Here is a 114,289-nt window from a genome sequence, read left to right as displayed (position 1 = left end):
TAAGCCTGCGAAGCGATCTGGTAATGGGTCGTGGAGGTATCGGAAGTGCGAATGCAGACATGAGTAGCGATAAAGAGGGTGAGATGCCCTCTCGCCGAAAGACCAAGGGTTCCTGCGCAAGGCTAATCCGCGCAGGGTGAGCCGGCCCCTAAGACGAGCCCGAAGGGGGTAGTCGATGGGAACCACGTTAATATTCGTGGGCCTGGTGGTGTGTGACGGATCTCGTGTGTTGTACGTCCTTATCGGATTGGACGTGCCTCGAAGAGGTCCCGGGAAATAGCCCCACCGTATAGACCGTACCCGAAACCGACACAGGTGGTCAGGTAGAGTATACCAAGGCGCTTGAGAGAAGTGTCCTGAAGGAACTCGGCAAATTGCCTCCGTACCTTCGGAAGAAGGAGGCCCCATATATGCGCAAGCACTTATGGGGGGCACAGGCCAGGGGGTAGCGACTGTTTAGCAAAAACACAGGGCTCTGCTAAGTCGGCTTCAAGACGACGTATAGGGCCTGACGCCTGCCCGGTGCCTGAAGGTTAAGTGGAGGAGTGCAAGCTCTGAAATGAAGCCCAGGTAAACGGCGGCCGTAACTATAACGGTCCTAAGGTAGCGAAATTCCTTGTCGGGTAAGTTCCGACCTGCACGAATGGCGTAACGACTTCCCCACTGTCTCCAGGACATGCTCAGCGAAATTGAATTCTCCGTGAAGATGCGGAGTACCCGCGGTTAGACGGAAAGACCCCGTGCACCTTTACTGCAGCTTCAGAGTGGCATTGGACAAGAACTGTGTAGCATAGGTGGGAGGCTTTGAAGCATTGGCGCCAGCCGATGTGGAGCCATAGGTGAAATACCACCCTGTTGTTGTTTAATGTCTAACCTCGTACCGTGAAACCGGTACAGGGACCCTCTGTGGCGGGTAGTTTGACTGGGGCGGTCGCCTCCTAAAGAGTAACGGAGGCGCGCGAAGGTTGGCTCAGGACGGTTGGAAACCGTCTGTTAGAGTGCAATGGCATAAGCCAGCCTGACTGCGAGACTGACAAGTCGAGCAGAGACGAAAGTCGGTCATAGTGATCCGGTGGTCCCTCGTGGAAGGGCCATCGCTCAACGGATAAAAGGTACGCCGGGGATAACAGGCTGATAACCCCCAAGAGCTCATATCGACGGGGTTGTTTGGCACCTCGATGTCGGCTCATCACATCCTGGGGCTGGAGCAGGTCCCAAGGGTTTGGCTGTTCGCCAATTAAAGTGGTACGTGAGCTGGGTTCAGAACGTCGCGAGACAGTTTGGTCCCTATCTGCCGTGGGCGTCGAAATTTGAGAGGAGTTGACCCTAGTACGAGAGGACCGGGTTGAACGTACCTCTGGTGTACCTGTCGTCGTGCCAACGGCGCAGCAGGGTAGCTATGTACGGACGGGATAACCGCTGAAAGCATCTAAGCGGGAAGCCTCCCTCAAGATAAGATTTCTCAGGACGGTCGAAGACCACGACCTCGATAGATCGGATGTGGAAGTGCGGTAACGCATGGAGCTAACCGATACTAATTGTCCTATTCGCGCTTGAGAGCTCCACACCCCCACCATCAGCCCTGGGCTGATAGACTGAGGGTCTGGTCAGCAAATCCAGCCAGTGCACGCATCGATTTTAACCCCCATTTCCCCACCAGGTACCACCTGATGGGGATCAGTATTCGCGGACTCTATTGCCTGGTGGCCATAGCGTCGGTGTCCCACCCGATCCCATCCCGAACTCGGCCGTGAAACCCGACTGCGCCAATGGTACTACTGCTCAAGCAGTGGAAGAGTAGGGCGTCGCCAGGCATTACAGTCCGCGAACACACAAAACCCATTCACATCGTCTCCTCGGGCGTCTCAGCCCGGAGCGCTAAGCCCCACGACACCACGCGTGAAGCGTGCCGCCGTGCGGCTCAGCTAACGCGGGGTGGAGCAGCCCGGTAGCTCGTCAGGCTCATAACCTGAAGGCCGCAGGTTCAAATCCTGCCCCCGCAACCATACCCATACACGCAGCCACAGCCCCGTAGCGACACCGCTCCGGGGCCGTACCGCGTGCTGTCACTCCCCCACCAGGCGAGAAAGCAGGCTATAGGCCAGCCAGAGCGCGTCCCCCTCCGGGAGGTCGGCCTTGCCTCGCAGCCGGGGATGGCTCGACTTCCATCCCCGCTTGATCGAGTCCGTCCCCTCACATGCCGGACACCGCGCTCCATCTTCCCTGTCCCAGATCACAGGAACGAAGAACTCGAAGAGCAGCCGTGGCGAATGGTCCCCTTGCTGATAGGAGACCGACCGTGAAGCATCACGCGATACTGGCCCAGCCGATAGCCCAGTCGACCATCGCCACGCTTGGACGCTTCGTCAGGGCGCGCGTTCCCTCTCCGGGGAGCGCGAATGGCGGGCGTGTACTGGAGCTTGGTCGATGGCCCGCCGCAAACACCCGATCTAATAGAAAAGGGCGGTCACCCCGGAAAGTGACCGCCCCAATCGCTCGATCCGTGTGCGGAATTACTTCGGCAGAACCACCGTCGGCCCGATCGTGTTGACGATCGCGCGGGCGTCGAAGGCGCGGAGGTTGTCGTGCGGGATCGGGCCCTTGCGCATCACCACCTCGGCGGTCGCTTCGTAGCGGTCGATGGTATTGATATCCATGTTGTTGCCGAAGAAGGGATCGCCCCAGAACGGGTCCCAGCTGCGCCAGCCGAAGCCGCGGCCATAATAGCGCCATGACGGGCCCCACCAGCCGCCGCCCCAGCCACCGAAGCCCGGCCCGAAGGCACCCGGCGTGGAATAGGTGCGCGAACGCAACTGCGTATCGCGGTCGGCCATCACGAAATAGTCATAGCCATTGGCCAGCGTCAGTTCGGCCGCGCGGAACAGCAGATAGCGCTCGACCGTGTCGCGCGAGGTAACGGTGTTGCCGGCGAAGCTGACGATGAAGCGGCCGGGCTCCAACTGCTGATCGGAATAGCCGGTCCGGTAGAAGCCCGATCCCGTGGCCGGACGATAGGTGGTTTCGGTCGCGCAGCCAGCGACCATCAGGGTGCTGGCGCCCACCAGGGCAAGAGCGACCTTTCGACCGAATTGCATGGTCATCATTTCCTTTCCTGCTGCCCGGACGGACCGAGAGCGTGAAAACCTTATCCCATCACCGCAGAACGGGCGATGAACAGTTTTGCTCCCGCGATGAAATGTTGCTCATTCGCCCATCATGTGGAGCGCGATCGACCGGCGATGCGGCGCGCGGCGATGCTCGAACAGATAGATGCCCTGCCATGTCCCCAACGCCAGCCGCCCGTCGATCAGCGGGATCGACAGGTGCACGCCCGTCAGGATCGCGCGCAGATGCGCGGGCATGTCGTCCGGCCCCTCATCGTCATGCGCATAGGCCCGCCGATCCTCCGGCGCGATCCGCGCGAAATAGGCGAGGATGTCGGTCTTCACCTCGGGCGCGGCATTTTCCTGGATGATCAGGGAGGCCGAGGTGTGGCGGCAGAACAGGGTCAGCAGCCCCTCTGTCATGCCCTGCGCGCGGACCCAGGCGGCGACATCGCGGGTGATCTCGGTCAGCCCCTGACCATGAGTGTCGACGGATAGGATGGTGGTAGCCTGTTGCATGGATGCTCAATGCGCCAGCCGGCCGGATGATGCCATCGCTTCGGCCGTAATTGAACGGCCGCATCGCCAACGCGTTGAGCAGCCGTCTGAAAAGGAGAGTTCCGATGAAAGCCCCTCTGCTCGCCGCGCTGGCCGTGATGACCGTCGCCGCGCCGATCGCTGCCACGCCCGTCATGGCGCAGAATCGCGACTATCGCTGGCATGGCGACCGCAATGACTGGGAACCGTCGCGCGACTATCGCCGGGGCAATTATCGCGAGCGCCGCCTGGGCCGCAACGACCAGGTTTTCCGGGGACGCGACGGCCGCACCTATTGCAAGCGCAACGACGGCACGACCGGTCTGGTCGTCGGTGCGCTGGGCGGCGGTGTCCTGGGCAATGTGATCGGCGGCGGGACGCTGGGTACGCTGCTGGGCGCGGGTGGTGGCGCGTTACTGGGCCGCTCGATCGATCGCGGCAAGGTCCGCTGCCGCTGATCGCGGTCATGGTCGCGGGGCGTCGGTCCGACGAGGATCGACGCCCTTCGTCTATGTGAAGCATCCGGGACTGGCCAAGCGGGATCGACCTGCGCCATGATGGCGCGGGGAGAGTTTTTCATGGCCTTTGATTTGAAATGGACGACCGCGCTGGCGGCTGCGCTGCTCGCGGGGGGATGCAACCGCGCCTCGGCGGATGACGGCTGGACCGCCGATACCGACACCGCGATCTGCACCGACGCGCAAGGTAAGCGCCTGCCCGACGATCGATGCCGTCAGCACCGGGTCGGTGGCGGCATGGCGCACTGGTATTTCCTGCGGCGTGGGGGGATCATTCCCTTTGTCGGCGAACGCGCGCGGGGCGGCAGCTTCCGTGCGACCGGCGGCATGCGCTATCAGACCGCGCCCGCCAGCACCGCGATGACCCGGTCGGCGGCGATCAGCCGGGGTGGCTTCGGATCGTCGGCGCGTCATTTCGGGGGCGCCCGCTCGTGATCCGCGACACGCTGACCCCGCGTCCCGACTGGCAGGCCAAGGTCGAGGCGCTGGGGCTGGTCTGGCATGCGGGGGCGGAGCGCCCCTATTGGGATGAAAGCGCCTGTTATCGCTTCACCGCGCAAGAGATCGACCGGATCGAGACGGCCACGACCGAGCTGTACCGGCTGTTCCTGGCGGCGGGGGAGGCGGTGGTCAGCGATCCGGCCTTGCTCACGCGATTCGGCATCCCGCCCGCCTTTCACGATCCGGTGCGCGAGGCATGGGAGGCGGAACCGCCCGCGCTGAATTTCGGTCGCTTCGATCTGGGTTTCGACGGGCAGGATGCGCCCAGGCTGTTCGAGTTCAACTGTGATACGCCCACCTCCCTGCTGGAGGCGGCCGTGGTGCAATGGGACTGGAAGAGCGAATGTTTTCCGGCGCTCGACCAGTTCAACGGCCTGCACGAGGCGCTGGTGGCGCGGTGGCGCGAACTGGCCCCCATGCTGCCCGCCACGCTGCATGTCGCGCATGTCGACGATCTGTCGGGCGAGGATGCGATCACCGCCGCCTATCTGCGCGACACGGCCGAGGCGGCGGGCATCGCCACCCTGCCACTGCTGATGGAGGAGATCGGGTGGAACCACGACGATCATTGCTTCGTCGACGGGCGCGACATCCGGATCGAGGCCCTGTTCAAGCTCTATCCGTGGGAATGGCTGGTGCATGAGGGGTTCGCGTCGCACCTGCTCGACAATCTCGCGCGCGGCGACTTGCTGTGGATCGAGCCGATCTGGAAGATGGTCTGGTCCAACAAGGCGATCCTTCCGGTCCTGTGGAACCTGTTTCCCGGCCATCCCAATCTGCTGCCCGCCAGCTTCACTGTCCCGAGCGGCGATGCGGTCGCCAAGCCGCTCCTGTCGCGCGAGGGGGCTAATGTCTCGATCCGCCGTGCCGATACCATCATTGCCGAAACGGCGGGGAACTATGGTGACGAGGGCTATGTCTATCAGTCGCTCTACCGCCTGCCCGAAATGGCGCCGGGATGCTTTCCGGTGATCGGCAGCTGGATCGTCGACGGCGCGGCGGCCGGCATGGGGATTCGCGAAGGCGGGCTGATCACGTCGAATACGGCGCGTTTCGTGCCGCACGTCATTGATGGCTGACGCGAAACGTCGCTTCGTTAAGGCGGGTTAACGCAGATTTATGACGAAAGTTTAATGTCGCGGCGGCAGGGAGGCGACCAGCGCCGGGGGGCGTAGTTGGTTTAAAAAGGAACAGCCTCCGTGCAGAACATGCGCATTCCAGGGAAACTGATCGCCTGTTTTTCCGTGCTGCTGATCGCGCTGCTGGGTTTGGCGACGCTGGCCGTCGTCCGGCTGAGCGAGATGCGCGACGTCGCTGTCAACCTGGGCGGTGAACAACGCTCGCAGCTCGAGGCGATCGCCGTCATCAATGCCGCGACCGCGACCTATCGCGCCACGGTCGGGCAGCATCTGCTCGCCGTCACGCCCGACGCGCGCGAAACGGCGCAGCGGCGGATCAACGAACTGCGGGATCAGGTGGCGGAGCGCTCCGCCTGGCTGCGCCCGCGTCTGGCGGACGACGATACCCGCGCGGCGCTCGACGCCTTTGTCGGCGCGTGGAACGAGTATCGCAGCCATGCCGAGGAAACCTCGCGCGCGGCGACGGCCGGGGCGGACAATGCCATCGCGCTGTTCCGGGCGGCGGCACCCTATTTCATCGTCGCGAACAAGGCGGCCGATACGCTTCGCCAGAAGCAGTCGCGGGCGATCGACGATCTGGTCGGGGAGGCGCAGAGCACCTATTCGATCAGCCGGATGATCATGATCGGCACCGTCCTGCTGGTCGCGCTGCTGACGGTGGCGATGCTGCTGACGCTGGTGCGCGTGATCGCGCGGCCGGTCGGCGCGATGAGCGGCACCTTGTCGCAGCTTGCGGCGGGGGAGCGCTCGGTCACGATCGCGGCGAACAGCGCGCGGGACGAGATCGGCGACATGATGCGTGCCGCCGCCGCCCTGCGCGATCAGCTGGCCCGCGCGGACCGGCAGAAGGACGAGCAGGCGGCGCTGATCGTCTCGACCGTCGGCACCGGGTTGCAGGCGCTGTCGGCCGGTGATCTGACCGCGCGTATCGACGCCCGGCTGGAGGAGCCTTTCGCGCGGCTGGCCACCGACTTCAACGAAGCGATGGCGAGGATGGAACAGGCAATGCAGGCGGTCAGCGGCGTATCGGCGGGGCTTCGCGCCGCGTCGGGCGAAATCCGCTCCGCCTCCGAGGACCTGTCGCAGCGGACCGAGCAGCAGGCGGCCAGCCTGGAGGAAACCGCCGCCTCGATGCATCAGATCACCACCGTGGTCGCCCAGTCCGCCGCCGACGCCAAGCGCGCCGATGTCGCGGTCGCCGACGCGACCAGCGCGGCGCAGGGTGGGGGCCAGGTGGTCCGCGATGCGGTGGCCGCGATGAACGGTATCGAACGCTCCAGCCAGGAGATTTCGGAGATCATCAGCGTGATCGACGGCATCGCCTTCCAGACCAATTTGCTGGCGCTGAACGCGGGCGTCGAGGCGGCGCGTGCGGGGGACGCGGGCAAGGGTTTCGCGGTCGTCGCCAGCGAAGTCCGCGCACTCGCCCAGCGCTCGGCGGATGCGGCCAAGGACGTGAAGGCGCGCATCACCAGCAGCAACGAGCAGATCGAGGCGGGGGTGGAACTCGTCGCCCAGACCGGACGGGCGCTGGAACAGATTATCGAGCGGGTGGCGGAGATCAGCGCGCTGGTCCGAAACCTGGCGTCCTCGGCCGAGCAGCAGGCGACCGGGCTGGGTCAGGTCAACGTCGCGGTGGACGAGATGGACGGCGTCACCCAGCGCAATGCCGCAATGGTCGAGGAAACCACCGCCGCCGCGCGCGAACTGTCGGAAAAGGCCGATGATCTGAACGGCCATGTCGCGCGCTTCCGGGTTCGGGCCGCCGCAGCCGCAGCCGCAACCGCCCCGATCACGCCGCGCGCCACCGCCCCGGCCGGCGGACGGACGGGATCGCCGGTTCGGCTGGTCGCGAACGGCAGCGCGGTCGCGGCGGACGATTGGTCGGCCTTCTGAGGCGTATCGTTCAAGTCTGATCGACAGTCATCGCATTCCCCCCCTGCAAGGGGAGGTGGCAGGCCGAAAGACCTGACGGAGGGGTGTCCCGGTCTGAGAGGTGGGCCGCAGCCACGATCGGAGACACCCTTCCACCACCCTTCGGATGGTTCCCCCCAGCGCGAGAGGAAAGAAGGTGAGGCGGGCTGAATGACGATCGGGCCTAGGCGGCCCCCAACGGGGGATCGCTGCAAAACTCTTCCATACTATCCCGGCTGTCGCGGGATGGGGTGAAGAGCGGGGAAACGCCAATTTCGGAACGATCTAATGGGGGTGTTGTCGGTTGTGAGGTCGACCGACCTCTCGGGCCGGGGCACCCCTCCGTCAGGCCTTCGGCCTGCCACCTCCCCTTGCAGGGGAGGAATATGGGGCGAGTAGGCACCCAGACGTTATGACGTCAGCGCCAATGCGCATGACAAACGGCGTGGGCCGGCAGGTATAGATAACGCACCATGAGCGGTCTCTGCCCGGTCGATATGCTGATCAGATGGATTTTTGGAAGGGGGTCGCCGGCGAGCTTTTGCTCAAGCCGTGATCTTGGATTCTACAGCGCCGGTGGCTCCCTGAGTAGGATTCGAACCTACGGCCGCTCGATTAACAGTCGAGAGCTCTACCGCTGAGCTATCAGGGAATGTTCCGGCGCTGTGGAGGGGTCCTATAAACGGCTCGAAAAATGCCGCAACCCCTTTTTTGACGGTTTTGCGTAAGCCGGACCGCCAAATCTGTGGATAACCGTTGCAGTCAGGTGGCGAACGGCTCCCCCGTCGCTGTCAGGCGACAAATTGCTCCATCGTGATCCGGTCGTCGAGCGCGTGTTCGGGATCGAACATCAGCGTCAGCTCGCGCGAGCGGTCCATGCAGATGTCGACCTGCGCCACGTCGCGCACCTCGCGCTGGTCGGCAACGGCGGAGACGGGGCGCTTGCCGGGGTCGAGCACGCGGATCGAGATACGTGCCTTGTCGGGCAGGATCGCGCCGCGCCAGCGGCGGGGGCGGAACGGGCTGATCGGGGTCAGCGCGATCAGTGCCGAGCCGAGCGGCAGGATGGGTCCTTGCGCCGAGAAATTATAGGCGGTCGACCCCGCCGGGGTGGCGGCCAGGATGCCGTCGCACGCCAGTTCGGGCAGGACGACGCGCTCGTTGACCATGACCTCCAGCTTGGCGGTCTGGCGGGTTTCGCGGAGCAGCGACACCTCGTTGATGGCGGGCAGCGTCTGCACGCGGCCATCGATGCCGGTCGCGGTCATCTGCAACGGCGTGACCCGGAACGGTTTGGCGCGCGCCAACCGGTCTTCCAGGCCATAGCCGCGCCACTCGTTCATCAGGAAGCCGACCGTGCCCAGGTTCATGCCGAACACCGGCACGGGGCCGCGCCGCCGTTCCAGCATCCGGTGCAGCGTCTGCAGCATGAAGCCGTCGCCACCCAGCGCGATGACGTAATCGGCGTCGTCGAAATCGACCCAGTCGGCGCTGTTGACGAGTTGCTCGGCCGCCGTCTGGGCCTGCGCGGTGGGCGAGGCGACGAGCGCACGCCGTATGGGCGCGCTCATCCGCCGGTGACGCTCATATGACGGCCGACGGCCGGCGCGGCCCCGGCCTCGATGCGGAAGTCGTGCCGCGCCGGCTTGGCGGCCAGCCCGCGATCGATCGCCGCGTCCAGCCCGGCGATACCGCCGTCACGGAGCGCCGCCTTCAAATCCACCTGATCCTCATGGCCCAGGCACATATACAGCTTGCCCTCGGTCGTCAGCCTCACCCGGTTGCACCCGTCGCAAAAATTGGCGGTGAGCGGCGAGATCAGGCCGAGCCGGGTGGTCGCGCCCTCCACCTGCCAGTAACGCGCCGGGCCGCCGGTGCGATGACCGGCGCGGACGAGGGGGAATTCCGTCGACAGCCGGTCGAACACGGTGGTCAGCGGCAGGAACCGATCGACCCGATCCTCGTCGATCGCGCCGAGCGGCATTGTCTCAATCAGGGACAGGTCCAATCGCTCCGAAATGCACCATGAAAGCATCGAAGCGATTTCGTCTTCGTTCAGCCCCTTGAGCGCGACCATGTTGATCTTGATCATAAGGCCGGTGTCGCGCGCGGAAAGGATGCCATGGATCACCTGTCGGACATCGCCATGCCGGGTGATATAGCGGAAACGCTCCGGATCGCGGCTGTCCAGGCTGACATTGATCCGGCGGATGCCCGCATCGACCAGCGCATCGGCATGCTCGGCCAGCCGGGTGCCGTTGGTGGTCATGGTCAGTTCGTCCAGCCCGTGCCCGACATGGCTGCCAAGGCGCCGGACCAGATCGGCCACGTCACGCCGGACCAGCGGCTCGCCGCCCGACAGGCGGATGCGCGTGACGCCGCGCGCGATGAAGCGTTCGGCGATGATCGCGATTTCGTCGAGGCTGAGCAGCTTCGCGCGCGGCAGGAACGTCATCTGTTCCGCCATGCAATATCGGCAACGCAGATCGCAGCGGTCGGTCACCGAAATCCGCAGATATCGGATGGTGCGGCCATGCTGGTCGATCAGCGACCGTTCGGTCGAGTTATCGGCACTGACCATCGTCATGAGGGTAGCCCCATGACGGGACGCCAGCAAGGCCGATTGGCATTGGTGATCCTCATGCCGATGGATAGGGTGCGTGCATGACGCAGGATGAATTCGGATTTAACGCCCACCATGGCGGAACGGCGGTGTTTACGCTTTCGTTCCGACATCCTGCGATGTTGGACGAAGCGGTCATGCGGGCGGGCTGGGCGATCTGGTCGATGGCGCCGCGTGATGGCGAGCCGCCGTCGGGCGATGCGCTGGTCGCGTCTTTCCTGGCGAGCGAGGCGCGGGTCGCCCTGATCGACGCGCGAGAGGCCGCCGAGCCGGCGCTGCGCGCCGCACAGGCGCTGGGCGCGGTGATCGCCGCCACCGGTGCGGCGATGCTCGTTGCCTTGCCCGACGCCGCGCCCGAAACGCTGCGCGCCTTCGTGTCGGCAGGCGCCACCCATGTCCTGCCGGTCGAGGCGGATGCGGCGATGGTCCATGCCTCGATCAAGCTGGCCGAGCGTCATGCCCGCCGCACGCTCGATGTCCGGCGGCGGCGGACCCATGCGGATGGCGAGGTCGGCGAAATCCATCGCTGGGTCGCCGATGTCGTCGACCAGGGCAAGCCATGCGTCGCGATCATCGTCGCGCTGTCGCGGCTGGACCTGATCAACGCCGCGCATGGCCGGCCCGCGGGCAACATGCTGCTGCGCGGGGTCGAGGCGCGGATGCAGGCCGCCGCCGCTGAGGCGTTCGGCGATGTCGCGATCGTCGCGCGCGCGGGCGGGGCCGAGTTCGTCATGGCCGGCGTCGCCGATCCCGAACGCGCGCGCGTCATCGCCGAGACGCTGGAGGCGCTGCTGGCCACCCCGTTCCAGGCGGGCGCGGTGCCGATCCGGCTGGGCGTGCGGTTGGGCCTGGCGGTGCATCAGCCGGGCGAGGGACCGGCGGCGCTGCTGGCGCGCGCCGGCGAGGCGCTGGGGGCGGCGCGAGCGAGCGACGGCGCGATGCTGCGTTTCGCCCATCCCGGCAATGTCGCGCCGCTCGACCTGTTGGGTGCGGACCTGCACCACGCCATCGAACGCGGCGAGATCGACATCGTCTTTCAGCCGCAGGTGGCGATCAAGGCGGGGCGGATCACCGGGGTGGAGGCGCTGGCCCGCTGGCGGCATCCGACGCTGGGGCCGCTGGGCGCCGATCCGCTGTTCGCGGCGGCCGAGCGCGCCGATCTGGGGCTCGCACTGTCCGATCATATCCAGCAGATCGCGCTGCAACGCGCCGCCCGCTGGCCCGCCGGCCTGTCGCATCTGCGCCTGTCGATCAACGTCACCGCCGCCGATGTCGCGCGCGCCGGCTTCGCGCGGCTATTCCTCGACCGGGTGGCGGGCAGCGGCTTTCCCGTCGAACGGCTGACCGTCGAGATCACCGAGACGGGGCTGATCTCCGAACTCGACCGCGCCGCGACCGTCCTCGACCAGTTGCGGCAGGCGGGGGTGAAGGTGGCGATCGACGATTTCGGCACCGGCTATTCCAGCCTCGCCTATCTGACCAGCCTGCCGATCGACTACATCAAGATCGACCGTGCGCTGGTGTCGCATGTCGACGGGGCGGACCGTGACCGGATCGTCGTGCGCGGGATCATCCAGATCGCCAGCCAGCTGGGCCTGGGCCTCGTCGCCGAAGGGGTCGAAACCTCCGAACAGGCCAAATTGCTCGGCCAATTGGGTTGCGAGACCTATCAGGGTTTCCTGCGCGCCGGCGGCCTGGAAGAAGATGCGCTGATCGCGATGGTCGAGGAGGAGATGCAATGCGCGGCGTGACGATGGCGATGATCGCACTGGCCTGCGTGGCGGCCCCCGCAGTCCAGGCCGCCGATCCGGCGGAGGCGGGTATTCGCGCGGCGATGCTGGCGAGTGCCGCCGCCTGGAATAGCGGCGACCTGGAGCGCTTCACCGCCATCTATGCGCCGGATGCGATCTTCGTCGGCAAGAAGGGGCTGATCCGGGGCCGCGCGGCGATCGCCGAGAATTACCGGCCCAGCTTCGTCGCCGGCAGCAATCGTCGCGGCCAGCTGCGCTTCGAGTTTCTCGGGCTCAAGCCGATCGGCGAACGGCGCATCCTGTTCGCGCGCTGGGTCCTCTCGGGCGGCGCGGAGGAGGAAAGCGGGATGACGACGCTGGTTTTCGAGCGTCGAGCCGATGGCTGGAAGATCCTGACCGACCACAGCAGCTGACGCCCAATTCCTCCCCAAGCCATGCTTGGGGAGGGGGACCGCCGCGAAGCGGTGGTGGAGGGGTAGGGCGGTGACGCTCGTACCCAGCCCCTTGCCCCTCCACCACGCCCCTTTGGGCGCGGTCCCCCTCCCCATATCCTATGGGGAGGATTTGCGTTTACCCGGCCGCCTTCGCCAGCCCCTTCGACAATTGCAGCGCCCCGTGCAGCCGCGCCTTGGCATCGGGCCAGGCGCGGTTGAGCACCAGCCTGCCATCGGGGCGCAGCTTGGCGAGTTCGCCCAGCCGCTCGACATAGGCGAACAGCCCGTCGACATTGGCGGGCCGGTTGTCGTGGAAGCTGACCAGAACGCCGCGCGGGCCGACATCCATTTTGGCGATGCAGGCCTTCTTCGCGTTCAGCTTGATCTTGATGACCTGGATCAGATTGTCGGTCGGCTCGGGCAGCGGGCCGAAACGGTCGATCATCTCGGCGGCAAAGGCCTCGACCTCCTGGTTCTTCTCGAGGTCGTTGAGACGACGATACAACCCCATGCGCAGGTCGAGATCGGGGACGTAATCGTCGGGGATCAGGATGGGGGCGTCGACGGTGATCTGCGGGCTGAAGTCGCGCTTCGGCTCGAACGCGCCGCCGGACTTGGCTTCCAGGATCGCCTCTTCCAGCATCGATTGGTAGAGTTCGTAGCCGACCTCCTTGATATGCCCCGACTGTTCGTCGCCGAGCAGATTGCCGGCGCCGCGAATGTCGAGATCGTGGCTGGCGAGCTGGAAGCCCGCACCCAGCGAGTCGAGGTCGGACAGCACCTTCAGCCGCTTTTCCGCCGCTTCGGTCATCTGCCGCTCGGGCGGGGTGACGAAATAGGCATAGGCGCGCGTCTTCGACCGGCCGACACGCCCACGCAACTGGTAGAGCTGGGCCAGGCCGAAGCGGTCGGCGCGGTTGACGATCATCGTGTTGGCCGAGGGGATGTCGATGCCGCTTTCGATGATGGTGGTCGACACCAGCACCTCGAACTTGCGGTCGTAGAAGGCGGACATACGCTCCTCGACTTCCGTAGGCGACATCTGACCATGCGCGACGACATAGCGGACTTCGGGCACCTCTTTCCGCAGATACTCCTCGATGTCCGGAAGATCGGCGACGCGCGGGGTGACGAGGAAGCTCTGCCCGCCGCGATAATGTTCGCGCAGCAGCGCCTCGCGCAGCACGACCGGGTCCCAGGGCATGACATAGGTCCGCACCGCAAGCCGGTCGACCGGCGGCGTCTGGATCACCGACAGCTCGCGCAGGCCCGACATCGCCATCTGCAGCGTGCGCGGGATCGGCGTGGCGGTCAGCGTCAGCATATGGACATCGGCCTTCAGCGCCTTCAGCCGTTCCTTGTGGGTCACACCGAACCGCTGCTCCTCGTCGACAATGACGAGGCCGAGCCGCTTGAACTCGACGCTCTTGGCCAGCAGCGCATGGGTGCCGACGACGATGTCGATATCGCCCGAGGCCGCGCCGTCCTTGACCTTCTTCGCCTCGGTCGCGGTGACGAGGCGGGAAAGGCGGCCGATCTTGATCGGGAAGCCCTCGAACCGCGCCACGAAGTTGTTGTAATGCTGGCGCGCGAGCAGCGTGGTCGGGCACACCACCGCCACCTGCATCCCCGCCATCGCCGCGACGAAGGCGGCGCGTAAGGCCACCTCGGTCTTGCCGAAGCCGACATCGCCGACGATCAACCGGTCCATCGGCTTGCCGGCGGTCAGGTCGCCCAGCACATCGTCGATCGCGCGGTCCTGATCGTCGGTTTCCTCGTAAGGAAAACGATCGACGAAGGCGGGGTAGCCCGCGCTGTCGGGCTCGGCGACTTCGCCGGGGCGCAGCGCGCGTTCGGCGGCGACCGCGATCAGCTCACCCGCGATCTCGCGGATGCGCTCCTTCATCTTGGACTTGCGACGCTGCCACGCCTCGCCGCCCAGACGGTCGAGCGTCGCGCCGTCCTCGCCCGAGCCGTAGCGGGTCAGGACCTCAAGATTTTCGACCGGCACATACAGCTTGTCGCCGCCCGCATAGGACAGAGCGACGCAATCATGCGGGCTCTTGCCCACGGGGATTGAGGTCAGCCCCTCATAGCGGCCAATGCCGTGGTCCGAGTGGACGACCAGATCGCCGGGCGAGAGCGTCGCCAGTTCGGCCAGGAAGGCGTCGGCCGACTTGCGCCGCTTCTGACGCCGGACCAGCCGGTCGCCCAGCATGTCCTGTTCGGTCAGCACAGCGATGCCCGGTGCGGTGAAGCCATGGTCGAGCGGCAGGACGACGAGCGCGACGCCGAAGCTCTTCGACGTATCCGCGATCCCGAGCGCCTCCTGCCAGGTGTCGGCGGCCTTCGCGCCCTTCAGCCCATGATCCTTCAGCAGGCTGCCGAGCCGCTCCCGCGCGCCGTTGGAATAGCTGGCGAGGACGGGCTTGCGGCCCTCCTTGCGCAGGGCCTCCAGGTGATCGACCACCGCCTCATAGACATTGGCATGCGCCGCGCGTTCGGGGGCGAAGTCGCGCGCGCCGTCGACCTCGAAGTCGAGGACGGTCTTGCTTTCGGGTTCGTGGAAGGGGGTGACGAGGTGCGCGGTCGTCGCCTCCAGCCCCGCGTCCCACTCCTTGTCGGTCAGATAGAGCGCCTTGGCAGGCAGCGGCCGGAAGCTGCCCGGTTGCGCGGCCTCGGCACGCTTGCGGTTCTCATAATAGTCGGCGATCGCGTCGAAGCGGCCGGTCGCCGCCGCCGCGACGCCATTGTCGCGCACCACGACCGCGCCGTCACCGAGATGGTCGAACAGCGTCGACAGCTTGTCCTCGAACAGCGGCAGCCAATGCTCCATGCCCGCCATGCGCCGCCCCTCCGACACCGCCTGATAGAGCGGGTCGCCGGTCGCGGTCGCGCCGAAGGTCTCGCGGTAGCGGGTGCGAAAGCGCTTGATCGATTCCTCGTCGAGCAAAGCCTCGGACGCGGGCAGCAGCGTAAAGCCCTCGATCCGCCCCGTGGTGCGCTGGTCGCCGGGATCGAAGGTGCGGACGCTCTCGATCTCGTCACCGAAGAAGTCGAGGCGCAGCGCCTGTTCCTCGCCGCTGGGGAACAGGTCGACCAGCCCGCCGCGCACCGCGAACTCGCCCTGATCGTGCACCGTCTCGGTCCGCACATAGCCGTTCGCCTGGAGCAGCGCCGACAGCTTCTCCAGCCCGATCCGCTCGCCGGGCGCGAGGCGGGCGACCAGTTGGCGGATGCGGAACGGGGTCAGCACGCGCTGGGTCGCGGCATTGGCGGTGGTCAGGACGAGCTGCGCCGTCTTGGGCTTGGCCTGGAGCCGGTGCAGCCCCGCGATCCGCTCCGCCATGATGCGCAAGGTCGGCGAAGCGCGGTCATAGGGCAGACAGTCCCAGGCGGGGATCTGCACCACCTCCAGCTCGGGCGCGAAATAGGTCGCGGTCGAGGCGAGTTCGCGCATCTGCGCCTCGTCGGCGCAGATGAAGACCGCGCGCGTCGTCGCGGCGCGGGCAAGATCGGCGAGCAGCACGGGCAGGAACCCCGCCGGAACGCCCGACAGGGTCAGCGGGCTCTTGGCGGTCAGGATCGTCTTGATGTCGGGCATGGGGTTCCGAAGCTGGGTGCCGTCATTGCGAGCGTAGCGAAGCAATCCAGAGCGTCCGGGCGCGTGGCCCTGGATTGCTTCGCTACGCTCGCAATGACGGTGGAAATGTCATTCGATCTGAACGGCCGAACGTAAATAAGTTACCGGGCGATCGGCACGAAATTCAGGGCGCGCATCCGCTGCATCACCGGGCCGTCCCACTCAGGCGGGCACGGCTGGGTGCCGATCGCCCAGGCCATGATGTCGACATCCTGTTCCTCCAGCAGCGCCTCGAACCAGTCGAGTTCCTCAAGCGAAAGCGTCTCGTGATGCGCGTCGAAAAAGCCGCCGATCATCAGGTCGGCTTCCTTGGTGCCGCGATGCCATGCGCGGAAGCGAAGGCGCTTGATACGGGTTTCGTGGTCCATGAGGCTCCGATCGAACGAGAATAGGCTCCGCGCGCTCTGGCGGCGTGCGAAGCAAAGGCTATACAGACCCATCTAGTCATGCGTCCCGATATCCTCAATCCGCTGTTCGCCGAGGTCACGTCGCTGAAAGGCGTCGGGCCCGGCCTTGCCAAGCCGCTCGAACGCCTGCGCATCGCCCGCGTGGTCGATGTCGCCTTTCATCTGCCGACCGGGCATATCGACCGTTTCCCGCGCGACGAGCTGATGGTGGCGGATGCGGGGCGGGTGATTTCGATCCCGCTGACCGTGAAGGAGCACCGCGCCTCGTCCTCCCCGCGCGGGCCGACACGGGTGCGGGCCGAGGATGCGGCGGGCAACAGCGTGGCGCTGGTCTATTTCGGCGGCAATTCGGGCTGGGTAAAGAAGCTGCTTCCGATCGGCGAAACCAAGGTCGTCTCGGGCCGGCTCGACCTGTACGGCCAGGATTTGCAGATCGTCCATCCCGACCTGGGCGACAGTGCCGAGGATTTCCGCGAGCGGGAGGCGATCTATCCGCTCTCCGAGGGGATTACGTCGCGGCGGCTGGGCGCGCTGGCCGCGCAGGCGGTCGAGCGTTCGCCCGAACTGCCCGAATGGATCGAGCCGGGATTGAAGGCGCAGCGCGGCTGGCCCGACTGGAAGGACGCTCTGGCGCGCATCCATGCCGATCCGGCGGACGCCAAGGCGCGCGAGCGGCTGGGTTATGACGAGGTGTTCGCCAACCAGTTGGCGATGACGCTGGTGCGGGCCGATACCCGCAAGCGGCGGGGGCGGGCGCTGAACGGCGACGGGCGCCTGCGCGACATGCTCAAGCTGCCCTACACGCTGACCGGCGCGCAGAGCCGGACGGTGCGTGAGATCGAGGGCGATCTGGCGCAGGATGCGCCGATGCTGCGGCTGCTCCAGGGTGACGTGGGCGCGGGCAAGACGCTGGTCGCGGCGATGGCGATGCTGATCGCGGTGGAGGCGGGCGCGCAGGCGGCGATGCTGGCGCCGACCGAAATCCTCGCGCGCCAGCATTATGAGACGCTGCGCAAGACGCTGGCCGGCTTGCCGCTGGAGATCGCGGTGCTGACCGGCCGCGACAAGGGTAAGGCGCGCGAGGCCACGCTGATGGCGCTCGCGGCCGGAGAGATCGACATTCTCGTCGGCACCCATGCGATCTTTCAGGACACCGTGACGTACCGCGACCTTGCTTTGGTGGTGGTGGACGAGCAGCATCGCTTCGGCGTGGCGCAGCGGATGATGCTGTCCGCCAAGGGCAAGGCCCCGCCGCATCTGCTGGCGATGACCGCGACGCCGATCCCGCGCACGCTGACGCTGGCCAATTACGGCGAGATGGATGTCAGCCGGTTGGACGAGATGCCGCCGGGACGCCAGCCGATCGAGACGCGCGTCGTCTCCGAGGATCGGCTGGACGAGGTGGTCAATGCGCTCGGTCGCCATTTGTTGGATGGGGGGCAGGCTTATTGGGTCTGCCCGTTGGTCGAGGAAAGCGAGAAGTCCGACCTCGCTGCCGCCGAAATGCGCGCCGAAACCCTTCGCGCGCGGTTCGGCGAGCGGGTGGGTCTTGTCCATGGCAAGATGAAGCCTGCCGAGAAGGACGCCGTGATGGAGGCGTTCGCAGGCGGGCGGCTGGGCGTGCTGGTCGCGACGACGGTGATCGAGGTAGGGGTCGACGTGCCCAACGCCACGCTGATCGTGATCGAACATGCCGACCGTTTCGGCCTGGCGCAGCTGCACCAGTTGCGCGGGCGGGTCGGGCGGGGCGGGGGGCTGTCACGTTGCCTGTTGCTGCGGGGCTCGCACCTGTCGGAGACCTCGCGGGCACGCCTTGCCCTGATGCGCGAAACCAATGACGGTTTCCGCATCGCCGAGGAGGATTTGCGATTGCGCGGGGCGGGCGAACTGCTCGGCACGCGGCAATCGGGGGAGATGGCGTTCCGGCTGGCGACGCCCGAAAACATGGCCGACCTGATGCAATGTGCGCAGGACGATGCCCGGCTGCTGATCGACCGTGATGGCGGGCTGGAAGCGCCGCGCGGACAGGCGGCACGAACCGCGCTCTATCTATTCGAGCGGGATGCCGGGGTGGCGCTGCTGCGCTCGGGCTGAACGAAGTAGCGCTCCCAGCGTTGGGTCCGCCGATATGGCTGCCATCTTTCCGCTCATCCTCGTCCTGATCGCGGGCCTCGGCCTCGCGATCCAGCCGCCGACCAATGCCGCGCTGGCCAAGGCGTCGGGATCGGTGGTGCTGGCGGCGTTGACGTCGTTCCTGATAGGCACCGTGGTCCTTGCCATCGCCTGGGCGACGATCGACCGGACCAGTCCGACGGCGCTGAAGGGGGCGCCGGGCTGGGCATGGCTGGGCGGCTTTTACGGGGCCGGGTTCGTCGCGGTGCTGGCCTATGCCGCGCCGCGCCTCGGCATTTCGGTTGCGCTGACGGCGGCGATCGCCAGCCAGCTGGTCGCGGCGCTGATCGTCGACCATTTTGGCCTGTTCGGCGTCCGGGTCGAGCCGGTGACGGCGGGCAAGCTGCTCGGTGTGGCGCTCGTCATCGCCGGCACGGTGATCGTCCGGCGGGGCTAACGCCGCCGGACCGTCACCTGCATCGTCACCCGGCGATGGGCGGGGGCGACCTCCTCATCCTCGGTCATGTCGAGCACGGGGTGGCCATCCACGGCCCAGTGCACCCGGCGCAGCCGCGTGTCCCGCCCGTTGCCGCCGACGCCGTCGCCCCAGCTGTGATAGACATAGAGGAGGTTGCCGTCCTCGTCCGTCGTGAACGCGCCGTGGCCGATGCCCTGTTCGTACCGGCGATAGTCGGTCACCCCCGGCGGCATCGGCTTGCTATGCTGGAGGGGGGCGGTCCATTTGCGCCAGCTGTCGATGTCGGTCAGGTCGCTGCCCTCGCGCGCCCAGGCGCCGCCGACGACATAGGTCGGGCTGACCCCCGAGCTGGAATAGATCAGGTGGATGCGGCCGTCATGATGGACGGCGAACGCACCTTCGGACAGGTTTTCCTCGAACGACCGGGTCGGTGCGATGATCGGCCGGGGCGACGACATCAGCCGCGTCGGGTGCGCCGGATCGACGCGCGCGCTCCAGGTCAGCGGATCGCCGATCGGGCCGCTATCGGTCAGGTAACGCTGCGACCAGGTGTAATAGGCCTGCCCCCCGGACTCGTAATAGGACATGTCGAGGCTGATGTTGCGGGCAAAGCCCTCGCGGCCCAGCGGTGTGCCGTCCTGTTTCCGGATGGCGGCGGGGCGTGACCAGTCGGCGGGGTTGGCCGGGTCGCCGCCGGGGCGAAGCTGCATGATGTGCGAGGTGACCGTATGCCAGGCCCCGTCGACATTCGACCGGTCATCCTTGGGGTTGAAGCACGGCGCGAACAGGATGGAAAGCCGGCCGCCGATCTCGTGCAGTTCGGGCGCCCAGTAGCAGCCGGCGATGACCCGCCCCTCGGCGGTCTGGTCGCGCCGGGTGAGGCGGTTCAGCAGATCGACCTCGTGCGCCCGGCCGCCCTGATCGTCGCTCAGCGCGGCGATGCTGTCGGCGACGCGGATCGGCAGATGGGGCGAGCCGACATTGTTGTTGTCGGTATCGTCGGTGGCGATGAACAGATAGCGGGTGCGGCCGCCCTGCGTGTAGCGGTGGATTACCGGGTCGGCGCGATTATAGGCGAAGATCGTCGGATAGCGGCGCTGCCGGATGGCGCCATGGACCTGATAAGTTCCGGGACCTTTCGTGCGCAGCCGCGCCAGATCGGCGGCGTCCCAGTCGACCGCGCGCGTTGCCGTCGATCCGTCCGAATAGGATAGTTCCGCCCGCACCGGTGGTAGGTCGCCGCCCGCCGTCATGCGCTGGGGGGCGACCCGGCTGGCGATGTTGGTGATGCGGCCATAGCGGGTGGCCAGCGCGGCGGCGGTGCGGGCGTCGATCGCCACGTCGTCGATCAGGCCGACCGGCGTGCCGCCCTGGGGAACGCCGACATTGCCCCGCGACACGATCCGCGAGCGGCGGCCGCCCTGTTCGGGATAGAAGGGAGTCGCGACCCGCTCGGTCCGCGCCAGATCCTGCACGACCGTCCATTGCGGCTTGCCGACATTGTCCGTCCAGGCGATCAGGTAGCGCCGCGCGGCGCCGTCCCATACGGCACGCGGGGCGACGACGCCGCCCGTCGTGCGCAGGTCGATCAGCCCGAGTTCGATGAAATCGGCGGGGCTGGCCGGATCGCTCTTGAAGACCAGGGCGCTCGACGCCTGCGTATCATCGGGCTTGCCATCCAGCGCGACCCGCGTCGCGATGATGCCCAGACTGCCATCGGCGAAGTGGAACAATGCGGGCCGCGACAGGCCACGATGCTCGACGCGGTCGATGCCGACATATTCGCCGATCGGAAAGACGATGCCGTAATCGCCGTTGAGCGGCCTGGCGACATCGGTGCCGTTCGCCATCGCCAGATGGACGGCGCGGGCGATGATCGGCTGGTTCGCGTCATGCGCGGTGGTCGGCGTGCGGGTATAAGCACGCAGGCGGGGGGCCTCGCGGCCGAGCAGCGTGACGGTGAAGCGCTTGATGACCGGGCGGCCGTTCGGGACGGTTTGCCGACCGGTCAGCGCGACCATGATCGGCGCATCGCCGGGATTGATCAGACGGTCGCCCTGTATCATCGATCCCGGCGCCGACCACCGGATCGGTATCCCCGGCGGCGCGGGCAGCCGCGTGCCGGAGGCGAGGACCGGCGGTACGACCCAGCCCCCGGCGGGGGGAACTGGCGTACCCCCTTGTGCGGCCGCGATGGTCGTGCTGGCCACCGCGCCGGGTATCACGCCGATCGCCAGGGCGAGCGCGGGGATCAGGCGATGATGCCGGCTCATCGGGGCGTCCCCGCCATGTTTGGCGAGGCCTGGCCCCAGCGCGCGATCAGGGCGTCGCGCTCCCTGGTCGTGATCGACAGCACCGATCCGTGGCGCGGGGATTTGGGCAGACGGAAGTCTTTAGGATAGGTCCATTTGATCGGCGGCGTCAGCGAATTGGTTGCGAGCGGAATATAGCCGATCCCGCCATAATTATCGACCCACAGATAATAGCGGAAGCCGCTGGTGTCGCCCGGATTGGCCGCGAACACGCTTGGCCCCTCGACCTCGGGCGTGCCGGCGCGGCGGCCGATGCAGCGGTCGATCGTCTCCCAAGCCCCCGATGCGGTCGTCGCGCGCAACGACCGCGAACGCTGCGCCATGATGTCGGCGGAGGGGCATCCCGACGCCTCCGACACCTTGGTAAAGCGATAATAATAGTCGCCGTCCTTCAGCACCGTCGCGTCGATCATCCCCTTGTCCTTGACCAGGAAAGGCAGGTCGGCGGCCTTGAACCAGGGGCGGGGGGTGGTGAAGTGGCGGAAGTCGCGGGTGGTCGAGATCAGGATCTGCGGACCATTGCCGTCATTCTGCTGGTGCGCGGCGTCGCGGAACAGGGTGGAGGTCCAATAGACGACATAGGCGTCGATGCTGGGATCATAATGCGCTTCGGGCGCCCAGGTCATGCCGGCGGCGTCGGCGCTGACCTTGACGTGCCGCTGCTCGCCCCAATGGATCAGGTCGGTCGAATCCCAGATTTCCAGATAGCGGCTGCCCTGATCGGTCGCACCGCCCCAGCCGGTCCGCCCCGCCGACAGATCGGTCGCCAGCAGGAAGAAGCGATCCCCCTCGGGCGATCGCAGGATGAAGGGATCGCGCAGGCCCCGCGTGCCCATCGTCGACTCCAGGATCGGTTGCGCGTCGTTCAGCGGCTTCCATTGCAGCGCGTTGGTGCCCTCCGACACCGCGAAGCGCAGCTTCTCGCCATCGACCGTGTCGGCGGTGAAATAGACGAACAGATAGGCCTGTTTCGGGTCGGGCTTGACCTTGGCGGGGACGCGGAGATCGAAGCTCGTCGTCGCGGGAGCCGCGCCCGGCGCGGTGATCGTGGCGGTCAGCCTGACCCGCCGATCGACTCCATCGCGCCGGACCGCGCCCTTGCGCACGATGTCCTCACCCGTGCCCCGATCGGTATCGGACAGGATCGAGGCGTTCGAAGATCGCCAGCGTATGAAAACGTTTTCGGGTGCGCCGCCAAGTTCGCGCAGATCGGCGGCGGTGTCCGGCAGGGTGATGCTGCCCCGGAGCGGCGCGTTGAGGGTAGGAAGCCGGCGCAGCGCATCCGCCACGCGCTGGGTGACACCGGCCGCCACGGGCTGGGCAATTGTCGGACTGCTCGTCGATGCCGTGACCCCGGTCAATCCTAATAGGGCGGCAGATAACATCCACCCCATGCCTCGCCGGCTTGCGCCATACATATATTCGCGAGCGATCATCGCCGCCTCCCCCGATCCATTTTCGGGGGAAGTCTCCGCGATAATGTCCTACAAGTAAAGGGGCGTCGCGCTGTTAGCTTTTGGGATCACGGCGTCAGCTGGCGGCGCGATCGCCTTCGTCAGGCCCTGCGACCGCCATCGACAGGGTGCGACGCAGCAGCGCGGGCGAGCAGGGCTTGCCGCACACCGCTGCGCCCGGATAGCGCGATTGCAGCGCGCGTTCGTCGGCATGGCCCGAATGGAAGATTAGCGGGACACCCGCTTCGTGCAGCCGCTCGGCCGCCGGAAAAACCTCGCCGTCGCGCAGCCGGACGTCCAGGATCGCGCAGGCCAGATCGGGATGCTCGCCGTCCAGATGATCGAGCACCTCCTGTACGCTGACATACGGCCCGTCGACCGTATAGCCGCCATCCTCGATGATCGTTTGAAGGTCGAGCGCCACGAAAAACTCGTCTTCGACCAGCAATATCTTTTTAGTCATGCGATAGCACCGTGTCCGGCAGAAGGAGGCGAAGGCGATAACGCCCGTCGGTGGCGTCCCGCTCCAGCGTCGCCCCCAATTGTCGCGAAGATGTCTGGACCAGCAGCGTCCCGAAGCCCTTGGCGGACTCGGTATCGGCGGTTTCGCCGCCGGTCTCGGTCCATTCCAGCCGAAGCTGGCCGTCCTCGAGCAGCCAGGTGACCGACAGCGCACCGTGTGCGGTCGCCAGCGCGCCATATTTGACCGAGTTGGTCGCCCATTCGTGCAGGATCAGCGCCAGCGGCGACAGGCAGCGCCGATCGACCAGCAGGCGCGGGCCGTCGATGGTGATCGAGGACTGCCCCTTATACGGCGCGATGGTCGCCTCGACGAGGGCGCGCAACTCGATCGACTGCTGCTCGCCCGCGGGGGAGGCCAGCGAATGGGCGCGGCCCAGCGTCGCGATGCGTTCGCGCACATCCTCGGCCATTTCGCGGACATCGTCATGCGAGCGCGAGGCGGCGGAGACGATGCCCGAGATGATCGCGAACAGGTTCTTCACCCGGTGGTTCATCTCGCGCAGCATCAGCTCGCGGGTTTCGGCGACCGCATATTCGGCGGTTACGTCGATCGATACGCCGACCATGCGATGCGGCGGCGCTTCGGTGATGACGCGGCCGAACCCCTTGATCCAACGCTCCTGACCATCAGCGTTGACCCGGAACGTCGTCTCGAAATCGCCGCGTGCCGCGATCGCCTCGGCCAGCGCCAGTTCGACCGTGGGGCGGTCCTCGGCGGCGATACGGTCGAACAACAGGCGGGAATGCGCATCGTCCTCGGTCTTGAAGCCGAACAGCTCGCGACAGATTTCATCGAGGATCGATTCGCCGGTGTCCGCGTGATACTCCCACACGCCGATCCCGCCGGCCTTGATGGCGAGGTCGAGCCGCTCGCGCTCGGCGGCCAGCGCACGTTCCATGCTCAGCGCGTCGGTGATGTCGGTCAGCACCAGGGTCGCGCCGTCGATGCCGTCGCCCTGCGTGCGATAGGGCAGGATGCGTAGCGACAGCGTCCGCTCGCCATCGCGGGTCGTCACCCGCTGCTGCATCGGCGCGCCGCCCGCCGCGACCGAGGCCGCGCCGTCGAGATAGTCGGTGTTCGCCAGCCGCGTCGATACATCGGCGAGCAGCCGCCCGCGATCGCTCGGCTGGAGCGGGAAGATCGACCGTGCCGCCTCGGTATAGCTGCGCACCCGCAGGTCGCTGTCGAGCACGACGACCGCCAGATCGGTCGATTCGAAGAAGTTGCGCAGATCGGCATTGGCGACGGTCAGCTGATCGACCTTGGTCTTCAGCTCGTCATTGACCGTCGACAGCTCCTCATTGGTCGATTGAAGCTCCTCGTTCATCGACATCATTTCTTCGTTGGAGCTCTTCAGCTCCTCGTTCGCGGTCTCCAACTCCTCGACCGTCGAGCGCAGGCGGTGGCGAGTCAGCCGCAGCTCGTCCTCCAGCGCCTCGATATGATCGTCGCCCGGCTCCAGATCGGCCAGATCGCTCTGTTCGACCGGGCTGAACGGCGCGGAGTCGCGGAACAGGAACAGCAGCGAGCCGTCGGTCAGCGGGTCGCAGATGACCTCGATCGGCTGCACGCCATATTCGGTGGTGACCGACACGTCGCGCGCCGCGATCCGCTTGCGCGCGTCGCGGGCCTGCCGAAGCATCGGCCCCATCACCTCACGCAGGCCGCTGCGCGCCAGCGTCATCGCGCTGGACCCGCCGGCGCGGGTGACGGGGAAGTTGAAATAGCGGCTGAGCTTGCCGAACGCGGCCAGGATGCCGCCGTCCTGGTCGACGATCATGCTGGGCGGGGCATAGCGATCGACGATGCGGCGCATCGCCAGACTTTCATCGCCCAGCGACGGCCCGTCCTCGCGCTCGCCACGTTCGCCGCGCCGGCGGGGGCTGCGGCTGCGCGCGCCGGGCAGGTCGATGGGATAGGAGGGCGAACCCGGCGACCGCTCGAACAGGCGGGCATGGCCGTCGATCGCGGGAAAGAGATGGTCGAACCGTCCGACGCTTTCGGACGGGCCCAGGAACAGATACCCGCCGGGCCGCAACGCGTAGTGGAGCAGCGGCAACACCGACTGCTGCAACCGATCGTCGAAATAGATCAGCAGGTTGCGACACGACACCAGGTCGATCCGCGAAAAGGGCGGGTCCTTGACCAGGCTGTGGTTCGAAAAGCGGATCATGTCGCGGATCTGCGCCGAGATCGTAAACCGCTCGGCATGCGGCATCGTGTACCGCTCGCGCATCGCCGCCGGGATGTCGCCCAGCGCGGCGGCCGGATAGCTGCCCTCGCGCGCGATCTGCAGCATCTGCTCGTCGATGTCGGTCGCGAAAATCTGCACCGCCAGCGGCTGCCCGGCCTCGCGCATCGCCTCGGCGAACAGCATCGCGATGCTATAGGCCTCCTCGCCGCTGGAGCAGCCGGGCACCCAGATGCGGATGTCCTCGTCCGGGTCGCGCGCGCGGATCAGCGGCTGGATCGCCTTGGTCCGCAGCGTCTCGAACAATTCGGTGTCGCGGAAGAAGCGGGTGACGTTGATCAGCAGGTCGCGGAACAGCGCCTCGCACTCGTCCGAGTCGCTCTTGACCCGCGCCAGATAGGCCGAGCCGGTCGGGATGCCGAGTACGTGCATCCGCCGCTCGACCCGGCGGACCAGCGTGGTGCGCTTATAGCCCGAAAAGTCATGGCCGACCGCGTTGCGCAGGACGCGGCAGAGATCGTCGATATGATCGGCGACGACCTCGGCCTCTTGATGCTTCGGCTCACCCGTGCGGCGCGCGAAAAAGGCCTGGAGGCAATCGACGATGTCGCCGGCCGGCTTGACGAAATCGACGAGGCCGGTGCCCACGGCGGACAGCGGCATGCCGTCATAGCGCGCGCTTTCGGGACGCTGCACCACGCTGACCCCGCCATTCTCCTTGATCGCGCGCAGGCCGGTGGTGCCGTCCGCCCCCGTGCCCGACAGGATGACGCAGGCGGCGTTGGCCTGCTGGTCGCTGGCGAGCGACAGGAAGAAGTCGTCGATCGGCCGGCGAAGCCCGCGCGGCTGGGCGAAATCGGTCAGCTCCAGCACGCCGCCACGAATGGCCAGGCCCCGGCCCGGCGGGATGATGTAGACGCGGTCGGCCTCGATCCGCTCCGACCCCTCGCACTGGCGCACTTCGAGGTTGGTGTGACGGTCGAGCAGCTGGGCCAGCATGCTCTCATGATTGGGGTCGAGATGCTGAACGACGACGAAGGCGAGGCCGGTCGGTGCGCGCGCGGGCGTCAGCATCTCGCGCAGCGCCTCCAGCCCGCCGGCGGACGCGCCGATGCCGACCACCGGAACCGAGGCAGTGCCGCCGTTACCATCGCTCATGCGGTCAGATCCCGGAAGGAGAGGCTGTGCGACAGCGGTGTCGCGATCACGGAAAAGCGGCTCTGTCGAGGTCGGACAGCGTCAGCTTGGCCTGGGCGATGGTTGCGGCCGTGTTGGCGATCGCGGTCAGCGATCCCTCCAGCACCATGCCGCTTTCCGCCAAGATCGGGGTCAGCTTGCCCAGAGTCCGGCCCAGTTCGGCGTCATAGGCGGACAGCCGGTCGGGCTGCGAGCGGCTGACGTCGAATTGCGAGGCGAAGATATAGGGCATGTCGCCCCCCAGCTGCCGCAGCTTCGACATGTAGAGCAGGTTGACGAAGGGGGAGCCGTCCTTGCGGAAGTTGATCAGCGTGGTGCGGACGGTCAACTGGCGATCATTGGCCAGGAACTCGCGGATACGGTCGCGCGCCTCTTCATTTTCGGCGTCGCGTTGCAGCATCCGGCAATTATGCCCGATCATATCCTCGCTGGTATAGCCGGTCAGCTCACGAAAGCCGTGATTGATGAAGATCAGCGGGTTGTCGTCACGCGCGTCGGCCAGCGCCAGGGCGATCGGCGACTTGTCCAGATACGCGGCCAGATGGGCCGGAATAGCATGATCGTCCACGAAAAACTGGCTCCTCGACGCGCATTCGCATGGCTCCCCCTGCGCCGCAAGTGCGGACCGAGCCGTCTGCCCCCAAATGTCTCACCTATATCAACACGTAAAGGGGTCGTGACGTTCCCGTGCCGATTAGGATGATGAGGGGGCGGCCGGCCCCTTGCTGCCCAGCCAGCCGTCGCGGAAGCGGCGCTGCGCGGCGGTCAGGGGCTGGCCCAGCGTCTCGTCGGCGACGATCTCCATGGTCGGATCGGCGCTCAGGGTCAGCTCGGCCTGGCGCTCGCCCGCGCGGTTGCGCCACGTGATCGGCAGCCGGTCGCCCGGCGCGTGGCGGGCGAGCGTCGCGGCCCAGCCCTCCGAAGTGGTCACGGGCTGGCCATCCAGGCTGAGGATCACGTCATCCTTGTCGAGACCGGCCGCATAGAGCGCGGTTCCCGGACGGCTCGGCGCGGCAAGCGTCAGGACGCCGTCCTTCGCGGTCGGGACCGCACCGGCCCAGGCGGCGTCGGGATGCGCCAGGCGCAGGGTGAACCCCGCCTGCGCCAGCAGCGGCGCGAAGTCGGGCAGTCCACTCGCCGTCACGCTGCGCGCGAAGAAGGCGTCGGCGAAGCGCTGGTCGCCGGTCAGCGTGGCCAAGCTCTGCCGCAGATCATCGGGGCGGTAGGCACGCTCGGGCTGGCCGTAATCGCGCCAGAGCTGGCGCATATAGCTATCGAGCGTCAGCGCGGGGAAACGCTGCCGCAGCTCCAGGTCGAGCGCCAGCGCGATGATCGCGCCATAAGGGTAATAGGATACGTAGATATTGGGGTTGGTCGGATCGATCGACTGCGCCGCGTCGACGAAGGGCGCGCGCAGGCTCATCTCCTGCGGCGTGCCATAGGCCCGCGCGGGGGTGTTGAGCAGGTTGTTCAGCGTCCCCGACAATTGCCGGATATAGTCGTCGCGCGACATCTCACCGGCGCGAACCACCGATAGCGGCCCGTAATATTGGGTGAAGCCCTCGGCCAGCCAGAGCGACGGCGTCGCATTGGCGCGGGTGAAGTCGAACGGCTCCAGTTCGGCGGGACGGATACGCTCGACATTCCAGGCGTGGAAGAACTCGTGCGCCAGCGTCTGGATCTGCTGGAACTGCGCATCGGCGAGCGACTTGGGCATGCTGATCACGGTCGAATTGCGATGCTCCATCCCGTCGCCGCTGATCTGGGGGATATAGTCGGCCAGGAAGGTGTAGGTGCCATGGTCGAACGGCGGCGGCGCGCCGAACACCGCGATCTCCTGCGCGACGACCTTCTGCGCCATCGCGGCGAAGCGATCGAGATCGGCCGAACTGCCGTCATGATGCGCCGCCAGCCGGATCGTGTAGCGCTTGGCCCCGTCCGCGACGGTCCAGCTGCGCACGTCATGTGCCGACAGCTCGACGGGGCTGTCCATGAAATATTGCAGGTCGCGGGCGGTGAAGACGTTCGGATCGCTCGTCGGCGCCAGCTGCGTCGCGATCTTCCAGCCGGGCAGGGGGTGGAAGCGGACCTGCACCGGCCGCTGATCCTGTCCAACCGCCCAGAGGAAGGTGGCCGGCGTGTTCAGATGCGCGTGCGTCGGATCGATCTGCGCATAGGTGCCGTCGCCGCGATCGCCGAACAGCGTGTAGCGGATGGTGACCGTACCGTCATGGCGCTCCACGCCCCAGCCATAGGGATCGCGGCGCGTCACCGCGATCGGCCGCCCCACGCCATCGGTGGCGGAGACCGAATAGACGTTCTTGGCGAATTCGTGGAGCGCGTAGCGTCCGGGGGAAGAGCGCGCCATCTGGAAGCGCACCGGCCCGGCCGGCAACCCGCGATAGGTGACGCTGACCTGCGCCTCGTGATGGTCGGGGCGGGGGAAGGCGATGTCATATTCGACGGGTGCCGCCTGAGCCTGCATTTGCGGTGCCTGCGGCTGGGGCGCCTGCATCTGCGGCGCGGCCGTCGTCTGACTCCATGCGATAGCCGGGCTGGTGCTCGACAGAGCCACAACCGCCGTCATCATCACGCCGCGCATCCGCATCCGCATCCCTCTCAATCGCCATCGAAGCGCCGGGCTTACGCCGTGGGAAGGGGTGGGGTCCATCGCTTTTCGGACGATCGCAAGACCCTGTCGGCCTTGCCGTGAAGATCAGATTTCCGGCGATCCGCTCTGGAAATCTGGAGGCGCGACCGGGAATCGAACCCGGGTGCAAGGATTTGCAGTCCTCTGCGTCACCACTCCGCCATCGCGCCTCGATGCGTGGGAGGCGGGCATGTGTGCGGTTTTTCGCGCGGCGTCAACAGGGGAGGCCGTGGTCGGCCCAAAAAATTGCCCCGATCCGATTTCGGCGAGCCGGCGGAGCCCGGTACTGGCAGACTTACTTCACCGCCGTCTCCGCCACGGCAACCGCCGCCGCCTTGCCGCGCCGCCGTTCGAGTTCCTGCGCCTCGGACACGCCGCGCCCGAACGTCGCGGCGGCGGGTTGCGCGTTCAGCTTCTGCTCCAGATAGCCGGCGGTGATCGATCCGCCCAGGACGGCGGCACCGATGATGCCGACGCCGAGAAAGCCTGTGCTGCGTTTCATGGGGCTACTCCAGGATGGGCCAAGCGGCGGGGCGCTTCGGAATGTCGGTGAAACGGGGGGCTAAGCGATTGGCTCCTGCCGTTACATTTTGTCGTAAAGTCGATCCCGTCCGGAGGCATCAGGCGCCATCCCTCCGCTTGGCGGAACCGAGCGGGCGCGATAGAAGCGGCGGGAACCAAATTAGTGTATTGCACAACTAAAACGGCTGTGCGACAGGGATGGGCCATGATGACGACCAGCAACGAATTCTCCAATTTCGACGCGATGCGCCACGCGATGGTGGCGAGCCAGCTGCGCACCACCGCCGTCAGCGACCAGCGCGTCGTGGCGCAGATGGCGCGCGTTCCGCGTGAGGCGTTCGTGCCCGAGGCGCTGCGCGAGGTCGCCTATCGCGACGGCACGATCGACCTGGGGCAGGGGCGCGCGGTCAACCTGCCGATGGCGACCGGCCGTCTGCTGACCGAGGCCTATTTGGAGGCGAACGACCGCGTGCTGCTGATCGGCGCCGGCACCGGCTATACCGCCGCGCTGCTCGCCGGGATCGTTGCCGAGGTCGTGGCGATCGAGGACAATGCCGATCTGCTGGCCGCCGCGCGTACCGCGCTGTCGGGTGAAGCCAAGGTCAAGCTGGTCGACGCGCCCTTGACTGCCGGCAACCCGGGCGATGCGCCCTATGACGTGCTGGTGATCGACGGCGCGGTCGAGGAAATTCCCGCCGCCCTGATCGATCAGGTCCGCATCGACGGCCGGATCGTCACCGGGCTGGTCGACAAGGGCGTGACCCGTCTCGCCAGCGGTCGCCGGACCGAAGGCGGTCATGGCGTGCGTCCCTTCGCCGACGCCGAATGCGCCATCCTGCCGGGCTTCGCCCGCCCGCGCGCGTTCCAGTTCTGATGCCGATGCGTCCGTCCCTGACCTCTGGCGTCCTGATCGGTTCGGCGCTGCTGCTGGCCGGGTCCGCTTCGGCGGAAACGCTGCGCGAGGCCATGGTGCGGGCGTATCAGACGAACCCGACGATCACCGGTCAGCGCGCCGCCCAGCGCGCGACCGACGAGAATGTGCCGATCGCACGGTCGAACGGCCTGCCCTCGCTTCAATCGCAGGCGCAGTTCACCGACAATATCGTCGTTGCGAATAACAACTTCCTCAATCCCGAACGCGTCGCGACCGGTGCGCTGCAATTGTCGGTGCCGCTCTATCAGGGCGGCGCGGTCAAGAACGCGGTGCGCGCGGCCGAGACGCGGGTCGATGCGGGGCGGGCGCAGCTGCGCGGGGTCGAGGCCAATTTGTTCACCAATGTGGTGGCGGCCTATATGAACGTCATCCGGGACGAGGCGATCGTCAACCTCAACACCCGGAACGTCAACGTGCTGGAGACGAACCTGCGCGCGTCGAGCGACCGGTTCCAGGTCGGCGATCTGACCCGTACCGACGTGGCGCAGTCGCAGGCGCGTCTGGCGCAGGCGCGCGCGCAGCTCCAGTCGGCACAGGCCAATCTGATCTCCAGCCGCGAGAATTATATCAACATCGTCGGCATCGCGCCGGTCGGGCTGGAGCAGCCGCCCGCGCTCCCGGCGCTGCCGGCTTCACCCAATGCGGCGGTCGCGGTAGCGCTGGACCAGAATCCGCAGCTGATCGCGGCACGGCGCAACGCCGATGCCACCCGCTATGACATCAACGTCGCGCGCGCCAACCGGCTGCCACGGGTAGCGGCGGTGTCGAGCGGCAATTATTTCAACTATCTCGGCTCGATCAATCCGCCGCCCAGCGCAGGCAATGTGCCGACCTCCGGCGTCAATGCCACGGTCGGCGCGCAGTTGACCATGCCGCTGTTCCAGGGCGGTCGCCCGGCGGCGCAGGTCCGTCAGGCCGAGGCGTTGCGTGGTCAGGCGCTGGAGAACGCCACCGCCACCGAACGGCAGGTGGTGGCGCAGGTCCGCTCCGCCTACGCCGTCTGGCAATCCTCGCAGGAGGTGATCGCCTCGGCCGAATCGGCGGTGCGCGCCAACTCACTGTCGCTGGAGGGCGTACGCGCCGAAAACAGCGTTGGCACCCGCACCGTGCTCGACATCCTCAACGCCGAGCAGGAATTGCTGAACAGTCAGGTCACGCTCGTGACCGCGCGGCGCGACGCCTATGTCGCGGGCTTCGCGCTGATTGCGGCGATGGGCAATGCCGAGGCGCGCGACCTGGGGCTGGACGGCGGGTCGCTCTACGATCCGGTCACCAACTACAAGCGCGTGCGCAACCGCATCAACGACTGGGACGGCGATGGCGAGCCCGCGCCGGTCGCCAGCACCACCGCCGGCACCCCGGCGCAGACGGCGGCGATCACCCGTCCGCTTGACGCGGATGTGAACGCCCCTGTTGACAGAAGCCCCGCATTAACCACAGGTGCATCGGCACCGAGCCGGCAATAACGCCGGCCACAAGGGCTATGGGGGCCTGGGGGGCTTCAATGGGGATTGCGGTCATGGGTGAGATCAGCGCCGAACCGTCGATGGAGGAAATCCTTTCCTCGATCAAAAGGATCATCGCCGAAGAGGGCGAGGTGCCGGCGCGCCAGCGTCGCCAGCCGCGCCCGGTGCCGTCGCCGGTCGCCGATGACGATGGCCCCGAGATCCTCGAACTCAGCGATCCCATGCCGCTGCGCATGAAGGTGGAGGCCGCCGCCGCGCGTGCCGCCGAATCGGCCATGCGCGCCGTACCCGAGCCGGCGCCGGCGCCGGCCGCCCCCGAACCGGTGGCTCCGGCAGCCGCACCGGCACCGGTCGCGGCGACCCCGGTCGAACCCGTCCACGCCCCGGACCAGGAAGAGGCGATCGTATCGCCGCGCGCCGCCGAGGCGAGCCGTGGCGCTTTGGAGTCCCTGAGCCGCATGATGGTCAAGCCCGAACCCACCAGCGACGGCACCCTGGAAGGACTCGTCCGCGACATGCTCCGCCCGATGCTGCGCGAATGGCTGGACGCGAACCTGCCCGAGATGGTCGAGGCGATGGTCGCCAAGGAAATCGCCCGGATCACCCGCGAAGGGCGCTGATGCCGACCGCGACGAATCCGTCCACTATGGTGCCGGTGGGGGAACCGGCGTCACTTGGCCGGGTTCGTTCGGTATGAGTGCAACCGACAGGCCCGCTGACACGGAAAAGGCGACCCGGTCGCCGGTATCCTCGCCGCCTATCGCCGATGCGCGCCAGCCGCATTCGGGCCAGTCGGACATCTTCTTCGCCGCCGTGAAGACGACGCGGATGCCGATGATCGTCACCGATCCCCGGCAACCCGACAACCCGATCGTCTTCTGCAACGAAGCCTTCAGCTTCATGACCGGCTATTCCGAGGAGGAAATCCTCGGCACGAACTGCCGGTTTCTGCAAGGGCCGGAAACCGATCGCGACGTGGTGGCGCAGGTCCGCGCGGCAGTCGAGCGGCGTGACGAGATTGCGGTCGAGCTGCTGAACTATCGCAAGAACGGCTCGACCTTCTGGAACGCGCTGTTCATCTCGCCGGTGTATGACGATGCGGGCGAACTCGTCTATTTCTTCAGCAGCCAGCTCGACATCTCGCGCCGCCGCGAGGCCGAGGATGCGCTGCACGAGGCACAGAAGATGGAAGCGGTCGGCAAGCTGACCGGCGGCATCGCGCACGACTTCAACAATCTGCTTCAGGTCATCATCGGCTATTCCGACATATTGGAAGCGCGGATCGATAATGCCGATCGCAGCGGACGTCGCGCGGTCGAGGCGATCGGCGCGGCCGCCGCACGCGGCGCGACGCTGACCCAGCAGTTGCTCGCCTTCGCGCGCAAGCAGGAATTGCGCGACCGTCTGCTCAACTTCAACCAGCTGATCGAGGATTTCCGCCCCATCCTCAACCGCACGGCCGGCGAGGGGATCATCCTGCGCCAGCGGCTGGAGGAAAATCTCTGGAATTGCCGAATCGACCCGGTCCAGGCCGAGATGGCGCTGCTCAACATCGTCACCAATGCGCGCGAGGCGATCGCGCGACAGGGGACGGGCGGCGCGATCAGCATTTCGACCCGCAATATGATTCAGTCCGCCGACCAGCCCGAAGGCCCGGCCAATCTGGAGCCGGGCGAATATGTCGTCGTCCGGATCGCCGATGACGGCCCCGGCATCGATCCGACGATCGCCGACAAGGTGTTCGACCCGTTCTTCACCACCAAGGAGATGGGCAAGGGTGCCGGGCTGGGCTTGGCGATGGTCTATGGCTTCATGCGCCAGTCGGGCGGCCTGGCGACGGTCGAGCCCGATGCCGAAGGCGGCGCGGCGCTGTCGCTCCACTTCCCGCGAGCGGCGGGCGTGACCGAACGCCGGCCCAGCGCGGTCCAGCCGGCGCGAAAGGGCGGTGCCGAGCGCGTCCTGATGGTCGAGGATCAGGAGGATGTCGGCGATCTTGGCCGGTCGATGCTCGAGGATCTGGGCTATGACGTCGTCCTCACCCGCAGCGCGCGCGAGGCGCTCGACCATCTGGCGCAGGACAGCGATTTCCAGCTGCTCTTCACCGACATCCTGATGCCCGGCGGCATGAACGGCGTGGCGCTGGCGCAGGTGGTGCGGCGCGATTATCCGCGCCTGGCGGTGCTGCTGACCACCGGTTTCGCCGACGAGGCGATCGACGAGGGCGCGCGCTCCTATGAACTGATCCGCAAGCCCTATCGCCGGAGCGAATTGAACGAGCGCATTCGCGCCGTGCTCGACCGGCCGGGCGCGCGTACCTAGCGTCGTTCCTCCTGCAATGATTCCTCCCCTGTAAGGGGAGGTGGCAGGCCGCAGGCCTGACGGAGGGGTGTCACCCTATCGAGAGGGGGACACCCCTCCACCATGCTTCGCATGGTTCCCCTCCCCTTGCAGGGGAGGAATGGAAGGGATGGGGCGGCTCGATATGGCCCGCACCGGATAGCATCTGGCGTCCCAGCGTCAGGGTCATTAAGGCAGCGGCATGACTGAGCTGCCCAAGACGTTCGACCCCGCCGCAATCGAAGCCCGCTGGTATGGCCATTGGGAGGAAAAGGGCCTGTTCCGCCCCGATCGCCCGAATGCCGAGCCGTGGACGATCGTCAATCCGCCGCCCAATGTCACTGGCAACCTGCATATCGGCCATGCGCTCGACAATACGTTGCAGGACATTCTCGTCCGCCACGCCCGTCTGAAGGGCAAGGACGCGCTGTGGGTGGTCGGCACCGATCATGCCGGCATCGCGACCCAGATGGTCGTCGAGCGCCAGATGAATGCGCGCGGTGAGAAGCGCACCGACTTCACCCGTGACCAGTTCCTAGAAAAGGTCTGGACGTGGAAGGCGGAGAGTGGCGGCCAGATCACTGGCCAGCTGCGCCGTCTGGGCTGCTCGATGGACTGGGCCAATGAGCGGTTCACGATGGACGAGGGCTTCAGCAAGGCGGTGCTGAAGGTCTTTGTCGACCTGTACCGTCAGGGCCTCCTTTACCGCGACAAGCGGCTGGTCAATTGGGACGCCGGGCTGGGCACCGCGATCAGCGACCTGGAAGTCGAGACGCGCGAAGTGAAGGGCAGCTTCTGGCGCCTGCGCTATCCGCTCGCCGATGGATCGGGCTTTATCGAGGTCGCGACGACGCGGCCCGAGACGATGCTCGCCGACATGGCGGTCGCGGTCCACCCGGACGATGCGCGCTACACCGCGCTGATCGGCAAGCAGGTCCGCCTGCCGATCACCGGCCGCCTGATCCCGATCGTCGCCGACGAACATGCCGACCCCGAGCTGGGATCGGGCGCTGTCAAGATCACGCCGGGCCACGATTTCAACGACTTCGAGGTCGGCCGTCGTGCCGGGATCGAGGCACGCGACATGCTCAACATGCTCGATGCCAAGGCTCATATCTGCCAGACCTCGGACGGTCTGATTCCCGACGCATTCCTGGGCCTGTCGACCGCCGACGCGCGCAAGGCTGTGGTCGCGCGGTTGAAGGACGAAGGCGTCCTCATCCCGCACATCGACAAGGACGGCGAGGAGCATGACGCCGAGCCGCGTACGATCCAGACGCCGTACGGCGACCGCTCCGGCGTGGTGATCGAGCCGTGGCTGACCGACCAATGGTATGTCGACGCCAAGACGCTGGCCCAGCCCGCGATCCAGGCGGTGCGATCGGGCAAGATCAAGATCGTGCCGCAGGCGTGGGAGAAGACCTTCTTCAACTGGATGGAGAATATCCAGCCCTGGTGCGTCAGCCGCCAGCTCTGGTGGGGCCACCAGATCCCGGCGTGGTTTGGACCTCGCATCACGCCGGGGGAGGAGTCAGTTTTAGCGCCCGCTACTGGAAATGCCCAAGAGATTTCGCGGGCACATGCTGACGAAGTCTTCGTCGCGGAAACAGAAGAACAAGCCCTTGCTATTGCCCGCGCCCGTTACGCATCGGCCGGATTTTCCACCGATCTGCCGGGGCACCTCGATGTTCAAATCGTCTCAAGCCGTGAAGAGGCATACGATTTATTCGACAGCAAGAGCAGCTTCGGTATCTGGCGCGATTCAGACGTGTTGGATACCTGGTTCTCATCCGCGCTCTGGCCCTTCGCGACGCTGGGCTGGCCCGACAATGGCGACAAGACGCTGGCGGGGCGCTACCCGAACGACGTGCTGATCTCCGGCTTCGACATCCTGTTCTTCTGGGATGCACGGATGATGATGCAGGGGTTGCACTTCATGGGCGATGTGCCCTTCAAGACGCTGTATCTCCACGGTCTTGTTCGCGCAGCCGACGGCTCGAAAATGTCGAAGTCGAAGGGCAACACGGTCGATCCGCTGGGCCTGATCGACCAATATGGCGCCGACGCGCTGCGCTTCTTCATGGCGGCGATGGAGAGCCAGGGTCGCGACATCAAGATGGATGAGCGCCGGGTCGAGGGCTATCGCAACTTCGCGACCAAGCTGTGGAACGCGGCGCGCTTCGCCCAGGCCAACGGTATCGGCGCATCGACCACGCTGGAGGCGCCGAACGCCAGCCTCGCGGTCAACAAGTGGATCATCGCCGAGACGGTGAAGACGGTTCAGGCGGTCGATCTGGCGCTGGCCGATTACCGCTTCGACGGCGCGGCGAACGCCATTTACCAGTTCGTCTGGAGCCGCTTCTGCGACTGGTATCTCGAACTCATCAAGCCAGTGCTGCAGGGTGGCGAAGAGGGCGGTGACGAAACCCGTGCCGTCGCGGGCTGGGTGCTGGACCAGATCCTGGTCCTGCTCCACCCGTTCATGCCCTTCATCACCGAAGAGCTGTGGCACGCCATGGGTGCGCGCGATCACGACCTGATCGTGGCGCAGTGGCCGATGGCCGACGCCCGTGCGCTCGATCCCGAAGCGGAGCGCGAGATCGACTGGCTGATCCGTCTGGTCAGCGAAATCCGCGCCGCGCGCACCGAACTCAATGTGCCGCCGGGCGCGCGTCTGCCGATGCATGTCCGTGATGCGAATGAGGGCACCACGGCGCGGCTGACCCGTCAGGCCTCGGCCTTGGCGCGTCTGGCGCGGGTCGATGCGGCCGAGGGTGAGGCGAGCGGCGGCGCGGCGCAGGTGGTGGTGGACGAGGCGACCTTCGTCCTGCCGCTGGAAGGCGTGATCGACCTCGACGCCGAGCGCCAGCGCCTGAGCAAGGCGATCGCGGCCGTCGAAAAGGAACGCGATGCGCTGGGCGGGCGGCTGAGCAACGCCAGCTTCGTCGAACGCGCCAAGCCTGAAGCGGTGGAGAAGGCGAAGGCCGACCACGCCGACAAGATGGCCGAAGCCGCGCGCTTGCACGCGGCTCTGGGCCGTCTGGGCTAACCCTCAAATCCTCCCCATCGTCAGATGGGGAGGGGGACCATCGCGAAGCGATGGTGGAGGGGTGAGGGGCCATGCCCCTCCACTCCCCCTGACGTGCGCGGTTCCCCTCCCCAATCATAGCTTGGGGAGGAATGAGATTTACCCCTGCTCTCCCAACCGCCGGAGCCGCCGGATACGCGGCTCGCGCTGGAGCTGCGCCTCGCGCCGGATGACCTGGCGCAGTTCGTCGCGCTTTTCATGGATCGACGCGATCACCGGCCCCATCGCGACGCCCAGATCGACCAACACTGCCTCCGACAATTGCAGCGAGCTTTCCAGCGTCTCGGGCACCGCCTCGCTGACCCCCGCGCGGTAGAGTTCGGTCGCATGCGCCATGTCGCGGGCGCGCGCGATGATCGGCAGGTCGGGCGCGGCCTCGCGGATGCGCCGCGCCAGCCGCACGGTCAGCACCGGATCGTCCATGGTCAGGATCAGCGCGCGGGCGGCGGGCAGGTTCAACCGGTCGACCAGCTCGGCCCGCGCGACATCGCCGAACAGCACCGGATAGCCCGCGCGCCGTGCGTCGCTGACCGAATCGATGTCGGCCTCGACCGCGACATAGGGCTGGCCGTGCACGGTCAGCATGTCGGCGATCATCTTGCCGACGCGACCAAAGCCGATGATGACGGTCCGGCCCGCATCATCCTCCAGCTCGGGCGTCGCGGGTTCGGTGCTGCGCGCCTCGATCCGGCGGGAGATCACCCGGCCGGCCTTGGCGAGCAGCGGCGTGATGGTCAGCCCGATCGCGGTCACCGTCTGCCAGAAGGCGGCGGTCGAGGGCAGGATCAACTGCGCCTGCGCCGCCGTGCCCAGCACGATCAGCGTGGTTTCGGACGGACTGCCCATCAACAGCCCCGTCTCCGCCGCGACGCCGCGCCGGGCATGCGCCACGCGCAGTAGCAGATAGGTGACGATCGCCTTGACCGCGACCACGCCCACCACCGCCAGCAGCAGCATGTCCCAGTTCTTGGCGATCAGCCGCAGGTCCAGGCTCATGCCCACCGTGATCAGGAACACGCCGAGCGCGAGGCCCTTGAACGGCGCGGTCATCACCTCGACCTCCGAATGATATTCGGTTTCGGCGATCAGCAGGCCGGCGAGCAGCGCACCGACGATCGGCGACAGCCCGGCGGCAGTCGTAGCGACGCTGGCGACGATGACGACGAGCAGCGAGGCGGCGAGGAACAGCTCCGGGCTCTTGGTCCGCGCGGCCTGGGCGAACAGGCGGGGCAGCACGAATTTGCCGCCGAGATACATGGCGACGACGGTCAGCCCGCCGCGAAGCGCGACACCGGCGATACCGACCCAGCCCTCGTCGCTCGCAGTCGGCGCCATCGCACCTAGTGCGAAGATGATCGGGACGAGTGCCAGATCCTCGAACAGCAGCATCGCGAACGCGCCGCGCCCCACTGGGCTGGTCGTGCCGACCAGCGGCAACACCAATGCCGTCGACGACAGGGTCAGCGCCAGTCCCAAACCGATCGCCCCGGCCCAGCCCTGGCCCATCAGATGCAGCGCCGTGCCGATCAGCACCGCCGAGCCGAGCAACTCCGCCGCACCGGTGCCGAACACAAGCCGCCGCATCGCCCATAGCCTGCGAAAGGACAGCTCCAACCCTATGGAAAACAGCAATAATATTATGCCGAACTCAGCGAATGGCTCGATCGATTCCGGGTTGGATATGGTTAGATAATAGAGCCACGGCGCATGGGGCACGAGCGAACCCAGCCCGGCCGGGCCGACCAGAAGCCCGACCAGAATGAAGCCGATCACCGGGCTGACGCGGAACCGGGCGAAGGCGGGAATGACGATCCCCGCCGATCCGAGGATGACGAGCGCGTCGGAGAAGCCTTGATTGTCGAGCCGTAATGCCATGCCGACAGACTAACCCGGCTTTGCCACGCTTGTCAGGTCGTTAATCCCGCGAAACGGTCATGGGGCAATCGGTCCACTGCCGTATGGCCGATGGCGGCGCTAGGGCGCGGCGATGACCCGCCCGTTCCGTATCGCCTGTGCGCCCGTTCTTTCGATGCTTATGCTGGCCGGATGCGGTGACGGCGACCGGGCGGCGCGGCTGAAGGCGGCGGGGCCGAACCCGTCGCTGGACGCGCTGATGCGCGTGGCCGATGCCGATGCCGGGGCGCGGACCTTCGGCCAATGTCTCGCCTGTCACACCATCGGCAAGGGCGAGCTGGATCGCGCCGGGCCGAATCTGCACGGGATCATGGGCAAGCCGGTGGCGGGCGGTAGCGATCGCTTCGGCTATACGGGGGCTTTGAAGACGGTCGGCGGGGTCTGGGATCGTCCGACGATGGACCGCTGGCTGACCTCGCCGCAACGCTTCGCGCCGGGCACGAGGATGACCTTTGCCGGCCTGTCCGACCCGCTCGCGCGGGCGGATGTGATCGCGTATCTGGAGCGCGAGGGGCGGGAATAAAGCTTTGCTTGAGCGGAGAGGGCGGGGCGTGCGCTTCGACTTCGCTCAGCGTGAACGGCTTTGGGGGGCAGGGGCCGCCCTAATCCCAACATCAACCCCCAACGTCCGTTCAGCCTGAGCGAAGTCGAAGGCTACGCCGGAACCTCTCCAACGTCCGTTTTGCAGAGGGCTTCCCTTGGCCTTCGACTTCGCTCAGGCTGAACGGAGGTGGGGCGGGGGCATAAAAAAGAGCCCGGAGACAATGCCTCCGAGCCCCTTCTTCACAACCTCTCGGCAGAATTACTGCCAGTTGGCCATTTCGGTTTCGAGGTTGACGCGGATCGCCTCGAAGAACTGCTCGGTGGTCATCCAGGGCTGGTCCGGGCCGATCAGGATCGCGAGGTCCTTGGTCATCTGGCCTTTCTCGACGGTCTGGACGCAGACCTTTTCCAGCGTCTCGGCGAAGCGGACGACGTCGGGGGTGTTGTCGAACTTGCCGCGATATTTCAGGCCGCCGGTCCAGGCGAAGATCGACGCGATCGGGTTGGTCGAGGTCGCCTTGCCCTGCTGGTGCTGGCGATAGTGACGGGTCACGGTGCCGTGCGCCGCTTCCGCCTCGATCGTCTTGCCGTCCGGGGTCATCAGGACCGAGGTCATCAGGCCGAGCGAACCGAAGCCCTGCGCCACGGTGTCCGACTGCACGTCACCGTCATAGTTCTTGCAGGCCCAGACGAATTCGCCGTGCCACTTCAGCGCCGAGGCGACCATGTCGTCGATCAGGCGGTGCTGATATTCGATGCCCGCCGCCTTGAACTGGTCGGCGAACTCGGTGTCGAACACCTCCTGGAAGATGTCCTTGAAGCGGCCGTCATAGGCCTTCAGGATGGTGTTCTTGGTCGACAGATAGACCGGCCAGCCGCGATTCAGGCCATAGTTCATCGAGGCGCGCGCGAAGTCGCGGATCGACTCGTCGAGATTGTACATGCCCATGGCGACGCCGGCGGCGGGGAAGTTGAACACCTCCTCCTCGATCGACTCGCCATTCTCGCCTTCCCACTTCAGGGTCAGCTTGCCCTTGCCGGGAACCTTGAAATCGGTCGCCTTATACTGGTCGCCAAATGCGTGACGGCCGACGACGATCGGGTGGGTCCAGCCCGGAACCAGGCGGGGAACGTTCTTGATGACGATCGGCTCGCGGAACACCACGCCGCCCAGGATGTTGCGGATCGTGCCGTTGGGCGACTTCCACATCTTCTTCAGGCCGAATTCCTCGACGCGCTGCTCGTCGGGGGTAATGGTCGCGCACTTGATCGCCACGCCGTACTTCTGCGTCGCGTGGGCGCTGTCGATCGTCACCTGGTCGGCGGTCGCGTCGCGATTCTGGACCGAGAGGTCGAAATAGGCCAGCTCGATGTCGAGATACGGCTTGATCAGGCGTTCGCGAATCCATTCCCAGATGATCCGGGTCATTTCGTCGCCGTCGATCTCCACGACGGGGGTGTTTACCTTGATCTTCGCCATATGCGCATCCTTCAGATTAGGCGGGTTTTGCACGCGTCTAGGGGAGGGGGCGCGGCGGATCAACCACCCCTTGGGCGGTGCCGGATGATAGCGAAAGGGCCGGGGCGAACCGAAAAGATTGTGCGATGGCCGGTGGACAGGTAGACAGGCCCGATGCCTTCGCTTGAAAAGCCCCCCGTCGCGACCACCACCGTCAAGTGGCGCTTCCCCGCCGTCCATCCCGAAGGGCGCAAATATGTGCTGATCGGGGCGGGCCTGACCCTGATCGCCACGCTGATCACCAAGATCCTGTTCTGGCCGTTCGTCGGTCTGTGCATCTGGATCGCGGCGTTCTTTCGCGATCCGGTTCGCACCACGCCGCAGGGCGACGACCTGATCGTCGCGCCCGCCGACGGCCTGGTCACGATGATCCAGCGCGTGCCGATCCCGCGTGAGCTGGTCGGCGAGTTGGGCGAGGCGCCGCTGGTCCGCGTGTCGATCTTCATGTCGGTGTTCGACGTGCATATCAACCGCACGCCGGTGGCGGGTGTCATCCGCCAGGTCGTCTATATTTCGGGCAAGTTCCTGAACGCCGATCTCGACAAGGCGTCGGACGAGAATGAGCGCCAGCATTTCGTGGTCGAAGGCCGTGACGGCCGCAAGATCGGTTTCACCCAGATCGCGGGTTTGGTCGCGCGTCGCATCGTCGGCTTCGTGAAGCCCGGGGACATGGTCGCCGCCGGTCAGCGCGTCGGCCTGATCCGTTTCGGCAGCCGCGTCGACGTCTATCTGCCCGATGACGTTACCCCGCAGGTCTGCCTGGGCCAGCGTTCGGTCGCGGGCGAGACGGTGCTGGGCCGCGTCGGCGGCAAGCCGATGACCGGCATCGCGCAGTAACCCATGGCCATTTCCCCCCGTTTCGCCCGTCGCGGTCCGCCGCGTGGCCTGCCGCTCCGGGCGATCGCCCCCAATGCGGTCACCGCGCTCGCGCTGTGCTCCGGTCTGACGGGCGTGAAGTTCGCGATTGCCCAGTCCTGGGAGGCGGCGGTCACCATGATCATGGTGGCGGCGGTGCTCGACGGACTGGATGGACGGATCGCCCGACTGCTGCGCGGGGAAAGCCGGTTCGGTGCGGAGCTGGACTCGCTGTCCGATGCCATTTCCTTCGGCGTCGCGCCCGCGCTGATCCTCTATCTCTGGTCGCTCTGGACGCTGCCGCGTATCGGTTGGATCGCGGCGCTGCTGCTCGCCGTATTCTGCGCGCTTCGCCTCGCGCGTTTCAACTCGCAGCTCGATGTCGTCGATCAGCCGCGCAAGACGGCGGGCTATTTCACCGGCATCCCCGCACCCGCAGGGGCCGGCCTGTCGATGCTGCCGCTCTATCTCTGGTTCTGGACCGGCGAGCCGCTCTTCGCATCGCCGTTGCTGGTCGCCCCTTGGGTCACGCTGATCGCGCTACTGATGGTATCGAGTGTCGCGACCTTCTCATGGACCTCGTTCCGGCTACGCCGCAATGTGCGCTTCGAGGTACTGGCGATCATCGTTCTGGTGGGAGCGGCGCTGCTGTCGGCCCCCTGGCATGCCCTGACCGCGCTCTGTCTCGCTTATTTGGGCAGCATCCCGTTCAGCATGATCGCCTATGCCCGGGTCAGGCGGCAACGCGGCGGCGCGACGCCATCGCGGGGACCGGCGAGCCCGCCGCCCAGCGCCTGACCGCGATCCGCCGCTCGGCCACCACCAAAGTGGCCAGCGGCGTGAAGGCAGGTTCGGTGTGGCCCGTGGCGAGGTGAAGGATACGCCGCCACTGGGGCGCGATCATCATCGCGATGGTGGCGATGGCGGCGACCAGGGCGCCCGTGAAAACCAGAACACTCACCACGATCATCATGATGTCTGCCTCCTGCCTTACCATGGGGTCCGGCATATTAACCGAACCGTAACCATTGGAAATTTTGATCAGTTCCGTTGTCATAATCGCGACAACAGGACGAGCCGTGCCAAATCAACGACGTTGCGTTTGCGATTAACTGCAATCAAGCCGTGTTCCCTCTTGCGGTCATCTTATGTTCCGCCACTGTTCCCGAGTCAACGGCGTTTGGAACAAAAGCGAACGGCGGAACGCGCTTGCCATGGCGCGTCCCGTTCGCTAAGGGCGCGCTCCTCAACACCGCATGGGAAGCATCATATTTCGGTGCGCATGGGCTTTGCCCGCCGCGTCATCCGCTTCCCAGAGGCATAACCGGAAGGAATTAGATTATGGCGGCACCCGTCGTCACCATGCAGCAGCTGGTCGAGACCGGCGCGCACTTCGGCCACCAGACCCACCGCTGGAACCCGAAGATGAAGCCCTACATCTTTGGCGACCGCAACGGCGTCCACATCCTCGACCTGTCGCAGACCGTGCCGCTCTTCGCGCGCGCCCTGGAGTTCATCAGCTCGACCGTCGCCGGCGGTGGCAAGGTCCTGTTCGTCGGCACCAAGCGCCAGGCGCAGGAGCCGGTCGCCGAGGCCGCCCGCCGCGCTGGCCAGCACTTCGTCAACCACCGCTGGCTGGGCGGCATGCTCACCAACTGGAAGACGATCTCGAACTCGATCAAGCGCCTCAAGACCCTTGAGGAGCAGCTGTCGGGCGACACGCACGGCCTGACCAAGAAGGAAGTGCTGAACCTGACCCGCGAGCGCGACAAGCTCGAGCTGTCGCTGGGCGGCATCCGCGACATGGGCGGCATCCCGGACGTGATGTTCGTGATCGACGCCAACAAGGAAGAGCTGGCGATCAAGGAAGCCAACACGCTCGGCATCCCCGTCGTTGCGATCCTCGACTCGAACGTCTCGCCCGACGGCATCGCCTTCCCGGTTCCGGCGAATGACGACGCCAGCCGCGCGATCCGCCTGTACTGCGAAGCCGTTGCCATCGCCGCGACCCGTGGCGGTCACGAGCAGCAGCGCCGTGGTGGTGCGGACTTCGGCGCGATGGCCGAGCCGCCCGTCGAGGAAGCGCTGACCGTTGCCCCGACCGAAACCGCCGAGCAGGCGGTCGAGGCCGAGCGCCAGATCGACGCCTAATCGCGTGACAAAGCCCCGCGGTGCGGGCGGGGCGATCATCGACCGGATGGGGGCAACCCGCCGTCGGTGACATCGGCTTGACATGCAAGCCGTGCTAAGGGCCGCCTCCGATGGGGCGGCCCTACCCGCATCCCCCTTTTCAGACAGAGGATTGAGACAATGGCCGATATCACCGCAGCGATGGTCAAGGACCTGCGCGAAAAGAGCGGCGCGGGCATGATGGACTGCAAGAAGGCGCTGGCCGAGGCGAATGGCGACATGGACGCCGCGCTGGACTGGCTGCGCACGAAGGGCCTGGCGGCCGCGCAGAAGAAGTCGAGCCGTACCGCCGCCGAGGGTCTGGTCGGCGTCGCCACCAACGGCACCGTCGGCGCCGCCGTCGAAGTGAACTCGGAAACCGACTTCGTCGCCAAGAACGACCAGTTCCAGGCGTTCGTGAAGGACGTGACCGCGATCGCGCTGAAGACCAGCGACGACATCGAGGCGCTGAAGAACGAAGCGATGCCGCAGGGCGGCACCGTCGCCGAAGTGCTGACCAACAATGTCGCGACCATCGGTGAGAACCAGTCGCTGCGTCGCGCCAAGCGCCTCGAAGTGTCGAAGGGCGCGGTCGTGTCCTACGTTCACAACCAGCAGGCGCCGGGCCTGGGCAAGATCGGCGTGCTGGTCGCGCTGGAGTCGGAAGCCGCCGACGACGTGCTGCAGTCGCTGGGCCGTCAGCTGGCGATGCACATCGCCGCTGCTTTCCCGAAGGCGCTGAACGAGGAAGACCTGGACGAGGCCGAGATCGAGCGTGAGCGCGCGATCGCGACCGAAAAGGCCGCCGAATCGGGCAAGCCCGCCGACATCATCGCCAAGATGGTCGAAGGCTCGATCGCCAAGTACCGCAAGGAGCACGCGCTGGTCAGCCAGCTGTTCGTGATCGACGGCAAGACCAAGATCAGCGACGTCGTGGCGAAGGCCGGCAAGGACGCCGGTGCCGAGATCAAGCTGGTGGACTATGTCCGCTTCCAGCTGGGCGAGGGCATCGAGAAGGAAGCGTCGGACTTCGCGGCTGAAGTGGCGGCGGCTTCGGGCGTTCCGCAGAAGGCGTAATCCTTCGCGCCGTCCCTTGATGGGACGGTGACGGTTCAAGGGGAGCGGCTGCCGCAAGGTGGCCGCTCTCTTTGCGTTTGGGGGCTTTTTCAAATCCTCCCTGAGCTACGCTCGGGGAGGGGGACCATCGCGTTAGCGATGGTGGAGGGGCCATGACGGGCGGGTCATGCCCCTCCACCACGCCCTGCGGGCGCGGTCCCCCTCCCCAAGCGAGCTTGGGGAGGAATGGAATTTCCAACCTCCGTTCGCCCTGAGCGAAGTCGAAGGGCACGCGATGAACGGAGCCGCATGGGCTTCGACTTCGCTCAGCCTGAACGGGGGTGGGGTCATGGGCCGGGGTCGCTTGCGTGCGTCCCACGAAAATCCCCGCAACCCGCCGCTCCACGGTTGCCCGCCGCCCTGACGCCGCCTAAGGTCCGCGCCACTTTCATGACCAAGATCCGAGAAACGATGACCACCCCGCCCTTTAAACGCATTCTCCTCAAATTGTCGGGCGAGGTCCTGATGGGCGAGGGGGGCCTGGCCATCTCGCCGGAGATCACCGCGCGTGTCGCGCAGGAGATCGCCGATGTGCGGGCCAAGGGCTATGAGCTGTGCGTCGTCGTCGGTGGCGGCAATATCTTCCGCGGTCTGTCGGCGGCGGCCAAGGGCATCGAGCGGGCGACCGCCGATTATATGGGCATGCTGGCGACCGTGATGAACGCGCTGGCCGTCCAGAACGCGCTGGAGCAGATCGGCGTCGACACCCGCGTCCAGTCGGCCATCCCGATGGCGAGCGTGTGCGAACCCTTCATCCGTCGCCGCGCCGAGCGGCATCTGGAAAAGGGCCGCGTGGTGATCTTCGCCGCCGGTGTCGGCTCGCCCTTCTTCACCACCGACAGCGGTGCCGCGTTGCGGGCCGCCGAGATGAAGTGCGACGCGCTATTCAAGGGCACCAGCGTAGACGGCGTCTATGATGCGGACCCGAAGAAGGTGCCAACCGCGACCCGGTATGAAACGGTCAGCTATTCCAAGGTTCTGTCCGATGACCTGAAGGTCATGGACGCCTCGGCCATCGCGCTGTGCCGCGACAACAATATCCCGATCGTCGTCTTCAACATCCGCCAGCATGGCAATTTCGGTGCCGTGCTTGCCGGCGAAGGCGTGTCGACGATCGTCCAGAACCAAGGAGCGTAAACCATGGCCGCTTATGACAAGTCCGATCTCGAACGCCGCATGCAGGGCGCGGTGGAGTCGTTAAAGCACGACCTGAACGGTCTGCGCACCGGCCGCGCCTCGACCGCGCTGCTCGATCCGGTGACGGTCGAGGTGTATGGCAGCCACATGCCGCTGAACCAGGTCGCGACCGTTTCCGCCCCCGAGCCGCGCATGCTGTCGGTGCAGGTCTGGGACCGCTCGAACGTGTCGTCGGTCGAAAAGGCGATCCGCTCGGCGGGTCTGGGCCTGAACCCGATCAATGACGGTCAGACGCTGCGCCTGCCGATCCCCGACCTGACCGAGGAGCGCCGCAAGGACCTCGCCAAGCTGGCCGGCAAGTACGCAGAGGGCGCGCGCATCGCCGTGCGCAACGTGCGTCGCGACGGCATGGACAGCCTGAAGGTCGACGAGAAGAAGGGCGTCTTCGGCGAGGACGAGCGCAAGCGCCACGAGACCGAGGTGCAGAAGCTGACCGACGCCACCATCGCCGAGCTGGATGCGGCGGCGGCGGCCAAGGAAAAGGAAATCCTGGGCAAGTGAGTCCTCCGGCCGCCTCGGCCCAGACGGCTCTGGGGTCGCTGGTGGCCGTGCCCGATACGGGTGCGGTCCCGCGTCACGTCGCGATCATTATGGACGGCAATGGCCGCTGGGCCAAACGCCGTCTGCTGCCCCGCTTCGCCGGTCACAAGGCCGGGGTCGATGCCGTGCGCCGCATCGCGCGTGCGGCGCGGGCGATGGGGATCGAGGCGCTGACGCTCTACGCCTTCTCGTCGGAGAATTGGCGGCGGCCCGAGACCGAGATCAGCGACCTGATGGGTCTGCTGCGCATCTTCCTGCGCAAGGATCTGGCCGAGCTGGTGTCGGACAATGTCCGGCTGCGGGTGATCGGCGATTATCGCCGCTTCCCCGCCGATCTGGTCGCGATGATCGACGATGCGATCGTGCGCACGGCGGGCAATAGCGGCCCGATCCTGGCCATCGCGCTGAATTACGGTGCGCAGGCCGAACTGGTCGAGGCCGCACGGCGGCTGGCCAGCAAGGTCGCGGCGGGTGAGATGACGGCCGATGCGATCACGCCGGAGGCGATCGAGGGCGAGTTGCAGACCAACGGCCTGCCGCCGCTCGATCTGGTGATCCGCACCTCTGGCGAACAGCGCCTGTCCAACTTCCTGCTGTGGCAGGCGGCCTATGCCGAGTTGTTGTTCGTCGACACGCTCTGGCCCGATTTCGACGAAACCGCGCTGGCCGATGCGGTCGCCGAGTTCGGACGGCGACACAGGCGTTTCGGCGGCCTGTGACCGATCCCCAGATCGATCCCGCCGCGACGCCGGTCGAAGGGCCGGCAACGCCGCCGGCTGCCGGCATGTCCAACCTGACCAAGCGGGTGTTGGCCAGCATCGTGATGATCGCGGTGGCCAGCCTCTGTCTGGCGCTGGGCGGGCTGGCCTTCTGGCTGCTCGCCGTCGTCGTCGGGCTGTTCATGATGGCCGAGTGGTCCGACCTGTTGAAGGTGGACCGAGCGCGCAAGCGGCTGGCGCAGTTCACCTTGTCGGTGCCGCTGGCGATCATGGCGCCGGGGCTGGCCGCCGGACCGGGCTTTTTCGCACTCGGGCTGATCGCGGCCGCCTTCTTCTTCCTGACGATCATTTCGCGACGGCCCGAATATGGCGCGGGCGCGCTCTATGTCGGTCTGCCGGTCCTGTCGCTGCTCGCCATTCGGCTGCATGTCGATGGGCTCGCGCTGTCGCTCTGGGCGATGGCCTTGGTCTGGGCCTGCGACAGCGGCGCTTTCTTCGTCGGGCGGCAGTTCGGCGGGCCGAAGCTCGCGCCCAAGATCAGCCCCGCCAAGACCTGGTCCGGCCTGATCGGCGGCGTGGCGGCGGCGACGCTGCTCGCGGCCGTCATGCGCTGGGCGCATGGTTTGCCGCTGCATCTCGTCATCGCGACCCCCGTCCTGGCGGTGCTGGCGCAGGGCGGCGACCTGTTCGAAAGCGCGCTCAAGCGGCGGGCCGGGGTCAAGGATAGCGGCAATGTGCTGCCCGGCCATGGCGGCGTGATGGACCGGCTGGACGGTATCGTGCCGGTCGCGCCGATCGCGGCTCTTCTGATCTTCCTGCCGGACCTGTTCTGATGCGCAGCGTAACCATTTTGGGGGCGACCGGATCGGTCGGCACCTCGACCCTCGACCTGATCGAGCGTGAGCCGGACCGTTACCGTGTCCGCGCGCTGACCGCCAATTGCGACGTGGCCAAGCTGGCCGCCGCAGCCCGGCGGACCCATGCCGAGCTGGCGGTCGTGGCGGACGAAAGCTGTCTGCCCGATCTGCGCGACGCGCTGGCCGGCACTGAGACCCGCGTGGCGGGGGGGCGTACGGCGGTGATCGAGGCGGCGGCGCTGCATGCCGACTGGACCATGGGCGCGATCGTGGGCTGCGCCGGGCTCGAGCCGGCCATGGCCGCCATCGCCAATGGCGGTACGGTGGTGCTGGCCAACAAGGAGCCTTTGGTCTCGGCGGGCGAGGTGGTGTTGGCGGCGGCGGCCAAGGCGGGGGCGACGCTGCTCCCGGCCGACAGCGAGCACAACGCCATCTATCAGTGCTTCGACTTCGACCGCCCCGAACGGGTGCGCCGGATCGTCCTGACGGCCAGCGGCGGACCGTTCCGCACCTGGACGACCGAGGACATGCGCCGTGTCACCCCCGAACAGGCGGTGGCGCATCCCAACTGGTCGATGGGCGCCAAGATCTCGGTCGACTCGGCGACGATGATGAACAAGGGGCTGGAACTGATCGAGGCCGCCCGCCTGTTCCCGGTCCCCTCCGACCGGATCGAGATCGTGCTGCACCCGCAATCGGTGATCCATTCGGCGGTCGATTATATCGACGGCTCGATGCTGGCGCAGCTGGGGCCGTCGGACATGCGCGTACCGATCGCGCATTGCCTGGCCTGGCCCGACCGGATGCCGACGCCGATGGCGCCGCTCGACCTGATCGCGTTGGGGCGGATGGACTTCGCCGCGCCCGATCCGGTACGCTTCCCCGCGCTGCGGCTTGCGCGTGCCGCGCTGGAAGCGGGCGGGGCGGCACCGGCCATTCTGAACGCCGCCAACGAAATCGCGGTGGCGGCTTTTCTCGGCAAGCGCATCGGCTTCCTCGAAATTGCCGCAATCGTCGAGGATGTTCTCCATCGCTACAACCCGGCCCCGCCGGAAACGCTCGACGCGGTGATCGCGATCGATGCGGAGGCGAGGGTCTTGGCGGGCGAGCGCGTAGAGGATTGCATCGTTTGATCGAAACCCCCGGCCTGTTGCTGACCATCCTGGCCTTTGTTTGCGCGCTCGGTCCGCTCGTGTTCGTTCACGAGATGGGGCATTATCTTGCCGGCCGCTGGTTCGGCGTGAAGGCCGAGACGTTCGCGATCGGCTTCGGTCGCGAGATCGCCGGGTTCACCGATAAGCGCGGCACGCGGTGGAAGATCGGCTGGCTGCCGCTGGGCGGCTATGTGAAATTCGCCGGCGACATGAACCCGGCCAGCCAGGCGGACGCGGCCTGGCTGTCGCTGCCCCCCGAGGAGCGCGCGCGCACCTTCCAGGCCAAGCCGGTATGGGAGCGCGCGATCATCGTCGCGGCGGGGCCGGCGATCAACTTCTTCGCCGCCATCCTGATCCTCGCGGGCTTCGCCTATGCCTATGGCGAAGTGGTGATCCCGCCGGTCGTCGGACAGGTGATGCCGGGCAGCGCGGCGGCCGCGACCGGACTGAAGCCGGGCGACCGGGTCACCGCGATCGACGGCCGGGAGGTCACCGACTTCGCCGACATCGCACGCTATGTGCAGATTCGCGCCGGCGAGCGCGTGACGATCGCCGCGACGCGGAACGGCACGCCCTTCACCACGTCGACGACCATCGGCACCGATCAGCAGCGCGACCGCTTCGGCAACGAATATCGCGTCGGCCGACTGGGCCTGCGCGGCGCTGGCACGATCGACGTCCAGCCGGTCGGCCTGCTGCGCGCGCCGGTCGTGGCGGTGAAGCGGACTGGTGAGATCGTCCGCATGATGGTCGAGACGCTGGGGCAGGTGATTTCCGGCCGCCGATCGGTCAAGGAACTGGGCGGCCCCGTCTCGATCGCCAAGGTGTCGGGCGAGCAGATGTCACTGGGCCTCGACGCCTTTGTTTTCTTCGTGGCCCTGGTGTCCATCAATCTGGGGTTCATCAACCTGTTGCCAGTGCCGATGCTGGATGGCGGCCATCTTTTCTTTTATGCGATCGAAGCCGTGCGGCGACGCCCCCTGGAGCCGGCGGCTCAGGAATGGGCGTTTCGCGGCGGTTTGATCGCGATCCTGGCTCTGATGCTGTTCGTGACGTTCAACGATCTGGGCAATTTGGGGCTTTGGAAGAATATCGCCGGCTTGATCGGGTGACGCCGATGGGGCAGGGCGCGAGTACGACAGGGGTCGGTTCGACTTTTCTGGGGTGGGTTTGGTGACAGCAATGACGGGTATGAAGACTGTGCGCGCAGGCGCCATGCTGCTGGCGGGCACGATGCTGTCGGGTGTTCCCGTCATGGCGCAGGTCGCGCCGGCCGGTGCCGCGCCGCAGACGACCGCGACCCAGGTGGCCGCACCGGCGCCGCAGCGAGTGATCAAGACGCTGCGGGTCGAAGGCGCGCAGCGTATCGAGCCGGAGACGGTGCTCTCCTACACCAAGCTGCGACAGGGCATTCCCTATACGCCTGAAACGCTCGACCAAGCACTGAAGGATCTGCAGGCGTCGGAGCTGTTCGCCGACTATTCGATCTCGGGCGTCGAGACCGGCGACATCGTCCTGCGCGTCCGCGAAAACCCGATCATCAACCGGGTGATCCTGGAGGGCAACAAGCGCCTGAAGGACGACAAGATCAAGAAGGAGATCAAGCTCGCGCCGCGGCAGATCTTCACCCGCACCGCCGTCCGCCAGGACGTGGCGCGCATCGTCGAGCTGTATCGCCGCCAGGGCCGGTTCGGCGCGGTGGTCGAGCCGAAGATGGTCAATCTCGACCAGAACCGGGTCGACATCGTGTTCGAGATCAGCGAGGGGCCGAAGTCCAAGGTCCGCCAGATCAACATCATCGGCAACGAGAAATTCTCGGACGACGAACTGCGCGGCGCGATGTTCACCAAGCAGTCGCGCTGGTTCCGTTTCCTGTCCTCGGCGACCAGCTATGATCAGGATCGCCTCGCGGCCGACCAGCAGAAGCTGCGCCAATTCTATCTGACCAACGGCTATGCCGATTTCCGCGTGACCAGCGCGGTCGCCGAGCTGACGCCCGACAAGCGCGACTTCATCATCACCTATGTGGTCGAGGAAGGTCCGCGCTATAAGTTCGGCGATGTGAAGGTCGACAGCCAGATCCGCGACTTCGACAATACCAAGCTCGCCGCGTCGCTGCCGATGAAGAAGGGCGACTGGTACAACGCCAAGCTGGTCGAGGACTCGATCGACAGCCTCAGCCAGACCGCTGGCCTGTTCGGCTATGCCTTCACCGATGTGAACCCCGACTTCCAGCGTGACAAGGACACGCTGACCATGTCGATCACGTTCAACATCGCCGAGGCGAAGCGGACCTATATTGAGCGCATCGACATCAACGGCAACACGCAGACGCAGGACAAGGTCGTCCGCCGCGAAATCCGCGTGGCCGAGGGCGACGCCTTCAACAGCTTCCAGGTCCGCCGCAGCCAGGACCGCATCAACTCGCTCGGCTATTTCCAGGAAAAGCTGGAGATCAAGCAGAACCCCGGCTCGACGCCCGACCGCATTGTCCTCGAAACCAATGTCGAGGAACAGTCGACCGGCTCGCTCCAGTTGTCGGCCGGTTACTCGTCGCTCGAGCGCTTCATCGTCCAGGCGAACATCACCCAGCGCAACTTCCGCGGCAAGGGGCAGGAACTGCGCGCCGGCGTGAATTATTCGGCCTATCAGAAGTCGATCGAACTGGGCTTCACCGAGCCTTATGTGTTCGACAAGAATATCGCGCTGGGCGTCGACGTGTTCCGCCGCGACTTCAACTCGTTCAACTTCAACCTGGGGTCGCGTCAGACGACCTACACCCAGGTCTCGACCGGCTTCCAGGTCCGTGCCGGCGTGCCGTTGACCGAATATTGGTCGCTGTCGGGCCGCTATGGCCTCAGCTATGACGAGGTCGGCCTGGCGCGCGATTTCTTCAATGCCGATGGCAGCTGTAACTTCCAGCAGGTGGGCCGCTATTTCTGCGACTCGGTCGGCAACCGCTGGACCTCGTCGATCGGCTATTCGCTGATCTTCGACAGCCTGAACAGCCGCCTGCGTCCGACCGCCGGTCATCGCTTCTCGCTGAGCCAGGACTTCGCCGGTCTGGGCGGCGACGTGAAATATATCCGCACGCGCGCCGAGGGCGCCAAGTTTATGGGCCTGGGCAAGGGCTTCGTGTTCTCGGTGCTGGGCGAGGGCGGCTATATCCACTCGCTGGAAAAGAGCCGTGGTCCCGGTATCGATCCGGTCCGTATCGTCGACCGTTTCTATCTGGGCGAGCCACAGTTCCGCGGTTTCGACATCCGTGGCGTCGGCCCGCGCGTGCTGCGTATCCCGTACAATGTGGCGGCAGACGGCACGCAGACGCGCGAGACGGATCGCCAGCGGTTCTTCGATGACGCACTGGGCGGCCGCGCTTATTATCTGGCGCGTGCCGAACTGGAACTGCCGCTCGGTTCGGGCGCCCGTGAAATGGGTCTGCGGCCCAGCATCTATGTCCAGGCGGGCAGCCTGTGGGGCATCACCCGTCCGCTCCCCTCGCTGGGCTTCCCGCAGGCGAAGGATGCGAATGGCAAGCTGCTGTTCAACAAGGATGGTTCGCCCACTCTGGCGCCGATCGCGGCGACCGATCAGCAGGGGCGGCCGCTGTATCAGGTGCCCACACCCGCAGCGGGAACGACCGATCCGAACGCCGGCCTGCAGACGACCTGCCCGGTCGGGTTCTCGTCGACCCTGGGTGGTGCCTGCACCGGCACGTCGGTCAACACCGCGGTCCAGAACACCAATTACACCCTCGAGGAATTCTACGGCGGCACGTGGAAGCCGCGCGTGTCGATCGGTATCGGCGTGAACTGGAATTCACCATTTGGACCGCTGCGCATCGACCTGGCCAAGGCATTGGTCACGCAGCCGGGCGACGACCCCAAGCTCATCACTTTCAACGTAGGGACGCAGTTCTGATGAAGACGATTTCCAAGCTCCTCCTCGCGGCGGCCCTGGTGGCCCCGGCCGCCACCGTCGCGACCAGCGCGCAGGCGCAGGTCAACGGTGTCGCCGTCGCCGATCCGCAGGGCGCGATCGCCGGTTCGCGCGCCTGGGCCGCCGCCCGCCAGCAGATCGAGACCACCTACAAGACCCAGCTCGACCAGGCCGAGACGCGCCGCACCGCGCTGACCCGCGAGCTGGAGCCGCTGGTCCAGGCGTTCCAGACCGCGCGTTCGCAGCCCAACGCCAACCAGGCCGCGCTGCGCACCCAGGCCGAGCAGATCGAGACCCGCCAGCAGGCGGCGAACCAGGAACTGCAGCGCCTGACCCAGCCGGCGGTCCGTGCGCAAACCTATGCGGTCGAGCAGCTCCAGGCGCGTCTGGGCGAAGCGGTGCAGAACGCCGTGCGCGCCAAGAATGTCAGCCTGCTGGTCAGCCCGCAGGCCGTGCTGTTCATGCAGCCGACCGCCGACATCACCACGGCCGTGACCGCCGAGCTGGACAAGCTGGTCCCGACCGTCAGCATCACGCCGCCCGCCAACTGGCAGCCGGGCCAGGGTGGCCAGCAGGCCGCGACCCCGGCCAACGCACCGGCCCCCGCCGCCGCACCCGCAGCGGCCCCGGCGCGCCGTCAGAACAGCGGCCGGTAATTTCGGTCGATGACTGACCCAATGACTGACCCGACGACCGACGGGGCGAAGACCGTCATCGGCCCGATGGATGTTACCCGGGTCATGGCGGCCATCCCGCATCGTTACCCGATGCTGCTGGTCGATCGTGTCGAGGAGCTGATCCTCGACACGTCGATCCGCGCGGTGAAGGCCGTGACGATCAACGAGGCCTTTTTCCAGGGCCATTATCCCGGCCGTCCGATCATGCCGGGCGTGTTGATCGTCGAGGCGCTGGCGCAGGCCGCCGGCGTCCTGGGCGTGGAAAGCCTGGGCCTCGCGAACTCGGGTAAGCTCGTCTACTTCATGTCGATCGACGGCGTGAAGTTCCGCAAGCCCGTCGAACCCGGCGTCCTCCTCCATCTGGAGGTCGAGTTCGTGTCGAAGCGAACCCGCGTCTGCAAGTTCGCCGGCGTCGCCAAGATCGACGGCGTGGTCGTGGCGGAAGCCCATTTCACCGCGATGATCGCCGACCCGCCCGCCGAGGCGTAAGCGGTCGCGGTTTTGACTAACGGAGCGCGGTCCGCTATGGGCCGCGCTTCCCGCTTTCAGGCTGGTCGGAACCAGCCATTTCCGGAGCAATATCATGAAGACCGACACGCATCCCGACTATCACATGATCAAGGTGCAGATGACCGACGGCACCGTGTTCGAAACCCGCTCCACCTGGGGCAAGGAAGGCGACACGATGCAGCTCGACATCGATCCGCTGGCGCACCCGGCCTGGACCGGTGGCCGTGGCCAGATGCTCGACACCGGCGGTCAGGTCGCGCGCTTCAACAAGCGTTTCGGTGGCGGTCTCACGCTCCGCAAGTAATCGCCCGCACGCCATTCGGCGTCGCTGGACAAAGGCCCGGTGCTTCCTCGCGGAGCGCCGGGCTTTTTTTGCGTAAGACGCTGTGGCGGCAAAATTCCTTTGCGATGTGTTAACCAGCCTGCTTTAGCTTCGAGCCATGTTCGCCGCTGAATTCGAACCCTTGCAACCTCCAAGCCGCCGCCGGTCGAAGCGTGCGGCGGTGGCGGTCGAGACCGAATATGAAAGCGACGGCATGGCGCGCGCGCTGTGCAAGGTGCTGGACATTTCCGCCCATGGCGCACGGCTCGAAACCTATACCGAGCTGCAATGCGGTATGACGATCGGCCTGCGTCTGCCCAAGATCGGGCAGGTGATCGCCCGAGTCGTCTGGGCGACCGACTTCGCGGCGGGGTGCCAGTTCCATGAGCCGCTCGACAAGGAATCCTTCGCGATCCTCGCACCGCTCGCCTGAACCGCCGGGCAGGCGGTAACGGGTGGCCAGTCGGATGGGCATGGGTTATGTCGGGCCAACTCGTAACAATTGGAACGATCTTGACCCTGCCCGCCATTCCCGCCGCCACGCCATCACGAGCCGAGGACAGCGTCGCCGCGGTCAGCGTGACGGAGCTGTTCACCATCGGCATCGGGCCGTCGAGTTCGCACACGGTCGGACCGATGCGCGCGGCCAAGGCCTTTGCGACCGAGATGCTCGACACCGGGCTGGTGCCGGACCGGGTGCAGGCCGAATTGTTCGGTTCGCTATCGTTGACGGGGCGGGGACACCATAGCGACCGCGCGGTCCTGCTGGGGCTGGCGGGCGAGACGCCCGAGGCGATCGATCCCGATGCGATCGAGACGATGCTCGCCACCATCCGCGACACGAACCAAATCATGCTCGACGGGCGGCATGCGCTGGCGTTCGATTGCGAGGAGGATCTGCTGTTCCGCCCCGGCTTCCTGCCGGCGCATCCGAACGGCATGGTCTTCACCGCCTTCCTGTCCGATGGCAGCGCCGTCGTCCGGCGCTTCTATTCGATCGGGGGCGGCGCGATCCGCATGGAGGGCGCCGAGCCGATGAAGACCAACAGGCGGTTGGCGCATCCCTTCGCCTCGGGTGCCGAGCTGCTCGAACGTACGGCGGAGACGGGACTGTCGATCGCGCAGATCGTGCGGGCGAACGAGGCGGCGTGGCGGGAGGATGGCGAGACCGATGCCTTTCTCGACCGGGTGCGCGATGCGATGTGCGCCTCGATCGAGCGTGGCTGTGCCGCCTCGGGTATCCTGCCCGGCGGGCTGAAGGTCCAACGGCGCGCGCAGGCGATCAAGCAGAAGCTGCTCGACCGCGGGCCACGTACCGACCCCAGCCTGGTGTTCGAATGGGTCAGCCTGTGGGCGCTGGCGGTCAATGAGGAGAATGCGGCGGGCGGCCGCGTCGTCACCGCGCCGACCAACGGGGCGGCGGGCGTGATCCCGGCGGTGCTGCGCTATTATGAGGCCTTCGTCCACGGCGCGACGCGCGACGGGACGCGCACGCTGCTGCTGACGGCGGCGGCGGTGGGGATGCTCTACAAGAAGCGCGCATCGATCTCGGCGGCGGAAATGGGCTGTCAGGGCGAGGTCGGCGTGGCCTGCTCGATGGCGGCGGCCGGGCTGGCGGCAGCGCTGGGCGGCAGTCCGGCACAGGTCGAGAATGCGGCCGAGATCGGCATGGAGCATAATCTGGGCCTGACCTGCGACCCGATCGGCGGCTTGGTGCAGATTCCCTGTATCGAGCGCAACACGATGGGCGCGATCAAGGCCATCAACGCCGCCTATCTGGCGCTGCACGGCGACGGCCGGCACATCGTCAGCCTCGATCAGGTGATCGAGACGATGCGCCAGACCGGCGAGGACATGAAGTCGCAGTATAAGGAAACCAGTCTGGGCGGTCTGGCGGTGAACGTCGTCGAATGCTGATCCCGCCGATCAGCGCGCCGCCCAGCGGATCGCGTTGGTCAGGATGCGGCGATAGGACGGATCGTCGTACAGCTGCGGCTCATGCCCCAGTGCGGAGTAGAAGACTCGCCCCCTGGTGCGCGGATTGATCCACATGACCGGGTGGTGCGCGCCCATGCGGAGCTTTTCGCCGGGGCGATAGCTGTTCTCGTCCACCTGGGCGAGCACGGTCATGCCTTGCGCGGCGGGGTTGCGGTCGAAGCTGTACCATTCGTCGCGTGCGACCCAGGGCAAGGTGACGCCCGCCAGGATCGGATGGCGCGGTTGCGTCGCGGTCACCTGTGCGGTCTGGATATGGTCGGGGCCGTTGGGGTGGCCGATGAAGGTCGTACCGATGATCGTATCGGCGTACCACGGCGTCTTGTGGCTATCGTCCCCGGCGGCATGGAGCGCCACGACACCGCCGCCGCGTGCGACGAAGCGCGCGAAGGCGGCCTGCTGTTCGGGCGTCAGAAAGTCGCCGCTGGCACTGTTCAGCACTACCACCGAGAAATGACGCAGCTGATTGTCGTTGAAAACCGCCGCGTTTTCGGTGGTGTAGCTCGCGCGGCCCAGCCGCTTGGCGATGTCGGCCAGGACCGCGTTGGAATGCGGGATATGCTCGAAATGCCGCCAGCCATTGGTCTTGGAGACGATCAGCACGCCGCGCGCGATGCCGGCGGGCAGGGTGGGGGCGACAGTGTCGACGACCTTTGTGGGCAGATGCGGGTCGGAGGGTGCCTGTACCGCCGCGACCAGCGCGATCATCATCAGCGTTTTCAGCATCATCCGTCTCCCTTTTGGGAGAGCGTAGCAAGCTGACGGCTAAGGGCAATGCATTCCTCCCCTGCAAGGGGATGGGGACCATGCGGAGCATGGTGGAGGGGTGTCCCCAGCAGCGGTGACACCCCTCCGTCAGTCCTGCGGACTGCCACCTCCCCTTGCAGGGGAGGAATAATCTAGTCCGCCGCGATCGGGCCGTCATGCGGCTTGGGTCGCCGGGTGAACCATGTCAGTGCCGCCAGCACGATGCACAGCCAGGCCGAGACATAGAAGATGTCGGTCGAGGCGAGCAGATAGGCCTGGCCCACCATCTGGCGCGTGACGGCGGCGGCGGCCTGGGTATCGGTCAGCCCGAGATGGTTCAGCCCCATCCGCGCCATGTGCCAGACCGGGTTCTGCCCGATCGCCTCGGCCAGATGCGCCTGGTGCAGCGCCTCGCGCCGGTCCCACATGGTCGTGGTCAGCGAGGCGGCGAAGCTGCCCGCCGTGATCCGCGCGAAGTTCGAGATACCGGTCGCCGAGGGGATACGCGCCTGCGGCACACCGTCCAGCGCGATGGTCAGCATCGCCAGGAAGAAAGTGCTCATCGCGATACCCTGCACCATCAGCGGCAGGACGAAGTCGCCGAAGCTCGCCTGGGTATTGAGGCCCGAGCGCATCCAATAGGACACGCCGAACGCGGCGAAGGCGATCGTCGCCATGATCCGCGCATCGACCTTGCCCGACAGCCGCGCGACGAAGGGCGTCAGCACCACCGCGACCGCGCCGCTGGGCGCGGCGACAAGCCCCGCCCAGGTCGCCGTATAGCCCAGCTGCGTCTGGAGCCAGAGCGGCAGAAGCAGCGTGTTGGCGAAAAACACCGCATAGCCGAGACAAAAGGCGAGGGTGCCGATGGCGAAATTCCGCCCTTTGAACAGCGACAGGTCGACCGCCGGATTGGCGTCGGTCAGCTCCCAGATCAGCCAAGCGATGAAGCCGACGACCGCGATGATCGTCATGACGACGATACGGGTCGAATGGAACCAGTCGTCATTCTTGCCGAGGTCGAGCATCATCTGCAGCGCACCGACCCAGACGACCAGCATGATGAGGCCGACCTTGTCGATCGGCAGGTTGCGGGTCGGCGTTTCGCGAGCGGACAGCCCGCGCCAGCACACGCCCGCGCAGAACAGGCCGACCGGCACGTTGATCAGGAAGATCCAGCTCCAGTGATAATTGTCGGAGATGTAGCCGCCCAGGATCGGCCCCATGATCGGCGCGACGAGCGTGGTCATCGACCAGATGCCGAGCGCGGTCGATCGCTTCTGCGGCGGGAAGATCGAGATCAGCAGTGCCTGGCTGCCCGGGATCATCGGCCCCGACACTGCACCCTGCAGCACGCGAAAGCCGATCAGCGAGGACAGGTTCCACGCGATGCCGCACAGGAAGGAGGCGATGGTGAACAGCAGGACCGAGACGCAGAAGGTGCGCACCACGCCGAACTTGCCCATCAGCCAGCCGGTCAGAGGCACCGCCACGCCGTTGGCGACGGCGAAGGCGGTGACGACCCAGGTCGAATTGTCCGAACTGACGCCCAGATTGCCCGCGATGGTCGGCAGCGAGACGTTGGCGATGGTCGAATCGAGCACCTGCATGAAGGTGCCCAGCGCCAGCGCGAAGGCGACGAGCGCCAGCGCTGGGCCTGTCAGCGGCGCCGGGCCCGCCCCCGCGCCCTGGGAAGGGGCGCCGGCCATCAGCGATTGGCCGCGATGATCTGCGCGATCCGGGCCTCGACCGCCGGGTCGTTCGCATCGGTGGCGGGGGTACGATAGGCCTGGGTCGCCGCCGTGCCGATACGTGGGCCGCGCTGGTCGGCGGTGTCGACCGTGACGGTCGCGGACAGGCCGACGCGCAGCGGGTTCTGGCGCAGTTCATTGGCGTTCAGGCCGATGCGTACCGGCACGCGCTGGACGATCTTGATCCAGTTGCCGCTGGCGTTCTGCGGGGGCAGCAGCGCGAAGGCGTTGCCGCTGCCCGCGCCCAGGCCGATGACCTTGCCATGATAGACGATCTTGCCGCCATACATGTCGGCGACGATGGTCGCGGGCTGGCCGATGCGCAGGTCCTTCAGCTGCGTCTCGCGGAAATTGGCGTCGACCCACAGCCGGTCAAGCGGCACCACCGCCATCAGCGGGGTTCCGGCGGCGACCTGCTGGCCGACCTGCACGGTGCGCTGTGCGACGACGCCGTCGATGGGCGCGATGATGTGCATATGGTTGCGGGTGATCGCGGCGCGGCGATAGGCGGCGATGGCGGCCATCACGGCGGGGTTGGTGCCGACCTGGGTCCCCTGCACGGCGGTCCTGGCCTGGGCGGCCTGCGCACGGGCGAGGTTCAGATTGGCGGTGGCGACCTTCACCGCATCGGCGGCGTGCGACAGCTCCTCGCCCGATACCGCGCCCTCGGCGGCGGCACCCCGGCGGCGGGCATAGTCGGACTGGGCGCGGGCCAGCTCGGCCTGCGCCTGCACGATCGCCGCGCCGCTCTGGTTGACCTTGGTGAAGTCGGCGCGGGTCGCGCGCACCGCCTGCGCCAGCTGTGCGGCGGCCGAGGCCAGCCCGACATCGGCGGTGGCCGGATCGAGGTCGATCAGCGGCGCACCGGCCTTCACCGTCTGGGTATTGTCGGCATGGATGGCCAGCACCGTACCCGGATCGCGCGCGGTGATCGACACCACGTCGCCCGCGACATAGGCGTCGTCCGTCTCTTCCTCGGGCTTGGCGAGCAGGAAGTGGAACACCGCCCACACGATCGCGACGAGGACCACGACGACGATCAGGATGGTCAGGCCCAGGCGGCGCGCCTTGGGCTTGCCGCCGGTCGGGGCCTGGGTCGTGGGGGCGGCCGGTGCGGGGGAGGGGGCGGCTTCGGTGTCGCTCATTGCGTGATACCTTGCGAGGAAGAGGAGAAACCGCCGCCCAGCGCGACGGCCAGCGCGATGCGTGCCTGGACCGCGTCGGCGGCGAGATTGATGTCGGCCTGCTGCGCTTCGAGCTGGCGGATGTCGGGATCGATCAGCCCGAGCTGCGATTGCAGCCCGCTCGACACGCGAATGGCGTTCAGGCGGCGGGTCTCGGCCAACCCGCGTACCACCTCGCGCTGTCGTGTCCGCTCGGTGGCGATGGTCCGGCTGCGCGTCACCGCATCGGCGGCCTCGCGCACCGCGCCGACGACGCGGTTGTTATAGTCGGCGGTCGCCAAGTCGAGCGCGGCGGTCGCCCCGGCAAGGCCGGCGCGCAGCCGTCCGCTGTCGAAGATCGGCAGATGGATGGCCGGCCCGACGCCCGCCGTGGCGGCATCGGTGGTGAACAGATTGCCGAGCCCCACCGCCTGGAAGCCGGCCAGCGCCATCAAATTGACGTTGGGCAGGAAGGCCTTGCGCGCCACCTCCTGGCCCTTGCTCGCCGCCTCGATCCGGGCGAGCGCGGCGGCGATGTCGGGCCGGCGCGAGAGGAGATCGGCGGGCACGGCCGCCGGCATGGGCAGCGCGGTATCGAAGCCCAGCCGCGTCGGCGTGATGGTGGCGGGATAGTCCAGCCCGCGTCCCGCCAGTGCCGCCAATGCATTGCGCGACAGGGCCGTCTGCGCCTCCGCCCGCGCCAGCGCGACCTGCGCCTGGGCGAGCAGCGTCCGGGCGCCGGTGGCGTCGAGCTGGCTGGCCAGATTGTTGCGGATTCGCGCCTGGATCAGCGTCAGCGAATTGCTGCGCGTCGCGATGGTACTGCGCGCGATGGCCGCCTGCTGCTCGGCGCGGGCCAGTTCGACATAGGTCTGCGCCACCGCGCTGGCGATGGCGAGCCGCGCCGCCGTCACGTCGAGCGCGGCGGCACGGGTCGAGGCGCGCGCGGCGTCGATGGCGGCGGCCTGTCGCCCGAACAGGTCGATCGTCCAGTTCAGATTGGCCTGCGCCTGGCCCAGCCACTGGGTCGTGCCGGCAAAGGGTGGCGGGATCGTGTAGCGGCCCGAGATCCGGCTATATTGCTCCTGCGCGTTCAGCGAGACGTCGGGGCCATTGTCCGCACGGCGGCTGGCCAGCACCGACTCCGCCTGCCGCAAGCGGGCGAGCGCGATGTCGAGCGAGGGGTTGCCCGCCAGCGCGTCGGCCATGATCCGGTCGAGCTGCGCATCGCCCAGGCCACGCCACCAGTCGGCCGCGACGAGCGGCGCCTGCGCGTCGCCCAGGCCCAAGCCCAGCCGATCCGGGGCGATCGGTGCGACGGCGGGGTGCGTCTGTGGCGCGGAACAGCCGGCCAGCAACAGGCCGATGGCGAGGGCGAAGCACTTCATGCCACCGTCTCCAGCTTGTTACGCAGTCGCAGAAGATAATCGACCATCTGCTCGACGTCCTCGGGTGCCCAGTCGGACAGCCACACATCCCATTGCGCCACGACCTTCTCCTTGCAGCGATGCGCGACCGAGCGCCCTTCGTCGGTCAGGCTCAGCCGCACGACGCGGCGATCCTCGGTGCAGCGGCTCCGCTCGATCAGGCCGTGCTCCTCCAGCGTGTCGACGATCCGGGTGGTGGCACCAGTGTCGTGACACAGATGACGCGACAATTCCGCCGCCGTCCCCGCCAGATCGTAGAGAAGCGCCATCAGCGCGGTCCATTGGACGTGCGTGACTTCCTCATGCTCGAAGATCGGCTCCATGCCGATCCGGGCGAGCTGGAACACACGCTTGGTCAGATAGCCGACCGAGCGTTCGGGGTCATAGGAGTCGGGTTGCTGCGTCACCATATCGCTGCCTTGGCAATGATTGCCTAGGCAGTCAATATCCCATGGCAGGATGACGCATTTGTCATGACGTGAACGCGGTCTGTCATGCGCGTGTAACATCATATCCTGTATTTGCTCAGCTTTTGGTTGGAGTATCCCCTCATGCGCCCTCCCAGCGCTCGTCATCGTCGCCTGTTCGGAGCCACGGCATGACCCTGTTCACCCGACGTCATGTGCTTGGCGGTGCGATACTGCTCGGGGCCGCGCCGGCCGTCCTGCGCGCGCAGCAGCTATTCGCCGCCTATCCGTTTCGGCTGGGGATCGCGGCGGGTGATCCGGCGGCGGACGGCTTCGTGATCTGGACGCGGCTCGCCCCCGATCCGCTCGCCGAGCATGGCGGCATGCCGATGGCGCCGGTCGCGGTCGACTGGCAGGTGGCGCGCGACGAGGGGATGCGCGATGTCGTCGCGAAGGGCACGGCGCTGGCCCGGCCCGAACTGGCCCATTCGGTCCATGTCGAGGTGACGGGCCTGGAGCCGGCGCGACCCTATTGGTATCGCTTCCAGATCGGCGGCGAACGGTCGGCGCGGGGCATGGCGCGGACCTTGCCGCCTGCCGGTGCGCCGCTGGACCGGGTCCGCTTTGCGGTCGTCGGGTGCCAGGCCTATGAGGACGGGCTGTACACCGCCTATCGCCACATGGCCGAGGAAGCGCCCGACTTCGTCTTACATTATGGCGACTATATCTATGAGGGCCGCGATTCCCCGCTCGCGTTCGGCTATGACGGACAGCCGCGCCGGTTCGTGCGCGAGCATGTCGGGCAGAAGCTGTTCGATCTCGCCGATTACCGCCGGCGCTACGCCCAGTACAAGCTGGATACCGACCTTCAGGCCGCGCACGCCGCCGCCGCATGGTTCCCGACCTTCGACGATCATGAGGTCGAGAATAACTGGGTCGGCCTGATCGATCAGGAGGGCACGCCGCCCGAGGATTTCGCGCTGCGTCGCGCGATGGCGCTCCAAGCCTGGTATGAGCATATGCCGGTCCGGCGTGCCGCGATGCCGACGCCGTCGGGGGTGACCGCCTATCGCCGCGCACGGATCGGCAATCTGCTCGACCTGCATCTGCTCGATACCCGCAGCTTCCGTAGCGATCAGCCCTGCGACGATGGCTTCAAGCCGGTCTGTGCCGGGGTGCGTGACCCGGCGGCGCAGGTTATGGGCGATGCGCAGGAAAAATGGCTGGCGGCCAATCTCGCCAAAGGTGAGGCGCGGTGGAACGCCATCGCGCAGCAGGTGATGGTCATGCCGCTCGACCGCCGTACCGACGATGCGCCGGCGGCGATCCGCAACATGGACAGCTGGGGCGGCTATGACGGCCCACGCGAGCGGCTGCTGGCGATGCTGGGCGGTCGCAACGCCGTGGTCCTGACCGGCGACGAGCATCAGACCTTCGCCGGCGAATTGCGGACGCAAGGCGGCAACGGCGCGGCCAAGGCGGTGGAGTTCGTCACCACCTCCATCTCCTCGGGCGGAGACGGGGCCGATGTCCGCAAGGGCAATGACCGGATCATGGCGAACAACCCCTATCTGAAATACACCGCCGACCGGCGCGGCTATTCGATCTGCGAGGTGCGCCGCGATGCCTGGCAGACGCGCTTCCACGCGGTGCGCAGCGTCTCGACACCCGATGCGCCGGTGGTGACGCTCGCCACCGCGACCGTCGCGGCGGGGGAACCGGCCATCACGATGGGGTAGGGCGGATCACCCGGCGCTCCGGGCGGCTTGGCCGCGCCTGGCGCGCCGGGTAGCGTCGCCGACATGGCAACGTAAATATGCGATTGATTATCATTAGTGGTATCCCTAAAGCCGCTGCCGAACCCCCGAACGGGTGAGAGACAGCAGCGGAGGAAGTATGAAGCGCAGCCTGTTGGCAGGCCTGCTGGCCGGTGTCGCATCGGCCGTGATTGGTGCACCGGCACTGGCGGCGGAGACGGCTCCGGCCAATGATCCGCAACGCGACAACGACATCATCGTCACCGGCGCCCGCGTCGCGCAGGCGGGGGATCAGCAAAGCGCTTCGCCGACCGGCCTGTCGCTGTCGCTGCGCGAAACGCCGCAGTCGGTGACGGTGATCGACCGTCAGCGGATCGAGGATTTTGCGCTGACCAATGTCCAGGACCTGTTGACCCAAACGGTCGGCATCAATGTCGAGCGGACCGAGACCGACCGGACCGAGTTCAACTCGCGCGGGTTCGACATCACCAATTTCCAGTTCGACGGCATCGGCCTGCCGCTGTTCTACAGCATCCAGACCAGCGACCTCGACACCGTGCTGTTCGACCGGGTCGAGGCGGTACGCGGGGCGAACGCGATCATGACGGGCGTCGGCAATCCGTCCGCGACGATCAACTTCCTGCGCAAGCGCCCGACGACCGGCTTCCAGGCCAATGGCTCGGCCTATCTCGGCTCGTTCAACATGTGGCGGCTGGAAGGCGATGTCTCGGGGCCGTTGACGACGAACGGCGCGCTGCGGGCGCGGGTGATCGGCGCGCATGAGGAGCGCGACAGCTATCTCGACTATAACCACGTCAATCGCGACGTCATGGCGGGGTTGCTCGCCTGGGACGTGACCCCGGCGCTGACCGCGACGCTCGGCTATTCGCGACAGGACAATCGTTCGCGCGGGGTACTGTGGGGCGCGCTACCGCTGACCTATTCGGACGGGACGCGGATCGATTATGCCCGCTCGGCTTCGACCTCGGCCGACTGGACCTATTGGAATACCATCGACCAGACCGCCTTTGGCGAGCTGGCGTGGAAGCCGGGCGGCGACTGGGCGGTGCGCGGTGTCGTCACCTATCGCCGGTTCGAGGAAAGCGCGCGGCTGCTCTATGCCTTTGGCCTGCCCGAACGGACGACCGGGCGGGGCATGCAGGGGCAGACCGGGCGGTACGACTCCAACTACGACCAGCTTCTGTTCGACGGCTATGCCTCGGGCAGCGTGTCGCTGTTTGGGCGCGATCACCAGCTGGCCTTCGGTGTGTCGAACGGACGTTCGGACGGTGAGCAATATGCCGGCAACGGCCTGGCGTTCGTCGACTATGGCGATGTTCGCGACCTCGCCAATTTCCGCGCGCCGCAGATCGGCTACAGTCCGATGGCGCAACAGGCGGACACGCGCGACCTGCTGACCCGCGCGTACGGCGCGATGCATCTGAACCTGACCGACCGGCTGAAGGGCGTGGTCGGCGCGACCGCGATCTGGCTGAAGAGCTCGGGCCTGTCCTACGGCACCGATCAGGCGCGTAACAACAGCCGGGTCAGTCCCTATGCCGGCCTGCTCTATGACCTGACCAGCCACCTGACCGCCTATGCGAGCTACACCAACATCTTCAATCCGCAACGCGAGGTCGACATCACCAACCGCCGCCTCGACCCCGCCAGCGGCACCAGCATCGAGGCGGGGCTGAAGGGCGAGTGGATGGGCGGTCGCCTCTATGGCTCGGCGGCGGTGTTCCGCGCCGAGCAGAAGGGGCTGGCGCTGTTCGCGGGGCAGTTCAACGGGACCAATGGGCCTGAGGGTTTCAGCTATTACACCGGGCAGGACTCGATCTCGAAGGGCTTCGAAGTCGAGGTGGCGGGGCGGATGACCGATCGCTGGCTGGTGTCAGGCGGCTTCACCCATCTCCAGATCGAGGATGGCGACGGCATCCGCGCGCGCAGCTTCATCCCGCGCGACACGTTCAAGCTGGCCGCGACCTACAGCATCGAGCAGCTGAACGACCTGAAGCTGGGCGGTCAGTTCCGCTATCAGAGCCGGATCAGCAACACCAACGGCGCGGTCAATGCGGCCGGGCAGGCGGTGCCGGTGGTGCAGGATGCCTATGCCACGCTCGACCTGCTGGGCAGCATCCGGGTGATCGACCATGTCCGCGCGAGCGTGAATGTGCGCAACGTGACCAATGCGAAATATCTCGGCACGCTGAAATACGGCCAGGCCTTCTACGCCGCACCGCGCAGCGTGATGGCGACGCTGCGTTTCGATTATTGAGGCGGGTGAACGGGGCGGGACTTCAATGTCCCGCCCCGTATACCATCACTGATCTTCCTTCGTCGCCTCGATCGCGGCATTGGCGGCCAGGATATAGGCCGAGGTCGTCGCGACCGTGTACTCATTCTCGAACCACAGGAACGGCCAGTCGGTCTTCAGCTCGGGGAAGTCCGGCTTCACGATCAGCACGCCCGGCACCAGCCCGCCGGGGATGAAGCCGTAATCGGCGCGGTTATGGCCATAGCCGATCAGCTTGGAGGCGGTGCCGACCGTCGAAACCAGCGACAAATTGTTCGCCGGGTGCCGCCCGAGCACATAGTCGATCGCGTTCAGCGTATAGTCGGTGCCGATGATCTCCGGGAACGCCTTGTGCATCAGGTACATGGTCGATCCGAACTCGACCACCTGATGCGACCCCGCCCAATTGCCCTCGCTGATCGGCACGCCGAACGGGTTCTTGCCGATTTCGGCATCGCGTTTGGCCTTGGCCGCACGCACCATGGGCACCAGCGCGGCACGATACTGGGCGTCCATATAGGGGATGGCGCGGATCGCCGAGGCACCGACCCAGGCGAAGCTCTTGGCGATCACCGGCATCAGGCCGCGCAGGCGATCGGCATAGAGCTTCTCGCCCTTGCTGGTGATCAGCAGCTCGACCGTCGCGCCGACATTCGCGCCGTCCGCCGACCAGGGCGAGCCGGAGTCGTCGCGGCCGTCGCCGGCCTTGATCTTGCCCTTTTGCTGGCGCGTCCAGAGGACCTTGGCGGCGTCGAGCGCCTCGGCGGCCATGGCGGGATCGCTGTCGGCCAGCGCACGCGAAGCGGCGGCCAGCGCGCCCGCCACCGCCAGATTGTTGGCGGGCAGGTCGGTGGTGAAGGCCCAGCGATCGTCCTGCGCGCCCGAGGCGCCGCCCTTGCGCTCGGTCGTGCCCAGCGCGGCGTCATAGGTCAGATTGTCGGTCTGCGACCCGGCATCACCGAGATGGGCATATTGGCGCTGCGCCGGATCGATGATGCCGACGATCGCATGGCCGAACACCTTGTATTGGGCGAGCAGTTGCAGGACGCCGTGGCGGATCTGCTGGACCGCGTCCGGCTTGCCATCGGGCTTGCGGATCTCGACCGCGCGTGCGGCTTCATCGACGCTCGTCTCGTCCCAGTCGAGGCCATAGAGTTCACGCCCCCAGACCAGATCGCGAACCACGGCGGCGTTCTGCGGCGTCTGGATGTCATAATCGCCCGCGTCCTGGAACCCGCCGATGTTCAGGCCGGGGATATGCTCGCCGGGCTTGAAGGGGGAGTCGAGGTTCGGCCCCATCTTGTATCCGTCGAAATGGACGTGATTGGGCGGCGCCTGTCGCGCATCGTCGAGATGCGAGGGGGCTGACCAGACGCGGTACTGCTCGCGAATGCCGACATGATCCATTTGCTCGGCGATGAAGGTGTCGAGCGAGGTCTGCCAGATGCGGTCATAGGCATCGGCGGCGATGCGGAAGGGATTGGTGACCTGCCCGCCATAGGCGATGGCATAGACGCCCGGCTCGCGCACGCTGGAGAAGTCGAAGGCGGCGTAATTGTACCGCATCCAGCGCCCGCGCGACGTGACGGCGGCGCGCAGCACCGGCTGGCGGGTGCCGTCGGCGGCCAGCTTGACCAGTTCGGCCTCGACCGGCGCGGGGCCATGCGGGTCGGTCTCGATCAGGGCGACCTTCGACCGGCCAGGGGTATAGCCCGCTTGGTTGAACGACACGACCGGCGGGCGCACCCAGTTCTTCACGACATTGGGGCGGACATGCCAGACGACGGCATTCTCCTTCGCCCCGACCGCGATCGGCGAGCGCACCACGAACCAGCCATTCTGCGCCCGATTGCGCGCGTCATAGAGTTCGAGCGCACCCGCGTCCGAGGTGATGGTGACGCGGGTCAGCGGGTCTTCGGGGGCGAGCGTGATCGACTTGCCGCCCGCCGCCAGCGGCATCGGATCGCCCGAGCCGTCCTTGGCCATCGGCCCCGTCGCGTGGCGCGGGAACAGGCCTGGCGCGGCGTCCATCAGATAGGTCTTGCCGAAATAGCTGGTCGGCAGGAAATCGAGATTGAACCCCGCCTTGCCCGCCAGGCTGGCGGGCAGCGGCTGGTCGAGGTCGACCGCGATGCAAAAGCCGTCGCCCTCGGCGGTGACCTTCACCTTATAGGTCAGGTCGACATCCTTATAGGCGGAGCGGACTACGATCTGATTGGCCTCGGTTCCGCGCGTGCGGCCGAGAAAGGCGGGGACGGGGTCCCATTGTTCGGGCGTGCGATTAAGCCGGACCGCGCCATCGGTGGCGATCCGCTCGCCATGCAGCACGATCTGGATGCCGGCATTCTTCTCGTCGAAGAAGATCGGGCTGAACTGGTTCTGGTCGACCATCACGGTCAGCCCCTGGGTCTCCAACGTTTCGGCCGGTGTCACCGCGAGCGTTTGGGCAAGAGCATGGGCGCTGGCCAACAAGCTGGCCGAGGTCAACAAGGTGAACCCTATCAGTTTCAGCATTACCCCTCCTATCGCGCGATAGCGCTATCATTTTTGCGGATGGATAAGGCGTGAAACGGGCAGGGTGCCCGGTACCTGACCGTCCGCAAATACGGGGCGATTGCCGCCTCCGTTGCGGGGCAATTTGAGCGAAGCGCTCGGATTAAACAACGGAAAAATAGCGTCTTGCTTCAGATCAGCATGATCGCGCAGCTTGACGGTCGGGCAAGGTTTGCCGGCCAGCATTCACATCAGAATAACGCTCACATGGCTTTGGGCTTTACATCGACGGGGCATGAAAAAGGGGCGCGGATGGTATGGCCACCCGCGCCCCTCTGGAACGTGCGGATTGCGATCAGGGCTTGGATTTGTAGCGCGGCTGGGCGCGGCCGGCTTCGTCGGCGGCCTGGCGGATCAGCTGGATATTGCGCTTGATCGACGCAGCCAGCGTGGAGCGGATCGCCTCATCGGCATCCGAGCCGGCGGGCACTTCGCGCAGCAACTGCAGCCACTCGCCGATCGCCTCGTCATGCTGGCCCTTGAAGTCCTTTTCCATCGCGAAGTAAAAGCGAGCGCGGGCGTCGCGCGGATCGATGGCCAGCGCCTTGCGGAACGCCTCGGCGGCCTGGGGCGGCAGGTTGACGTCGTTCGACTTGGTCGTCTGCATCAACGTCTCGCCCAGCGCCGACCAGGCGGTGGACTGGTTCGGATCGATCGCCAGCGAGGCGCGATAGGCGGTGGCGGCCTCCGCGAATTGACGCTTGGCGAGCAGGGCGTCGCCCAACTGCTTCTGCGCGGCGGCGTCGCCCGGCGCCTTGTTGGCGGCGGCCTTGGCGGCGGTCGGATCGGCGGCGGGGGTGGGGCGCTCGATGAAGACCGGCGTCACCACGGGCTTGGTGTCCGCAGGACGTCGCAGCAGCGCCACCGCGATGAAGGCCAGGATGGCCAGGACGAGCACGATGCCCGCGATGACGAAGATTTTGCCCCGTTTCATTGATCGATCCCTGCTCATTGTGGCGTCAGCCTATCGTGCGATTCGCCTTGCCATAACGTAAAAGGGGCAAAGCACCGGAAAATCCATGTCTTATCTTGAAACAGATTCGACCAAGTCCCTGCACCACAACGTTATTGTCCGGAATTTTACCGGGTGCGATAGCGATGACGTCCGCGATATACCGGCCTTCAAGTTCGAGGCGCCGAGTCGCCAATTGATTGACGTTCGGAGTGTTGTCGATGCGCAAATTCACCACCGCCCTGATTTCGGTCGCCGCCGCCGCGCTCGCCGCGACCTCGGTGCAGGCCGCGCCGGGCACCGTGACCAGCACCGCCAACGATTATTATTCCGCGCAGAGGAACGTGCCGGCGGGTTCGACCGTGGTGACGTTCGACACGCCGCAGCTTCCCAACGGCTTCTCGCTGCAGGGCGGCACGATCGGCACGGGTTCGGTCTGGGACCCGAGCGTGGGCAACTGGAAATATGTCGCGCCGTCGGGTGACTCGACTAATTTCCTGGTGACGCTGCCCAACGCATCGACCACGCTGACCGCCGACAAGCGCTTCGGCTATGGCAGCGTCGGGCTGAACTGGGGTTCGATCGACACGTCGAACATCCTCGATGTGCTCGACATCTTCGGCAATGTGATCACCTCGATCACCGGTTCGAACCTGCTGTCGAACCGTTCGCTGCTCGACTTCAGCACCAACCGCTACGTCACCTATTCGCTCGATCCCAATAGCGGTCAGCAGATCGGTGGCCTGCGCTTCACCTCGCCGAACAGCAATGGCTGGTCGTTCGAGGTAGACGATATCGCATTCAGCAACGCTTCGCCCGCGGCGGTGCCGGAACCGGCATCGATCGCGCTGTTCGGCGCGGGGCTGGCGGGTCTGGTCGGGGTGGCGCGTCGCCGCCGCCGTCAGGCCGCCTGATACGGAACGGTCCGCAGCGCTGGCATCGCCCGCCGCGCGGATACAGAGAAGATCGGAAGCCGGTATCCGGCTTGTTGCTTTGGTCAAGGACAACAGGGAGAAAGATGATGGCTGGCGTGAAGACGATGATGGCGGTGGCAGGCATGCTGGCCGGTGCGATGGTGTCGACGGCGGCGGTGGCCGGCGTGACGAGCGTCGCCTATGACCAGCCGGCACCGGCGGGCGCGACCCTGGTCGACTTCAACAGCAACGGCACGCCGGGCATGACCGACCTGCCGACCGGCTTCTCGCTGTCGGGTGGCCAGCTCGTCACCGGTTCGGCCAATGGCTACAGCACGCCGCTGGGCGACACGACCCAGTATCTGCTGGTCAACAAGAGCAGCGCGACGCTCAAGTCGAACAACGCCGCCGGCTATGACAGCGTCAGCCTGTATTGGGGGTCGATCGACACCTTCAACACGCTGAACATCCTCGACACCGCCAGTCGCGTCATCAAGACGATCACCGGCACGGAAATTGCGTTCCCGGGCGCGAACAACTCGTTCGGCGATTACAACAACCCGAAGTACAACCAGTATGTCACCTACACGCTGGACAGCCTGACCGGCGCGCGCATCGGTGGCTTGCAGTTCCTGTCGACGGACACCGCGTTCGAGCTCGACAATGTCGCCTTCTTCAACAAGAACCCGACCGCGGTGCCGGAGCCGGCGACGCTGACCCTTTTCGGTGCCGGCATCGGCGGCCTGATCGCCGCTTCGCGCCGTCGTCGCAAGAAGACGGCCTGACGGGCTTTCATAACGGCACCGGCCATGGGGCTGGTGCCGTTTCGAGAAAAGGCGGCCTAGGCCGCCTTTTTTTGTGCCTGTCGCAGGTGATGGGGTGGGCCGCCGCTCGACGGCATGGCGCAGCCGGGGCAGGGGGCAAACCAACCGGATATGTGCGCCGGCCGGTGGAGAGGGGCAGGCGCCCCTCTCCGGTCAGGCGGCGGCGGAGCGTAGCGCCTCCATTTCGCCCATCACGCGGGCCTTGCGGCCATAGACGAACTCGAACAGCGGGCTGGCCATCATCGTGGTCACGATCGCCATCAGCACGAGCATCGAGAACAGCGTCGGCCCGATGATACCCTTTTGCAGGCCGATATTGATGATGATCAGCTCCATCAGCCCGCGCGAGTTCATCAGCGCACCGATGCCGAGCGCGGTCCGGTTATCCTCGCCGCAAACGCGTGCGGCGAGGTAGCAGGCGCCGAACTTCGCCGCGATCGAGGCGAGGAGGATGGCGAAGGCGATCAGCAGCAGGGGCGCGGAATTGACCATGTCCATCCGCGTGTTCAGCCCCGAATAGGTGAAGAACATCGGCAGCAGCAGGACGACCGCCAGCGGCTCGACCTTCTTCTTGAGTTCGGTGACGAACAGCCCGCGCGGCATGAAGACGCCCAGGATGAAGCCGCCGAAGATGCCATGCACGCCGATCGCGTCCATGATGAACGCCGACACGCAGAAAGCCATCAGCGTGATCGCCAGTATATTGGTCGACATCTCGCCACGCGCCTCGACCGCGCGGCCCAGCGGGGCGAGGATGCGGCGGCCGAACAGCAGGAGGAAGCCCACATACAGGATCGCCCCGCCGATCGCGAGGATCGCAACGCCGCTGCCGCCGCCAAAGGTCGCCAGCACCACCGCCAGCACGCACCAGGATGCGGCATCGTCGAACGCCCCCGCCGCGAGTGACAGCGTGCCGAGTGGGCTGTCCGCCAGTCCCCGTTCGTTGATGATGCGCGCCAGCATCGGGAACGCGGTGAGCGCAATGCAGGCACCCATGAACAGCGAGGCATTGGCCTGGCTGATCCCCGGCGCGAACAGCCCGGGCACGGTCATCAGCCAGGGGGTGATCAGCATCGCGATCAGGAAGGGCACCACCACCCCCGAGGCGGACACCGCCATCGCGCTGCGCGCCTTGGATTCGAAATGGTCGAGGCGCAGCGTCAGCCCGACCAGGAACATATAGAGCGCGACGCCGAGCTGCGCGCCCGCATAGAGGACGTTGCGCGTCTCCTTCGGAAAGATCGCGCCCTGCAATTCGGGCCAGACCAATCCCAGCAGCGAGGGGCCGAGCACGACGCCCGCGATCATCTCGCCCACGACCGGCGGCTGAGCGAGGAACTTCTGCCCCAGCCAGCCGACCAGACGACAAGCGAACAGGATCACCGCCAGTTGCAGGAAGAAATGGATGCTATAGTCGCCCGGCGCATAGGTGGTGGCGGCGCCGGTGCTCGCCGGGCCGTGCGGTGACAGGATCGTCGTGGCGGTTCGCCAGAAACTATCCAACGCATTGTGAAGCATCGCCAATTCCCCTCCGCCCGACCGCGCCTCGACGCGGCGGGCCGGCGATGGACGCACCACCGCCTTCCCCTCTTATCCCCCTTGTTTGCCGGGGGATTTTTGGGGCGACAAGAGGGAAAGCGGCCGTCATCACGCGATCGGCCGGTGACCACGCCGGCGACCTGCGGGGCGGAAACGATGGGACATGGCCGCGGACCGCGTGTCAGGCGGTCCGCAGCCTATCCTTGAGGTCAGGCGATCTCCGGCAGGCGATCGAGATGCTTTTCCAGCGTCAGCGGATAGTCGCGCACGCGAACCCCGGTGGCGTTATACACCGCATTGGCCACCGCCGCACCGACCCCGCACAGGCCGAGTTCGCCGACGCCCTTGGCCTTCATCGGGTTCGCCTTGTCATCGGCCTCCTCGAGGAAGATCACCTCCTGGTGCGGGATGTCGGCATGGACCGGCACCTCATAGCCGGCGAGATCGTGATTGACGAAGAAGCCGAAGCGCGTGTCGACGGCCAGTTCCTCCATCAGCGCCGAGCCGACGCCCATCGTCATCGCGCCGATCACCTGGCTGCGCGCCGCCTTAGGGTTCAGGATGCGCCCGGCGGCGCAGACGGCCAGCATCCGGCGCAGACGGACCACGCCGGTATAAGCATCGACGCCGACCTCGACGAAATGCGAGCCGAAGGTCGACAGCTGATAGGTCTTGCCGAGATCGCCGAACTCGATCTTGTCCTCGGCGGTCAGCGGCGCCGATTTCGCCGCGTCGCGCAAAGGCACCGACCGGTTGCCGCCCGAGACCTGTCCGCCGGCAAAGGCGATGTCGGCCGAGTTGAAGCCCAGCGTCTGCGCCACCGCCTCGCGCAACTTGACGCAGGCGGCATAGACGCCGGCGGTCGCATTGGCCGCGCCGAACTGGCCGCCCGACCCCGCCGACACCGGATAGGCGGAATCGCCCAGACGGACCTCGACCCGATCCAGCCCTACGCCCATCATCTCGGCGGCGGTCTGGGCGATGATCGTATAGCTGCCCGTGCCGATGTCGGTCATGTCGGTTTCGACCAGCACCCGACCATCGGATTGCAACGTGACGCGCGCGCCGGAGCGGCGGTTGATATGGTTGCGGAACGCCGCCGCCATGCCCATGCCGACCAGCCAGCGCCCGTCGCGCACCTGCCCCGGCTTGGCATGGCGCCGCGACCAGCCGAAACGCTGCGCGCCTTCCTCGAGGCAGCGGACCAGCTGGCGCTGCGAGAAGCGGCGATCGGGCTTTTGCGGATCGACCTGGGTGTCGTTCTTTACGCGAAAGGCGACCGGGTCCATGCCCAGCTTCTCGGCCATCTCATCCATGGCGATTTCGAGCGCCATCATGCCCGGTGCCTCGCCCGGCGCGCGCATCGAATTGCCCTCGGGCAGGTTGAGCACGGCCAGACGCATCGCGGTCAGGCGGTTGGGGCCGGCATAGAGCAGCTGGGTCTGGTTGACCGCCGTCTCCGGGCCACCGCCGGGCAGGTCGCCCGATCCGCTCTCATGCGCGATCGCCTGGATCGTGCCGTCCTTGGCCGCACCGATACGGATACGCTGGCGGGTCGCGGGGCGATGGGTGGAGTTGTTGGCCATCAGGGGCCGCTGCATCGCGACCTTGACCGCCCGCCCGACCTCGCGCGCGGCCAGAGCCGCCATGATCGCATCGGCGCGCAGGAACAGCTTGCCGCCGAAACCGCCGCCGACATAGGGCGACATGAAACGGATCTTGTCCTTGGCGATGCCCAGCGTCTTGGCCAGATCGCCGCGCCCCCAGTCGATCATCTGGTTAGACGTCCAGATGTGCAGCTCATCGCCCTTCCACAGTGCGGTGGAAGCGAAGGGCTCCATCATCGCATGGCTATGATCGGGCGTCGTATACGCCGCATCGAGCGTTACCGGCGCGGCGGCAAAGGCCTTCTCGAAATCGCCGACCCGGTCGGCGGCGGGCGCCTTGTTCCCCTCGTTGCTGTCACCACCCACCAGCGGCGCGGTCTTGAGCGCGCTGTCGAGGTCGAAGCTGCCCGACGCGCGCTCATAATCGACACGGACGAGGCCAGCCGCCGCACGCGCCTGTTCGAAGGTCTTGGCGACCACGATCGCGATCGCCTGATGATAATGGTCGACCTCCGGGCCGCCGAGCAGCTTGGCAGTGTTGAAATTGCCCTTGGCCAGCGGACCGGCATTGCCGGCGGTGACGATGCCCAGCACGCCGGGCGCGCCGCGTGCATCGTCCAGATCGATGCTGCGGATACGCCCCTTGGCGATCGCGGCACCGATGATCCAGCCATAGGCGGCATCGGGGGCATCGGCATGGCGTTCATAGGCATAGGGCGCGGTGCCCGTGGTCTTGCGCGGTCCATCGATCCGGTCCTGCGCGCGGCCGACCACGGTCATGCGATCGATGGGATTGGTGCCTGCCGGCTCGGTGAATTTCATGCGGTCCTCGCCTGGCTGATGACGGCGGCGATCGTCCGTTCGACGAGCGGCACCTTGAAGGCATTATGCTCGGTCGGCCTGGCGTCGGCGAGCAGCCTGGCCGTCACCGCCTTGGCCCCGCCGGGCAGCTGGGCATCGGCCGCCTCGACCCGCCACGGCTTGTGCGCGACGCCGCCCACCGCGACGCGGCCGCTGCCATCCTTCTGGACGACCGCCGCGACCGAGATCAGCGCAAAGGCATAGGAGGCGCGGTCGCGTACCTTTTCATAGATGTGCGTGCCGCCAAGCGGGCGGGGCAGGGTGACCGAGGTGATCAGTTCGCCGGGCTGCAACACGGTTTCGATATGCGGCGTGTCGCCGGGCAGGCGGTGGAGGTCGGCGATGGGGATGGCGCGGGTCTGCCCTTGCGGGTTCACCGTCTCGACCACCGCGTCCAGCACCCGCATCGCGACGTTCATGTCGCTCGGGTTGGTGGCGATGCACTGGCCGCTCGTCCCGACGACCGCAAGCTGACGCGAATAGCCGCCGATGGCGCTGCATCCCGAGCCCGGCTTGCGCTTGTTGCAGGCCATGTTGGTGTCGTAGAAATAGGGGCAGCGGGTCCGCTGGAGCAGGTTGCCCGCCGTCGTCGCCTTGTTGCGCAACTGCCCGCTCGCACCCGCCGCGATCGCGCGCGACAGGACGCCGTAATCGCGGCGCACCCGTTCGTCCGTCGACAGCGCAGTGTTGGTGACGAGCGCACCGATGCGCAGGCCGCCATCCTCGGTCTTTTCGATCCGGTCGAGCTTCAGGTCCTGCACGTCGATCAGATGGGTCGGCGTCTCGACCTCGATCTTCATCAGGTCGAGCAGGTTGGTGCCGCCCGCCAGGAACTTCGCGCCCGGCCGGGTCGCGGCACGCGCCGCCGCGACGGGGTCCTTGGCGCGCTCATAGGTGAAGGCCTTCATGCCTTGGCTCCCGCGACATCTGCCATGGCGTCGGCGATGTTGGAATAGGCGCCGCAGCGGCAGATATTGCCGCTCATCCGCTCGCGCATCTCGATATTGCTGGCCTGGGGGCGGGCCATCAGGTCGGCCTGGACGTGGCTGGGCACGCCGGCGCGAATCTCTTCGAGGACCGCGACCGCCGAGCAGATCTGGCCCGGCGTGCAATAGCCGCATTGATAACCGTCGTGACGGACGAAGGCCGCCTGCATCGGGTGGAGCTTGTCGGGCGTGCCCAGCCCCTCGATCGTAGTGATCGCGTCGCCGTCATGCTGGAGCGCCAGGCTGAGGCAGCTGTTGATCCGTTGGCCGTTGACCAGGACGGTGCAGGCGCCGCACTGGCCATGGTCGCAGCCCTTCTTCGTGCCGCTCAGGTGCAGATGCTCGCGCAGCGCGTCGAGGAGCGTCGTGCGCGGGTCGAGCGACAGCGGCCGATCCTTGCCATTCACCTTCAGAGTGACGGGCATGGTCACGGGCATCGCGGCGGGATCGGGCGGCATGGTGGTCCTCTTGGTCTGGGCGTCCGACGGGGTGGAGGCGGCCATGGCCGTGGCCGCGCCGCCAACCATCACTCCGCGCCGGGAAAATGAAATATTACAAGCGCCTGAAGTCTCGTCCGCCACGTTGCGTCTCTCCCTTGGTCCTACCGTTCACCCGTCACCATCAAGCGTCCCGCCCTGGGGACATGGGCACCAAGGGGTCTGGCGTTGTTCGGTATGATAACGCCCGCCCGCGAATTTGGTGTCAAGCGGTGTGGAACAAACGCAAAATTCCGTCAGGCGGAAGGGGGTTGGGGGAGAAAGGCGGCGACGCACCCGTCACCCTGTGCTAACCCCGCCGCATCGCCGGTTTGACGACCGCAAGCGCTGGCGACTGAGAGACCCATGTGCTCCCGCTTGTTGGCCGGAGCATCAGCATGACGTCTTTCGATCGGTATCGACGAGGGCGCTTGTCCGCCGCCGCGCGCCCATGGTGAGTGCGCAGGAACGGATGCGGACGCACCGCGCGCTGATGGATGGGATCGGCGCGCTGGAGGATCGTATCGCGCCGCTCTGGGCCGCCGATCGTCCGCTGCCGACATCGCTGCACCATGCGGTCCGTGCGCGCGTTACCTCCAACAGCTTTCGCGAACTGGACGTGCTGCTGGCGCATTGGATTGGGCTGATGATGGGGCAGCCGGTGCGGATGGATGACGTCGACGGCTGGCGAGAGGAGGCCGCGCGGGATTATCCGTTCGATGCGGTTTACACGCCGTTCGAGATCGCGCGGATCGCGGCGACCTATCGGCTGGCGGCGCTGCCGCGGATCGTCACGAAGCGCGATCTCGCCGCCTGAGCACGTGATCCCCGGACATGCGGTTGATCGGTCGCACCCGCGCGTGCACAGAAGCGACCGAGGCATCGCGCATGCCGCATCGGGGGAGGGTAGGGCTTTGCGACGGGCATTCATGGGGGCGCTGGGCGCGCTGGCGATCGCGGGGTCCTGCTGGGCACAGACGACCCCGGTGCCACATATCGTCACGCGCGCCGGCCGCCACGCGCTGATCGTCGATGGCCAGCCCTTCCTGATGCTGGGCGCGCAGGTCAACAATTCCAGCAACTATGCCAGCGCGCTGCCGCAGGTGTGGCCGATGCTCGACCGGCTGCATGCCAACACGATCGAGATTCCCGTCGCCTGGCAGCAGATCGAGCCGCGCGAGGGGCAGTTCGACTTCTCCTTCGTCCAGACGCTGCTCGACCAGGCCCGCGCGCATGACAAGCGGGTCGTGCTGCTCTGGTTCGGAACCTGGAAGAACACGTCGCCCGGCTATACGCCCGATTGGGTCAAGCTCGACAATCGCCGCTTCCCCCGGATGAAGACCCGCGACGGCAAGGATCATTATGTCCTGTCGCCGATGTTCCGCGCGACTCTGGAGGCGGACAAGCGCGCCTTCGTCCGGTTGATGGCCTATCTGAAGGCGCATGATCCGCAGAACACCGTCATCATGGTGCAGGCGGAGAATGAGGTCGGCAGCTATCGCAACTCGCGCGATTTCGGCGCGGCGGCGCAGGCGCTGTTCGCCGGACCGGTGCCGGCGGCGCTCACCCGTAAGCTCGGCAAGGCGCCCGGCACCTGGTCCACCGTCTTCGGCGCGCAGGCGGACCGCGCGTTCAACACCTGGTACACCGCCCGCTTCGTCGACGAGATCGCCGCCGCCGGCAAGGCGGTCAAGCCGCTCCCCATCTATGTCAATGCGGCGCTGGCCGGGCCGTCCAACGTCCCCGACCCGGACGGGGTGGCGAGCGGCGGGCCGCAGCAGGACGTGCTCGACATCTGGAAGGTCGCTGCGCCTGCGATCGATGCCGCCGCGCCCGATCTCTACGACCGGGCCAGCGCCAATGTCGCCTTGTATCTGAAGGCCTATGCGTGGCCCGACAACCCGCTGTTGGTGCCCGAGATCGGTAACGCCCGCGACTTCGCGCGCTATTTCTACGAGGCGCTGGGGCGCGGCGCGATCGGCTTCGCGCCGTTCGGCATGGATGACACGGGCTTCTTCAACTATCCGCTCGGCGCCAAGGCACTGGACGAGGCGACGCTGGACGCCTTTGCCAAGCCGTATCGGGCGATGGCGGGGGTGATGCGCGACTGGGCGCGACTGTCCTTCGCGCATGACAGCTGGGGGACGGCGCGGCCCGACGACGGATCGGATCGCCAGACGGTCATGGGCGACTGGTCCATCCGCGCCAGCTTCGGCGAATGGCAGTTCGGGGAGAAGAGCTGGAGCTGGCTCAAGTCCGAACCCGCGCCTTGGGCGAAAGAGCCGATCGGCGGGGTGGCGGTGTTGCACCTGTCGGCGGACGAATTTCTGATGATCGGCGATCATGTGCGGATGCGGTTCGAGCCGGCAACGCCCGACCCCCGCGCGATGGTCGTGCGGGTCGAGGAAGGGCATTTCGCCGATGGCCAATGGGTCATGGACCGGGTGTGGAACGGCGACCAGACCGACTACGGCATCAACATCATCGACCGCCCGGTGGTGCTGAAGGTGACGATGGGCCGCTATCGCTGATCCAGCGGATGGACGGCCGGGCGCAGGCTAATCCGCATCGTCGTGCCCGGACCCTCGTCGAGCAGGTGCAGTTCGCCGCCCGAAGCATGGAGCAGCGACCGGGCGATCGGCAGACCCAACCCCGTGCCGCCGCTGACCCGGCGCGAGGTGAAGAACGGCTCGAAGATGCGCGCCCGATCGGCGGCGGGGATGCCGCCGCCATTGTCGCGGACCGCCAGGCGAATAGGCTCGCCGGCGGTGATGGCGATGACGATCCGGTCGGCGTCGGCCTGGATGGCATTCTCGATCAGCGTCGTCAGCACGGCCTCCAGCGTCGAGGCGGGAACGGCGGCGAACAGGGCAGAGGACGCGGCCTCGACGAGGATGGTCACGCCGGTCTTGCGCAGCGCATCGGCCACCTTGTGCGCGGCCGCCACGACATCGGCGCTGCCTTCGGGGCCTGCAACCATCATGTCGGCACGCGCCAGGTCGAGCAGGCGCGACACCAGAAGCGTCAGGCGGGTGGCGTCCGCATCGGCATTGGCCAGGAAACGGGCGCGGTCCGCCGCCGCCATGCTGTCGGCATGATCCTGCAGCAGCTCGATCGCGCCGCGTATGCCGGTCAGCGGCGTCTTGAACTCATGGCTGACCGCATGGGCGAAGTTGCGGAGATAATGCGATCGCGCCTCTATCGCCTCGGCCATGGCGGCGAAGTCGCGGTACAGGTCCTGTATCTCGATCGCGGCGGTCGGCGGAATGGCGGGCACGCCGCCCCGCCCGGCCGCAACGCTTCGGGTCGCCTCCTGCAATTGCTCGATCGGCCGGGCGATCCCGCGCGACAACAGACCGGACAACAGGATCAACAGCGCGAGGATGGCGAGGATGCCGATGACGATCTTGCCCCAGTCCTCATACAGCCCGACGAACAGCGACCTGGCCGAGCGCGACAACAGCAGCACGCCGACCACGCGACCATCGACCAGCACGGGCCGCGCATGATGGACCCGCGTCGCCGCCGCGCGGGTCAGCCAGTCGAAGCGATAGACGGCGTGATAGCTCGCGTTGCGGCGCAGTTCGGTGCGCGGCTGGCCCTGAAGCGCCGAGGCGACTTCGGCCAGTCCGGCATAGCTGCCGCGTCGCCCCGTCCCGCCGGCGATCCGCCCGTCGCGGTCGAGCAGGATGATCGAGGCCAGGGTCGCGCCCCGCGTCGCGGCCAGGACGGGGGCAAGCCGGATCGCGGCCGCCCGCGCATCGGCCAAGGGTGCAGGTGCTGCCGAAGGCGCGGGGCGTTCGGGCAGGATCGGCGTCGCGCTGAGGTCGACCGTACTGTCGCCTTCGCCATATCGGGCAGACGCCGGCGTGACGGATCGCCCCGGTGGCGCCTCGGGCCAGAGGACCGCCGCGCTCGCCGCCAGCGCGGCGCCTTGCGCGGCGAGTTCCGCTTCGGTCTGGCGGACCAGCGTATTCTCATAGACACGCAGCGCCACCGCACCGACGCCGGGCAGCGCGGCGACCAGGAAGAAGCTGGCGAACAGATAGGTGCGCAGGCTCAGGCGCGGCCAGTGCCGCTTGGCCCAGCCCTTGACCTCGCCGATCACGTGCCCGCGCCGGTGCAGGCCCCCAAGCGATAGCCGATGCCGGGCCGCGTCTCGACCAGATCGGTGCCGCCCACGGCGGCGAACTTGGCGCGCAGGTTGCGGATATGGCTGTCCACCGTCCGGTCGGTGACGGCGAAGCCCGGCCCGTGCAGCCGGTCGATGATCGCATCGCGGCCGAACACCTTGCCCGGCATCACCGCGAGCGTGCGCAGGATCGAGAATTCGGTGACGGTCAGCGGCACCTCCGCCCCGTTCCAGCGCGCCTGCCACCCCTCGACATCCAGGGTCAGTCGCGCATGCTGGATGGTCGCGCCTATCTGCTGGACGCTCGGTGGATGGGCATGGGTGCGGCGCAGGATCGCCATCACCCGCGCCACCACCTCACGCGGGGAAAAGGGTTTGACGACATAATCGTCCGCGCCCAGCTCGATCCCCAGCACGCGGTCGATCTCGTCGTCGCGCGAGGACAGGAACAGGATCGGGCAATCGCCTTCGGCCCTGAGGCGGCGGCACACTTCCAGCCCGTCCATGCGCGGCATGTTGATGTCCAGCACCACCAGATCGGGCGCATGGGTCAGCGCGGCGGTGAGCGCCGCCTCGCCATCCGCCGCCTCGATCGTGTCCAGCCCCGCCTTGCCCAGCGCGAAGACGAGCAACTGGCGGATATTGGGGTCGTCATCGGCGATCAGGATGGTGCGGGGCATGGGGCACAGGATCATGGCCGGGGCGACTTCGTCAACGGGGCAGGCGCCGGAGGCGGGGCATCGTCGACGATCCGGATACGCAGGCCGCCACAACCCATGATCCAGCCGTCGGTCAGCGGCGGCGGCGCGGCATGCGGGCGGACCCGCGCCTCGGCCGCCGCCAGCCGTCGTGCGCCGCGCCAGGTCCAGCTATGCCAATCCCGCTGGTCCCGCTCCAGCCGGCCCATCGCCTCGTCGATCAGGTAATGGACGCGCCCCCGCAGCACCGGCCCGCTCGCGCGCCGCTCCAGATCGATCAGCGGCAACAGCGCCGAGGGGCCCAGCCCTTCGAGATAGCAGAGGTCGAGCGCGTCGCCGCGCCGGGCATGGCGGACATTCCAATCGGCGGCGATCGCCCCCAGATCGACCGCGCAGACGCCCGCCAGCACCAGCCCGGCGGCGAGCGCATTGGCATTGATCAGCCAGGCTACCGACCGGCCCGTCACCATCCGCCAGGTGATCAGGATCAGCCCGGTCGCGACCAGCCCCATCCACAACAGCGCCGCGATCCGCCAGCCCGTCAGCATCGAGGCCGCGATGTAGTCGAGCGTGCGCAGCATGCTGGACGCGACGAGCAGGAGGTTCTGCGCCACCCACAACAGGATCAGCCGGCGGACGAGCGGGCTGCGCGCGCCGTCGCTGTCGGGCCGAGCCGCCAGCAGTACGAAGGCGCCGGCGAGCAGCGCGGTAACGATCAGCGGATAGGCGCCGCGATGGGCATATTCGGCGGGCGTCACCCCGGCGGGCAGGGCCGCACCGCTCCAGAGGAAGGCGAGGTCCAGCGCGTTCTGGACGGCGAAGATCGCGTTGAAGGTGACCAGCGACAGGATCAAGGCGGTGACCGGCAGATGCCGGGCACGGGCCGTATCCGCCACACCGCCAAAGTCGAACCGCAGCACCGCGCGGTGCGGCCGCAGCGCCGGCCAGACGGCCAGCAGGATGATAAGCCAGAAGACGGCGTGAAAGATCATCGCCGACAGGTCCGGGAAACGGATCGCGGCAAAGGCACCGGCGATCAGCGGGTTGGCCTGGGCGAACAGATACAGGAACAGCGCACCGCCCAGGACGGGCAGGATCAGCAGCCCCGAAACGGTGACCAGCGCGCGCGACGGGCATCGTCGGACGAGACGCCGCGCGTCGCGAAAAGGCGTGGCCAGGCCGAATATGCCATTCAGGGCGATCCGCAGGTCCCAGCGTATCGCGTCGTCGAACCGGCGCAGCGGCAAGAGGCTGGCGGACATCAGCGCCAGCCCGAACAGGCACCAGTCGAGCGGCCTGGGATCGTCGACCAGCATCACGCCGAACAGGAGCGCAACGACGAGCGCCACCCGTGCCGCGCGATCGTGCCGCACATCGGGGCGGGTGACGGCCAGCACCAGGGCCCAGGCGAGCGCGAAGCCGCCCAGCGTCCAGCCCGGCTCGTGATCGTAGAAGAACAGGTCCGCCAGACCGATCAGCGCGGCGGCGCCGAACAGCTTGGCCAGGAAAGAATATCGCGGTGATCCGATGACGGTCATGCCGGTCTCCTTAGCAGGCCTTGCTGATGCCGGGCGGACATGGAGCGGGATCATGGCACCCGTTGCGAATCTCGCGAGGCTTTTGTGCAGAAGCCGTGCAGACCGGGGTCCCGCCTTGACTGGGGGGACTTGAAGACGCGCCGTTTCTTGCGCATGGGGGCGCGGCAAAGACGGGTGGATGGCCGAGTGGTTTAAGGCTCCAGTCTTGAAAACTGGCGAACGGGTAACCGTTCCGTGGGTTCGAATCCCACTCCACCCGCCATCGGCGCACCCCATGTGCCATTCCCCCGACAGCGGCTGATCGTGCCTTGCCTGCGGTGACGTGAGGTTCCGGATGCGGGGCCGCTATGGCAAAGAACGCCTCATGTGGGGGAACATTACCCGGCGCGGGATGCGCCTCGGCATTTTTTCGGTCCTGGCGACGCTGATGAGTAGCGCGCCCGCGCTGGCGCAGGACGAGGCTGGGTTTCAGAGCTATCTGCAGCAGGTTCGCGGCACCGCGCTGGCGCAGGGCGTCAGCCGCGCGACGCTGGACGCGGTGCTGCCGACGCTGACGCTCAACGAGCGGGTGATCGAACTCGACCGGCGCCAACCCGGTGGCCCCGCCAATAGCGGTTTCAGCCCCTTCGCCCCCTATAAGGCCGCGCATGTCGATGCCGCGCGGATCAGCCGGGGGCGCAGCAAATATCTGGCGCAGCGCCCGCGCCTGTCGCGGATCGAGCGCGAGACGGGCGTGCCCGAATCGATCATGGTCGCGATCTGGGGCCATGAGACCAATTACGGGTCCTATACCGGCAATTTCGACCTGATCCGGTCGCTGGCGAGCCTGGCCTATGAAGGTCGCCGCCGGCCGCTGTTCGAGGGCGAGTTCATCGCCGCGATGAAGATGATGGACCGGGGCGTCAGCCGCGAGCAGTTGAAGGGCAGCTGGGCGGGCGCGACGGGCAATCCGCAATTCCTGCCCTCCATCTATCTCCGCCTGGCACGCGACGGCGATGGCGATGGCCGCGCCGACATCTGGAACAGCGAGGCGGACACGCTGGCCTCGATCGGCAATTATTTCGTCAATGCCGGCTGGCGCGCGGGCCAGCCCTGGGGCTTCGCGGTCAGCGTGCCCGCCGGGTTCGACCGGTCGATGGTGCGCAACCAGCTGGTCAGCCCGCGCTGCCCCCGCGTGTTCGAACGGCATAGCGGCTGGCGCACCATCGCCGAATGGCGTGCGCTGGGCATCGTGCCGCAGGGTGCGGCCTGGCCCGACGACCGGGTGCTGGCAACCTTGATGGAGCCGGACGGGCAGGGGGCGACCGCCTATCTGCTGACCGGCAACTACCGGGTCATCCTGGATTACAACTGTTCCAATTTCTATGCGCTGTCGGTGGGATTGCTGGCCGATGCGATCGCGGGTTGAGCGCCTCGCCATCGCGGCGCTGGCCGCGATGCTGGCGGTGCCCGCGACGGCGGCGGCACCGGACGATGCGCCGGCGGCGCGTTATGGCAGCTATCAGGCGACGGGCCGCGCCAGCTGGTACGGGCATGAATTGGCCGGGCGGCGCACCGCGACCGGCCGGCGTTTCAATCCCGACGATGTGATGATCGCGCACCGCTCGCTCCCGCTCGATTCGATGGTCGAGGTGACCGATGTCGATACCGGCCGCACCATCGTCGCACGCGTCGGCGATCGCGGGCCGGGCCGTGCGGACCGGGTGGCCGACCTGTCGCTCGGCGCGGCGCGCCTGCTGGGCACCAATCGCCGCGCCGTCGCCAATATCCGGCTGCGTGCGCTGAAAGCCGGCTCCGACAATCCCGGCCTGATCCTGGCCGGGGCGAGCGCCGCGCTGCCCGTCGCCCGGCCCATCAAGCTGGATGCCGCCGGCACCTACCGCGTCCAGATCGCCAGCTTCACCAGCCAGGCCCGCGCCCAGGCGCTCGCCCGCCGGTTCGACGCCGGTACCCAGCATGTCGGCCGCGTCTGGCGCGTCGAGCGCGGCGCGCTCGATGCAAATTCGGCGAAAGCGCTGCGTGACGCGGCCGCGCAGGCCGGTTATGACGACGCCCGCGTCCTGCATCAGGATTGACCTCCTCCCGCCCTTTGGTCACGGAACACCCATGAAGACGTTGTTCGCATCGCTCGCCGCCCCGCTCGCTCTCGTCGCGCTGGCCCATCCCTCGATCGCGGCCGCGCCGCAGTTCGACACGCCCGCCCCGGTCGCGTTCATGAAGGATCTGTCCTCGGGCGCGATCCTGTTCCAGCGCGATGCCGATCGCCGCATGCCGCCGGCCTCGATGGCCAAGATGATGACCGTCTACGTCGCCTTCGATCTGGTCAAGAAGGGCCAGTTGAAGCTCAACGACATGGTCACCGTCCAGCCCGAGACGTGGAAGAAGTGGCACGGGCCCCAGGCCGGATCGACCATGTTCCTGTCGCCGAACGAGCAGGTCAGCGTCGCCAATCTGCTGTACGGCATCGTCACGCTGTCGGGCAACGACGCCTGCGTCGTGCTGGCCGAGCATATCGCGGGCACCGAGCAGAATTTTACCGAGCGGATGAACCGCACCGCCAAGCAGATCGGGCTGAACAACAGCCATTTCGGCACGTCGAACGGCTGGCCGGACGGCGGCGTGACCTATGTCACCGCGCGTGACCTGGCCGACCTGGCCGAGCACACGATCCAGGACTTTCCGCAGCTCTACAAGCAATTCTATTCGCGCCGCGATTTCTCGTGGGGCAAGACGATGGGCGGCAACGCCATCACCCAGGCCAATCGCGATCCGCTGCTCGGCCGCGTCGCCGGCGCCGACGGCCTGAAGACCGGCCACACCGAAGAGGCCGGCTATGGTTTCACCGGCTCGGCCGAACAGAATGGCCGCCGTCTGGTGATGGTCATGGCCGGGCTGAACAGCTCGGGCGCGCGGGCCGAGGAATCGGTCAAGTTCATGAACTGGGGCTTCCGCGCATGGCAGGCCAAGCCCGTCGTGTCGCAGGGCAAGAAGGTCGCCGATGCCGAGGTCCAGATGGGATCGTCGAGCAGCGTCGGCCTGGTCGCGCCGCGCCAGCTGACCGTCACGCTGCCCGCCGGGCTAGACCCGCAACTGAGCGCCAAGGTCGTCTATCAGGGGCCGATCAAGGCGCCGATCAAGGCCGGCCAGCATATTGCCGATCTGGTCGTCAGCTCGCCTGACATGCCCGCGCAGCGCCTGCCGCTGGTCGCGGAAAAGGATGTGAGCGAAGCGGGCTTCTTCGGCCGTGCCTGGTCCGGGCTGACCTCGTTCTTCGGCTGATCGGATGACCCTGCCGGTCGGCAATGATGCAGGCCAGGCCGCTTTCGCCGCCGCGCTGGGAGGCGCCAAGCTCCACCATGCCTGGCTGATCGCCGGGCCGGAGGGTGTGGGCAAGGCCAGCTTCGCGCGCGCGGGGGCGACGCGGCTGCTGGCACGCGCGAGCGGGCAGGGTGACCTGCCCCCCGGCCTCGCCGTGCCGGAGCAGCACCCGACCGCCAAGCTGATCGAGGCGGGGTCGCATCCCGACTTCCGCATCCTCGCGCGCCTGCCCAAGGATGCGGAAAAGCCCGATCAGGATTTGGCGCGGTCGATCACGATCGCGCAGGTCCGCACGCTTCAACCCATGTTCGCCACCGCACCCGCAATGGGGCCGGCGCGGGTCGTGCTGATCGATGCGATCGACGATCTGGAACGGGGCGGCGCGAACGCGCTCCTCAAGAATTTGGAAGAGCCGCCGGCGGGGACGGTGTTCCTGCTGGTCAGCCATGCCCCGGGGCGGCTGCTGCCGACGATCCGCTCGCGGTGCCGGCTCCTGCGCTTCGAGCGGCTGTCCGACAGCGATGTCGCGCGCGTGCTGCGCCAGCAACTGCCCGAGGCGGACGAGGGCGAGATCGGCGCGCTGGTCGCCGCCGCCGAGGGCGCGCCGGGCCGGGCCTTGCGCTTTGCCGGTCTGGACATCGCGGGCATGGACGCGGCGATCGCGCGCATCGCCGAGAGCGGCGACCCCGGCAATGCCGAGCGGGTGAAGCTGGCCAAGTCGCTGGCGGGCAAGGCGGCGCAGGCGCGGTACGAGGCGTTTCTCGACCGGGTGCCGGCCTTCATCGCTACGCAGGCGCGGGGGCGTTCCGGCGCGCGGTTGAAGGTGGCGCTGGATGCCTATGCGGCGGCGCAGGATTTGGCCGGCGCGGCGCGGGGGCTTTCGCTGGATGCGCAGGGGACGGTGTTCGAGATGGCGGGGATCATCGCGACGTTGCGGTGAGGGGTTCCGGGCGAGGGGCGGGCGTGGGCTTCGACTTCGCTCAGCCTGAACGGCTGTGGTGAGGCGGACTTTATTTCCTTAACCCCGCTCAGCCTGAGCGAAGTCGAAGGCCACGCCCCACCGCCAGCCTAGCAGACGTTATAGACCCACGCGTTCGAAGTGCCCCGGCGCAAAGCCTTCGATCGCCAGCGCGGCGATCCGGTCCGCCACCACCTCGGGCGCCTTTACCGACGCGGGGTCTTCCCCCGGATAGGCCTTGGCGCGCATCTGCGTCCGGGTCGCGCCCGGATCGACGATAGCGGTGCGGATGGCGCTGATCTCGGACGTCTCGTCGCCATAAGCGCCCAGCAGCGTCTCGAACGCCGCCTTGGACGCGCCGTAAGCGCCCCAATAGGCGCGCGGCTTGCGCCCGACCGAGGAGGTCACGCCGATGACCCGCGCCCCTTTCGACCGACGCAGCATCGGGTCGAACGCGGCGATCAGCGCGGCCTGCGCGCTGACGTTCAGGGTCAGGACGCGGGCGAATTCCTTGGCGTCGATCGCCGGCACGGCGGCGAGCGAGCCGAGCATCCCGGCGTTCAGCACCATCACGTCCAGCGCCTGCCAGCGCTCGCCGATCGCGCCCGCCAGCCGACCGATCGATTCGTTCTCGGTCAGGTCGAGCGGGGCGATGGTCGCGGCCCCGCCGGCGTTGAAGATGGTCTCCTCGACCTCCTCCAACCCCTTGGGCGTCCGCGCGGTCAGGATGACATGCGCGCCCTGTGCCGCCAGTGCGATGGCGGTGGCGGCACCGATCCCCCGGCTGGCCCCGGTGACCAGCGCCAGCTTGCCGTCGAGCGCGCCGGCCATCAGGCGACCCGCTCGGCCAGCATCGCGAACTGGTCGACCGTGGCGGTTTCGTCATGGTCGGTCAGCGTCGTCGGATAGTCGCCGGTAAAGCAGGCATCGCAATAGCTGGGCTTGCCGTCCCGCGCGGCGTTCAGCGCCTTGTAGAGGCCCTCGATCGACACGAAGGACAGGCTGTCGGCATGAATGAAGTCGGTCATGCCGCCCAGATCGAGCTTGGCCGCCAGCAGCTTGGCACGCTCGGGCGTGTCGACGCCGTAGAAGCAGGAATGGCGGGTGGGCGGAGACGCGATCCGCATATGCACCTCGGCCGCGCCGGCCTCGCGCATCATCTGCACGATCTTCAGCGACGTGGTCCCGCGTACGATCGAATCGTCGATCAGCACGACCTTCTTGCCCTGGATCAGCGCGCGATTGGCATTATGCTTCAGCTTGACGCCGAGGTGGCGGACCTTGTCGCCCGGCTGGATGAAGGTGCGGCCGACATAGTGCGATCGGATGATGCCCAGCTCGAACGGGATGCCCGATTGCTGGGCATAGCCGATCGCGGCGGGGACGCCCGAATCGGGAACCGGGATGACGAGGTCGGCATCGACGGGCGCTTCGATCGCCAGCTGCGCGCCGATTTCCTTGCGCACCGAATAGACCGACTGGTCGCCCGCGATCGAATCGGGGCGGCTGAAATACACCCATTCGAAGATGCAGGGGCGGGGGCTGACCGCCTGGAAAGGATGGATCGAGCGGATCTCGGTGCCCTGGACGATGACCAGCTCGCCCGGTTCGACCGCGCGTTCGAAGGTCGCACCGCACACGTCGAGCGCCACGGTCTCCGAAGCGAAGATCACTGCGCCGTCGAGGCGGCCCATGACCAGCGGCCGGATGCCGAGCGGATCGCGGCAGGCGATCATGCCCTCGGGCGTCATCACGATCAGCGAATAGGCGCCCTCGACCTGCTTGAGCGCGTCGATGAAGCGGTCGAGCAGCGTGCGGTAGTTGGACGTCGCGACGAGGTGGATGATCGTCTCGGTATCGCTGGTCGACTGGAAGATCGAGCCGCGACGCACCAGTTCGCGACGCAGCTTCATCGCGTTCGAGATGTTGCCGTTATGCGCGACGGCGAAGCCGCCGGTCGACAGGTCGGCATAAAGCGGCTGGACGTTGCGCAGCGCGGTCTCGCCCGTGGTCGAATAGCGGACATGGCCGCAGGCGACCTCGCCGGGCAGGCCCCGGATCACGTCGTCGCGGTCGAAATTGCCCGCGACATGGCCCATCGCGCGGTGGGTGTGAAACAGCGTGCCGTCGAAGCTGGTGATGCCGGCGGCTTCCTGTCCGCGATGCTGCAGGGCGTGGAGCCCCAGCGCGGTCAGCGCGGCCGCGCCGGTGGCGCCGGACACGCCGAAGATACCGCATTCCTCGCGGAGTTTGTCGTCGTCGAAGGGGTTGGTGGTCAGCATGGGAGAGGCGCTCGCAACGTTCGCAACTAAGGGGCAGACGGGGCGCATATAGGAATGTGATCGGCGTTTGTCGCCTGTTTGTCATGGTTGATGGGATCATTTTCGACAGGTCCGCGTTTCGGACCCGAAAGCAGGAGATGCCATATGGCCCGCGATCACGGCGCCCAGATCAAGGATGATGGGCTGTACGAGGAACTGCGCAAGCAGGGCCAATCCAAGGAAAAAGCCGCGCGCATCGCCAATGCCAAGGCGAACGGCAGCCTAAAGCATAACGCGACCCATTTGGAGGATCGGACGAAGGACGATCTGATGCAGGAGGCGCGCAAGATCGGCATCGAAGGGCGGTCCAAGATGAAGAAGGCCGACCTGATCGAGGCGATTCGCAACCACGGATAGCTTGGAAGAGGCCGGGGTTGCGGCTAGATCGCGATCATGGCCGACCAACGCGACACCGGGCTGACGCTCGACCCCAAATTCGATGCCCAGGGCTTGCTGACCGCGATCATTACCGATCGTGTCAGTGGTGAATTGCTGATGGTCGCGCATATGAATGCCGAGGCGCTGGCGGCGACCCGGGCGACCGGACAGGCGCATTTCTGGTCGCGCAGTCGCCAGCGGCTGTGGAAGAAGGGCGAAAGTTCGAACAACGTGCTGAACGTCGCCGAAATCCGGATCGACTGCGATCAGGACGCGCTGTGGCTGATCTGCGACCCCGCCGGGCCCGCCTGTCACACCGGGGCGCGCAGCTGTTTCTTCCGCCGGGTCGAGGGGGACGGGCTGGCGCCGGTGGCGTGATCGCGCGTCGCCTTGGCCTCACATTTTGCCTGTTGATCGCCGCCTGCACGTCATCGGGCGAGACGGCGGACAATGCGGCGGGCGAGCGGTTGGAGGTGGCCAGCATCGCGACCGGCCTCGTCGCTGACCCGGCGACCATTCCGCTCGATGGCATCTGGGCGCGCGATTCGGACCGGATGTGCATCATGCCCGCCTCGGGGGGTGAGGATGATGCGCCCCGCCACATCGGCGTGCTGCTCGATTATGGCGAAGGACAGGGCTGTACCGCGCGGGGCACCCTGTCCCGTTCCGGCCGGGACCTGACGATCGTGCTGGGCGCATGCCGGTTTTCCGCCCGGCTCGATGGCGACAGCATCCAGTTTCCCGCCGCCTTGCCAGCGACTTGCAACGGCCTGTGCACCGGCCGCGCCACATTGTCGGCGCTGGCGGTCGAGCGGGTCAGCGCTTCGGTGGCGGAAGCGCGCACCCTGCGCGGCCCCAACGGGACCGCGCTTTGCGCCGATTGACGTTGACGTAAAGGGTATTTAGCGTCGCGACCATGACCAGGGTCGCCGCCTATGCCGCCATTCCCCCTCGGGGCGATCGGGACGATTACACGATCACCGAGCTATGCGGTGAGTTCGGCGTCACGGCCCGCGCGCTGCGCTTCTATGAGGATGAAGGGCTGATCGCGCCAGAGCGGCGGGGCACGCAGCGCATCTATTCGCAGCGCGACCGTGCCCGGCTCGCCTGGATCTTGCGCGGCAAGCGGGTGGGGTTCAGCCTGGCCGAAATCCGCGAGATGATCGATCTCTACGACCTGGGCGACGGCCGGCGGCAGCAGCGCGAGGTCACCGTCGCGCGCTGCGCCGCCAAGATCGATGCGCTCCAGGCCCAGAAGCAGGACATCGATGCCGCCATCGCCGAGCTGACCGAGTTCGTCGACCTGTTGAACGCCCATCGCGACTGAGCAGGTCAGGGTTGGGGCTTCGCCTCCGCCGGTGCGGCGCTGGCGCGACGGACGCCGGGCAGTTCGCCGGGCGCGGTGGTAGGGGCGGGTGCCGGTGCACTGACCTGCAATGTCTGGCTCGGCGTGATGGGCATCGCCGTCAGGCTCTGCCGCTTCATGCAGCGCGGCCCCTTCATCGCGGTATAGACGGTGCAGTTCCAAAGCGTTCGCTCGATGCCGATCCCGGTGTCGCGGTAATAGCTGAACGCCATCGTCTCCATCTGCAGCGGGGTCAGCGGCACCGCCTGCGGCGTGGCGGCGGTTTCGCGCCATGCCATGACGGTGCAATGCGCACGGTCGCCGCACAGCTTGAGCGCATAAGCCGGGAAGCCTTCCGCCGCCAGGCCACCGGGCAGCGACACCAGGAAGGTGTCGGGCTCATTGGCCAGCGGTGTGGCCGCGCCGGTGGCAGCCGCCCCCTCGGCCAGCGCGGCGCCCGCCTCGGCGGTGCCGTCCACCCCGGCCCGGTGCGCGGGCGAGAAGGGTGCCAGCGACGCGATGACAGGTTCGCCCGCCACCAGATGTCGGTTGAACGCAGGCGGCGTTCCCCACCATCCCGACCAACGGAAGAACAAATGGCTGCCGACCGCCGCGACCTTGTCGAGGCTGGCCTGCCAATAGGGGACGACCCAGTCGGTGTGATAATGGGTCGCATGGCCCACGGCACGGAACACCTTGCCATTCAGCGCCATGCCGGCGATGTCTCGCGCGCGGGTCCAGGCGGCCTCGGGCGGCTGCCACTTGGTTAGCGCGCCATCGCAGCTGAAGGTGAACTGGCAGCCGGTGCTGCGCTCCTGCCCCTCGAACACCACGCCACACACCGTCTTGGGAAAGGCGGGATGGCGCAGCCGGTTGAGCACGACCTGCGCCACCGCCTGTTCGCCCTTGGCATCGTCGCCCGCCTCGTAGAGCACGCCCGCCGCCAGACAGTCGATCGCCCGCGCCTTGTCCTCCGCCGTACCGCGAAAGGCGAAGGGACGCGCCGCCGGATTGGGATCGTTCGAAAAGGGGACGCTGGCGTTATAGGCGCGCGCTTCGTCGGGGGTCATGTCGACAAAGGCGACCGGCTCGACCGCCGGCACTTCGGCCGGGGGCACGACGCGACCCGCCCGCGCCGGACCTTGCGGCCGGGCACGGGCCTGATGCGGGATGGCGGGGGCGTTCGCCACGAGCAAAGCCGGTACGGCGCTGGCCGTACCGGCGATGACGAACAAGGCCGCGCGGATGCCGCCGCGCGGCCGATCTGGCGTGCTCACTGTTCGGGCAGGAAGTCCGGCACCGACAGATAGCGCTCGCCCGTGTCATAGTTGAAGCCGAGCACGCGGACACCCTCGGGCAGGTCGGGCAGCTTCTGCAGGATCGCCGCCAGCGTCGCGCCCGACGAGATGCCGACCAGCAGCCCTTCCTCGGTCGCCGAGCGGCGTGCCATGTCCTTGGCGACATTGGCATCGACCTCGATCACGCCGTCGATCGCCTGGGTGTGGAGATTGGCGGGGACGAAGCCTGCGCCGATGCCCTGGATCGGGTGCGGGCCGGGCTGGCCGCCCGAAATGACCGGCGAGGCGGCGGGTTCGACCGCATAGACCTTCAGTTCGGGCCATTCCTTCTTCAGCGTCTCGGCAACGCCGGTGATATGGCCGCCGGTGCCGACGCCGGTGATGATGACGTCGATCGGCGAATCGCGGAAGTCGTTCAGGATCTCCTGCGCGGTCGTGCGGACATGCACGTCGATATTCGCGGGGTTCTCGAACTGCTGCGGCATCCAGGCGCCGGGCGTGTCACGCACGATCTCCAGCGCGCGCTCGATCGCGCCCTTCATGCCCTTTTCACGCGGCGTCAGGTCGAAGGTCGCGCCGTAAGCCAGCATCAGGCGGCGACGCTCGATCGACATGGATTCGGGCATGACCAGGATCAGCTTGTAACCCTTCACCGCCGCGACCATCGCCAGGCCGACGCCGGTGTTGCCGCTGGTCGGCTCGACGATGGTGCCGCCGGGCTTCAGCTCGCCCTTGGCCTCCGCCGCCTCGATCATGGCGAGCGCGATACGGTCCTTGATCGAGCCGCCGGGATTGGAACGCTCCGACTTGATCCAGACTTCCGATCCGGGGAACAGCCGCTGGATCTTGATGTGCGGCGTGTTGCCGATCGTTTCCAGGATGGTGTTGGCCTTCATGGCTTGGCTTCTCCGTGGGTTGGTTCGGTGCTGAGGATTTCAGGCGGATCAAAGGTTCGCGCGCGCCGGAGTTCCGGAAACAGCCGCGACCAGAGCAATGTGACGCCGATCGCGCCCACCCCGCCGAACACGACGGCGCCGACGGGACCGAGGATCGAGGCCATCACGCCGCTCTCGAACTCGCCCAACTCGTTGGAGGCGGAGATGGTCAGCTGCGACACCGCGCTCACCCGGCCGCGCATCACGTCGGGGGTGTGGAGCTGGATCAGCGACTGGCGGACATAGACCGACACCATGTCCGCGCCGCCCGCCACGATCAGCGCGACGAGGCTGAGCAGGAAGGCGGGGTGGACGAAGAGGCTGGCCCCACCCAGCTGGACGGTGCCGCTATCCAGTCCGAGCGCGCCGGTGATATGGCTGGCGATGCCGAAGGTCAGGATGGCGAGGCCGAAGACGACCACGGCGGCGAGCATCTTCACCCCGACATTGGACTTCATCGGCCGGACCGAGAACCAGATGGCGGTGGTCGCCGCACCGATGCCCATGCCGGCGGCCAGCAACCCCAGCCCCTGCGACCCGACATGCAGGATGTCGCGGGCATAGACCGGCAGCAGCGAGGTCGCACCCGCCAACAGCACCGCGAACAGGTCGAGCGTGATCGCCGCCTGGACCAGCCGGTTGCGCCGGACATAGCTGAACCCCTCGATGATCCGGGTCAGCGGCCGGCGATCGGTCTGCGCGGGCGGTTGCGGCACCGGGCCGATCAGGAAGATGCAGAACAGTGCGACCGCGAACAACAAGGTCGCGACGCCGTAGGCGAATTCGGGATGGACCGCGTAGAGCAGCCCGCCGACGCTGGGCCCCGCGATCGTGCCGACCTGCCACGCGATCGAGCTGACCGCGATGGCGGTGGGCAGGCTTTCGCGTGGCACCAGATTGGGCGCGAGCGCCGAATAGGCCGGCCCGGAAAAGGCGCGCGCGATGCCGAAGGCGACGGCGGCGGTGAACAGCGCGCCTAGCGTCAGATGCCCCGACCAGGTCAGAAGCCACAGGCTGGCGGCGGTCAGCACGAGCAGCGTCGTCGTCGCCCGCACGATCCAGCGCCGGTCGACGCTGTCGGCGACCAGACCGGTGATCGGGGTCAGCAGGAACAGCGGCACGAACTGCGCGAAACCGATCATGCCCAGCATGAAGGCGGCCTGGCGCACGTCCATCGTCTCGCGCGCCAGATTATAGACCTGCCACCCGATGACGATCGACATCGCCGATACCGCGATCGTGCCGCTGAAACGGGACAGCCAGTAACTGCGGAAATTGGCGATGCGGAAAGGGTGCAGGGGTCTATCCATGGTCGGCGTGCGTTGTAGGCTCCGGCTTGACCGCAAGGCAACCGAGGCTGAGCTATCACCCGGCAAAATCCAGCTGTCCCGTGATGTTTTGTAACGGGGAATTGAGTTTCGCGCAGAACCGCGCCAATAGGCGTCGATCCTTCCCTAACGGAAACAAAGGTGTTCCCGACTGTGGCAAAAGCTCCAAGCCGTACCAGCGAGCCCCCCATTCCCAATCGGGAGCGTCCCGCCGAACCGCAACCGTTCCAGGCTACCAAGGAACAGTTGCTGGATTTCTACAAGCAGATGCTCCTGATCCGCCGCTTCGAAGAGAAGGCGGGCCAGCTCTACGGCCTCGGCCTGATCGGCGGTTTCTGCCACCTGTATATCGGCCAGGAAGCCGTGGCGGTGGGTCTGCAGTCGGCGCTCGACGGCGACAAGGATTCGGTCATCACCGGCTATCGCGACCATGGTCACATGCTGGCCTATGGCATCGATCCCAAGGTCATCATGGCCGAGCTCACGGGGCGTGCCGCCGGCATCTCCAAGGGCAAGGGCGGGTCGATGCACATGTTCTCGACCGAGCATAAGTTCTATGGCGGCCACGGCATCGTGGGCGCGCAGGTGTCGCTGGGCACCGGCCTGGCTTTCGGGCACAAGTACAGCAATGACGGCGGCGTCTGCCTCGCCTATTTCGGCGATGGTGCTGCCAATCAGGGCCAGGTGTACGAGAGCTTCAACATGGCCGAGCTGTGGAAGCTCCCGATCATCTTCGTGATCGAGAACAACCAGTACGCCATGGGCACGGCCGTAAACCGCGCCTCGTCCGAGGACCAGCTGTATCGCCGTGGCGAGAGCTTCCGCATCCCCGGCATCCAGGTCGACGGCATGGACGTGCTGGCGTGCCGTGGCGCGGCCGAAGAGGCGCTGGCCTGGGTCCGCGCGGGCAAGGGTCCGGTTATCCTGGAGATGAAGACCTATCGCTATCGCGGTCACTCCATGTCCGACCCCGCCAAGTATCGCAGCCGCGAGGAAGTGCAGGGCGTGCGCGACAAGTCCGATCCGATCGACCATGTGAAGCGTCTGCTCGAGGAGCAGGGCGTCACCGAGGCCGATCTGAAGGGCCTGGAGCAGGACATCCGCAAGACGGTCAACGAGGCGGCTGACTTCGCCGAACAGACCCCCGAGCCCGATGTGGCTGAACTCTACACTGAAGTGCTGGTGGAGCGTTACTAAGATGGCGATCGAGATCAAGATGCCGGCCCTTTCGCCGACGATGGAAGAGGGCACGCTCGCCAAGTGGCTCGTGAAGGAAGGCGATACGGTCAAGTCCGGCGACATCATGGCCGAGATCGAGACCGACAAGGCGACGATGGAATTCGAAGCCGTCGATGAGGGCGTGATCGCCAAGATCATCGTCGCCGAGGGCACCGACAATGTGAAGGTCGGCACCGCGATCGCGCTGCTGGCCGAAGAGGGCGAGGACGTCTCGACCGCTGCCGCGTCGGGTTCGCGTTCGGGCGATGCGGCCAATGCCGCGCCGAAGAACGAGCCGACCGACCATAACGCGCCGCCGATGCCCGAAGGCGCGGCTGCGGCCGAGCAGGAAAGCGGCACGCAGAAGCTGGTCGCCGCCGCCGAGCAGGAAGCGCCCGCCTCGCCGGAAATCCCGGAAGGCACCGAGATGGTGAAGCTGACCGTCCGCGAAGCGCTGCGCGACGCGATGGCCGAGGAAATGCGCGCCGACGACCGCGTCTTCGTGATGGGCGAGGAAGTCGCCCAGTATCAGGGCGCGTACAAGGTCACTCAGGGCTTGCTGGACGAGTTCGGCGACCGTCGCGTGATCGACACGCCGATCACCGAATATGGCTTTGCCGGTGTCGGCACGGGTGCCGCCATGGGCGGCCTGCGTCCGGTCATCGAGTTCATGACGTTCAACTTCGCCATGCAGGCGATCGACCACATCATCAACTCGGCCGCCAAGACCAACTATATGTCCGGCGGCCAGATGCGTTGCCCGATCGTGTTCCGTGGTCCCAACGGTGCCGCCAGCCGCGTCGGCGCGCAGCACTCGCAGAATTACGGTCCGTGGTACGCCAGCGTCCCCGGCCTGATCGTGATCGCACCCTATGACGCGGCCGATGCCAAGGGCCTGCTGAAGGCCGCGATCCGCTCGGAAGATCCGGTCGTGTTCCTCGAGAACGAGCTGATGTACGGTCGTTCGTTCGACGTGCCCAAGCTCGACGATTTCGTCCTGCCGATCGGCAAGGCGCGGATCATGCGCGAGGGTAAGGACGTGACGCTCGTGTCCTACTCGATCGGCGTGGGCGTCGCGCTCGAAGCCGCCGAGAAGCTGGCCGCGGAGGGCATCGATGCGGAGGTCATCGACCTGCGCACGCTGCGTCCGCTCGACACCAAGACGGTGCTGAAGTCGCTCGCCAAGACCAACCGCCTGGTCGTGGTCGAGGAAGGCTGGCCGACCTGCTCGATCGCGTCGGAGATCACCGCCGTCGTGATGGAAGAAGGGTTCGACGACCTCGACGCGCCGGTCCTGCGCGTGACCAACGAGGACGTGCCGCTGCCGTACGCCGCCAACCTCGAAAAGCTGGCGCTGGTCGACGCGAACAAGGTTGTCGCGGCGGTCAAGAAGGTGACCTATCGCGGCTAAGCCGTGGGGTAACCTGTTGGTATGAAAGGGGCCTTCCGGGAGACCGGGAGGCCCTTTTTCATGGCCGCCACCTGTGCGAAGGGCAGGGGATGACCGATGCTCCTGCCGCCCCTACACCTCCGCCCGCCATCGAGGCAGTGATGCGCGAACAGGCGCTGGCGGTCGGCTATGCGCCCGCGTCGGCGCGGGACGGGTTTGCGGCGCTGCTCGATCTGGACCACCAGCTCGCGTCGATCCTGCAAAGCACGACCGAGCCGATGATCGGCCAGATGCGGCTGACCTGGTGGTTCGAGGCGCTGGAAAAGCTCGACCGCGAGCCTGCCCCTGCGCATCCGGTGTTGCAGCGGCTGGCGTCGTCTGTGCTGCCCGGTAGTGTGCGGGGGGCAGACCTCGCCCCGATGATCGAGGGGTGGGAGGCGCTGCTCGATGATGGCGAGCCGCTGGATGACGAACGCATCGCGCGCCATGCCGAGGCTCGGGGCGGGGTGTTGTTCGCATCCGTTGGGCAACTGCTGGGGCAGGCGGGGATGGTGCCGCTGGGGACGGCCTGGGCCAAGGCCGATCTGGCGCAGCATGTATCCGATCATGCCGTTCGCGCTCGAATCGCTGGGGTGGCCTTGTCGGAATTGGACGGGGTTCTGGCGATAAAATCGCCGAAGCCGGCTCGCGGTTTGAGCGGTCTCGCGGTTCTGGCCCGCGAGAGCCTGCGCCATCCGGATCGCTTGCCCGGCCATCCTCTACGTGCGGCAAGACTGGCATGGCACGGCCTGACCGGGCGCTGACCTACTGCACTTCAAGGTGAAGCCGTACCCCGGCGAAGGCTGGTTGCACCGGGTCGCCGAGCGTACGGGACATTTGCCCCTTTCGCTCGTCGCTGGCGCGCCACTGGCCGATTAGGAACTGGACCCCGGCCTTCGCCAGGGTACGCCTGAGGGTAGAGCCGCCCCTGTCGACCCCCCGTTCAGCCTGAGCGAAGTCGAAGGCCAAGGGAATCCCCTTGCCGCTCATCCTCAACCCCGGTTAACCATAGGTCCGTCGAACGGGGGGAGACGGGACCGATGTGGCGCTATCTGGCCGGAGGGTTGGGCACGCTCGTGCTGGTGGGGGCAGGGTTGTTCCTATGGGGCAGTCGCCCCGACACGCCGTCGCCACTCCCCGCCGCGAGTGCGGCGACTGCTCCGCAATCCGCCGAAAGCGACGACACGCCACTCCCCGAAGCCTCCGCCCGCACCCGCGAGCAGAAGCGCTTCGACCGCTACGACAAGGACCGCGACGGCACGATCACGCGCGAGGAATACCTCGCCGCGCGGCGCAAGGCTTACGCCAAGCTCGACCGCGACGGCGATGGCAAGCTGTCGTTCGACGAATGGGCGATCAAGGCCACGACCAAATTCGCCACCGCCGACCGGGATAAGTCGGGCACGATGGACGCGGCCGAGTTCGCCACCACCGCCGTCAAGCGTCGACCGGCTGCGCGGGCGAACTGTCCTCCGGCACGAACGGCACCGGCTGAGGCACCGGAGGCGGCCCCGGCGGAAGAGAGTTGAGCCACCCTGGCAGCGCTTCCCGCGCGCGGTCGGTGTACATCCGCTTGCGGTCGGCCTTCTTGGTCCGGCCGGGAATGGGCGGGAACAGGCCGAAATTGACGTTCATCGGCTGATAGGTCTCCGCCTCGGCGAGGCCAGTGATGTGACCCAGCAGCGCACCCAAAGCCGTCTCGACAGGCGGCGGGGCGATGGTTTTACCGGTCAGCTCGGCTGCCGCGAAACGCCCGGCGAGCAGGCCGATGGCCGCGCTTTCGATATAGCCCTCGCACCCCGTGATCTGGCCCGCGAAGCGCAGGTTCGGCCGCGACTTCAGCCGCAGCGTCGCGTCCAGCAGCTCGGGCGAGCGGATGAAGGTGTTGCGGTGCAGACCACCGAGCCGCGCGAACTCGGCCTTTTCCAAACCGGGAATGGTGCGGAAGATGCGGATTTGCTCGGCATATTTCAGCTTGGTCTGGAAACCGACGATGTTCCAGAGCGTCCCCGCAGCATTGTCCTGCCGCAGCTGGACGACGGCATAGGGCCAGCGCCCGGTACGCGGGTCGTCCAAGCCGACGCCCTTCATCGGCCCGAAACGCAGCGTCTCGACCCCGCGCTCGGCCATCACCTCGACGGGCATACAGCCGTCGAAATAAGGCGTGTCCTTTTCCCACTCACGGAATTCCGTTTTCTCGCCGTCGAGCAGGGCCTGATGGAAGGCGTAATATTGCTCCTTGTCCATCGGGCAGTTGATGTAATCCTTGCCCGTGCCCTTGTTCCAGCGGCTCTGGAACCAGGCGACGTCCATGTCGATCGACTCGCGGTGGACGATCGGCGCGATCGCATCGAAGAACGCTAGCGCCTCCGCACCGGTCGCCTCACCGATCCCGCCAGCCAGCGACGGGGCGGTCAGCGGGCCGGTGGCGATGATCGCAGGCCCGTCGGGTAGCGCGTCGATCCGCTCGCGGACGATGGTGATGTTGGGATGCGCCGCCAGTGTCGCCGTCACGCCGCCCGAAAAGCCGTCGCGGTCGACCGCCAGTGCTGACCCGGCGGGCACCGCATGGGTGTCACCCTTGGCCATGATGATCGAGCCGAGCGCGCGCATCTCCTGATGCAGCAGCCCGACCGCGTTGGAGGTCGCGTCGTCAGAACGGAAGGAGTTGGAGCAGACGAGCTCCGCCAGGTCGCCGCCATGATGGGCGGGCGTGGTGTCCGCGCCGCCGCGCATTTCGGACAGGCGCACCTTCAGCCCCGCCTCGGCGAGCTGCCACGCGGCTTCCGAGCCCGCCAGCCCGCCGCCGATCACATGAATGTCATAGGTCATCGCGACGCCTTAAACCCGGACGGCCCCGGTTGGAAGGACTTGGCGCGTGAGGCACGGCTCCCCAAGTCGGTGATATGACGACCATCTTCACCATCGGTTACGAAGGCGCGAGCGTCGACGGCTTCCTTGCGACGCTGAAAACGGCCGGGGTCGAGCAGCTGATCGACGTCCGCGCGTTGCCTCTGTCGCGGCGACCGGGTTTCTCCAAATCGCCGCTTGCCGCCGCGTTGAAGGAGGTCGGGATCGACTATGTCCATCTGAAGGACCTGGGCACGCCCAAGCGCGGGCGCGATGCCGCGAAGAAGGGCGATGTCGGCACGCTGCGCGAGGTCTATGATGACCAACTTGCCCTGCCCGAGGCGCAGGCGGCGGCCGCGCGGATGCTCGATCTGGCGGGTGAGAAGCCCAGCGCGCTGCTCTGCTATGAGCGCGATCCCTGTCATTGCCACCGCACCCTGTTGTTGGAAGCGGTGGGGCAGGGGGTGGACGTGGTTGATCTCTACGTCTGACAGGTCAGACGGCGACCAGTTCGACGAAGCGCGCGGTCCGTTCGCGCAAGGATTCGATCGTGTCGCCGAGCGCCTGTGACAGCGTGTCGAGCGATCCGGCATCGCGGTCGATCCGGGTAGCGTCGCGCTCGATCTGCGTCACCTGCCGGCCGATCTGATGCGCCGCCGTCACCGACTGTTCGACATTGGCGGCGATGGCGGTGGTCGCGACGGCTTGGGCCGCGACCGCGACGTCGATCGACTGCGAGATCGCACCGATCGCGGAAACGGCCTCGCCCAGCTGCCCCTGTTCGGTGACGAGCGCGTGGAGGTTGGTCTTCACCTCGGCGATGTTGCGGGCGGCACCTTGCGCAGCGTCGCGGGTCTGGCTGGCGAGCGCCTTCACCTCATGCGCGACGACGGCGAAGCCGCGTCCGGCGTCGCCGGCGCGGGCGGCCTCGATCGCGGCGTTCAGCGCGAGCAGGTTGGTGCGCGCCGACACCGTCTCGATCAGCGCGAGCAACGCGTCGATCGCGGTGGCGCTGTCGGCCAGCGCGGCGGTGCGGTGGCCGGCCCTGGCGATACGGTCGCTGACCCTGCCACGTATGTCGCGCGCTTCGTCCATGTCGCGGGTGATCGTGGCGAAAGCGCTGGCGAGGCCGCGTCCGCGCGTGGCGGTGTCGCCCAATGCCGACCGGCTTTGCGCCACTGCCTCGGTCATCCGCGCCGCGCCGTCCTGAGTTTGCCCGGCGTAGCGCGCAAGGTCGCCGGCGACACGGCCCATATCACCGCTCGCATGGCCCAGCATGTCGCATAATATCGCGATGTCGGCCATGAAGCCGCGCGCCGCGCTGTCGATCTGGCGGGCCCGCACCATCCGTTCGCGCGCCAGGGCGGTCTGCGCATCGGCGGCCTGCCGCGCGATGGTGGCGGCGTCGAGCGTGCCGGCAAACACACCGTTTTCGGTCAGGATCAGCGCGTCGGGTGCGCCCCAGTCGGCATGAAGCGCCAGCCGCTCGGCGACGCTGGCCGTGACCTCGCAACAGGGATGCGCGCGGACATAGGATGTCAGGCTGGCCCCGAAATCGGGATTTTGCAGCAGCGCATGGCCAAAGGGATTGTAGAGCAATCCCTTCACATCGCGTTCCAGGATCGCACCGATCGGCCGCCGCTCGGCATCGAGCACCGGCAGGAGGCGCATGTCGGGATAGTGCCGGAACAGGCCGACCGCCTCGGTCAACGACGCCGCATGGTCGATCACCGGATCGCCGCCGCCGGGGGCGGACCATGTGGAGAAGTGGGGCGGTTTCATAACCAATCCCTAACGCCGCAACCGTAAATGCGGCGTTAGGGATTTATGACGTTTCGGTGACGACAGAAGTTTTGCGACCTATCCCGCGATGGGCAGCCGCACCGTCCCGTCATCGTCGCGCTTCATCGGGCCATAGGCGATCACCGCCGTCAGCGGCAGATCGGCATAAAGATGCGGGAAGAGCTCGCCGCCCCGGCTCTCCTCCCACTTCACCGCCTCGCCCATCGCTTCCAGATCGACCGCCGCGATGTGCAGGTCGCTCTGTCCGGCGAAATGCTTGTCGACCGTCTCGGTCAGCTGGGCGGCGGTGGACAGGTGGATATAGCCATCGGCCAGATCCACCGGGGCGCCCGTGAAGACGCCCTCATGCTCCAACACCGCCATCTGATCGGCGGTCAGCACCTTATAGGCGGTGGTCGGGTGACTCACTCGCCATCCTCCGGCCCGGCAGCCAGGTTCTCACCGACGATCGCATCCGGCTCGGGCGCGATCTCGGCGGTGCCCTCGGCCAGGTTCATCTCGGCATCCTCCTCGGTCTCCTCGATGCGCGCGGCCGAGACGACATGCTCGCCCGGTGCCACGTTGAAGAGCCGCAGCCCCGCTGAGCCGCGCCCGATGACACGCAGGCTCGCCAGCGACATGCGGATCAGCTTGGCCTGATCGGTCACCAGCATCAGCTGATGCCCCTTGGACGCCGGGAAGCTGGCGACCACATCGCCGTTGCGGGCGATATTGTCGATATTGGTGATGCCCTGACCACCGCGACCGGTGCGGCGATACTCATAGGCCGAGGACAACTTGCCATAGCCATTGGCGCAGACGGTCAGGATGAATTGCTCGCAGTTGCGCAGCTCCTCATACCTTTCGACCGACAGCTCGGGCTCGCCTTCCTTCTCGCCCTTCCAGGGGGCGAAGCGGAGGTACGCCTCGCGCTCCTCCTGGGTGGTGCCGACGCGGTGCAGGACCGAGAGCGAGATGACCTCGTCCTCGCCCTTCAGCGCGATGCCGCGCACGCCGGTCGAGGTGCGGCTCTGGAACTCGCGCACATCGTCGGCGGCGAAACGGATCGCCCGGCCGCACCGCGTGGCGAGCAGCACATCGTCCTCGGCCCCGAGCAGCGCGACGCCGATCAGACGGTCCTCGCTCTCGTCGTCGAAGCGCATCGCGATCTTGCCGTTCGAGGGCACATTGGTGAACGCATCCATCGAGTTGCGGCGCACGGCCCCCTTGGCGGTGGCGAACATGACGTGGAGCTTGCCCCACTCCGCCTCGTCCTCCGGCAACGGGAGGACGGTCGAGATGACTTCGCCCGGTGCCAGCGGCAACAGGTTGACCATCGGCCGCCCGCGCGTGGCGGGGCCGCCCTCGGGCAGGCGCCAGACCTTGTAGCGATAGACCTTGCCATGGTTCGAGAAGAACAGGACCGGCGTGTGCGTGCTGGTCACGAACAGCTCGGTGACGACGTCCTCATCCTTGGTCGCCATGCCAGAGCGGCCCTTGCCGCCCCGGTTCTGGGCGCGGAAGGCATCGAGCGGGGTGCGCTTGATATAGCCCTGCATGGTCACGGTGACGACCATGTCCTCGCGCTCGATCAGATCCTCGTCGTCGATGCCGTCGGCGGCGGCGGCGATTTCCGAGCGGCGCGGGGTGGCGAACTGGTCGCGGATCGCCACCAACTCGCCGCGCATGACCTCGTACAGCTTCACGCGGTTGGCGAGGATTTCGAGCAGCTCGGTGATCGAGTCCGCCAGACCCTTCAGCTCGTCGCCGATCTCGTCGCGGCCGAGCGCGGTCAGGCGATGGAGGCGCAGGTCGAGGATCGCGCGGACCTGCGTCTCCGACAGGCGATAGGTGTCGCCAAAGCCTTCGCTTTCGACCGCTTCGACCAGACGGATATAGGGCGCGATCTCGGCGATCGGCCATTCGCGGGCGAGCAGCGCCTCACGTGCGGCGACGGGCGAAGCCGAGCCGCGGATGATCCGGACCACCTCGTCCAGGTTCGTCACCGCTATGACGAGGCCCAGCAAGATGTGCGCCCGCTCACGCGCCTTGGCGAGTTCGAACTTCGAGCGGCGGGTGATGACCTGCTCGCGGAACTGAACGAACGCCTGGATGATGTCGCGCAGGTTCAGCAGCTCGGGCCGCCCGCCGCGAATGGCGAGCATGTTGGCCGGGAAGCTGGTCTGGGCGGGGGTGTGCCGCCATAGCTGGTTCAGCACGACCTCCGGGGTCGCGTCGCGCTTCAGGTCGATGACGATGCGAACGCCTTCGCGGTTCGATTCGTCGCGAATGTCGCTGATCCCCTCGATCCGCTTTTCCTTGGCGGCCTCGGCGATCTTTTCAACGAGCGCGTTCTTGCCCTGCTGATAGGGGATTTCGGTGAGGACGATGGCCCGGCGGTCGCCGCGCATCTCCTCGATCTCGTGGCGCGAACGCACGATGATCGAACCGCGCCCGGTCTGGTACGCCGAGCGTGCGCCCGAGCGGCCGAGGATCAGCGCGCCGGTGGGGAAGTCGGGGGCGGGGACGATCTCGTTCAGTTCCTCGACCGTGATCGCGCCATTTTCCATATAGGCGAGACAGGCATTGACCACCTCGCCCAGATTATGCGGCGGGATGTTGGTCGCCATGCCGACCGCGATGCCGCCTGCGCCGTTGACCAGCAGGTTCGGGTACTGGGCGGGCAGGACCGAGGGTTCGCGTTCCGAGCCGTCATAGTTGGGCTGGAAGTCGACCGTGTCCTTGTCGAGATCGTCGAGCAGCGAGTTGGCGACCTTGGCCAGACGCGCTTCGGTGTAACGCATCGCGGCAGGCGGATCGGGGTCCATCGAGCCGAAATTGCCCTGACCGTCGATCAGCGGCACGCGCATCGACCAGTCCTGCGCCATGCGGGCCAGCGCGTCATAGATCGCGCTGTCGCCGTGCGGGTGGTATTTACCCATCACGTCACCGACGATGCGCGCCGACTTGCGATACGGCTTGCCCGCGACGAAGCCGCTTTCGGCGGCGGAATACAGGATACGGCGATGGACGGGCTTCAGGCCGTCACGGACATCGGGCAGCGCACGCGCCACGATCACGCTCATCGCATAGTCGAGATAGCTCGACTTCATCTCGTCGACGATGGAGATCGTCGAAATATCGGAAGGTTCCGCGAGGGTCGTCTCGTCGGCCAAAGTCTGTTGCTTTCCGGCTTGATGGTCAGATGGGAACCAGAGGTACTAGCCGAGCGTGAGCCGCCTGACCACCCCCGCGCAACCCATTCGCGTGGGGCCGTTTGGGAGGAACGGCGGGCGCGGAAAACGGGGTGGCGGGGGCGGGCCCGACGGAATGTGCTCCCCCCTCGGCAGCAAGATCGCGGGACTTTCGAGGCGCTGGTCGCCAGCGGGAGTAAAGGCGACCAGCCCCGCTCTTATGCCGGCCAGCCGGTTTCGGCCGGATGTCGCAAATGTTACGATGTTGTAATCTGAATGATAAATTGCGGTCGGCCACTCTTGAGCTGGGCGAGCCTGTCCTGACCTCCGTTCAGCCTGAGCGAAGTCGAAGGCCAAGGGATGACGGCGGCCACGCCGCGATGTCCGGGCGTGCGCTTCGACTTCGCTCAGCGCGAACGGATGATGGGGTTGGGTCGGCCCTCCGCCTAGGGCTGAACCTCCTTACCCTCCCAATCGAAGAGCTTGCCGCTATCCGGCGCCTTCAATCCGTCCAGCACGTCGAGCAACTGCACTGCCGCGCGGTCGGGCGCGAACAGGCCGCCGGGGCGGACATTGCCCTGGAACGGCTTGGACAGCGCGGTGTCGACGGTGCCGGGATGCAGCGCGACGACGATCGAGCGATCGTTGCGCCGCTTATACTCGATCGCGAGCGTCCGGATAAACTGGTTGAGCGCGGCCTTGGACGCGCGATAGCCGTACCAGCCGCCCATGCGATTGTCGGAGATCGATCCGACCCGCGCCGACAGCGCCGCGAAGATCGTCTTGCCGGTGCGCGGCATCAGCGGAAGGAAATGCTTGGCGATCAGCGCCGGACCGGTCGCGTTGACGGCGAAGTTGCGCGCCAGCCATTCAGGCGACAGCTGATCGATCGCCTTTTCCGGGCCATGTTCGCCATCGTGCAGCAGGCCGGTCGCGACGATCACCAGATCGGGGGCGGGGCCGTCGGCGATCCGCTTGGCGGCGGCGGCGATGCTGGCTTCGTCCTCCAGGTCGATATGCGCGTCACCGGACATAGCGCGGGCAAGGCGGGTGACGGATGCCCCTTCCTCCTCCAGCGCATCGGCGATCGCGCCGCCGATCCCGCCCGATGCGCCGATGACGATCGCCCGCTTCCATTCGCTCATCGCACAAATCTCCACTGCGTCGGCGTGCTCGCCTCGGCGTCGAACGCATAACCGTCGCTATCGAAACCGCGCATCGCGTCGGTATCGGTGATCCCGTGCTCGATCATCCAGCGCGCCATGGCGCCGCGGGCCTTCTTGGCATGGAAGCTGATGAAGCGGTCGCCCTCGCGGAAATCGACCGCGATGATGCGGATCGCGGGCGGCAGCTTGCCGTCGACCGCGTGCCAATATTCCTGGCTGGCCAGGTTCAAAATCGCGCCCGATCCTTCGGCCTCGACCTCCTCCGCCAGGCGCGCGGCGATGCGATCGCCCCACCAGTCGGTCAGCTTGTCGCCGCCCGATCCACCCCGATGGGGCGCCCAGCGCGTGCCCATTTCCAGCCGATAGGGGCGCATCGCGTCGAGCGGGCGGAGCAGGCCGTACAGCCCAGAGAGCATGCGCAGATGGTCTTGCGCGAACAATACCGCCGGCTCGTCCAGCGTCTTGGCCTCCAGCCCGGTATAGACGTCACCGGCAAAGGCGAAGAGCGCCGGTCGCTCCGGCCCGTCGGCGAAATCGCGGAAGCGGTCGGCATTGAGCTTGGCCAGCGCGGGCGAGATCCGCATCAGCGCGGCGAGCTTCTCTTCGCCCAGTCCGGCGGCGGCGGCGGCCAGCGTATTGGCCTCGCTGGCGAAATGGGGGCGGGTCGGGGCGAGGGGGGGGAGCGGACTTTTATAGTCCAGCGTCTTGGCGGGGGAAATGACGGCGATCATGATAGCCCGCCCGCTAGCGCCGGGAGCGTTCGCGTTCAATCCGCGTTCAGCGGCTGGTGGATAGGAGGGCACGGATCATCGCGTTGCTTGAACGGGGCGGCCGCTGCCCCTATCAACCCGCCATCGACGGTTCCCGACCCGACAGGCTTTATTCTTGGAGAGAATTCGCATGAAGATCATTCCGAAGCTCGCGCTTGCAGCGGTGCTGGCGACGAGCGTGAGCGGGGTCGCGCTGACCGTTCCGGCCGCCGCGCAGAAGAAGAAGGAAGAGGCCGGCGGCCTGAAGCTGAGCCCCGAGGCGCTGAAGGCGGCACAGGCCGCGCAGCCCGTGCTGCAGCAGAAGAATTATGCGGCGGCCGAGCCGCTGATCCAGGCGGTCGAGACCGCCGCCAAGACCGAGGACGACAAGTATATCGCGGCCGCGCTGCGCTACGAACTCGAATCGGGCAAGCTGTTCGCGGCCCAGCAGGCCAATCCGAACGCCCCGATCGACGAGGCGCCGCTCGCCAAGCCGCTCGACGCGCTGATCGCCAGCCCGTCGACCCCGGCGGCCGACAAGCCGCGTTACGTCTATCGTCGCGGCGCGCTGGCATTCAACGGCAAGCAGTATCCGGTCGCGCTGAAATATTTCGAGCAGGCCAAGCAGCTGGGCTATAACGACCCCAACCTGCCGATGCTGATCGTCAAGGCGAAGATGGAGATGGGTGACGTCGCCGGCGCCAATGCCGACCTCGCCGCCGCCATCGACCAGATGAACGCCTCGGGCCAGAAGGCGCCGGAGGACTATTACAAGTACGCCATCGGTCGCGCCAACAAGAGCAAGATGGTGCCCGAGACGCTGAGCTGGATGCGCAAGTGGATCGCGGCCTATCCGACCGCGCAGAACTGGCGCAACGCGCTGGTCATCTATGGCCTGCAGCCGGGCTCGCTGGCGACGCTGGACAAGAACCAGCGCCTCGACCTCTTCCGCCTGATGCGCGCTTCGAAGTCGCTGGCCGACCAGAATGACTATATGGAATATGCGCAGTACGCGACCGACAAGGGTCTGCCGGCTGAAGCCGCGACCGTGCTGAAGGAAGGCATGGCGACCGGCAAGATCCCGGCCGGCAATGCGACCGCCAAGGCGATGCTGGCGGCGGCGGACGCCAAGAACAAGCAGGAAGGCTCGCTCGCCCCGACCGAAGCGCGCGCCAAGTCGGCCGGCGACGGCAAGCTCGCCGCGCTGACCGGTGAGGCCTATTATGGCCAGGGCAACTACGCCAAGGCGGCCGAGCTGTACCGTCTGGCGCTGCAGAAGGGCGGCATTGACGCCAATGAGGTGAACACCCGCCTCGGCATCGCGCTGGCCGCACAGGGCGACAAGGCCGGGGCCAATGCGGCGTTCGACGCCGTCCAGGGTTCGCCGCGTGCCGAACTGGCCGGGTTCTGGAAGACCTATCTCGATACCCAGGCTTGATCTGGCGATGCCCCCGCACCTGCAACGGTGCGGGGGCGTTATCGGGTGAGGTGTGGGCGTGGCCTTCGACTTCGCTCAGGCTGAACGGCTGTTGGTCCTGGCCTAGCCCCCCAAACCCCGTTCAGCCTGAGCGAAGTCGAAGGCCACGCTCCACCATAGCAAAAAGGGCCGGCCCTCCATCCAGGAGGACCGGCCCTTTCGCATTCTCACCAACGCCGATCGCTCAGTCGGCCTCGATCGGAATCCCCGACACCTGCTTGGCGGTACGGATGGTCAGCGACGTCTTGACGCTCGCCACATTGGGCGCGGGTGTCAGGTGCGTGGTCAGGATTTCCTGGAAGCTCTTCAGGTCGGACGCGACGATCTTCAGGATGAAGTCGATCTCGCCGTTCAGCATATGGCATTCGCGCACTTCGGGAATGCCGGCGACATGCGCCTCGAACGTCGCCAGGTCATGCTCGGCCTGGCTGCGCAGCGAGACCATCGCGAAGACGGTGATCGGGAAGCCCAGACGGGCGGCATCCAGGTCGGCGTGATAGCCACGGATCGCGCCCGCTTCCTCCAGCGCGCGAACGCGGCGCAGGCAGGGTGGGGCGGTCAGGCCGACACGTTCGGCCAGTTCGACGTTGGTCATCCGACCATCGGCCTGCAACAGCGCCAGAATTTGCCGATCAATGCGATCGAGCGCCATTACACGATACTCCACATAAAAAACCGAATCCCTATGCCCATTCGGGGCTGAATATAAGAAAATTACGCACTACCGCAATTGTCACACAATGCAACGGGGATGCGATCGGATATTTGCAGGTTACCAGTTGGAAGGATAAGGGCGTTAAGTCAGATGGCTGATGGCCATCCGGCCCAATGAAAAGGGAGCTGTGTGCGGTTCGACGATAGCCTGGCGACGATCCTGTCGGCCGACACGGCAACGCCTTTTGGCGCGCAGACCGCCTGGCGTCAGGTCGTCGACCTGATGGGGCGCGGCCGCATAGCCGCCGACCCGGCGACGCTGACGCGTCTGGCCGAACTGCGCGGATCGGTATCCGACGCGACGCGCTCGGCGAGCGCGCGACTGCTCAGCCTGTGCCAGCCCCCCGCCGCATTGGTCGCCTTCTTCGCGCAGGACGATCTGGCGATCGCCGCGCCGGTGCTCCGCATGGCGCAGCTCAGCGACGCCGAATGGCTGGACATCCTGCCGCAGCTCAATCCCCGCACCCGGTCGGTGCTGCGCCATCGCCGCGATCTGTCCGATGCCGTGATGCGCGGACTGGAGAGTTTCGGGCCGGTCGACTTCGTGCTGCCCAACATGGCCGCCGCCCCGTCCGCGCCTATGCCCGTCGAGCCGCCAGTCGCAGCCGCCTCCGTCGCCGAGCGGCCGGTTCCCAAGGCGCCGCCGCAGCCCTGGCCGATCGCGGCACCGTCCGCGCCCAAAGCCGACGCCGTCAGGGAAGCACCGGCCGTGCCGCTGTCGGTGATGCTCGATCCCGTGCCGACCCAGGCGGCGACGCCCTTCGTCCCGCTCGGGCAGGTGGCGCGCAGCCTGCCGTTCATGGCCGAGGCGCTGCGTCATGCGCCGTCGCCCGCCGCACCGCCACGTTACGAGATCGCCGATCTGGTCGCCCGGATCGATGCCTTCAACCAGCGCCGCGAGGAGGTGACGGGCACGCCGGACGCTCATGCCGGCCCGGCGCATTTCGACTTCGAAACCGACGAGCGCGGCCTGATCCTGGGCGTTGACGGCGTGGCGCGCGGTGCGCTGGTCGGCGTCAGCATCGCCGCGACGGCCGCCCAGGGTCTGGCGCAGTTCGATGGCGTCGCGATGGGCGCCTTTCGCAGCCGTGCACCGTTTCGCGATGCGCGGCTGGAGATCGGTGGCATGTCCGACGCGGCGGGATCGTGGCGGGTCTCGGCCGCGCCCTATTTCGATAAGCTGTCGGGGCGTTTCCTGGGCTATCGCGGCAGCGGACGGCGGCCGCGTCGCGACGAATGCGCCACCATCGCGACCGTGCCGGCGGGGGCCGATGCGGCCTCGTCCGACTCGCTGCGCCAGCTGGTCCATGAACTGCGCACCCCGGCCAATGCGGTGGCGGGCTTTGCCGAACTGATCGAGAGCGAGTTGCTGGGGCCCGTTGCCCCGGTCTATCGCGACCGCGCGACCGCGATCCGGTCCATGGCGTCGGACCTGCTGGCCGCCGTCGAGGATCTGGACACCGCCGCGCGGATCGAGGGGCATGTGCTGGAGCTTCGGCCGACCAAGGTCCCGCTCGCGCCGCTGATCCAGCGCCTGCTCGGTGAGTTGCAACCGCTGGCCGAACTGCGTCGCGCCGAAATCCGGTTCGAGCCGCCGGCCGCAATGATCGCCGCGATGGCCGACGACCGCGCGACCGAGCGGCTGATCGCGCGGCTGTTTTCCGTGCTCTTGTCCAATTGCGTCGTCGGCGAGCGGCTGACCGCCAGCCTGACCGAGGAGCAGGGCATGGCGAGCCTGCGGGTGGATCGTCCGCTGGCGCTCGCGATCGAGACGGATGCGGCGCTGCTGAGCGATGCCGGCGATGAGGAGCAGCGCGACGGCGCGCCGCTGCTTGGCACCGGCTTTTCGCTTCGACTGGTCGACAAGCTGGGGGCGGAGATGGGCGGTGGCCTGAGCATCGGGCTGCACCGCGTCGTCCTGACGCTGCCGATCGACATGGACCAGCGTGCCGGGAAAGCGTCGACCCGCTGACCGTGTCCGTGCCGGTCCGACCCTGGCGCCCCGACGCGCCGACCGCGGCCGAACGGATCGACTGGCCGGCGGCCTTCGGCACCCGCTTTCTGGTGACCGTCGATGTCGAGGAGGAATTCGACTGGTCGGCCCCGCTCGACCGGCGGCACCGCGCTACCTCGGCGATGCGCGCCTTTCCCGAGGCGCATCGGCGCTTCGCGGCGGCCGGGGTTGGGTTGAACTGCATGGTCGACTATCCGGTCGCGGTCGATCCGGCGGCGGTGGCGATCCTGTCCAACTGTCTGGCGGATGGCCGGTCGGAGATCGGTGCGCAGCTTCATGCCTGGGTGACGCCGCCTTATGGCGAAGTCGTCGACTCGGTGACCAGCCATGCCGGCAATCTGCCGGTCGCGCTGGAGGCGGCGAAGCTCGACCAGCTGACCGACGCGATCGCGGGCGCCTTCGGCATGCGGCCGCGCAGTTTCCGCTCGGGGCGTTATGGCCTGGGGCCCGCCAGCCTCGCGCTGCTGGCCGAACGCGGCTATCGGATCGACAGCTCGATGCGGGCCCTGCACGATTATGGCCGTACCGGTGGCATGGATTTCCGCGCGATCGACGCGCATGGCTTTCGACGCGACGGCATGATCGAGCTGCCGCTGACCAGCGTCTATACGGGGATGTTGCGGCGAAGGGGCCACCGTCTCTATCCGCCGGCCCGCCATGTGCCGCATGGGCGCGGGGTATTGGCGCGGCTGGGGCTGTTGTCGCGGATACCGCTGACGCCCGAAGGGGTGGGCAGCGGTGACGCACTGGCTGCGATCGACCAGGCGCTGGCCGATGGCGTGCGGCTGCTGACCTTTTCGTTCCACTCGCCGACGCTGGAGCCGGGGCACACGCCCTATGTCCGTAACGCCCGGGACCGCGTAGCGTTCGATCGCTGGTGGGATGCGGTGTTCGAGCGACTGGCGCTGCGTGGCGTCGAGTCGGTCACGGTCGCTGAGATCGTGCGAACCCTGACGCCGTGATCGGGGACGGCCGGACCGGCCGCCCCCGAATGCCGGTCAGCGCTTCATCGCCTCGATCAGCTTCTTGACGTCCTGGCTGCGTCCACGCGGCAGGATCAGCACATCGTCGCCGCTCGCGACCACGATCAGATTTTCGACATCGACCGCCGCCACGCGCACCCGGTCGGTGCGGATCAGGCAGTTCTTGGTGTCGATCGCCAGCACTTCGCCGCGATGCGCATTTCCGAACCCGTCCAGCTCGCTGATCGCATGCAGTGCGTCCCAGCTGCCGACATCGTTCCACCCCATCGCGACGGGGACCACCGCCACGCGGTCGGCGCGTTCCATCACGGCATAGTCGATCGAATCCGACGGACAGTTGCCG

At 66.9% G+C, this 114,289-nt stretch carries 96 protein-coding genes, 4 tRNA genes and 2 rRNA genes (2 of these 102 only partly in view); 56 read left to right on the top strand and 46 right to left on the bottom strand.

All coding sequences use genetic code 11. The features are described 5' to 3' along the window. From ACQHGV_RS09140 to ACQHGV_RS09130, 3 genes are all read left to right on the top strand, one after another. Nucleotides 1–1,558: ribosomal RNA gene (locus tag ACQHGV_RS09140) — 23S ribosomal RNA — on the top strand; it begins 1,234 nt to the left of the window's first position. Nucleotides 1,559–1,699: 141 nt separating this feature from the next. Beyond that, nucleotides 1,700–1,814, top strand: a 5S ribosomal RNA gene (gene rrf / locus ACQHGV_RS09135). A 115-nt stretch (nt 1,815–1,929) separates the two neighbouring features. Further along, nucleotides 1,930–2,006: transfer RNA gene (locus tag ACQHGV_RS09130), tRNA-Met, on the top strand. A 507-nt stretch (nt 2,007–2,513) separates the two neighbouring features. Here ACQHGV_RS09130 and ACQHGV_RS09125 read toward each other — a convergent pair. Together ACQHGV_RS09125 and ACQHGV_RS09120 are read right to left on the bottom strand one after the other, a co-directional pair. Then, complete coding sequence (locus tag ACQHGV_RS09125; RefSeq protein ID WP_440977954.1) at nt 2,514–3,095, bottom strand: CC0125/CC1285 family lipoprotein; 582 nt, start codon at nt 3,093–3,095, stop codon at nt 2,514–2,516. Between the two features lie 108 nt (nt 3,096–3,203). Further along, on the bottom strand, nt 3,204–3,623 hold the full coding sequence (locus ACQHGV_RS09120; protein WP_440977953.1) for a secondary thiamine-phosphate synthase enzyme YjbQ: 420 nt from the start codon (nt 3,621–3,623) through the stop codon (nt 3,204–3,206). Nucleotides 3,624–3,727: 104 nt separating this feature from the next. Here ACQHGV_RS09120 and ACQHGV_RS09115 point away from each other — a divergent pair, with 104 nt between their 5' ends. From ACQHGV_RS09115 to ACQHGV_RS09100, 4 genes are all read left to right on the top strand, one after another. After that, the gene (locus ACQHGV_RS09115) at nt 3,728–4,099 is read left to right on the top strand and encodes a glycine zipper 2TM domain-containing protein (protein WP_440977952.1); all 372 of its coding nucleotides are present in this window, start codon (nt 3,728–3,730) and stop codon (nt 4,097–4,099) included. A gap of 120 nt (nt 4,100–4,219) precedes the next feature. After that, complete coding sequence (locus ACQHGV_RS09110) at nt 4,220–4,594, top strand: hypothetical protein (protein WP_440977951.1); 375 nt, start codon at nt 4,220–4,222, stop codon at nt 4,592–4,594. Beyond that, entirely contained in the window at nt 4,591–5,739 is a 1,149-nt protein-coding gene (locus tag ACQHGV_RS09105) for a glutathionylspermidine synthase family protein (protein ID WP_440977950.1), read from the top strand. Before ACQHGV_RS09110 ends, ACQHGV_RS09105 begins: the two co-directional genes overlap by 4 nt. A 129-nt stretch (nt 5,740–5,868) precedes the next feature. Then, on the top strand, nt 5,869–7,695 hold the full coding sequence (locus tag ACQHGV_RS09100; protein WP_440980180.1) for a methyl-accepting chemotaxis protein: 1,827 nt from the start codon (nt 5,869–5,871) through the stop codon (nt 7,693–7,695). 595 nt (nt 7,696–8,290) lie between these two features. On the opposite strand, the gene ACQHGV_RS09095 is transcribed toward ACQHGV_RS09100, so the two are convergent. The 3 genes from ACQHGV_RS09095 to moaA form a co-directional block, all read right to left on the bottom strand. Further along, nucleotides 8,291–8,365, bottom strand: a tRNA-Asn gene (locus tag ACQHGV_RS09095). Between the two features lie 139 nt (nt 8,366–8,504). Further along, complete coding sequence (locus ACQHGV_RS09090; protein ID WP_440977949.1) at nt 8,505–9,284, bottom strand: NAD kinase; 780 nt, start codon at nt 9,282–9,284, stop codon at nt 8,505–8,507. Next, nucleotides 9,281–10,294 carry a GTP 3',8-cyclase MoaA gene (moaA, locus tag ACQHGV_RS09085; protein WP_440980179.1) on the bottom strand — a complete coding sequence of 338 codons (1,014 nt, stop codon included), beginning with the start codon at nt 10,292–10,294 and terminating at the stop codon, nt 9,281–9,283. The genes ACQHGV_RS09090 and moaA overlap by 4 nt, the downstream gene beginning before the upstream one ends. Nucleotides 10,295–10,455: 161 nt before the next feature. Here moaA and ACQHGV_RS09080 point away from each other — a divergent pair, with 161 nt between their 5' ends. Next, nucleotides 10,456–12,087, top strand: coding sequence for an EAL domain-containing protein (locus ACQHGV_RS09080; RefSeq protein WP_440977948.1), 1,632 nt, complete (start codon nt 10,456–10,458; stop codon nt 12,085–12,087). Beyond that, on the top strand, nt 12,075–12,500 hold the full coding sequence (locus tag ACQHGV_RS09075; protein ID WP_440977947.1) for a YybH family protein: 426 nt from the start codon (nt 12,075–12,077) through the stop codon (nt 12,498–12,500). Before ACQHGV_RS09080 ends, ACQHGV_RS09075 begins: the two co-directional genes overlap by 13 nt. A gap of 157 nt (nt 12,501–12,657) precedes the next feature. Here the strand turns inward: ACQHGV_RS09075 and mfd are convergent, their stop codons facing one another. Further along, entirely contained in the window at nt 12,658–16,125 is a 3,468-nt protein-coding gene (gene mfd, locus ACQHGV_RS09070; RefSeq protein ID WP_440977946.1) for a transcription-repair coupling factor, read from the bottom strand. A gap of 140 nt (nt 16,126–16,265) precedes the next feature. Continuing rightward, on the bottom strand, nt 16,266–16,532 hold the full coding sequence (locus ACQHGV_RS09065; RefSeq protein WP_058746048.1) for an FAD assembly factor SdhE: 267 nt from the start codon (nt 16,530–16,532) through the stop codon (nt 16,266–16,268). A 78-nt stretch (nt 16,533–16,610) separates the two neighbouring features. On the opposite strand from ACQHGV_RS09065, the gene recG reads away from it, so the two are divergent. Both recG and ACQHGV_RS09055 read left to right on the top strand, forming a co-directional pair. Next, nucleotides 16,611–18,665, top strand: a complete 2,055-nt coding sequence (gene recG / locus ACQHGV_RS09060) for an ATP-dependent DNA helicase RecG (RefSeq protein WP_440977945.1) — start codon at nt 16,611–16,613, stop codon at nt 18,663–18,665. 34 nt (nt 18,666–18,699) lie between these two features. Next, nucleotides 18,700–19,140, top strand: coding sequence for a DMT family transporter (locus ACQHGV_RS09055; protein ID WP_440977944.1), 441 nt, complete (start codon nt 18,700–18,702; stop codon nt 19,138–19,140). Here ACQHGV_RS09055 and ACQHGV_RS09050 read toward each other — a convergent pair. The 8 genes from ACQHGV_RS09050 to ACQHGV_RS09015 form a co-directional block, all read right to left on the bottom strand. Then, nucleotides 19,137–21,434, bottom strand: coding sequence for a family 43 glycosylhydrolase (locus ACQHGV_RS09050; RefSeq protein WP_440977943.1), 2,298 nt, complete (start codon nt 21,432–21,434; stop codon nt 19,137–19,139). The genes ACQHGV_RS09055 and ACQHGV_RS09050 overlap by 4 nt on opposite strands. Beyond that, nucleotides 21,431–22,858, bottom strand: coding sequence for a glycoside hydrolase family 43 protein (locus tag ACQHGV_RS09045; RefSeq protein ID WP_440977942.1), 1,428 nt, complete (start codon nt 22,856–22,858; stop codon nt 21,431–21,433). Before ACQHGV_RS09045 ends, ACQHGV_RS09050 begins: the two co-directional genes overlap by 4 nt. Before the next feature lie 145 nt (nt 22,859–23,003). Continuing rightward, nucleotides 23,004–23,390 carry a response regulator gene (locus tag ACQHGV_RS09040; protein ID WP_183951882.1) on the bottom strand — a complete coding sequence of 129 codons (387 nt, stop codon included), beginning with the start codon at nt 23,388–23,390 and terminating at the stop codon, nt 23,004–23,006. Further along, nucleotides 23,383–26,799: a CheR family methyltransferase gene (locus tag ACQHGV_RS09035; protein WP_440977941.1), complete on the bottom strand. Its 3,417-nt coding sequence runs from the start codon at nt 26,797–26,799 to the stop codon at nt 23,383–23,385. Before ACQHGV_RS09035 ends, ACQHGV_RS09040 begins: the two co-directional genes overlap by 8 nt. Nucleotides 26,800–26,845: 46 nt before the next feature. Next, a complete protein-coding gene (locus ACQHGV_RS09030) occupies nt 26,846–27,406 on the bottom strand; it encodes a PAS domain-containing protein (RefSeq protein WP_183951881.1) in 561 nt (186 codons plus the stop codon). 126 nt (nt 27,407–27,532) lie between these two features. Next, nucleotides 27,533–29,446, bottom strand: coding sequence for a M61 family metallopeptidase (locus ACQHGV_RS09025; RefSeq protein ID WP_440977940.1), 1,914 nt, complete (start codon nt 29,444–29,446; stop codon nt 27,533–27,535). Nucleotides 29,447–29,584: 138 nt separating this feature from the next. Then, nucleotides 29,585–29,658 (bottom strand) — tRNA-Cys (locus ACQHGV_RS09020). 125 nt (nt 29,659–29,783) lie between these two features. Then, complete coding sequence (locus tag ACQHGV_RS09015) at nt 29,784–29,990, bottom strand: hypothetical protein (RefSeq protein WP_183951880.1); 207 nt, start codon at nt 29,988–29,990, stop codon at nt 29,784–29,786. 225 nt (nt 29,991–30,215) lie between these two features. Between ACQHGV_RS09015 and ACQHGV_RS09010 the strand changes: the two genes are divergently transcribed. From ACQHGV_RS09010 to ACQHGV_RS08990, 5 genes are all read left to right on the top strand, one after another. Continuing rightward, a complete protein-coding gene (locus ACQHGV_RS09010) occupies nt 30,216–30,884 on the top strand; it encodes a protein-L-isoaspartate O-methyltransferase family protein (RefSeq protein ID WP_440977939.1) in 669 nt (222 codons plus the stop codon). After that, on the top strand, nt 30,884–32,410 hold the full coding sequence (locus ACQHGV_RS09005; RefSeq protein ID WP_440977938.1) for a TolC family outer membrane protein: 1,527 nt from the start codon (nt 30,884–30,886) through the stop codon (nt 32,408–32,410). The genes ACQHGV_RS09010 and ACQHGV_RS09005 overlap by 1 nt, the downstream gene beginning before the upstream one ends. Before the next feature lie 53 nt (nt 32,411–32,463). Then, a complete protein-coding gene (locus tag ACQHGV_RS09000) occupies nt 32,464–33,030 on the top strand; it encodes a DUF2497 domain-containing protein (protein ID WP_440977937.1) in 567 nt (188 codons plus the stop codon). Nucleotides 33,031–33,103: 73 nt separating this feature from the next. Next, on the top strand, nt 33,104–34,729 hold the full coding sequence (locus ACQHGV_RS08995) for a histidine kinase famiy protein (RefSeq protein ID WP_440977936.1): 1,626 nt from the start codon (nt 33,104–33,106) through the stop codon (nt 34,727–34,729). A gap of 220 nt (nt 34,730–34,949) precedes the next feature. After that, nucleotides 34,950–37,796: a valine--tRNA ligase gene (locus ACQHGV_RS08990; RefSeq protein ID WP_440977935.1), complete on the top strand. Its 2,847-nt coding sequence runs from the start codon at nt 34,950–34,952 to the stop codon at nt 37,794–37,796. A gap of 138 nt (nt 37,797–37,934) precedes the next feature. Here ACQHGV_RS08990 and ACQHGV_RS08985 read toward each other — a convergent pair whose 3' ends face one another. Beyond that, a complete protein-coding gene (locus tag ACQHGV_RS08985) occupies nt 37,935–39,710 on the bottom strand; it encodes a cation:proton antiporter domain-containing protein (RefSeq protein ID WP_440977934.1) in 1,776 nt (591 codons plus the stop codon). A gap of 112 nt (nt 39,711–39,822) precedes the next feature. Here ACQHGV_RS08985 and ACQHGV_RS08980 point away from each other — a divergent pair, with 112 nt between their 5' ends. Next, the gene (locus ACQHGV_RS08980; RefSeq protein ID WP_440977933.1) at nt 39,823–40,272 is read left to right on the top strand and encodes a c-type cytochrome; all 450 of its coding nucleotides are present in this window, start codon (nt 39,823–39,825) and stop codon (nt 40,270–40,272) included. A 279-nt stretch (nt 40,273–40,551) separates the two neighbouring features. Here the strand turns inward: ACQHGV_RS08980 and ACQHGV_RS08975 are convergent, their stop codons facing one another. Beyond that, nucleotides 40,552–41,772: an NADP-dependent isocitrate dehydrogenase gene (locus ACQHGV_RS08975; RefSeq protein WP_440977932.1), complete on the bottom strand. Its 1,221-nt coding sequence runs from the start codon at nt 41,770–41,772 to the stop codon at nt 40,552–40,554. Between the two features lie 153 nt (nt 41,773–41,925). On the opposite strand from ACQHGV_RS08975, the gene ACQHGV_RS08970 reads away from it, so the two are divergent. Both ACQHGV_RS08970 and pssA read left to right on the top strand, forming a co-directional pair. Next, on the top strand, nt 41,926–42,648 hold the full coding sequence (locus ACQHGV_RS08970; protein ID WP_183951873.1) for a phosphatidylserine decarboxylase: 723 nt from the start codon (nt 41,926–41,928) through the stop codon (nt 42,646–42,648). 3 nt (nt 42,649–42,651) lie between these two features. Beyond that, nucleotides 42,652–43,464 carry a CDP-diacylglycerol--serine O-phosphatidyltransferase gene (gene pssA / locus ACQHGV_RS08965; RefSeq protein WP_440977931.1) on the top strand — a complete coding sequence of 271 codons (813 nt, stop codon included), beginning with the start codon at nt 42,652–42,654 and terminating at the stop codon, nt 43,462–43,464. On the opposite strand, the gene ACQHGV_RS08960 is transcribed toward pssA, so the two are convergent. Continuing rightward, nucleotides 43,400–43,636 (bottom strand): hypothetical protein, encoded by a 237-nt coding sequence (locus ACQHGV_RS08960; protein ID WP_440980178.1) that lies wholly within the window; start codon nt 43,634–43,636, stop codon nt 43,400–43,402. The two genes, pssA and ACQHGV_RS08960, sit on opposite strands and share 65 nt — an antisense overlap. Before the next feature lie 371 nt (nt 43,637–44,007). Here ACQHGV_RS08960 and rpsB point away from each other — a divergent pair, with 371 nt between their 5' ends. The 14 genes from rpsB (at nt 44,008) to ACQHGV_RS08890 (ending at nt 57,783) form a co-directional block, all read left to right on the top strand. Next, complete coding sequence (rpsB, locus tag ACQHGV_RS08955) at nt 44,008–44,817, top strand: 30S ribosomal protein S2 (RefSeq protein WP_409791778.1); 810 nt, start codon at nt 44,008–44,010, stop codon at nt 44,815–44,817. 159 nt (nt 44,818–44,976) lie between these two features. Then, the gene (gene tsf / locus ACQHGV_RS08950; protein WP_440977930.1) at nt 44,977–45,912 is read left to right on the top strand and encodes a translation elongation factor Ts; all 936 of its coding nucleotides are present in this window, start codon (nt 44,977–44,979) and stop codon (nt 45,910–45,912) included. A gap of 450 nt (nt 45,913–46,362) precedes the next feature. After that, entirely contained in the window at nt 46,363–47,088 is a 726-nt protein-coding gene (gene pyrH, locus ACQHGV_RS08945; RefSeq protein ID WP_183951869.1) for a UMP kinase, read from the top strand. Between the two features lie 3 nt (nt 47,089–47,091). Then, nucleotides 47,092–47,649 (top strand): ribosome recycling factor, encoded by a 558-nt coding sequence (gene frr, locus ACQHGV_RS08940; RefSeq protein WP_440977929.1) that lies wholly within the window; start codon nt 47,092–47,094, stop codon nt 47,647–47,649. Between the two features lie 41 nt (nt 47,650–47,690). Further along, the gene (locus ACQHGV_RS08935; RefSeq protein WP_440980177.1) at nt 47,691–48,407 is read left to right on the top strand and encodes an isoprenyl transferase; all 717 of its coding nucleotides are present in this window, start codon (nt 47,691–47,693) and stop codon (nt 48,405–48,407) included. 65 nt (nt 48,408–48,472) lie between these two features. Further along, complete coding sequence (locus ACQHGV_RS08930; RefSeq protein ID WP_440980176.1) at nt 48,473–49,240, top strand: phosphatidate cytidylyltransferase; 768 nt, start codon at nt 48,473–48,475, stop codon at nt 49,238–49,240. Then, entirely contained in the window at nt 49,240–50,397 is a 1,158-nt protein-coding gene (locus ACQHGV_RS08925; protein WP_440977928.1) for a 1-deoxy-D-xylulose-5-phosphate reductoisomerase, read from the top strand. The genes ACQHGV_RS08930 and ACQHGV_RS08925 overlap by 1 nt, the downstream gene beginning before the upstream one ends. Then, entirely contained in the window at nt 50,394–51,530 is a 1,137-nt protein-coding gene (gene rseP / locus ACQHGV_RS08920) for an RIP metalloprotease RseP (RefSeq protein WP_440977927.1), read from the top strand. Before ACQHGV_RS08925 ends, rseP begins: the two co-directional genes overlap by 4 nt. Nucleotides 51,531–51,600: 70 nt before the next feature. Next, the gene (bamA, locus tag ACQHGV_RS08915) at nt 51,601–54,339 is read left to right on the top strand and encodes an outer membrane protein assembly factor BamA (protein WP_409790771.1); all 2,739 of its coding nucleotides are present in this window, start codon (nt 51,601–51,603) and stop codon (nt 54,337–54,339) included. Then, a complete protein-coding gene (locus tag ACQHGV_RS08910; RefSeq protein WP_409790773.1) occupies nt 54,339–55,013 on the top strand; it encodes an OmpH family outer membrane protein in 675 nt (224 codons plus the stop codon). Before bamA ends, ACQHGV_RS08910 begins: the two co-directional genes overlap by 1 nt. A gap of 21 nt (nt 55,014–55,034) precedes the next feature. Continuing rightward, nucleotides 55,035–55,523 (top strand): 3-hydroxyacyl-ACP dehydratase FabZ, encoded by a 489-nt coding sequence (fabZ, locus tag ACQHGV_RS08905; RefSeq protein WP_440977926.1) that lies wholly within the window; start codon nt 55,035–55,037, stop codon nt 55,521–55,523. 94 nt (nt 55,524–55,617) lie between these two features. Then, on the top strand, nt 55,618–55,848 hold the full coding sequence (gene rpmE / locus ACQHGV_RS08900; protein WP_007404343.1) for a 50S ribosomal protein L31: 231 nt from the start codon (nt 55,618–55,620) through the stop codon (nt 55,846–55,848). A 136-nt stretch (nt 55,849–55,984) separates the two neighbouring features. Then, a complete protein-coding gene (locus tag ACQHGV_RS08895) occupies nt 55,985–56,299 on the top strand; it encodes a PilZ domain-containing protein (protein ID WP_183951863.1) in 315 nt (104 codons plus the stop codon). Nucleotides 56,300–56,379: 80 nt separating this feature from the next. Further along, nucleotides 56,380–57,783, top strand: a complete 1,404-nt coding sequence (locus ACQHGV_RS08890) for an L-serine ammonia-lyase (protein ID WP_440977925.1) — start codon at nt 56,380–56,382, stop codon at nt 57,781–57,783. A gap of 9 nt (nt 57,784–57,792) precedes the next feature. Here ACQHGV_RS08890 and ACQHGV_RS08885 read toward each other — a convergent pair whose 3' ends face one another. From ACQHGV_RS08885 to ACQHGV_RS08865, 5 genes are all read right to left on the bottom strand, one after another. Next, nucleotides 57,793–58,590 (bottom strand): ThuA domain-containing protein, encoded by a 798-nt coding sequence (locus ACQHGV_RS08885; RefSeq protein ID WP_440977924.1) that lies wholly within the window; start codon nt 58,588–58,590, stop codon nt 57,793–57,795. A 170-nt stretch (nt 58,591–58,760) separates the two neighbouring features. Beyond that, nucleotides 58,761–60,317: a DHA2 family efflux MFS transporter permease subunit gene (locus tag ACQHGV_RS08880; protein ID WP_440977923.1), complete on the bottom strand. Its 1,557-nt coding sequence runs from the start codon at nt 60,315–60,317 to the stop codon at nt 58,761–58,763. Further along, nucleotides 60,317–61,504 (bottom strand): efflux RND transporter periplasmic adaptor subunit, encoded by a 1,188-nt coding sequence (locus ACQHGV_RS08875; protein ID WP_440977922.1) that lies wholly within the window; start codon nt 61,502–61,504, stop codon nt 60,317–60,319. The genes ACQHGV_RS08880 and ACQHGV_RS08875 overlap by 1 nt, the downstream gene beginning before the upstream one ends. Next, nucleotides 61,501–62,910, bottom strand: a complete 1,410-nt coding sequence (locus tag ACQHGV_RS08870) for an efflux transporter outer membrane subunit (protein ID WP_440977921.1) — start codon at nt 62,908–62,910, stop codon at nt 61,501–61,503. Before ACQHGV_RS08870 ends, ACQHGV_RS08875 begins: the two co-directional genes overlap by 4 nt. Then, nucleotides 62,907–63,359, bottom strand: coding sequence for a MarR family winged helix-turn-helix transcriptional regulator (locus ACQHGV_RS08865; RefSeq protein WP_440977920.1), 453 nt, complete (start codon nt 63,357–63,359; stop codon nt 62,907–62,909). The genes ACQHGV_RS08870 and ACQHGV_RS08865 overlap by 4 nt, the downstream gene beginning before the upstream one ends. Nucleotides 63,360–63,547: 188 nt before the next feature. Between ACQHGV_RS08865 and ACQHGV_RS08860 the strand changes: the two genes are divergently transcribed. Further along, nucleotides 63,548–65,095 carry an alkaline phosphatase D family protein gene (locus ACQHGV_RS08860; RefSeq protein WP_440977919.1) on the top strand — a complete coding sequence of 516 codons (1,548 nt, stop codon included), beginning with the start codon at nt 63,548–63,550 and terminating at the stop codon, nt 65,093–65,095. A gap of 157 nt (nt 65,096–65,252) precedes the next feature. Further along, nucleotides 65,253–67,391 carry a TonB-dependent siderophore receptor gene (locus ACQHGV_RS08855; RefSeq protein ID WP_440977918.1) on the top strand — a complete coding sequence of 713 codons (2,139 nt, stop codon included), beginning with the start codon at nt 65,253–65,255 and terminating at the stop codon, nt 67,389–67,391. A gap of 45 nt (nt 67,392–67,436) precedes the next feature. Here the strand turns inward: ACQHGV_RS08855 and ACQHGV_RS08850 are convergent, their stop codons facing one another. The 3 genes from ACQHGV_RS08850 to ACQHGV_RS08840 all read right to left on the bottom strand — a co-directional run bounded on the left by ACQHGV_RS08850 (nt 67,437) and on the right by ACQHGV_RS08840 (nt 70,896). Continuing rightward, the gene (locus ACQHGV_RS08850) at nt 67,437–69,923 is read right to left on the bottom strand and encodes a glycoside hydrolase family 9 protein (protein ID WP_440977917.1); all 2,487 of its coding nucleotides are present in this window, start codon (nt 69,921–69,923) and stop codon (nt 67,437–67,439) included. Between the two features lie 27 nt (nt 69,924–69,950). After that, complete coding sequence (locus ACQHGV_RS08845; RefSeq protein ID WP_440977916.1) at nt 69,951–70,148, bottom strand: hypothetical protein; 198 nt, start codon at nt 70,146–70,148, stop codon at nt 69,951–69,953. Nucleotides 70,149–70,257: 109 nt separating this feature from the next. Further along, on the bottom strand, nt 70,258–70,896 hold the full coding sequence (locus ACQHGV_RS08840; protein WP_440977915.1) for a tetratricopeptide repeat protein: 639 nt from the start codon (nt 70,894–70,896) through the stop codon (nt 70,258–70,260). 239 nt (nt 70,897–71,135) lie between these two features. On the opposite strand from ACQHGV_RS08840, the gene ACQHGV_RS08835 reads away from it, so the two are divergent. Further along, complete coding sequence (locus tag ACQHGV_RS08835; RefSeq protein WP_440977914.1) at nt 71,136–71,828, top strand: Npun_F0296 family exosortase-dependent surface protein; 693 nt, start codon at nt 71,136–71,138, stop codon at nt 71,826–71,828. Between the two features lie 104 nt (nt 71,829–71,932). After that, nucleotides 71,933–72,613, top strand: coding sequence for an Npun_F0296 family exosortase-dependent surface protein (locus tag ACQHGV_RS08830; protein WP_440977913.1), 681 nt, complete (start codon nt 71,933–71,935; stop codon nt 72,611–72,613). A 192-nt stretch (nt 72,614–72,805) separates the two neighbouring features. On the opposite strand, the gene ACQHGV_RS08825 is transcribed toward ACQHGV_RS08830, so the two are convergent. The 4 genes from ACQHGV_RS08825 to paoA all read right to left on the bottom strand — a co-directional run bounded on the left by ACQHGV_RS08825 (nt 72,806) and on the right by paoA (nt 78,226). After that, nucleotides 72,806–74,170: a cation:proton antiporter gene (locus ACQHGV_RS08825; protein WP_440980175.1), complete on the bottom strand. Its 1,365-nt coding sequence runs from the start codon at nt 74,168–74,170 to the stop codon at nt 72,806–72,808. A 230-nt stretch (nt 74,171–74,400) separates the two neighbouring features. Continuing rightward, complete coding sequence (paoC, locus tag ACQHGV_RS08820) at nt 74,401–76,620, bottom strand: aldehyde oxidoreductase molybdenum-binding subunit PaoC (RefSeq protein ID WP_440977912.1); 2,220 nt, start codon at nt 76,618–76,620, stop codon at nt 74,401–74,403. Next, complete coding sequence (locus ACQHGV_RS08815; protein ID WP_440977911.1) at nt 76,617–77,567, bottom strand: FAD binding domain-containing protein; 951 nt, start codon at nt 77,565–77,567, stop codon at nt 76,617–76,619. The genes paoC and ACQHGV_RS08815 overlap by 4 nt, the downstream gene beginning before the upstream one ends. After that, nucleotides 77,564–78,226: an aldehyde dehydrogenase iron-sulfur subunit PaoA gene (gene paoA, locus ACQHGV_RS08810; protein ID WP_440977910.1), complete on the bottom strand. Its 663-nt coding sequence runs from the start codon at nt 78,224–78,226 to the stop codon at nt 77,564–77,566. The genes ACQHGV_RS08815 and paoA overlap by 4 nt, the downstream gene beginning before the upstream one ends. 367 nt (nt 78,227–78,593) lie before the next feature. On the opposite strand from paoA, the gene ACQHGV_RS08805 reads away from it, so the two are divergent. Together ACQHGV_RS08805 and ACQHGV_RS08800 are read left to right on the top strand one after the other, a co-directional pair. After that, on the top strand, nt 78,594–78,938 hold the full coding sequence (locus ACQHGV_RS08805) for a hypothetical protein (protein ID WP_440977909.1): 345 nt from the start codon (nt 78,594–78,596) through the stop codon (nt 78,936–78,938). Between the two features lie 112 nt (nt 78,939–79,050). Then, entirely contained in the window at nt 79,051–80,652 is a 1,602-nt protein-coding gene (locus tag ACQHGV_RS08800) for a DUF5597 domain-containing protein (RefSeq protein ID WP_440977908.1), read from the top strand. Here ACQHGV_RS08800 and ACQHGV_RS08795 read toward each other — a convergent pair. Genes ACQHGV_RS08795 through ACQHGV_RS08785 form a run of 3 tightly spaced genes read right to left on the bottom strand, consistent with a single transcriptional unit; the run spans nt 80,643 to nt 84,489 of the window. Beyond that, entirely contained in the window at nt 80,643–82,229 is a 1,587-nt protein-coding gene (locus ACQHGV_RS08795; protein ID WP_440977907.1) for a HAMP domain-containing sensor histidine kinase, read from the bottom strand. The genes ACQHGV_RS08800 and ACQHGV_RS08795 overlap by 10 nt on opposite strands. Further along, the gene (locus ACQHGV_RS08790) at nt 82,226–82,948 is read right to left on the bottom strand and encodes a response regulator transcription factor (RefSeq protein ID WP_440977906.1); all 723 of its coding nucleotides are present in this window, start codon (nt 82,946–82,948) and stop codon (nt 82,226–82,228) included. Before ACQHGV_RS08790 ends, ACQHGV_RS08795 begins: the two co-directional genes overlap by 4 nt. Further along, nucleotides 82,945–84,489, bottom strand: coding sequence for a DUF4153 domain-containing protein (locus ACQHGV_RS08785; RefSeq protein ID WP_440977905.1), 1,545 nt, complete (start codon nt 84,487–84,489; stop codon nt 82,945–82,947). Before ACQHGV_RS08785 ends, ACQHGV_RS08790 begins: the two co-directional genes overlap by 4 nt. Before the next feature lie 172 nt (nt 84,490–84,661). Here ACQHGV_RS08785 and ACQHGV_RS08780 point away from each other — a divergent pair. The 5 genes from ACQHGV_RS08780 to ACQHGV_RS08760 all read left to right on the top strand — a co-directional run bounded on the left by ACQHGV_RS08780 (nt 84,662) and on the right by ACQHGV_RS08760 (nt 88,747). After that, a tRNA-Ser gene (locus ACQHGV_RS08780) sits at nt 84,662–84,751 on the top strand. 129 nt (nt 84,752–84,880) lie between these two features. After that, the gene (locus ACQHGV_RS08775; protein WP_183951903.1) at nt 84,881–85,897 is read left to right on the top strand and encodes a lytic murein transglycosylase; all 1,017 of its coding nucleotides are present in this window, start codon (nt 84,881–84,883) and stop codon (nt 85,895–85,897) included. Beyond that, on the top strand, nt 85,881–86,564 hold the full coding sequence (locus ACQHGV_RS08770) for a septal ring lytic transglycosylase RlpA family protein (RefSeq protein WP_440977904.1): 684 nt from the start codon (nt 85,881–85,883) through the stop codon (nt 86,562–86,564). Before ACQHGV_RS08775 ends, ACQHGV_RS08770 begins: the two co-directional genes overlap by 17 nt. Nucleotides 86,565–86,595: 31 nt before the next feature. Beyond that, complete coding sequence (locus ACQHGV_RS08765) at nt 86,596–87,768, top strand: D-alanyl-D-alanine carboxypeptidase family protein (protein WP_183951841.1); 1,173 nt, start codon at nt 86,596–86,598, stop codon at nt 87,766–87,768. Nucleotides 87,769–87,772: 4 nt separating this feature from the next. Then, entirely contained in the window at nt 87,773–88,747 is a 975-nt protein-coding gene (locus ACQHGV_RS08760) for an AAA family ATPase (protein WP_440977903.1), read from the top strand. Nucleotides 88,748–88,885: 138 nt separating this feature from the next. On the opposite strand, the gene ACQHGV_RS08755 is transcribed toward ACQHGV_RS08760, so the two are convergent. After that, nucleotides 88,886–89,596, bottom strand: a complete 711-nt coding sequence (locus ACQHGV_RS08755) for an SDR family NAD(P)-dependent oxidoreductase (RefSeq protein WP_440977902.1) — start codon at nt 89,594–89,596, stop codon at nt 88,886–88,888. Then, a complete protein-coding gene (purF, locus tag ACQHGV_RS08750; RefSeq protein ID WP_183951838.1) occupies nt 89,596–91,047 on the bottom strand; it encodes an amidophosphoribosyltransferase in 1,452 nt (483 codons plus the stop codon). Before purF ends, ACQHGV_RS08755 begins: the two co-directional genes overlap by 1 nt. Before the next feature lie 144 nt (nt 91,048–91,191). On the opposite strand from purF, the gene ACQHGV_RS08745 reads away from it, so the two are divergent. Genes ACQHGV_RS08745 through ACQHGV_RS08730 form a run of 4 tightly spaced genes read left to right on the top strand, consistent with a single transcriptional unit; the run spans nt 91,192 to nt 92,791 of the window. Then, complete coding sequence (locus tag ACQHGV_RS08745; RefSeq protein WP_440977901.1) at nt 91,192–91,443, top strand: DUF7218 family protein; 252 nt, start codon at nt 91,192–91,194, stop codon at nt 91,441–91,443. Nucleotides 91,444–91,479: 36 nt separating this feature from the next. Beyond that, nucleotides 91,480–91,842: a phosphoribosyl-AMP cyclohydrolase gene (gene hisI, locus ACQHGV_RS08740; protein WP_440977900.1), complete on the top strand. Its 363-nt coding sequence runs from the start codon at nt 91,480–91,482 to the stop codon at nt 91,840–91,842. Next, the gene (locus tag ACQHGV_RS08735; RefSeq protein WP_440977899.1) at nt 91,839–92,348 is read left to right on the top strand and encodes a hypothetical protein; all 510 of its coding nucleotides are present in this window, start codon (nt 91,839–91,841) and stop codon (nt 92,346–92,348) included. The genes hisI and ACQHGV_RS08735 overlap by 4 nt, the downstream gene beginning before the upstream one ends. Before the next feature lie 32 nt (nt 92,349–92,380). Further along, complete coding sequence (locus ACQHGV_RS08730) at nt 92,381–92,791, top strand: MerR family transcriptional regulator (protein ID WP_183951835.1); 411 nt, start codon at nt 92,381–92,383, stop codon at nt 92,789–92,791. Between the two features lie 5 nt (nt 92,792–92,796). On the opposite strand, the gene ACQHGV_RS08725 is transcribed toward ACQHGV_RS08730, so the two are convergent. From ACQHGV_RS08725 to ACQHGV_RS08715, 3 genes are read right to left on the bottom strand one after another with little or no spacing between them, the layout of a single operon-like run. Next, nucleotides 92,797–94,086, bottom strand: a complete 1,290-nt coding sequence (locus ACQHGV_RS08725; RefSeq protein ID WP_440977898.1) for a cell wall hydrolase — start codon at nt 94,084–94,086, stop codon at nt 92,797–92,799. Further along, entirely contained in the window at nt 94,083–95,003 is a 921-nt protein-coding gene (gene cysK, locus ACQHGV_RS08720) for a cysteine synthase A (protein ID WP_409790854.1), read from the bottom strand. The genes ACQHGV_RS08725 and cysK overlap by 4 nt, the downstream gene beginning before the upstream one ends. Further along, nucleotides 95,000–96,352, bottom strand: a complete 1,353-nt coding sequence (locus ACQHGV_RS08715; protein WP_440977897.1) for an MFS transporter — start codon at nt 96,350–96,352, stop codon at nt 95,000–95,002. The genes cysK and ACQHGV_RS08715 overlap by 4 nt, the downstream gene beginning before the upstream one ends. Nucleotides 96,353–96,523: 171 nt before the next feature. Between ACQHGV_RS08715 and pdhA the strand changes: the two genes are divergently transcribed. The 4 genes from pdhA (at nt 96,524) to ACQHGV_RS08695 (ending at nt 100,546) form a co-directional block, all read left to right on the top strand. Continuing rightward, entirely contained in the window at nt 96,524–97,567 is a 1,044-nt protein-coding gene (pdhA, locus tag ACQHGV_RS08710; protein ID WP_183951831.1) for a pyruvate dehydrogenase (acetyl-transferring) E1 component subunit alpha, read from the top strand. Between the two features lies 1 nt (nt 97,568). Next, nucleotides 97,569–98,999 carry a pyruvate dehydrogenase complex E1 component subunit beta gene (locus tag ACQHGV_RS08705; RefSeq protein ID WP_440977896.1) on the top strand — a complete coding sequence of 477 codons (1,431 nt, stop codon included), beginning with the start codon at nt 97,569–97,571 and terminating at the stop codon, nt 98,997–98,999. An 89-nt stretch (nt 99,000–99,088) separates the two neighbouring features. Next, the gene (locus tag ACQHGV_RS08700; protein ID WP_440977895.1) at nt 99,089–99,781 is read left to right on the top strand and encodes a squalene/phytoene synthase family protein; all 693 of its coding nucleotides are present in this window, start codon (nt 99,089–99,091) and stop codon (nt 99,779–99,781) included. A gap of 276 nt (nt 99,782–100,057) precedes the next feature. After that, the gene (locus ACQHGV_RS08695) at nt 100,058–100,546 is read left to right on the top strand and encodes an EF-hand domain-containing protein (RefSeq protein ID WP_440977894.1); all 489 of its coding nucleotides are present in this window, start codon (nt 100,058–100,060) and stop codon (nt 100,544–100,546) included. Here ACQHGV_RS08695 and trmFO read toward each other — a convergent pair. Beyond that, entirely contained in the window at nt 100,455–101,849 is a 1,395-nt protein-coding gene (gene trmFO / locus ACQHGV_RS08690; RefSeq protein WP_440977893.1) for a methylenetetrahydrofolate--tRNA-(uracil(54)-C(5))-methyltransferase (FADH(2)-oxidizing) TrmFO, read from the bottom strand. The genes ACQHGV_RS08695 and trmFO overlap by 92 nt on opposite strands. Before the next feature lie 74 nt (nt 101,850–101,923). Here trmFO and ACQHGV_RS08685 point away from each other — a divergent pair, with 74 nt between their 5' ends. After that, on the top strand, nt 101,924–102,358 hold the full coding sequence (locus ACQHGV_RS08685) for a DUF488 domain-containing protein (RefSeq protein WP_440977892.1): 435 nt from the start codon (nt 101,924–101,926) through the stop codon (nt 102,356–102,358). Nucleotides 102,359–102,362: 4 nt separating this feature from the next. Here ACQHGV_RS08685 and ACQHGV_RS08680 read toward each other — a convergent pair whose 3' ends face one another. The 5 genes from ACQHGV_RS08680 to ACQHGV_RS08660 form a co-directional block, all read right to left on the bottom strand. Next, nucleotides 102,363–103,649, bottom strand: a complete 1,287-nt coding sequence (locus tag ACQHGV_RS08680; protein WP_440977891.1) for a methyl-accepting chemotaxis protein — start codon at nt 103,647–103,649, stop codon at nt 102,363–102,365. Between the two features lie 78 nt (nt 103,650–103,727). Next, complete coding sequence (locus ACQHGV_RS08675) at nt 103,728–104,033, bottom strand: DUF952 domain-containing protein (RefSeq protein WP_440980174.1); 306 nt, start codon at nt 104,031–104,033, stop codon at nt 103,728–103,730. A 41-nt stretch (nt 104,034–104,074) separates the two neighbouring features. Continuing rightward, complete coding sequence (gyrA, locus tag ACQHGV_RS08670; RefSeq protein ID WP_440977890.1) at nt 104,075–106,825, bottom strand: DNA gyrase subunit A; 2,751 nt, start codon at nt 106,823–106,825, stop codon at nt 104,075–104,077. Nucleotides 106,826–107,289: 464 nt separating this feature from the next. Next, a complete protein-coding gene (locus tag ACQHGV_RS08665) occupies nt 107,290–107,988 on the bottom strand; it encodes an SDR family NAD(P)-dependent oxidoreductase (RefSeq protein ID WP_440977889.1) in 699 nt (232 codons plus the stop codon). Further along, entirely contained in the window at nt 107,985–108,740 is a 756-nt protein-coding gene (locus ACQHGV_RS08660; protein WP_440977888.1) for a YaaA family protein, read from the bottom strand. Before ACQHGV_RS08660 ends, ACQHGV_RS08665 begins: the two co-directional genes overlap by 4 nt. Nucleotides 108,741–108,909: 169 nt before the next feature. Between ACQHGV_RS08660 and ACQHGV_RS08655 the strand changes: the two genes are divergently transcribed. Further along, nucleotides 108,910–110,196: a hypothetical protein gene (locus ACQHGV_RS08655; RefSeq protein ID WP_440977887.1), complete on the top strand. Its 1,287-nt coding sequence runs from the start codon at nt 108,910–108,912 to the stop codon at nt 110,194–110,196. 223 nt (nt 110,197–110,419) lie between these two features. Here ACQHGV_RS08655 and ACQHGV_RS08650 read toward each other — a convergent pair whose 3' ends face one another. Beyond that, nucleotides 110,420–110,887 (bottom strand): Lrp/AsnC family transcriptional regulator, encoded by a 468-nt coding sequence (locus ACQHGV_RS08650; RefSeq protein ID WP_007404259.1) that lies wholly within the window; start codon nt 110,885–110,887, stop codon nt 110,420–110,422. 192 nt (nt 110,888–111,079) lie between these two features. On the opposite strand from ACQHGV_RS08650, the gene ACQHGV_RS08645 reads away from it, so the two are divergent. Next, the gene (locus ACQHGV_RS08645) at nt 111,080–112,921 is read left to right on the top strand and encodes a histidine kinase dimerization/phospho-acceptor domain-containing protein (RefSeq protein ID WP_440977886.1); all 1,842 of its coding nucleotides are present in this window, start codon (nt 111,080–111,082) and stop codon (nt 112,919–112,921) included. 2 nt (nt 112,922–112,923) lie between these two features. Further along, on the top strand, nt 112,924–113,925 hold the full coding sequence (locus ACQHGV_RS08640; protein WP_440977885.1) for a polysaccharide deacetylase family protein: 1,002 nt from the start codon (nt 112,924–112,926) through the stop codon (nt 113,923–113,925). Between the two features lie 36 nt (nt 113,926–113,961). On the opposite strand, the gene ACQHGV_RS08635 is transcribed toward ACQHGV_RS08640, so the two are convergent. Continuing rightward, nucleotides 113,962–114,289, bottom strand: partial view of a mannose-1-phosphate guanylyltransferase/mannose-6-phosphate isomerase gene (locus ACQHGV_RS08635; protein WP_440977884.1) — the 3' portion only. The gene runs 716 nt beyond the window's last position; only the last 328 of its 1,044 coding nucleotides appear in the window; the start codon falls outside the window, past its right edge; the stop codon is at nt 113,962–113,964.

It is taken from the genome of Sphingomonas pseudosanguinis, from assembly GCF_052056765.1.
Lineage (GTDB): Bacteria > Pseudomonadota > Alphaproteobacteria > Sphingomonadales > Sphingomonadaceae > Sphingomonas > Sphingomonas pseudosanguinis.
This window is presented reverse-complemented; position numbering and strand designations above follow the sequence as displayed.

Excerpts from the sequence above, each read along its gene's own strand:
- ACQHGV_RS09125 (WP_440977954.1), bottom strand. The coding sequence starts at position 3,095 with ATGCAATTCGGTCGAAAGGTCGCTCTTGCCCTGGTGGGCGCCAGCACC.
- ACQHGV_RS09120 (WP_440977953.1), bottom strand. The coding sequence starts at position 3,623 with ATGCAACAGGCTACCACCATCCTATCCGTCGACACTCATGGTCAGGGG.
- ACQHGV_RS09115 (WP_440977952.1), top strand. The coding sequence starts at position 3,728 with ATGAAAGCCCCTCTGCTCGCCGCGCTGGCCGTGATGACCGTCGCCGCG.
- ACQHGV_RS09110 (WP_440977951.1), top strand. The coding sequence starts at position 4,220 with ATGGCCTTTGATTTGAAATGGACGACCGCGCTGGCGGCTGCGCTGCTC.
- ACQHGV_RS09100 (WP_440980180.1), top strand. The coding sequence starts at position 5,869 with ATGCGCATTCCAGGGAAACTGATCGCCTGTTTTTCCGTGCTGCTGATC.
- ACQHGV_RS09090 (WP_440977949.1), bottom strand. The coding sequence starts at position 9,284 with ATGAGCGCGCCCATACGGCGTGCGCTCGTCGCCTCGCCCACCGCGCAG.
- moaA (WP_440980179.1), bottom strand. The coding sequence starts at position 10,294 with ATGGTCAGTGCCGATAACTCGACCGAACGGTCGCTGATCGACCAGCAT.
- ACQHGV_RS09080 (WP_440977948.1), top strand. The coding sequence starts at position 10,456 with ATGTTGGACGAAGCGGTCATGCGGGCGGGCTGGGCGATCTGGTCGATG.
- ACQHGV_RS09075 (WP_440977947.1), top strand. The coding sequence starts at position 12,075 with ATGCGCGGCGTGACGATGGCGATGATCGCACTGGCCTGCGTGGCGGCC.
- mfd (WP_440977946.1), bottom strand. The coding sequence starts at position 16,125 with ATGCCCGACATCAAGACGATCCTGACCGCCAAGAGCCCGCTGACCCTG.
- ACQHGV_RS09065 (WP_058746048.1), bottom strand. The coding sequence starts at position 16,532 with ATGGACCACGAAACCCGTATCAAGCGCCTTCGCTTCCGCGCATGGCAT.
- recG (WP_440977945.1), top strand. The coding sequence starts at position 16,611 with ATGCGTCCCGATATCCTCAATCCGCTGTTCGCCGAGGTCACGTCGCTG.
- ACQHGV_RS09055 (WP_440977944.1), top strand. The coding sequence starts at position 18,700 with ATGGCTGCCATCTTTCCGCTCATCCTCGTCCTGATCGCGGGCCTCGGC.
- ACQHGV_RS09050 (WP_440977943.1), bottom strand. The coding sequence starts at position 21,434 with ATGAGCCGGCATCATCGCCTGATCCCCGCGCTCGCCCTGGCGATCGGC.
- ACQHGV_RS09045 (WP_440977942.1), bottom strand. The coding sequence starts at position 22,858 with ATGTTATCTGCCGCCCTATTAGGATTGACCGGGGTCACGGCATCGACG.
- ACQHGV_RS09040 (WP_183951882.1), bottom strand. The coding sequence starts at position 23,390 with ATGACTAAAAAGATATTGCTGGTCGAAGACGAGTTTTTCGTGGCGCTC.
- ACQHGV_RS09035 (WP_440977941.1), bottom strand. The coding sequence starts at position 26,799 with ATGAGCGATGGTAACGGCGGCACTGCCTCGGTTCCGGTGGTCGGCATC.
- ACQHGV_RS09025 (WP_440977940.1), bottom strand. The coding sequence starts at position 29,446 with ATGCGGATGCGCGGCGTGATGATGACGGCGGTTGTGGCTCTGTCGAGC.
- ACQHGV_RS09015 (WP_183951880.1), bottom strand. The coding sequence starts at position 29,990 with ATGAAACGCAGCACAGGCTTTCTCGGCGTCGGCATCATCGGTGCCGCC.
- ACQHGV_RS09010 (WP_440977939.1), top strand. The coding sequence starts at position 30,216 with ATGATGACGACCAGCAACGAATTCTCCAATTTCGACGCGATGCGCCAC.
- ACQHGV_RS09005 (WP_440977938.1), top strand. The coding sequence starts at position 30,884 with ATGCCGATGCGTCCGTCCCTGACCTCTGGCGTCCTGATCGGTTCGGCG.
- ACQHGV_RS09000 (WP_440977937.1), top strand. The coding sequence starts at position 32,464 with ATGGGTGAGATCAGCGCCGAACCGTCGATGGAGGAAATCCTTTCCTCG.
- ACQHGV_RS08995 (WP_440977936.1), top strand. The coding sequence starts at position 33,104 with ATGAGTGCAACCGACAGGCCCGCTGACACGGAAAAGGCGACCCGGTCG.
- ACQHGV_RS08990 (WP_440977935.1), top strand. The coding sequence starts at position 34,950 with ATGACTGAGCTGCCCAAGACGTTCGACCCCGCCGCAATCGAAGCCCGC.
- ACQHGV_RS08985 (WP_440977934.1), bottom strand. The coding sequence starts at position 39,710 with ATGGCATTACGGCTCGACAATCAAGGCTTCTCCGACGCGCTCGTCATC.
- ACQHGV_RS08980 (WP_440977933.1), top strand. The coding sequence starts at position 39,823 with ATGACCCGCCCGTTCCGTATCGCCTGTGCGCCCGTTCTTTCGATGCTT.
- ACQHGV_RS08975 (WP_440977932.1), bottom strand. The coding sequence starts at position 41,772 with ATGGCGAAGATCAAGGTAAACACCCCCGTCGTGGAGATCGACGGCGAC.
- ACQHGV_RS08970 (WP_183951873.1), top strand. The coding sequence starts at position 41,926 with ATGCCTTCGCTTGAAAAGCCCCCCGTCGCGACCACCACCGTCAAGTGG.
- pssA (WP_440977931.1), top strand. The coding sequence starts at position 42,652 with ATGGCCATTTCCCCCCGTTTCGCCCGTCGCGGTCCGCCGCGTGGCCTG.
- ACQHGV_RS08960 (WP_440980178.1), bottom strand. The coding sequence starts at position 43,636 with ATGATCGTGGTGAGTGTTCTGGTTTTCACGGGCGCCCTGGTCGCCGCC.
- rpsB (WP_409791778.1), top strand. The coding sequence starts at position 44,008 with ATGGCGGCACCCGTCGTCACCATGCAGCAGCTGGTCGAGACCGGCGCG.
- tsf (WP_440977930.1), top strand. The coding sequence starts at position 44,977 with ATGGCCGATATCACCGCAGCGATGGTCAAGGACCTGCGCGAAAAGAGC.
- pyrH (WP_183951869.1), top strand. The coding sequence starts at position 46,363 with ATGACCACCCCGCCCTTTAAACGCATTCTCCTCAAATTGTCGGGCGAG.
- frr (WP_440977929.1), top strand. The coding sequence starts at position 47,092 with ATGGCCGCTTATGACAAGTCCGATCTCGAACGCCGCATGCAGGGCGCG.
- ACQHGV_RS08930 (WP_440980176.1), top strand. The coding sequence starts at position 48,473 with ATGTCCAACCTGACCAAGCGGGTGTTGGCCAGCATCGTGATGATCGCG.
- ACQHGV_RS08925 (WP_440977928.1), top strand. The coding sequence starts at position 49,240 with ATGCGCAGCGTAACCATTTTGGGGGCGACCGGATCGGTCGGCACCTCG.
- bamA (WP_409790771.1), top strand. The coding sequence starts at position 51,601 with ATGACGGGTATGAAGACTGTGCGCGCAGGCGCCATGCTGCTGGCGGGC.
- ACQHGV_RS08910 (WP_409790773.1), top strand. The coding sequence starts at position 54,339 with ATGAAGACGATTTCCAAGCTCCTCCTCGCGGCGGCCCTGGTGGCCCCG.
- fabZ (WP_440977926.1), top strand. The coding sequence starts at position 55,035 with ATGACTGACCCGACGACCGACGGGGCGAAGACCGTCATCGGCCCGATG.
- rpmE (WP_007404343.1), top strand. The coding sequence starts at position 55,618 with ATGAAGACCGACACGCATCCCGACTATCACATGATCAAGGTGCAGATG.
- ACQHGV_RS08895 (WP_183951863.1), top strand. The coding sequence starts at position 55,985 with ATGTTCGCCGCTGAATTCGAACCCTTGCAACCTCCAAGCCGCCGCCGG.
- ACQHGV_RS08885 (WP_440977924.1), bottom strand. The coding sequence starts at position 58,590 with ATGATGCTGAAAACGCTGATGATGATCGCGCTGGTCGCGGCGGTACAG.
- ACQHGV_RS08880 (WP_440977923.1), bottom strand. The coding sequence starts at position 60,317 with ATGGCCGGCGCCCCTTCCCAGGGCGCGGGGGCGGGCCCGGCGCCGCTG.
- ACQHGV_RS08875 (WP_440977922.1), bottom strand. The coding sequence starts at position 61,504 with ATGAGCGACACCGAAGCCGCCCCCTCCCCCGCACCGGCCGCCCCCACG.
- ACQHGV_RS08870 (WP_440977921.1), bottom strand. The coding sequence starts at position 62,910 with ATGAAGTGCTTCGCCCTCGCCATCGGCCTGTTGCTGGCCGGCTGTTCC.
- ACQHGV_RS08865 (WP_440977920.1), bottom strand. The coding sequence starts at position 63,359 with ATGGTGACGCAGCAACCCGACTCCTATGACCCCGAACGCTCGGTCGGC.
- ACQHGV_RS08860 (WP_440977919.1), top strand. The coding sequence starts at position 63,548 with ATGACCCTGTTCACCCGACGTCATGTGCTTGGCGGTGCGATACTGCTC.
- ACQHGV_RS08855 (WP_440977918.1), top strand. The coding sequence starts at position 65,253 with ATGAAGCGCAGCCTGTTGGCAGGCCTGCTGGCCGGTGTCGCATCGGCC.
- ACQHGV_RS08850 (WP_440977917.1), bottom strand. The coding sequence starts at position 69,923 with ATGCTGAAACTGATAGGGTTCACCTTGTTGACCTCGGCCAGCTTGTTG.
- ACQHGV_RS08845 (WP_440977916.1), bottom strand. The coding sequence starts at position 70,148 with ATGCTGGCCGGCAAACCTTGCCCGACCGTCAAGCTGCGCGATCATGCT.
- ACQHGV_RS08840 (WP_440977915.1), bottom strand. The coding sequence starts at position 70,896 with ATGAAACGGGGCAAAATCTTCGTCATCGCGGGCATCGTGCTCGTCCTG.
- ACQHGV_RS08835 (WP_440977914.1), top strand. The coding sequence starts at position 71,136 with ATGCGCAAATTCACCACCGCCCTGATTTCGGTCGCCGCCGCCGCGCTC.
- ACQHGV_RS08830 (WP_440977913.1), top strand. The coding sequence starts at position 71,933 with ATGATGGCTGGCGTGAAGACGATGATGGCGGTGGCAGGCATGCTGGCC.
- ACQHGV_RS08825 (WP_440980175.1), bottom strand. The coding sequence starts at position 74,170 with ATGCTTCACAATGCGTTGGATAGTTTCTGGCGAACCGCCACGACGATC.
- paoC (WP_440977912.1), bottom strand. The coding sequence starts at position 76,620 with ATGAAATTCACCGAGCCGGCAGGCACCAATCCCATCGATCGCATGACC.
- ACQHGV_RS08815 (WP_440977911.1), bottom strand. The coding sequence starts at position 77,567 with ATGAAGGCCTTCACCTATGAGCGCGCCAAGGACCCCGTCGCGGCGGCG.
- ACQHGV_RS08805 (WP_440977909.1), top strand. The coding sequence starts at position 78,594 with ATGCGGACGCACCGCGCGCTGATGGATGGGATCGGCGCGCTGGAGGAT.
- ACQHGV_RS08800 (WP_440977908.1), top strand. The coding sequence starts at position 79,051 with ATGGGGGCGCTGGGCGCGCTGGCGATCGCGGGGTCCTGCTGGGCACAG.
- ACQHGV_RS08790 (WP_440977906.1), bottom strand. The coding sequence starts at position 82,948 with ATGATCCTGTGCCCCATGCCCCGCACCATCCTGATCGCCGATGACGAC.
- ACQHGV_RS08785 (WP_440977905.1), bottom strand. The coding sequence starts at position 84,489 with ATGACCGTCATCGGATCACCGCGATATTCTTTCCTGGCCAAGCTGTTC.
- ACQHGV_RS08775 (WP_183951903.1), top strand. The coding sequence starts at position 84,881 with ATGCGCCTCGGCATTTTTTCGGTCCTGGCGACGCTGATGAGTAGCGCG.
- ACQHGV_RS08770 (WP_440977904.1), top strand. The coding sequence starts at position 85,881 with ATGCGATCGCGGGTTGAGCGCCTCGCCATCGCGGCGCTGGCCGCGATG.
- ACQHGV_RS08765 (WP_183951841.1), top strand. The coding sequence starts at position 86,596 with ATGAAGACGTTGTTCGCATCGCTCGCCGCCCCGCTCGCTCTCGTCGCG.
- ACQHGV_RS08760 (WP_440977903.1), top strand. The coding sequence starts at position 87,773 with ATGACCCTGCCGGTCGGCAATGATGCAGGCCAGGCCGCTTTCGCCGCC.
- ACQHGV_RS08755 (WP_440977902.1), bottom strand. The coding sequence starts at position 89,596 with ATGGCCGGCGCGCTCGACGGCAAGCTGGCGCTGGTCACCGGGGCCAGC.
- purF (WP_183951838.1), bottom strand. The coding sequence starts at position 91,047 with ATGCTGACCACCAACCCCTTCGACGACGACAAACTCCGCGAGGAATGC.
- ACQHGV_RS08745 (WP_440977901.1), top strand. The coding sequence starts at position 91,192 with ATGGCCCGCGATCACGGCGCCCAGATCAAGGATGATGGGCTGTACGAG.
- hisI (WP_440977900.1), top strand. The coding sequence starts at position 91,480 with ATGGCCGACCAACGCGACACCGGGCTGACGCTCGACCCCAAATTCGAT.
- ACQHGV_RS08730 (WP_183951835.1), top strand. The coding sequence starts at position 92,381 with ATGACCAGGGTCGCCGCCTATGCCGCCATTCCCCCTCGGGGCGATCGG.
- cysK (WP_409790854.1), bottom strand. The coding sequence starts at position 95,003 with ATGAAGGCCAACACCATCCTGGAAACGATCGGCAACACGCCGCACATC.
- ACQHGV_RS08715 (WP_440977897.1), bottom strand. The coding sequence starts at position 96,352 with ATGGATAGACCCCTGCACCCTTTCCGCATCGCCAATTTCCGCAGTTAC.
- ACQHGV_RS08705 (WP_440977896.1), top strand. The coding sequence starts at position 97,569 with ATGGCGATCGAGATCAAGATGCCGGCCCTTTCGCCGACGATGGAAGAG.
- ACQHGV_RS08700 (WP_440977895.1), top strand. The coding sequence starts at position 99,089 with ATGACCGATGCTCCTGCCGCCCCTACACCTCCGCCCGCCATCGAGGCA.
- ACQHGV_RS08695 (WP_440977894.1), top strand. The coding sequence starts at position 100,058 with ATGTGGCGCTATCTGGCCGGAGGGTTGGGCACGCTCGTGCTGGTGGGG.
- trmFO (WP_440977893.1), bottom strand. The coding sequence starts at position 101,849 with ATGACCTATGACATTCATGTGATCGGCGGCGGGCTGGCGGGCTCGGAA.
- ACQHGV_RS08685 (WP_440977892.1), top strand. The coding sequence starts at position 101,924 with ATGACGACCATCTTCACCATCGGTTACGAAGGCGCGAGCGTCGACGGC.
- ACQHGV_RS08680 (WP_440977891.1), bottom strand. The coding sequence starts at position 103,649 with ATGAAACCGCCCCACTTCTCCACATGGTCCGCCCCCGGCGGCGGCGAT.
- ACQHGV_RS08675 (WP_440980174.1), bottom strand. The coding sequence starts at position 104,033 with ATGGCGGTGTTGGAGCATGAGGGCGTCTTCACGGGCGCCCCGGTGGAT.
- ACQHGV_RS08665 (WP_440977889.1), bottom strand. The coding sequence starts at position 107,988 with ATGAGCGAATGGAAGCGGGCGATCGTCATCGGCGCATCGGGCGGGATC.
- ACQHGV_RS08660 (WP_440977888.1), bottom strand. The coding sequence starts at position 108,740 with ATGATCGCCGTCATTTCCCCCGCCAAGACGCTGGACTATAAAAGTCCG.
- ACQHGV_RS08655 (WP_440977887.1), top strand. The coding sequence starts at position 108,910 with ATGAAGATCATTCCGAAGCTCGCGCTTGCAGCGGTGCTGGCGACGAGC.
- ACQHGV_RS08650 (WP_007404259.1), bottom strand. The coding sequence starts at position 110,887 with ATGGCGCTCGATCGCATTGATCGGCAAATTCTGGCGCTGTTGCAGGCC.